79 protein-coding genes, 5 tRNA genes, 3 rRNA genes, 2 pseudogenes and 2 riboswitches (1 of these 91 cut by a window edge) are annotated in these 96,222 nt (G+C 53.0%); of the genes and pseudogenes, 34 read left to right on the forward strand and 55 right to left on the reverse strand.

The genetic code is table 11. The annotated features are described in order from the left end of the window. A protein-coding gene (gene plsB / locus AC5JPW_RS13520) for a glycerol-3-phosphate 1-O-acyltransferase PlsB (protein ID WP_494241007.1) crosses the window boundary here: on the forward strand, nucleotides 1-212 show its end. Its footprint begins 2,209 nt before the window's first position; the window shows 212 of its 2,421 coding nt (coding positions 2,210-2,421); its start codon lies off the left edge, out of view; the stop codon is at nucleotides 210-212. A 79-nt stretch (nucleotides 213-291) separates the two neighbouring features. On the opposite strand, the gene ubiA is transcribed toward plsB, so the two are convergent. The 5 genes from ubiA to malK form a co-directional block, all read right to left on the reverse strand. After that, nucleotides 292-1,161, reverse strand: a complete 870-nt coding sequence (ubiA, locus tag AC5JPW_RS13525) for a 4-hydroxybenzoate octaprenyltransferase (RefSeq protein WP_494241009.1) — start codon at nucleotides 1,159-1,161, stop codon at nucleotides 292-294. A gap of 12 nt (nucleotides 1,162-1,173) precedes the next feature. Further along, nucleotides 1,174-1,671, reverse strand: coding sequence for a chorismate lyase (gene ubiC / locus AC5JPW_RS13530; protein WP_494241010.1), 498 nt, complete (start codon nucleotides 1,669-1,671; stop codon nucleotides 1,174-1,176). A 181-nt stretch (nucleotides 1,672-1,852) separates the two neighbouring features. After that, on the reverse strand, nucleotides 1,853-2,812 hold the full coding sequence (gene malM, locus AC5JPW_RS13535; RefSeq protein WP_494241011.1) for a maltose operon protein MalM: 960 nt from the start codon (nucleotides 2,810-2,812) through the stop codon (nucleotides 1,853-1,855). 107 nt (nucleotides 2,813-2,919) lie between these two features. After that, complete coding sequence (locus tag AC5JPW_RS13540) at nucleotides 2,920-4,230, reverse strand: maltoporin (RefSeq protein WP_494241013.1); 1,311 nt, start codon at nucleotides 4,228-4,230, stop codon at nucleotides 2,920-2,922. Between the two features lie 176 nt (nucleotides 4,231-4,406). Next, nucleotides 4,407-5,516, reverse strand: a complete 1,110-nt coding sequence (gene malK, locus AC5JPW_RS13545) for a maltose/maltodextrin ABC transporter ATP-binding protein MalK (protein WP_494241015.1) — start codon at nucleotides 5,514-5,516, stop codon at nucleotides 4,407-4,409. Between the two features lie 369 nt (nucleotides 5,517-5,885). Between malK and malE the strand changes: the two genes are divergently transcribed. The 3 genes from malE (at nucleotide 5,886) to malG (ending at nucleotide 9,647) form a co-directional block, all read left to right on the forward strand. Beyond that, nucleotides 5,886-7,076, forward strand: coding sequence for a maltose/maltodextrin ABC transporter substrate-binding protein MalE (gene malE / locus AC5JPW_RS13550; protein ID WP_494241017.1), 1,191 nt, complete (start codon nucleotides 5,886-5,888; stop codon nucleotides 7,074-7,076). A gap of 121 nt (nucleotides 7,077-7,197) precedes the next feature. Further along, nucleotides 7,198-8,742, forward strand: coding sequence for a maltose ABC transporter permease MalF (gene malF, locus AC5JPW_RS13555; RefSeq protein ID WP_494241019.1), 1,545 nt, complete (start codon nucleotides 7,198-7,200; stop codon nucleotides 8,740-8,742). 14 nt (nucleotides 8,743-8,756) lie between these two features. Next, nucleotides 8,757-9,647, forward strand: a complete 891-nt coding sequence (malG, locus tag AC5JPW_RS13560; RefSeq protein ID WP_494241020.1) for a maltose ABC transporter permease MalG — start codon at nucleotides 8,757-8,759, stop codon at nucleotides 9,645-9,647. A gap of 219 nt (nucleotides 9,648-9,866) precedes the next feature. Here malG and psiE read toward each other — a convergent pair whose 3' ends face one another. After that, nucleotides 9,867-10,280 carry a phosphate-starvation-inducible protein PsiE gene (psiE, locus tag AC5JPW_RS13565; RefSeq protein WP_494241221.1) on the reverse strand — a complete coding sequence of 138 codons (414 nt, stop codon included), beginning with the start codon at nucleotides 10,278-10,280 and terminating at the stop codon, nucleotides 9,867-9,869. A 196-nt stretch (nucleotides 10,281-10,476) separates the two neighbouring features. Here psiE and AC5JPW_RS13570 point away from each other — a divergent pair, with 196 nt between their 5' ends. After that, complete coding sequence (locus AC5JPW_RS13570) at nucleotides 10,477-10,938, forward strand: GNAT family N-acetyltransferase (protein WP_494241222.1); 462 nt, start codon at nucleotides 10,477-10,479, stop codon at nucleotides 10,936-10,938. 8 nt (nucleotides 10,939-10,946) lie between these two features. Then, a complete protein-coding gene (locus AC5JPW_RS13575; RefSeq protein ID WP_494241022.1) occupies nucleotides 10,947-11,405 on the forward strand; it encodes an acyltransferase in 459 nt (152 codons plus the stop codon). A 38-nt stretch (nucleotides 11,406-11,443) separates the two neighbouring features. On the opposite strand, the gene AC5JPW_RS13580 is transcribed toward AC5JPW_RS13575, so the two are convergent. The 5 genes from AC5JPW_RS13580 to pgi form a co-directional block, all read right to left on the reverse strand. Beyond that, nucleotides 11,444-13,540, reverse strand: a complete 2,097-nt coding sequence (locus tag AC5JPW_RS13580; RefSeq protein WP_494241023.1) for a YjbH domain-containing protein — start codon at nucleotides 13,538-13,540, stop codon at nucleotides 11,444-11,446. Next, nucleotides 13,540-14,280, reverse strand: coding sequence for a capsule biosynthesis GfcC D2 domain-containing protein (locus AC5JPW_RS13585; protein WP_494241025.1), 741 nt, complete (start codon nucleotides 14,278-14,280; stop codon nucleotides 13,540-13,542). The genes AC5JPW_RS13580 and AC5JPW_RS13585 overlap by 1 nt, the downstream gene beginning before the upstream one ends. Further along, nucleotides 14,277-14,915, reverse strand: a complete 639-nt coding sequence (locus AC5JPW_RS13590; protein WP_494241026.1) for a YjbF family lipoprotein — start codon at nucleotides 14,913-14,915, stop codon at nucleotides 14,277-14,279. Before AC5JPW_RS13590 ends, AC5JPW_RS13585 begins: the two co-directional genes overlap by 4 nt. A 67-nt stretch (nucleotides 14,916-14,982) precedes the next feature. Beyond that, the gene (gene yjbE / locus AC5JPW_RS13595; protein WP_437434171.1) at nucleotides 14,983-15,225 is read right to left on the reverse strand and encodes an exopolysaccharide production protein YjbE; all 243 of its coding nucleotides are present in this window, start codon (nucleotides 15,223-15,225) and stop codon (nucleotides 14,983-14,985) included. 386 nt (nucleotides 15,226-15,611) lie between these two features. Continuing rightward, the gene (gene pgi / locus AC5JPW_RS13600) at nucleotides 15,612-17,258 is read right to left on the reverse strand and encodes a glucose-6-phosphate isomerase (RefSeq protein ID WP_494241028.1); all 1,647 of its coding nucleotides are present in this window, start codon (nucleotides 17,256-17,258) and stop codon (nucleotides 15,612-15,614) included. Between the two features lie 242 nt (nucleotides 17,259-17,500). Then, nucleotides 17,501-17,696, forward strand: a riboswitch (Lysine riboswitch). Between the two features lie 82 nt (nucleotides 17,697-17,778). Here pgi and lysC point away from each other — a divergent pair. Next, a complete protein-coding gene (gene lysC, locus AC5JPW_RS13605; protein WP_494241029.1) occupies nucleotides 17,779-19,128 on the forward strand; it encodes a lysine-sensitive aspartokinase 3 in 1,350 nt (449 codons plus the stop codon). A 56-nt stretch (nucleotides 19,129-19,184) separates the two neighbouring features. Here lysC and AC5JPW_RS13610 read toward each other — a convergent pair whose 3' ends face one another. Genes AC5JPW_RS13610 through AC5JPW_RS13620 form a run of 3 tightly spaced genes read right to left on the reverse strand, consistent with a single transcriptional unit; the run spans nucleotide 19,185 to nucleotide 22,330 of the window. Continuing rightward, on the reverse strand, nucleotides 19,185-19,970 hold the full coding sequence (locus AC5JPW_RS13610; RefSeq protein ID WP_494241031.1) for a nucleotidyltransferase domain-containing protein: 786 nt from the start codon (nucleotides 19,968-19,970) through the stop codon (nucleotides 19,185-19,187). A gap of 5 nt (nucleotides 19,971-19,975) precedes the next feature. Further along, complete coding sequence (locus AC5JPW_RS13615; protein ID WP_494241033.1) at nucleotides 19,976-21,202, reverse strand: RtcB family protein; 1,227 nt, start codon at nucleotides 21,200-21,202, stop codon at nucleotides 19,976-19,978. Between the two features lie 3 nt (nucleotides 21,203-21,205). Beyond that, nucleotides 21,206-22,330: a slipin family protein gene (locus AC5JPW_RS13620; protein WP_494241035.1), complete on the reverse strand. Its 1,125-nt coding sequence runs from the start codon at nucleotides 22,328-22,330 to the stop codon at nucleotides 21,206-21,208. A 462-nt stretch (nucleotides 22,331-22,792) separates the two neighbouring features. Between AC5JPW_RS13620 and rtcR the strand changes: the two genes are divergently transcribed. The 3 genes from rtcR to AC5JPW_RS13635 all read left to right on the forward strand — a co-directional run bounded on the left by rtcR (nucleotide 22,793) and on the right by AC5JPW_RS13635 (nucleotide 25,800). Further along, nucleotides 22,793-24,373 carry an RNA repair transcriptional activator RtcR gene (gene rtcR / locus AC5JPW_RS13625; protein WP_494241036.1) on the forward strand — a complete coding sequence of 527 codons (1,581 nt, stop codon included), beginning with the start codon at nucleotides 22,793-22,795 and terminating at the stop codon, nucleotides 24,371-24,373. 121 nt (nucleotides 24,374-24,494) lie between these two features. Further along, a complete protein-coding gene (gene panS, locus AC5JPW_RS13630) occupies nucleotides 24,495-25,436 on the forward strand; it encodes a ketopantoate/pantoate/pantothenate transporter PanS (RefSeq protein ID WP_494241038.1) in 942 nt (313 codons plus the stop codon). A gap of 91 nt (nucleotides 25,437-25,527) precedes the next feature. Further along, nucleotides 25,528-25,800 (forward strand): YjbD family protein, encoded by a 273-nt coding sequence (locus AC5JPW_RS13635; RefSeq protein WP_494241040.1) that lies wholly within the window; start codon nucleotides 25,528-25,530, stop codon nucleotides 25,798-25,800. On the opposite strand, the gene rluF is transcribed toward AC5JPW_RS13635, so the two are convergent. Then, on the reverse strand, nucleotides 25,797-26,678 hold the full coding sequence (rluF, locus tag AC5JPW_RS13640) for a 23S rRNA pseudouridine(2604) synthase RluF (protein WP_494241042.1): 882 nt from the start codon (nucleotides 26,676-26,678) through the stop codon (nucleotides 25,797-25,799). The two genes, AC5JPW_RS13635 and rluF, sit on opposite strands and share 4 nt — an antisense overlap. Nucleotides 26,679-27,026: 348 nt before the next feature. On the opposite strand from rluF, the gene AC5JPW_RS13645 reads away from it, so the two are divergent. From AC5JPW_RS13645 to AC5JPW_RS13680, 8 genes are all read left to right on the forward strand, one after another. Continuing rightward, on the forward strand, nucleotides 27,027-27,974 hold the full coding sequence (locus AC5JPW_RS13645) for a sugar-binding transcriptional regulator (protein WP_494241224.1): 948 nt from the start codon (nucleotides 27,027-27,029) through the stop codon (nucleotides 27,972-27,974). A gap of 70 nt (nucleotides 27,975-28,044) precedes the next feature. After that, a complete protein-coding gene (locus tag AC5JPW_RS13650; RefSeq protein WP_494241043.1) occupies nucleotides 28,045-28,851 on the forward strand; it encodes an SDR family oxidoreductase in 807 nt (268 codons plus the stop codon). A gap of 9 nt (nucleotides 28,852-28,860) precedes the next feature. After that, nucleotides 28,861-29,268, forward strand: coding sequence for a mannose/fructose/sorbose PTS transporter subunit IIA (locus tag AC5JPW_RS13655; protein ID WP_494241045.1), 408 nt, complete (start codon nucleotides 28,861-28,863; stop codon nucleotides 29,266-29,268). Next, the gene (locus tag AC5JPW_RS13660; protein ID WP_494241046.1) at nucleotides 29,268-29,762 is read left to right on the forward strand and encodes a PTS sugar transporter subunit IIB; all 495 of its coding nucleotides are present in this window, start codon (nucleotides 29,268-29,270) and stop codon (nucleotides 29,760-29,762) included. Before AC5JPW_RS13655 ends, AC5JPW_RS13660 begins: the two co-directional genes overlap by 1 nt. Nucleotides 29,763-29,829: 67 nt before the next feature. After that, nucleotides 29,830-30,627 carry a PTS mannose/fructose/sorbose transporter subunit IIC gene (locus tag AC5JPW_RS13665; protein ID WP_494241048.1) on the forward strand — a complete coding sequence of 266 codons (798 nt, stop codon included), beginning with the start codon at nucleotides 29,830-29,832 and terminating at the stop codon, nucleotides 30,625-30,627. An 11-nt stretch (nucleotides 30,628-30,638) separates the two neighbouring features. Further along, the gene (locus AC5JPW_RS13670; protein ID WP_458044873.1) at nucleotides 30,639-31,463 is read left to right on the forward strand and encodes a PTS system mannose/fructose/sorbose family transporter subunit IID; all 825 of its coding nucleotides are present in this window, start codon (nucleotides 30,639-30,641) and stop codon (nucleotides 31,461-31,463) included. Nucleotides 31,464-31,512: 49 nt separating this feature from the next. Then, complete coding sequence (gene sorE / locus AC5JPW_RS13675) at nucleotides 31,513-32,742, forward strand: L-sorbose 1-phosphate reductase (RefSeq protein WP_494241050.1); 1,230 nt, start codon at nucleotides 31,513-31,515, stop codon at nucleotides 32,740-32,742. Next, on the forward strand, nucleotides 32,735-33,547 hold the full coding sequence (locus AC5JPW_RS13680) for a shikimate 5-dehydrogenase (RefSeq protein ID WP_494241051.1): 813 nt from the start codon (nucleotides 32,735-32,737) through the stop codon (nucleotides 33,545-33,547). Before sorE ends, AC5JPW_RS13680 begins: the two co-directional genes overlap by 8 nt. A 32-nt stretch (nucleotides 33,548-33,579) precedes the next feature. On the opposite strand, the gene AC5JPW_RS13685 is transcribed toward AC5JPW_RS13680, so the two are convergent. The 4 genes from AC5JPW_RS13685 to AC5JPW_RS13700 form a co-directional block, all read right to left on the reverse strand. Next, on the reverse strand, nucleotides 33,580-33,897 hold the full coding sequence (locus AC5JPW_RS13685) for a CcdB family protein (protein ID WP_494241053.1): 318 nt from the start codon (nucleotides 33,895-33,897) through the stop codon (nucleotides 33,580-33,582). Continuing rightward, on the reverse strand, nucleotides 33,897-34,190 hold the full coding sequence (locus tag AC5JPW_RS13690; protein WP_494241055.1) for a type II toxin-antitoxin system CcdA family antitoxin: 294 nt from the start codon (nucleotides 34,188-34,190) through the stop codon (nucleotides 33,897-33,899). The genes AC5JPW_RS13685 and AC5JPW_RS13690 overlap by 1 nt, the downstream gene beginning before the upstream one ends. Nucleotides 34,191-34,313: 123 nt before the next feature. Continuing rightward, a complete protein-coding gene (locus AC5JPW_RS13695) occupies nucleotides 34,314-35,951 on the reverse strand; it encodes a Na/Pi cotransporter family protein (RefSeq protein WP_494241056.1) in 1,638 nt (545 codons plus the stop codon). 133 nt (nucleotides 35,952-36,084) lie between these two features. Continuing rightward, nucleotides 36,085-36,525, reverse strand: coding sequence for a hypothetical protein (locus AC5JPW_RS13700; RefSeq protein WP_494241057.1), 441 nt, complete (start codon nucleotides 36,523-36,525; stop codon nucleotides 36,085-36,087). Nucleotides 36,526-36,823: 298 nt separating this feature from the next. Here AC5JPW_RS13700 and AC5JPW_RS13705 point away from each other — a divergent pair, with 298 nt between their 5' ends. Then, on the forward strand, nucleotides 36,824-37,270 hold the full coding sequence (locus AC5JPW_RS13705) for a helix-turn-helix domain-containing protein (protein ID WP_494241059.1): 447 nt from the start codon (nucleotides 36,824-36,826) through the stop codon (nucleotides 37,268-37,270). A 58-nt stretch (nucleotides 37,271-37,328) separates the two neighbouring features. Here AC5JPW_RS13705 and AC5JPW_RS13710 read toward each other — a convergent pair whose 3' ends face one another. The 3 genes from AC5JPW_RS13710 to metH all read right to left on the reverse strand — a co-directional run bounded on the left by AC5JPW_RS13710 (nucleotide 37,329) and on the right by metH (nucleotide 44,254). Further along, nucleotides 37,329-38,696, reverse strand: a complete 1,368-nt coding sequence (locus AC5JPW_RS13710) for an L-serine ammonia-lyase (protein ID WP_494241060.1) — start codon at nucleotides 38,694-38,696, stop codon at nucleotides 37,329-37,331. Between the two features lie 64 nt (nucleotides 38,697-38,760). Then, complete coding sequence (locus tag AC5JPW_RS13715; protein ID WP_494241061.1) at nucleotides 38,761-40,044, reverse strand: HAAAP family serine/threonine permease; 1,284 nt, start codon at nucleotides 40,042-40,044, stop codon at nucleotides 38,761-38,763. A 526-nt stretch (nucleotides 40,045-40,570) separates the two neighbouring features. Further along, nucleotides 40,571-44,254 (reverse strand): methionine synthase, encoded by a 3,684-nt coding sequence (gene metH / locus AC5JPW_RS13720; protein WP_494241063.1) that lies wholly within the window; start codon nucleotides 44,252-44,254, stop codon nucleotides 40,571-40,573. A 193-nt stretch (nucleotides 44,255-44,447) separates the two neighbouring features. Here metH and iclR point away from each other — a divergent pair, with 193 nt between their 5' ends. Continuing rightward, a complete protein-coding gene (iclR, locus tag AC5JPW_RS13725) occupies nucleotides 44,448-45,275 on the forward strand; it encodes a glyoxylate bypass operon transcriptional repressor IclR (protein ID WP_494241064.1) in 828 nt (275 codons plus the stop codon). Nucleotides 45,276-45,302: 27 nt separating this feature from the next. On the opposite strand, the gene aceK is transcribed toward iclR, so the two are convergent. From aceK to AC5JPW_RS13770, 9 genes are all read right to left on the reverse strand, one after another. Then, complete coding sequence (gene aceK / locus AC5JPW_RS13730) at nucleotides 45,303-47,048, reverse strand: bifunctional isocitrate dehydrogenase kinase/phosphatase (protein ID WP_494241066.1); 1,746 nt, start codon at nucleotides 47,046-47,048, stop codon at nucleotides 45,303-45,305. Nucleotides 47,049-47,168: 120 nt separating this feature from the next. Beyond that, the gene (gene aceA, locus AC5JPW_RS13735; protein ID WP_494241068.1) at nucleotides 47,169-48,473 is read right to left on the reverse strand and encodes an isocitrate lyase; all 1,305 of its coding nucleotides are present in this window, start codon (nucleotides 48,471-48,473) and stop codon (nucleotides 47,169-47,171) included. A 31-nt stretch (nucleotides 48,474-48,504) separates the two neighbouring features. After that, nucleotides 48,505-50,106 (reverse strand): malate synthase A, encoded by a 1,602-nt coding sequence (gene aceB / locus AC5JPW_RS13740; RefSeq protein ID WP_494241070.1) that lies wholly within the window; start codon nucleotides 50,104-50,106, stop codon nucleotides 48,505-48,507. 264 nt (nucleotides 50,107-50,370) lie between these two features. Beyond that, nucleotides 50,371-51,300 carry a homoserine O-succinyltransferase MetA gene (metA, locus tag AC5JPW_RS13745; protein WP_494241072.1) on the reverse strand — a complete coding sequence of 310 codons (930 nt, stop codon included), beginning with the start codon at nucleotides 51,298-51,300 and terminating at the stop codon, nucleotides 50,371-50,373. Nucleotides 51,301-51,448: 148 nt separating this feature from the next. Continuing rightward, nucleotides 51,449-51,877, reverse strand: a complete 429-nt coding sequence (locus AC5JPW_RS13750) for a YjaA family stress response protein (protein ID WP_494241073.1) — start codon at nucleotides 51,875-51,877, stop codon at nucleotides 51,449-51,451. 175 nt (nucleotides 51,878-52,052) lie between these two features. Continuing rightward, nucleotides 52,053-52,168: ribosomal RNA gene (gene rrf / locus AC5JPW_RS13755) — 5S ribosomal RNA — on the reverse strand. A 95-nt stretch (nucleotides 52,169-52,263) separates the two neighbouring features. Beyond that, nucleotides 52,264-55,171: ribosomal RNA gene (locus tag AC5JPW_RS13760) — 23S ribosomal RNA — on the reverse strand. 220 nt (nucleotides 55,172-55,391) lie between these two features. Next, nucleotides 55,392-55,467 (reverse strand) — tRNA-Glu (locus tag AC5JPW_RS13765). An 86-nt stretch (nucleotides 55,468-55,553) separates the two neighbouring features. After that, nucleotides 55,554-57,093, reverse strand: a 16S ribosomal RNA gene (locus AC5JPW_RS13770). Together the 16S, 23S and 5S rRNA genes with 1 tRNA gene alongside form the textbook arrangement of a ribosomal RNA operon. Nucleotides 57,094-57,717: 624 nt before the next feature. On the opposite strand from AC5JPW_RS13770, the gene purH reads away from it, so the two are divergent. Next, nucleotides 57,718-59,307 carry a bifunctional phosphoribosylaminoimidazolecarboxamide formyltransferase/IMP cyclohydrolase gene (gene purH, locus AC5JPW_RS13775; protein ID WP_494241075.1) on the forward strand — a complete coding sequence of 530 codons (1,590 nt, stop codon included), beginning with the start codon at nucleotides 57,718-57,720 and terminating at the stop codon, nucleotides 59,305-59,307. A 15-nt stretch (nucleotides 59,308-59,322) separates the two neighbouring features. Further along, nucleotides 59,323-60,616: pseudogene (gene purD, locus AC5JPW_RS13780) on the forward strand (phosphoribosylamine--glycine ligase). A gap of 46 nt (nucleotides 60,617-60,662) precedes the next feature. On the opposite strand, the pseudogene AC5JPW_RS13785 reads toward purD, so the two are convergent. The 6 genes and pseudogenes from AC5JPW_RS13785 to nudC all read right to left on the reverse strand — a co-directional run bounded on the left by AC5JPW_RS13785 (nucleotide 60,663) and on the right by nudC (nucleotide 65,028). Next, nucleotides 60,663-61,360 (reverse strand): annotated as a pseudogene (locus AC5JPW_RS13785) (DUF1481 domain-containing protein). Between the two features lie 12 nt (nucleotides 61,361-61,372). After that, entirely contained in the window at nucleotides 61,373-61,645 is a 273-nt protein-coding gene (hupA, locus tag AC5JPW_RS13790; protein ID WP_437434198.1) for a nucleoid-associated protein HU-alpha, read from the reverse strand. Between the two features lie 186 nt (nucleotides 61,646-61,831). Beyond that, nucleotides 61,832-62,422 (reverse strand): YjaG family protein, encoded by a 591-nt coding sequence (locus AC5JPW_RS13795; RefSeq protein WP_494241077.1) that lies wholly within the window; start codon nucleotides 62,420-62,422, stop codon nucleotides 61,832-61,834. Between the two features lie 42 nt (nucleotides 62,423-62,464). Beyond that, a complete protein-coding gene (nfi, locus tag AC5JPW_RS13800; protein WP_494241078.1) occupies nucleotides 62,465-63,136 on the reverse strand; it encodes a deoxyribonuclease V in 672 nt (223 codons plus the stop codon). A gap of 13 nt (nucleotides 63,137-63,149) precedes the next feature. After that, on the reverse strand, nucleotides 63,150-64,214 hold the full coding sequence (hemE, locus tag AC5JPW_RS13805) for a uroporphyrinogen decarboxylase (RefSeq protein ID WP_494241079.1): 1,065 nt from the start codon (nucleotides 64,212-64,214) through the stop codon (nucleotides 63,150-63,152). Between the two features lie 40 nt (nucleotides 64,215-64,254). Then, the gene (gene nudC / locus AC5JPW_RS13810; RefSeq protein ID WP_494241081.1) at nucleotides 64,255-65,028 is read right to left on the reverse strand and encodes an NAD(+) diphosphatase; all 774 of its coding nucleotides are present in this window, start codon (nucleotides 65,026-65,028) and stop codon (nucleotides 64,255-64,257) included. 89 nt (nucleotides 65,029-65,117) lie between these two features. Here nudC and rsd point away from each other — a divergent pair, with 89 nt between their 5' ends. From rsd to AC5JPW_RS13865, 11 genes are all read left to right on the forward strand, one after another. After that, nucleotides 65,118-65,621 carry a sigma D regulator gene (gene rsd, locus AC5JPW_RS13815; RefSeq protein ID WP_494241083.1) on the forward strand — a complete coding sequence of 168 codons (504 nt, stop codon included), beginning with the start codon at nucleotides 65,118-65,120 and terminating at the stop codon, nucleotides 65,619-65,621. Nucleotides 65,622-65,673: 52 nt separating this feature from the next. Further along, nucleotides 65,674-65,794, forward strand: a riboswitch (TPP riboswitch). Nucleotides 65,795-65,879: 85 nt separating this feature from the next. Then, a complete protein-coding gene (gene thiC, locus AC5JPW_RS13820; RefSeq protein ID WP_494241084.1) occupies nucleotides 65,880-67,778 on the forward strand; it encodes a phosphomethylpyrimidine synthase ThiC in 1,899 nt (632 codons plus the stop codon). Beyond that, nucleotides 67,778-68,413: a thiamine phosphate synthase gene (gene thiE, locus AC5JPW_RS13825; protein WP_494241086.1), complete on the forward strand. Its 636-nt coding sequence runs from the start codon at nucleotides 67,778-67,780 to the stop codon at nucleotides 68,411-68,413. The genes thiC and thiE overlap by 1 nt, the downstream gene beginning before the upstream one ends. Then, on the forward strand, nucleotides 68,406-69,161 hold the full coding sequence (locus AC5JPW_RS13830; RefSeq protein WP_494241087.1) for a HesA/MoeB/ThiF family protein: 756 nt from the start codon (nucleotides 68,406-68,408) through the stop codon (nucleotides 69,159-69,161). Before thiE ends, AC5JPW_RS13830 begins: the two co-directional genes overlap by 8 nt. Next, a complete protein-coding gene (gene thiS / locus AC5JPW_RS13835; protein WP_494241089.1) occupies nucleotides 69,145-69,345 on the forward strand; it encodes a sulfur carrier protein ThiS in 201 nt (66 codons plus the stop codon). Before AC5JPW_RS13830 ends, thiS begins: the two co-directional genes overlap by 17 nt. Nucleotide 69,346: 1 nt before the next feature. Continuing rightward, complete coding sequence (gene thiG / locus AC5JPW_RS13840; RefSeq protein ID WP_494241091.1) at nucleotides 69,347-70,117, forward strand: thiazole synthase; 771 nt, start codon at nucleotides 69,347-69,349, stop codon at nucleotides 70,115-70,117. Then, a complete protein-coding gene (gene thiH / locus AC5JPW_RS13845; RefSeq protein ID WP_494241092.1) occupies nucleotides 70,114-71,268 on the forward strand; it encodes a 2-iminoacetate synthase ThiH in 1,155 nt (384 codons plus the stop codon). The genes thiG and thiH overlap by 4 nt, the downstream gene beginning before the upstream one ends. Before the next feature lie 324 nt (nucleotides 71,269-71,592). Next, nucleotides 71,593-73,161, forward strand: a complete 1,569-nt coding sequence (locus AC5JPW_RS13850) for a sensor domain-containing diguanylate cyclase (RefSeq protein WP_494241094.1) — start codon at nucleotides 71,593-71,595, stop codon at nucleotides 73,159-73,161. A 119-nt stretch (nucleotides 73,162-73,280) separates the two neighbouring features. After that, a complete protein-coding gene (locus tag AC5JPW_RS13855; RefSeq protein ID WP_437434185.1) occupies nucleotides 73,281-73,586 on the forward strand; it encodes a PTS sugar transporter subunit IIB in 306 nt (101 codons plus the stop codon). 4 nt (nucleotides 73,587-73,590) lie between these two features. Then, nucleotides 73,591-73,911 carry a PTS lactose/cellobiose transporter subunit IIA gene (locus AC5JPW_RS13860; protein WP_494241096.1) on the forward strand — a complete coding sequence of 107 codons (321 nt, stop codon included), beginning with the start codon at nucleotides 73,591-73,593 and terminating at the stop codon, nucleotides 73,909-73,911. Nucleotides 73,912-74,068: 157 nt separating this feature from the next. Then, nucleotides 74,069-75,112, forward strand: coding sequence for a helix-turn-helix domain-containing protein (locus tag AC5JPW_RS13865; protein ID WP_494241098.1), 1,044 nt, complete (start codon nucleotides 74,069-74,071; stop codon nucleotides 75,110-75,112). On the opposite strand, the gene AC5JPW_RS13870 is transcribed toward AC5JPW_RS13865, so the two are convergent. The 16 genes from AC5JPW_RS13870 to AC5JPW_RS13945 form a co-directional block, all read right to left on the reverse strand. Then, entirely contained in the window at nucleotides 75,030-76,094 is a 1,065-nt protein-coding gene (locus tag AC5JPW_RS13870) for an alpha/beta hydrolase family protein (protein ID WP_494241099.1), read from the reverse strand. The two genes, AC5JPW_RS13865 and AC5JPW_RS13870, sit on opposite strands and share 83 nt — an antisense overlap. Nucleotides 76,095-76,245: 151 nt before the next feature. Then, nucleotides 76,246-76,569 (reverse strand): cupin domain-containing protein, encoded by a 324-nt coding sequence (locus AC5JPW_RS13875; RefSeq protein WP_494241100.1) that lies wholly within the window; start codon nucleotides 76,567-76,569, stop codon nucleotides 76,246-76,248. A 56-nt stretch (nucleotides 76,570-76,625) separates the two neighbouring features. Continuing rightward, nucleotides 76,626-77,879, reverse strand: coding sequence for a PTS ascorbate transporter subunit IIC (gene ulaA / locus AC5JPW_RS13880; RefSeq protein WP_494241102.1), 1,254 nt, complete (start codon nucleotides 77,877-77,879; stop codon nucleotides 76,626-76,628). Between the two features lie 510 nt (nucleotides 77,880-78,389). After that, nucleotides 78,390-82,613: a DNA-directed RNA polymerase subunit beta' gene (gene rpoC / locus AC5JPW_RS13885; RefSeq protein ID WP_494241104.1), complete on the reverse strand. Its 4,224-nt coding sequence runs from the start codon at nucleotides 82,611-82,613 to the stop codon at nucleotides 78,390-78,392. A gap of 76 nt (nucleotides 82,614-82,689) precedes the next feature. Then, nucleotides 82,690-86,718, reverse strand: a complete 4,029-nt coding sequence (gene rpoB, locus AC5JPW_RS13890; RefSeq protein ID WP_494241106.1) for a DNA-directed RNA polymerase subunit beta — start codon at nucleotides 86,716-86,718, stop codon at nucleotides 82,690-82,692. Nucleotides 86,719-87,038: 320 nt separating this feature from the next. Beyond that, nucleotides 87,039-87,404, reverse strand: coding sequence for a 50S ribosomal protein L7/L12 (gene rplL / locus AC5JPW_RS13895; RefSeq protein ID WP_437434178.1), 366 nt, complete (start codon nucleotides 87,402-87,404; stop codon nucleotides 87,039-87,041). 66 nt (nucleotides 87,405-87,470) lie between these two features. After that, nucleotides 87,471-87,968: a 50S ribosomal protein L10 gene (gene rplJ, locus AC5JPW_RS13900; RefSeq protein WP_007704673.1), complete on the reverse strand. Its 498-nt coding sequence runs from the start codon at nucleotides 87,966-87,968 to the stop codon at nucleotides 87,471-87,473. A 292-nt stretch (nucleotides 87,969-88,260) separates the two neighbouring features. Next, a complete protein-coding gene (gene rplA, locus AC5JPW_RS13905) occupies nucleotides 88,261-88,965 on the reverse strand; it encodes a 50S ribosomal protein L1 (RefSeq protein WP_494241108.1) in 705 nt (234 codons plus the stop codon). Between the two features lie 3 nt (nucleotides 88,966-88,968). Continuing rightward, nucleotides 88,969-89,397: a 50S ribosomal protein L11 gene (gene rplK / locus AC5JPW_RS13910; protein ID WP_058914236.1), complete on the reverse strand. Its 429-nt coding sequence runs from the start codon at nucleotides 89,395-89,397 to the stop codon at nucleotides 88,969-88,971. A 156-nt stretch (nucleotides 89,398-89,553) separates the two neighbouring features. Next, nucleotides 89,554-90,099, reverse strand: coding sequence for a transcription termination/antitermination protein NusG (gene nusG / locus AC5JPW_RS13915; RefSeq protein ID WP_002438628.1), 546 nt, complete (start codon nucleotides 90,097-90,099; stop codon nucleotides 89,554-89,556). 1 nt (nucleotide 90,100) lies between these two features. Next, entirely contained in the window at nucleotides 90,101-90,484 is a 384-nt protein-coding gene (gene secE / locus AC5JPW_RS13920) for a preprotein translocase subunit SecE (RefSeq protein ID WP_437434176.1), read from the reverse strand. A 227-nt stretch (nucleotides 90,485-90,711) separates the two neighbouring features. Next, nucleotides 90,712-91,896, reverse strand: coding sequence for an elongation factor Tu (tuf, locus tag AC5JPW_RS13925; protein ID WP_494238106.1), 1,185 nt, complete (start codon nucleotides 91,894-91,896; stop codon nucleotides 90,712-90,714). A gap of 110 nt (nucleotides 91,897-92,006) precedes the next feature. Next, a tRNA-Thr gene (locus tag AC5JPW_RS13930) sits at nucleotides 92,007-92,082 on the reverse strand. A gap of 6 nt (nucleotides 92,083-92,088) precedes the next feature. Next, nucleotides 92,089-92,163 (reverse strand) — tRNA-Gly (locus AC5JPW_RS13935). A gap of 118 nt (nucleotides 92,164-92,281) precedes the next feature. Then, nucleotides 92,282-92,366, reverse strand: a tRNA-Tyr gene (locus AC5JPW_RS13940). A gap of 8 nt (nucleotides 92,367-92,374) precedes the next feature. Then, nucleotides 92,375-92,450, reverse strand: a tRNA-Thr gene (locus AC5JPW_RS13945). 665 nt (nucleotides 92,451-93,115) lie between these two features. Here AC5JPW_RS13945 and coaA point away from each other — a divergent pair. After that, nucleotides 93,116-94,066 carry a type I pantothenate kinase gene (gene coaA / locus AC5JPW_RS13950; protein ID WP_494241111.1) on the forward strand — a complete coding sequence of 317 codons (951 nt, stop codon included), beginning with the start codon at nucleotides 93,116-93,118 and terminating at the stop codon, nucleotides 94,064-94,066. Between the two features lie 29 nt (nucleotides 94,067-94,095). Here the strand turns inward: coaA and birA are convergent, their stop codons facing one another. Together birA and murB are read right to left on the reverse strand one after the other, a co-directional pair. Beyond that, nucleotides 94,096-95,058, reverse strand: a complete 963-nt coding sequence (gene birA, locus AC5JPW_RS13955) for a bifunctional biotin--[acetyl-CoA-carboxylase] ligase/biotin operon repressor BirA (RefSeq protein ID WP_494241113.1) — start codon at nucleotides 95,056-95,058, stop codon at nucleotides 94,096-94,098. After that, nucleotides 95,055-96,083, reverse strand: coding sequence for a UDP-N-acetylmuramate dehydrogenase (gene murB, locus AC5JPW_RS13960; RefSeq protein ID WP_494241114.1), 1,029 nt, complete (start codon nucleotides 96,081-96,083; stop codon nucleotides 95,055-95,057). The genes birA and murB overlap by 4 nt, the downstream gene beginning before the upstream one ends. Nucleotides 96,084-96,222: the final 139 nt, after the last annotated feature.

Here is a 96,222-nt window from a genome sequence, read left to right on the forward strand (position 1 = left end):
AGCGTCTCTCCGTTCTGCACGGCATTAACGCACCGGAATTCTTCGACAAAGCGGTGTTCAGTACCCTGGTGCTGACCCTGCGTGATGAAGGCTTTATCAGTGATACGGGCGATGCGGAACCCGCGCAGACACTGGCGATTTATCAGTTGCTGGCAGAGTTGATTACGTCGGATGTGCGTTTGACGATTGAGAGTGCAACGCAGAGCGAGTAAGGGTTTGCGGTCTGATGCCCTCTCCCACGGGGAGAGGGAACAAACACTAAAAAAGGCAACTTACGTTGCCTTTTTGCTTTTATATCCAGTAGCTTGAAGCCAGCCCTAAAAACAGCACCAGCCCCACATAGTTATTGTTCATAAAAGCTTTAAAGCAGGCATCACGATCGCGCCCGGCAATCAGCTTTTGCTGATAGACAAAGAGCGCGCCCGCCACCAGCACCGCCCAGTAAAAATGCCAGCCCAGGCCGTTAAGTTTGCCGACAAACGCCATCAACGCCAGCACGGCAATCTGCAAAATGCCAATGATCAGCTTGTCCTGACGACCAAACAGAATTGCCGTCGATTTGATACCGATTTTCAGGTCATCGTCCCGGTCAACCATTGCATACTGGGTGTCATAGGCGACGGCCCACAGAATGTTGGCGAGGAACAACATCCAGCAGCTTAACGGAACGGATTCGCTCACGGCCGCAAAGGCCATCGGAATTGACCAGCCAAACGCTGCCCCCAGCACCACCTGCGGCAGATGGGTATAGCGCTTCATGAAGGGATAAACCCAGGCCAGCGCCAGGGCGGCAACCGAGAGCAGGATAGTCATGGTATTGAGCGTCAACACCAGCACAAACGCCAGCAGGACCAGAACTACAAACAGGACCCGCGCTTCATTTTCCGTCACGGCGCCACTTGGCAGCGGGCGGTTCGCTGTACGCTTAACATGCCCGTCAAACTTGCGGTCAGCGTAGTCGTTGACCACACACCCTGCTGCACGCATCAGCCAGACACCGGCCACGAAGACCAGCAGGATCCATAGCGGCGGTACGCCCGGTGTCGCGACCCACAGCGCCCAAAGAGTCGGCCAGAGCAGCAGCAATGCGCCAATGGGCTTATCCGTTCGCATGAGTCGGTGAAAGGCCAGCAGCTTATTCTGCGTGAGACTCCACTCCATTCTTCTTTCCTCTTAATACAACGGTGATGCAGGCAAAAACAGTTCGGTCAACAGAAGCGGCTTTCCGCCCAGACGCAAACGAGAACGACGTCCCCATAGCGACTCGACCTGACCGACTTCAATAAAATCTCGTGTTAGCGTAGATGATGTGAAGAGATAGCGCCCGAGCGGTGTCGTGCCGAGTTTCTGCAACGCCAGTTCCGGGCCGGTTAACGTGGTTTCCGGTACGACGGTACGACCAGCCAGCCAGGGTTCGCCGTCGGCACACAGCAGAATTTCTCGCAGCCAGTAGCGGGTATCCGCAGGTAACAGATGGCGCTCATTTTCAAGGGACTCAGCCGTCACAAACGCTTCCTGAATAACGGTAACGGTGACCTTTTTATCCAGCTGTTCAAAGCGTTTAGTCATGGAATCTTCGAGCAACAGCCAGTCGAGCCGTTGCGGATCAAGCGCGGGAAGTGCGTCAAAATAGCGCAGCGCACGCAATTGCGTAAGCGCGGGGTGTGACATGCCTGACTCTCCAATACATTACGTCACAACATTGTATCGCAGAACAGACTGCCTCGGCGGGGAAACTTCATTCAGTTTTCATAAGCGCAACAGCTGTGCAACAGCGCCCGTTGCGCCGGGAAAAAAGGGTGCGTCAGGCGACGCACCAGTTGTTGCAAACATCAGCATTGCGGGGAGAGAGTTACCCCTTGCCTTTTACACTGCTGATAAAAGTACTTCGGGCGGATGATGACCCGAGACGTTCAGCTTCATTCAATAACTTCAGTGCCTTATCAACATCACCTTTCGCTACGGCCTCTTTAATTGCGCGATTGAAGTAGCTTTCGGTGTCATTCAACATCGGCTCACTCTTCGCCGCAGGTGCAGCAGCAGGCGTTGTGGTCGCAACAGCAGGTGCTGCGGCCGGGGCGCTGTAGGCGGTCGCCGGGGCAGCCGTATTACCTACGGTCACTGGCCCCGGACCAGAGGAGCCAAACAGTGGCCCCACCAGCACGCTGGATCCGCTGTTGGTTTTCACTTTCAGCTTCAACGTGCCATCCGTAACATGGCGAGCGATAGGATCAGGGATATCCGGTACCGCGTTACCTGCGCCTTTGGCAAAAGATTTAGCCGGATCCATCAACTGTGTGGTCTGCTGTAAATCTCTGTCCGTGGTAAAGACCAGCACATAAATTTTTTGCTGACCGAGAGCTGGCGTCAGGCGCATCACGCCTTCCAGCCGGTCAGCGCTCATCACACCCGGTTCCTGGTAGGTAAAGTAACTGCTCGGGAAGTAGGCCGCCGGTGCAAGGTTCTGGTCGAGGATCAAGACGTTAGGGGCAAACACGCTGGTCTGCTTGTTCACTTCACTGGTGAGCGTCAGGGTGAGCTCACCGATATTGGCCGGAACGCTATAAGCGGCAACCGGGCCGCTGACTCCCGCCACGTTCAGGCGCTGACCTGCAGTGGCAAGAGAGGTGGATTGGGTATTGCTTTGATCGACCGGCGTCCAGCTCAGTTGCTGGAGGGCAGAAGCCGGAATAGACGGCGCAGCCGTTGTATTTTGTGGAACGATGTTAACATCTGCGACGCTCACCCCAGGGGCGGCAGCGAATAACCCCGCTGACAGACACAGGGCGACAAGACTTTTTTTCATTTTCATTGTTATCACCTTCTTTACAGGAGCCAGCGTCCGCCAGGCAATAGCGCGCAGACTCTAAGGATTGAGGGGCTTGCGCCCCTCTTGTTCGTTACATCAACGTCTGTGCATTACCACCAGATTTCCATCTGGGCACCGAAGCTCCACTCGTCGTTATCACCGCGGCTGAAGGTTTTCGCGCTGGTGTCACGGTAAGCAACGCCAGAGGTGTAAGCTGCGCCGGAGTCACTGTTGGCATAGCCCCATTTCTCATCCCATTTTGCATAGGTTGCGAAGACACGGATTGCCGGACGAGACCAGATGCTGTCGCCTGCCTGCCACTGTTGAGCAAGAGTGATTTTGTACTGGTTGTTGGTGTCGTTGGTTTTCTGGGATTTGACGTTGTCATAGCCCACTTCCAACAGGGTGCTCATGATTGGCGTCCATTTGTACATAGGACGTACGCCGACGGTCCACCATTTGGTACCGTTGTTATCATCACGGTTGATGTCCTGGTACATACCGACATACATCAGGTCCCAGTTATCAGCCAGAGTGACTGCACCGTGATCGATAACGCGCCACAGTGAGCCGTTATTGTTGATGCTGCCGCCCTGCGGAATACCCTTACCGTTAGAGGTCATAGAGTCAGTTGCGTACTGCAGAACAAACTTGTTGTAGCCTTTCAGCATGCTCTGGGTATGTTCAGCGGTGAACATCCAGCCATCTTTCGATGCATCCGGTGCCAGGCTGTATTTATCCGGCAGGTTGGTATGACCGTAGTCCACACCGAACTCCAGCATGCCACCTGGGTTAATCGCCATCTGACCTAAACGCACATCGAAGACGTCGTTTGGCACGATGTTGTCATAAACACGGTTACCTAACGCATCACGATCGGCGAAGGTGCCGGAGCCGCCTGATTCAGACGAGCGGGTCGCTGCTAGAGAGAGTTTACCGATGCCAACGTCGATGTTTTCAAGGCCAGCACCAGGACCGGAGATGTCCCAGTAGTAGAAGTCGATCATGTGAACGTCATGACGTTGGTAGAAGCGTTTACCGGCCCAGATGGTGGATCCCGGCAGCGCATCAATCAGGTTTTTACCCTGAACGTTGGCTTCACGGAACGCCGGGCTGGTGGCTTCCCAGTCATTCTGTTGCGAAACGGAGTAGGCTACGTTGGTGTCGAAGTAGAAGCTCTTATCGCCTTCTTTCCACACTTCCTGACCCAGCTTAATTTCCGCGTAGGTTTCACATTCGTTACCAAGACGATATTTACTTTGAGCACCGGTGGCCTGGAAGCATTGCTGCTCGCCGCCGCTACCGGTCCAGCCGATGCCGGAACGTGCGTAACCTTTGAAGTCAACGGCGCCCGCCTGCGCAGACAAAATGCCTGCGGTAATGGCGATAGCCAGTGGAAGTTTGCGCAGAGTAGTCATCATTCTATCTCCTGAGATCATTGCTTTTCTTTAAACGCGTCACCCTTCGGACTGCCTCTTCGTTGGCTGCACTCCTTCACCTCAGTCACGTACTTTCTGTACGCTCCCGGGGATTCATTCGCTTGCCGCCTTGATGCCGACACGAATGGTTTAGCGTTTTGCTTTTTTAATGGGGGACCTTAAACGCCCGGCTCTTTGTGCAACCGACGACAAGCGGTGCCATCTTCACGGAAAAGATGACAGCGCTCCGGTGGCAGACCGATAGCGAATGTGGCCCCCTCTTCTACCAACACCACGTCATTCTGGCGGTAGACCAGGTTTTGACGGATGGCGGGGATCTGGATATGAATTTGCGTTTCGTGACCGAGTTGTTCGACGACCTGAACAATCCCTTCCAGCGTGACATCTGCGATGTCGCTGGGCAGCAGATGCTCCGGGCGAATACCCAGTGACATATTGCTGCCGACCTGCACGTTGGCACTGTCGACGGGAAGCCAGACCTGCTGGCGGTTTGGTAATTCAACCTGCACCTGTTCAATGGCGGTTGCAGTCACTTTGACTGGCAGGAAATTCATTTTGGGTGAGCCAATAAAGCCAGCAACAAAGCGGTCAGACGGGTAGTGATAAAGCTCAAGCGGCTTACCGACCTGGGCCACGCGTCCGGCGTCCAGCACCACAATTTTGTCGGCCAGCGTCATCGCTTCGACCTGATCGTGGGTGACGTAAATCATCGTGCGCCCCAGGCGCTTATGCAGACGCGAAATCTCAATGCGCATCTGCACACGCAGAGCAGCATCCAGGTTGGAGAGCGGTTCATCGAGCAGGAAGACGCGCGGTTCAGCAACCAGCGTACGGCCTATCGCCACACGCTGACGTTGCCCACCGGAAAGCGCCTTTGGCTTACGCTCCAGCAAATGCGCCAGTTGCAGGACTTCCGAAACCTGCGTCACCTTCTGCTGAATCACCTCTTTTTTGGCACCCGCCAGCTTGAGGCCAAACGACATGTTTTCCGACACGGAAAGGTGCGGATAGAGTGCGTAAGACTGAAAGACCATCCCCACGCCGCGTTCGGCCGGGGGCACGTCGTTCATCCGCACGTCACCAATAAAGAGATCGCCGCTGGTGATGGTTTCCAGACCGGCAATCATGCGCAGCAGCGTTGACTTACCGCAGCCAGATGGACCGACAAACACCACGAATTCCCCTTCGTGGATGTCGAGATCAATGTCTTTTGATACGACAACGTCGCCCCAGGCTTTCGTTACATTACGCAGCTGTACGTTCGCCATGCCCTCTCCCTTCGTTACAACTTGTCACTTACGGATACATTCAAGATTTGGCTGACTATGGGCTATCCATAAACGTGGCGAATCCTCCACCCCCCTTGTTTTTTATGGGGGAGGAGACGGGAGGATGAGAGGGACGAGTCTGACCCCAGCTCGCAGGGGCTGAGGCTATTTTCGTGATGCAGACTGCAAAAAACGGCACTTTTTTGTGTGCGCTGACACACATAAAGAAAGTTTATGTAACAAGGATCACACATTTGACCCCAGGGGCGTAGGGGCAAGGAGGATGAGAAGCGCTTGCCAAAAAAGGAGACTACTTCCCGTCAGACCACTCAACATATCCACGAGCACATCACCTAAAGGACGGGATATATGAAATTCAAAACAGGCGCACGCATCCTCGCATTGTCCGCACTGACGACGATGATGTTCTCCGCTTCTGCCCTCGCAAAGATTGAAGAAGGTAAGCTGGTCATCTGGATCAACGGCGACAAAGGCTATAACGGCCTGGCCGAAGTGGGTAAGAAATTCGAGAAAGATACCGGCATTAAAGTGACCGTTGAACACCCGGACAAGCTGGAAGAGAAATTCCCGCAGGTTGCGGCAACTGGCGACGGCCCTGACATTATCTTCTGGGCGCATGACCGTTTCGGCGGCTACGCGCAATCTGGCCTGCTGGCGGAAGTCGCGCCGGATAAAGCGTTCCAGGACAAATTATTCCCGTTCACCTGGGATGCCGTGCGTTACAACGGCAAGCTGATTGCCTACCCGGTAGCCGTGGAATCCCTCTCGCTGATTTATAACAAAGACCTCGTACCGAACCCGCCAAAAACCTGGGAAGAGATCCCGGCGCTGGATAAAACCCTGAAGGCGAAAGGTAAGAGTGCGTTGATGTTCAACCTGCAAGAACCGTACTTCACCTGGCCGCTGATTGCCGCTGACGGTGGCTACGCGTTCAAATATGCCGACGGCAAGTATGACGTGAAAGACGTGGGCGTCGACAACGCAGGGGCAAAAGCGGGCTTAAGCTTCCTTGTGAAGCTGATTAAAGACAAGCACATGAACGCGGACACGGATTACTCCATCGCCGAAGCGGCGTTCAACAAAGGCGAAACTGCGCTGACCATTAACGGTCCGTGGGCATGGGCCAACATTGATAAGAGCAAAATCAATTACGGCGTAGCGCCACTGCCGACTTTCAAAGGCAAAGCCTCTAAACCCTTCGTCGGCGTGCTGAGTGCCGGTATTAACGCGGCCAGCCCGAACAAAGAGCTGGCGAAAGAGTTCCTCGAAAACTACCTGCTGACCGATCAGGGTCTGGATGAAATGAACAAGGACAAACCGCTCGGCGCGGTGGCTCTGAAATCCTTCCAGGATCAGTTAGCCAAAGACCCGCGTATTGCGGCAACGATGGATAACGCCAAGTCCGGCGAAATCATGCCGAATATCCCGCAGATGGCTGCTTTCTGGTACGCCACCCGCACCGCGGTCATCAACGCAGTGAGCGGTCGTCAGACCGTCGATGCAGCCCTGAAAGATGCTCAGGGTCGTATCACGAAGTAAGACAGGCTGTTACCCCCTCATCCCGGCCTTCTCCCTCAAGGGAGAAGGAGAAAGCCGCCCCCTCTCCCTCAGGGAGAGGGTTGGGGTGAGGGTTGCTTAATTGTTGTAGAGGAAATTTCCCATGGATGTCATTAAAAAGAAGCACTGGTGGCAAAGCGACACGCTGAAATGGTCAGTGACAGGTCTGCTGGGCTTACTGGTGGGATACCTTGTTGTTTTAATGTACGCGCAAGGGGAATACCTGTTTGCCATCACGACGCTGATTTTAAGCTCTGTTGGTCTGTATATTTTCGCCAACCGTAAAGCCTACGCCTGGCGCTATGTTTACCCAGGGCTTGCCGGTATGGGGCTGTTCGTTCTGTTCCCGCTGATATGTACCATCGCCATTGCCTTCACCAACTACAGCAGCACCCACCAGTTGACTCAGGAACGTGCTCAGCAAGTACTGATGGACCGTTCTTATCAGGCGGGTAAAACCTATAACTTCACCCTGTTCCCGACTGAGGGAAGCTGGAAACTTGCGCTGACCGACGGTGAAAGCGGCAAAAATTATCTCTCGGACACCTTCAAGCTGGGCGGCGAGCAAAAAATCACCTTAAAAGAGACAGATGCCTTGCCTGCGGGCGAACGTGGCACCTTGCGAGACGTCACGCAAAATCGCGCGGCCTTAAACCAGCTCACCGCCGTATTACCGGACAACAGCAACGTTGTCATGAGTTCGCTGCGTCAGTTCTCAGGCACCACGCCGCTCTATGCGCTGGCAGAAGATGGCACCCTCACCAATAAGCAGAGCGGTGCAAAATACCGTCCTAACAACAGTCTCGGTTTTTATCAGGTCGTTAATGCCGATAACAGCTGGGGCGATGAGAAGCTCAGTCCCGGTTATACCGTGACCATCGGCTGGGATAACTTCACACGCGTCTTTACCGATGAAGGTATCCAGAAGCCCTTCTTCGCTATTTTCATCTGGACTATCGTCTTCTCGTTGTTGACCGTGGTGCTCACCGTGGCGGTCGGGATGGTGCTGGCCTGCCTCGTACAGTGGGAGGCGCTCAAAGGCAAAGCGGTTTACCGCGTGCTGCTGATCCTGCCTTACGCCGTGCCGTCGTTTATCTCTATCCTGATCTTCAAGGGTCTGTTTAACCAGAGCTTTGGTGAGATCAATATGATGTTAAGCGCGCTGTTTGGTGTGAAACCGGCCTGGTTTAGCGACCCGACCACTGCGCGGTCAATGATCATCATCGTCAACACCTGGCTGGGTTATCCATACATGATGATCCTGTGCATGGGCCTGCTCAAAGCCATTCCGGACGATTTGTATGAAGCCTCGGCAATGGATGGCGCCAGTGCATTCCAGAACTTTTTCCGTATCACTTTCCCGCTGCTGATTAAGCCGCTGACGCCGCTGATGATCGCCAGTTTCGCCTTTAACTTTAATAACTTCGTGTTGATTCAGTTGTTGACCAACGGTGGCCCGGACCGCATCGGTACTACCACGCCAGCGGGCTATACCGATCTGTTGGTCAGCTACACCTACCGTATCGCCTTTGAAGGCGGCGGTGGGCAAGATTTTGGCCTCGCCGCCGCCATTGCCACGCTGATATTCCTGCTGGTCGGTGCGCTTGCCATCATCAATCTGAAAGCCACACGCATGAAATTTGACTAAGGAGGGCGATGAACATGGCTATGGTCCAGGCAAAATCGCAAAAGTTAAGATTACTGATTACCCATCTGCTGCTGCTGGCGTTTATCGCCGCCATCATGTTCCCGCTGCTGATGGTCATTGCCATCTCCCTGCGTGAGGGTAATTTCGCCACAGGTAGCCTGATCCCGGACACCATCTCCTGGGAACACTGGAAGCTGGCACTGGGCTTTAGCGTCGAGCACGCCGATGGTCGCGTCACGCCACCGCCGTTCCCGGTGCTGTTGTGGTTGTGGAACTCCATCAAGATTGCGGTGATCACCGCCATTGGCGTGGTCGCCCTCTCCACCACCTGCGCTTATGCCTTTGCCCGTATGCGTTTTCCCGGCAAAGCCACGTTGCTCAAAGGGATGCTGATTTTCCAGATGTTCCCGGCGGTATTGTCGCTGGTTGCCCTGTATGCCTTGTTTGACCGTCTGGGCCAGTACATTCCGTTTATCGGCCTGAACACCCACGGCGGGGTCATCTTCGCCTATATGGGCGGTATCGCCCTGCATGTCTGGACGATCAAAGGCTATTTCGAAACCATCGACGGGTCGCTGGAAGAAGCGGCAGCGCTGGATGGTGCCACCCCGTGGCAGGCGTTCCGTCTGGTGCTGTTGCCCTTGTCAGTACCGATTCTGGCGGTGGTGTTTATTCTGTCGTTTATCGCTGCAATCACCGAAGTGCCGGTCGCCTCGCTGTTACTGCGCGACGTCAACAGCTACACCCTGGCAGTGGGCATGCAGCAATATCTCAACCCACAAAACTATCTGTGGGGCGATTTCGCCGCAGCCGCCGTGCTGTCAGCCATTCCGATCACCGCCGTCTTCCTGCTCGCCCAGCGCTGGCTGGTTAACGGCCTGACCGCGGGTGGTGTGAAAGGTTAAGTTTCATCGTCATACTCTAAATAATTCGCGTGGCAGGAAGGCGGCAAATGAGAGAGTCCCGGGAGCTTACTGGAGTAAGTGACCGGGTGAACGAGTGTAGCCAACGCATCTGCAACGTGAAGTATGACGAGTATATATGCCACTGTAGTCCTCATTGGAATATTGACCCTAACTTGTGACTGTTATTCCTTATTCGGCGCTCTTCGGAGCGCCCTTTTTTTATTCGCGTTTCAGACGTTTGGAATTACACAACCACAGGGTGATCACCAGAAGCAGGATCGCGCCGGAATAGATCAACACATCCATCGGCGCTTTGTGATCGACGATGATCAGTCGCACGATGGCCGTGATCCCGATGTAGATAAAGTAGCGTAGCGGGAAGTGAAAACCGGACTGAAAGTACTTCACAATCAGGGCGATAAATTCGAAGTACAGAAAGTAGACTACCAGCCCTTCCACCAGTGCGTACTTGCTGGTTTGTTCAGGAGCAAACAGAACGTCTGCCAGATGCAGTGTCTCTTTGCCAAGAAAGACAACCAGGATCAGCCCCAGACTCAACAGGCCCAGATTTAATACGGTCTGCAGAACGGTAGAGATAAACTCAACGCGCGGGCGAACAGTTAGCGATGGCATGGTCATACTGGCACCTCATTCTCAGTGGCGAGCCTTCTGTATAGCGCAAAAATGTGATCCAGATCTAGATTTTTTGCTTATATTTTGTGCCGTACCATGATGACATAGCGTCCTGTACTGATAAGAACACGGAGAAAAAAACAGAGTGCTTACAATCAATAAAGCGCAAATTAACGACGCGCCATTACTGCACGAAATGGGCTGCACAAGTTACCACTATCATTTCGCTCATTTGTGGCAGGAAAAAGACGAGCTGACGAATTTTCTCGAACAGGAATACTCCCTGAAAGCTTTGCAGGAGAGCTTACAGAACGACAATTGTTGCTGGCTTATCGCCACGGATGGCAGCGAGCCTGTCGGCTTTGCCAAATTCAGCTGGCACCACCCTGTTAATCCTCAAGGCCCCGCTGGCACCCTGCTGAATAAACTCTATTTTCTGCCACACGCGACCGGCAAAGGCTATGGTGAGGTGGTTTTCAACGACGTTATTCAGCGAGCCAAAGCACATGGCGAAACATTTTTCTGGCTGGAAGTTCTGGACGCAAATACGCAGGCCCGCCGCTTTTATGAACGCCAGGGATTGAGCCATCTGCACGATACAGTGTTCAGCAGCCCTTCACAGCAGAGCACGGTGCATATTTTGGGAAAATCAATTTAAGGTGCGCGATGAATCCAAATATACGGCAGGTAGCGATACGCAATGTGGCACGCGGTAAAAATGTGGTGATTTACGAACCGGTGAATCTCTATGACTGCGAGCTGGAAGATGAGGTTTTCATTGGGCCGTTCGTGGAAATTCAGGGCTATACACGTATTGGCAAGGGCAGCAAAATTCAGTCGCACACCTTTATTTGTGAATATGTAACAGTCGGCGAACGCTGCTTTATCGGTCACGGGGTGATGTTCGCCAACGATATGTTTCGTCAGGGAAAACCCAATCCAGACCGCGAAAGCTGGGGGCGAATAGTGGTAGGTAACGATGTGTCGATTGGCAGCGGTGCGACCATTCTGGCGGTGACCATTGCCGATGGCGTAGTGATTGGCGCGGGAAGCGTGGTGACAAAGTCGCTAACGGAGAAAGGGGTATATGCGGGGAATCCGGCGCGGCTGCTGCGGCGGCTGTAGACCCTCTCCCTAAAAGGGAGAGGGGAACGCACGCCAAATCAGCGGAAATTCACACTCTTATCACTGGTCAAACCGTACAGGTCAAACTTACGACCCAGCTGCTGACCACCGTCACGCGTCAGTGGCGTCCAGCCGATGGCCGCACGGCTGCGGGTCGTGCCGGTAGAGAAGAGATCCAACGGTATCGACACATACACGCCTTTGGTGAAATCCCCTTCGCCGTATTCTTGTGGCGACACGTTAGTGATGGTGGCATAAGCACCAATCACCACGCCGCTATCAAAGTGTTTCGCCACTTCCAGGGTACCGCCTTTATCCCCCGCCAGGTACTGTCCGACGCTGGCTTTGATCAGTACATCCTGCGCAAACGGTGGTGTCCAGTAAGCGGTCAGATGCCCGGTTTTCACGCTGTAATCGGTAAATTTCATCAGGTCCTGCGCACTGCGCCAGTCACGCTGTTTCACGTAGTTGGCATCGACGCCAAAGGCCCAGTTGCTGTCGACCGGACGCCAGAGCACTTCCGCACCGGCGCCACCGTACATGGTTTCCAGATAACCGGCATACACCTGCCCGTAGAAGTTATTGCCAAGGTACTGGAAGTAGTTGGCCTGCAGGTTGTTCACATAGACATCATTCTGCACATATTCACGTACACGGGTACGCACGCGCGGCAGTTGCGAATCCTTCGGCGGGTTGGTGTAGTTAAACTTGTCGTAGTTGTTGTCGATGTTGGCGAACAGGCTGCCGGTGGTCAGCAGGTGATCGGTAAGCCACCAGTCGGCGGTCGCCATCACCCCAAGCTGATACATGTAGAACCCTTCCGGGCCACCGAGCGACTGATTCAGAACCGGATCGAGGTGGAAATCAAAGCTCGACTTCTCGATATACCAGCCCTGCTCAGTGCTTTCCGGCACAATCGGCGTCATGCGTTTTTGCACCAGCTCCGTCTCTTGTCCCAGCGGCTCACCTTCCAGATGGCGTTGCAGGCTGGCGACATCTGTCTCCGTCGTCACCTGCGGCATATTCAGACGATTTTCCGTCACGCGGATGGTGCGAATCCCTTCCGGCAGATCATTCATCACGATGCGGTTCGCACGCTCAATCCCTTCCTGAGAGTCGCGATATTTCACCTGCTCACCGGTCACATACAGCGTGTCGCCCTGCACCTGAATTTTCGGATCCGCCAGACCCGCGTTGTATTTGAGCAAAGTCAGCTGATTCGCCACCACCGAGTGCTGGATGATGGCATCCTGCGGCTGCGGCCGGTACTGCGGACGGGCGTTGTCATTGTAGGATGGACGCAGGTCATTGAAGTTATTACGCAGGGTGAAACCAAACATCCAGGTATTGCCGCGCTCATAGCTGAGGTTAACGTCGGCCCAGTCGGCTACACGGTAAATAGCGCCTACGTTAACCTTGCTCCTCTGTGGCAATTTGCCCGCAAAATCCTGCTGATAGTTGTTGCCTTCGTATTCCAGCTTCAGGCGCAGAGGCTGCCACGGCGTCTGGTATTCCACCCCGCCAAACAGCGCCGTCGGGCCACGGAACATCTGACTGGCGTCGACGGAACCCGCCTGGTTATAGCTGTTATCGCGATAGCAGTACTTTTGCTCATAGGAACAAAGTGGGTTTTTGATGTTACCGGACGTGCCGAGATAGCCCCAGCCCAGGCCGAGGGAGAAATCGAACGGCCCCCAGGCTTTGTTAGCCACCACGTATTCGCCATCAAACAGACCTGTCCCGCCAATATCACGCGCACCGACCGACACCTGCGGGAGCCAGTAACTCTCTTCCCACAGACGTAATTTCAAATCGAAGGCTTTATCTTTGTAGGACTGATCGCCAGAGAAGGCATCCACGCTGCTGTAGCGCCGGGTACGGACATCGGTATAGCGCAAGGTGGTTTCCAGCCACGGGAAAAGCTGAATTGAACCGGAGTAGTAGCGGTACTGATCGTTATCACGGTAGTTGAGGCTGATCTCCCCTTCCCGCGCCATACGCGCCGTCGGGGTTTGCAGCAGGCCCACGCCACCGAAGTCGGACTGCGAGGGGCCTACCGGTGCCGGGTAGCTTTCCGCGTGACAGGCGGCGCTGATCCCCAGCGCTAGCACACTGATGACAAAGGATTTTTTCATTATTGTTCCGGTATCCTGTGCGTCAGAGAAAAGAGAATATCGGCGTTCAGCGTCTCATAACGATCTCCCCATAACGCCGGGGAAAAGCCGACAAAAATCGTACTGCCAGGCATGGGCTCAACGTGACGTCGGTTCCAGTAGGCCACCGGCACTTTCTGCGCTTTCCCATTCGGGTAAATCAGCCAGGCGTCGCTTTTTTCCGCCCCGCTCAACCGATCCATCTCGTCGAGATAACTCACCACGTCGCGCCCTGGTGTGAAGGGTTTTTTACCCGGCCGGCTGACGAGGCCAAAGACGGTAATAGTGCTCGGCTGCGATCCAACCCACAGGGTGTAATTCCCTTCAAGAGGCGGATTGGCAAGCGCTTCCACACGCACATAGTCCGGGTCGAGGTTGACCTGCTGTCGACCGGTCACTTTCAGCGCCGCAACCTGCTGACGCACGGCATTCACCGCCGCCGCATCATCACCGCTTTCTTCCGCCGCCAGTGCGCTTAATCGACCCAGCAGCACCTGCTGGCGTTCGGTTGCCACTGCTGAAGCCTGCCGTTCGCTGATCACGGCTCCCGGCCACCAGCTCTGCGCCAGTCGGGGCTGGCCGACAACATCAATGAGGTGTGCTGCGTCGGTCAGAGTTTTGGGTTTACTGTCACCAGGGGTGTAAACCTCCACGGTGCCTGCTGCCAGCGCAAGCGGTGTGAAAAGGCTCATTAACAGGCCAGCGCATATCACTCTTTTCATGACTTCGCCGCCTTAATCAGGGTGGTTTTCACCGGGAACCAGTCCGCGCCCAGATACTGTTCTGACTGGCGAATCAGACCGTCTTCATCCACCCAGTAGCGGTTGCGCCAGCTTTTTTTGTCCGTCGTCACGTCTTCTTCCAGGATGCGCACATGGGTCACGTCGCTACCGAGCGTCACGGTGTCATTGCCGTTCCAGCGGAAAACCGAACGCGCGGTGGCGTAACGCACCTGATTGTGCTCCGTCCAGCCCATTGTGCGGGTCCAGTTCGCGCCATCGATTATTTGATTCGGGTTTGCCAGCGGGTCTGCGGCCAGGTTGTTCACTTCGAGCAGATTGTTATCACCCAACTGGGTTTTTACGATGCGGTCGTGTTGCGTCACTATCAGCGACTGGTCTTGCGTCGCCCATTTCTGTTGTCCATTTTCCGAGAAGGCCAGCACGACAAACAGTTGTGGCCCTCCGTTAAGTTGCATGTACTGACTGGCGTAAGGCATATCGGCAATTTCATCATCGGTCAGATGGACGCCGGGTGTGCCAAATATGCTATCCCACAGTGAATGCCCCAACCCTTTGGTGGTGGCAGAGCAGGCCTGAATAAGCAGGCAAATCAAAATGATCGCAGGTCGCTTCACGACTCTTCTCCAGAGGGGAGTGGCGAAATAACCACACCGAAGTGTGGTTATGATTAAGTACTCGTGATTACTGAGTACTGGTGGTCGTGGTGGTCGTGGTTCCGGTATTGGAGCCATCACCGCCACCGGTTGCCGCCAGGGCAACGCCCACCGCAGAACTTACGGTGCTAACGCTGGTCGCGGAAGAACTACCCGCAGAGACAGACGTCGCTGCCGACCCTGCTGCTTCGCCCACCTGAATGGGTGCTGCAAATGCAGAAGTCGCCGCAAGCGCGGTTATGGCAAAAATGCCAAACAGTGCTTTTTTCATATCAATTTCCCTTCATTGAATGAATGGAGATATACCTGAAATAAACAGGCGAGAACGAGTATACACAACTAAAGCAGGCTATTTACCGAATGGGAAACGCAGCGGGGAGTTTTAAGAAAATTGGATAAAATTGAGATATAAAAATATTATATTTTATTTAAAATCATTAATTATCAGGAAATTACAATTATTACGGTAGTCCAAGAGTATACGTAACATCTGAAAATAACACTGGGTGATTAGCCGGTTATTCTTATTTTTCAGAATAACCTCAGGACGTGAAATTAATCAGGATCGGGGACAACAAGATTTATCCGATAAAAAATGCCGACATTAAGTCGGCATTTTTATTTGCTTATTCAGAACATCACTTTGGATGAACGAAATTAGCGCCAGGCTTTATACAGATTGATCAGGCCATTGGTTGAGCTGTCATGGGTGCTGATTTCTTTGTCATCGCCCAGCTCTGGCAGAATACGGTTCGCCAGCTGTTTACCCAATTCCACGCCCCATTGGTCGAAGGTGAAAATGTTCAGGATGGCGCCCTGGGTAAAGATTTTGTGCTCATACAGCGCAATTAACGCACCCAGACTGAACGGCGTGATTTCACGCAGCAGGATAGAGTTGGTCGGACGGTTGCCTTCAAAGACTTTGAACGGCACAACGTGTTCCAGGCTCTTCGGATCTTTACCCTGGTCAGCATATTCCTGCTCAACCACGTCGCGTGCTTTACCAAACGCCAGCGCTTCAGTCTGCGCGAAGAAGTTGGACAGCAGTTTCGGATGGTGGTCAGACAGCGGGTTATGCGTGATGGCTGGTGCGATGAAGTCACAAGGAACCATTTTGGTGCCCTGGTGAATCAACTGGTAGAACGCGTGCTGACCGTTGGTACCCGGCTCGCCCCAGATAATTGGGCCAGTCTGGTAATCCACGGCGTTACCGTTACGGTCAACGTATTTACCGTTGGATTCCATGTTGCCCTGCTGGAAGTAAGCAGCAAAGCGGTGCATGTACTGGTCGTACGGCAGAATGGCTTCGGTTTCTGCACCGAAGAAGTTGTTGTACCAGATACCGATCAGCGCCAGCAGCACCGGCAGGTTTTGCTCAGGTGCAGTGGTGGAGAAGTGTTTGTCCATCGCGTGCGCGCCGGAGAGCAACTCAACAAAGTTGTCGAAGCCCACGGACAGGATGATAGACAGACCAATCGCTGACCACAGAGAGTAACGACCGCCCACCCAGTCCCAGAACTCAAACATGTTGGCGGTGTCGATACCGAACTCGCCCACGGCTTTACCGTTGGTAGAGAGCGCGGCGAAGTGTTTAGCGACGTGCTTGTTGTCGCCTGCGGTAGCCAGGAACCAGTCACGCGCGCTGTGGGCGTTGGTCATGGTCTCCTGGGTAGTGAAGGTCTTGGACGCGACCAGGAACAGAGTCGTTTCCGGGTTCACGTTTTTCAGCACTTCAGCAATGTGGGTACCATCGACGTTAGAAACGAAGTGCATGTTGAGGTGGTTTTTGTACGGGCGCAGCGCTTCGGTCACCATGAACGGGCCGAGATCAGAACCGCCGATACCAATGTTCACCACGTCGGTAATTGCTTTACCGGTGTAACCTTTCCAGCTACCCGAAATGATCGCTTCGGAGAAGGCTTTCATCTTCTCCAGCACAGCGTTCACTTCAGGCATCACATCTTTGCCATCAACCACAATCGGCGTGTTGCTACGGTTACGCAGCGCCACGTGCAGCACCGCACGGTCTTCAGTACGGTTAATTTTCTCGCCGGAGAACATAGACTTAATGGCACCTGCCAGTTCAGTCTCTTTTGCCAGATCCTGCAGCAGCGCCAGGGTCTCTTCAGTGATGCGGTTTTTGGAGAAATCCACCAGCATCAAATCATCAAATTTTGCGGAAAACTTAGCAAAACGGTCGCCATCTTTCGCGAAAAGATCCGCGAGAGTCACGTCCTTCATGTCAGCGTAGTGTTTCTGTAATGCCTGCCAGGCAGAAGTCTGCGTTGGGTTGATATTTTTCATAGCAATACTCTTCTGATTTGAGAATTTTGACTGCGGTCGATTGTAGCGCCTGCGAACGAAAATTGTGATGGTTTTTGTTTTACCGACCTGGAAGCGGGCAAAAACAGGCAAATTGTTACGATAAATTAGACCAATATAAGTCCTTTTTCTAATCGATTCGTCTGCATGAAAAATCCGCATAATCACAACATTGACAGCAATGCCGCTAGCCTTTATTTATTAATGCGCTACCTGCGTGCGCGCAGGCCAGAAGAGGAGCGTTGTCCAGGTAAGATACCAGAGAAGCCGATTCGAAGACGGTATCTGAGGGGGAACAACGCCGAGGTGGTGAACTGCACGGCAGCATTCATCATCGGCTACAGGGGCTGAATCCCTTGAGTTGTCACCAGAAACGTTCGCAGTCGGGCGTTTCACAAGTGGTGGAGCACTTCTGGGTGTAATCGTAGTTTGCTGCGCCTACCCCTTTCGCTCTTCCCTTGTGCCATGGCTGAAATCATCGATCCCCTGACACGAGGTTGTTATGTCTGAATTAGTTGTCGCCAAATTTGGCGGTACCAGTGTGGCGAGTTTTGATGCCATGAACCACAGCGCCGACGTGGTGCTCGCCGACCCGAGCGTGCGTCTGGTTGTCCTTTCCGCCTCTGCGGGCGTAACCAACCTGCTGGTTGCCCTGGCTGAAGGCCTGGAGTCCGCCGAGCGTTTCGTCAAACTCGATGCTATCCGCAAAATCCAGTTCGACATTCTGGAACGTCTGGCTAATCCGAACGTTATCCGTGAAGAGATCGAGCGCCTGCTGGAAAACATCACCACTCTGGCAGAAGCCGCGTCGCTGGCGACCTCAACCGCCCTGACCGACGAGCTGGTCAGCCACGGCGAACTAATGTCCACCCTGCTGTTCGTTGAAATCCTGCGTGAACGTGACGTTCAGTCCCAGTGGTTTGATGTGCGTAAAGTCATGCGCACCAGCGATCGCTTTGGCCGTGCCGAGCCGGACGTTGCCGCGCTGTCTGAACTCGCCACCCAACAACTTGCTCCGCGTCTCGCCGACAGCCTGGTGGTGACTCAGGGCTTTATCGGTAGCGAAGCCAAAGGCCGCACCACCACTTTGGGCCGTGGCGGCAGCGACTATACCGCAGCCCTGCTCGGTGAAGCACTACACGCTGCCCGTGTGGATATCTGGACAGACGTTCCGGGTATCTACACCACCGACCCGCGCGTGGTTCCGGCAGCTAAACGCATCGATGAAATCGCCTTCGAAGAAGCGGCTGAGATGGCAACGTTTGGCGCGAAAGTGCTGCATCCGGCAACGTTGCTGCCTGCCGTGCGTAGTGACATTCCGGTATTTGTGGGTTCCAGTAAAGACCCTAAAGCGGGCGGTACGCTGGTGTGCAATAAAACCAGCAACCCACCGCTGTTCCGCGCACTGGCCCTGCGCCGTAAACAGACCCTGCTGACCCTGCACAGCCTGAACATGCTGCACTCTCGCGGCTTCCTGGCGGAAGTGTTTGGCATTCTGGCGCGTCACAGTATCTCGGTTGACCTCATCACCACCTCCGAAGTGAGCGTGGCGCTGACGCTGGATACCACCGGCTCCACCTCGACGGGCGATACCCTGCTGACGCAGGCGCTGTTGACCGAGCTCTCTTCACTTTGCCGCGTGGAAGTGGAAGAGAACCTCGCCCTGGTGGCAATCATTGGTAACGACCTGTCAAAAGCCTGCGGCGTGGGCAAAGAGGTGTTTGGCGTGCTGGACCCGTTCAACATCCGCATGATTTGCTACGGCGCATCCAGCCACAACCTGTGCTTCCTGGTGCCGGGCACTGAAGCCGAGCAGGTTGTGCAGAAGCTGCACCATAATTTGTTCGAATAACAGAATTTGTTCGAATAAAAAGAGAGGCCGGGGGGGATATCACCCTCCGGCCTCCTTTATCCCATCACGGTTTGATACAACAACCGATCCAGTTCTTTGACATTCCCCTCACGGCTATCCGGCAATACTGGTGCTATCGTGCCCCGTTCTATCTCTGCACGAATAAACGCATGCAAGCAAGGCAGACGCAGGCCGTGTTCAGCCTCCCCTGCACGTTGTTTACGCGCCAGCAATTCGTCTATCTCCAGTCGCAGTTCCACATCCAGTTCGCTTCCTGCCAGCAGTTCAGCAAAGCGCATCGGTGGTACGCCTTTTCCTGCTTCCACCCAACACACGGCCAGCAGCGGGCGCAGCACATAGAAATACTTCTTCAGCCGCACTTCATCGCCCTGCAAATAGTGTTGAAAGTTTTTGCGGGCCATTGAGTAGTAATGCCAGCGCGCTCTCACGGGGGAAAACCATTTCGGCATCTGTTCCCTCAACGCCGTTATCACCGCCTCATCCTGTTGGTAGACGATCGGCGAATCCAGCCACTCAATCAGGGTCGGGTTGGCGCTTTTCAGCAGGCCCAATGCTTTGCGCCACTCCCAACCGCTCACGTCCAGTTCATCGTCGATGGGCAACTCAACAACGTCTCGTGGCGTCTCTACTTGCAAATACCACTCCGGTGGATGCACGTACAAAAACCGCACATCATAGTCGCTATCCGGTGAGGCAAAGCCCCACCCCCGACTGCCGGACTCGCAGGCATAAAGCACCCGAACGCCATAGTCCTGCTCGACTTTTTTTAATTGCTGCCGCACACGCTCGCGCATAGCAGCATCCACACCGTTATCCGTCATTTTCTTTATCCTTTAACACACACCACCTGACGTAAGGTGTGAACGATTTCGACCAGCGATGCCTGTGCCGCCATGACCGCGTCGATGTCTTTATAAGCCATCGGGATTTCGTCGATCACATCGCTGTCTTTACGGCACTCAACATGGGCGGTCGCACGAATCTGGTCATCCACGGTGAAGCGCTTTTTCGCCGCCGTACGGCTCATGGTGCGCCCTGCGCCGTGGCTACAGGAGCAAAAACTCTCTTCGTTCCCCAACCCACGCACAATAAAACTTTTCGCCCCCATCGAACCGGGAATGATCCCCATCTGGCCCTTTTGTGCTGAGACAGCGCCTTTACGCGTCACCAGTACCTCTTCACCAAAATGGCTCTCTTTCTGCACATAGTTATGGTGGCAATTCACCGCTTCCTGCTGCGTGATAAACGGCTTCGTCACAATACCCGACAGCGCCGCCAGCACGCGCGACATCATTACTTCCCGGTTATGACGGGCAAAGTCCTGCGCCCACGACACCGCTTCCATATAGTCATCATAGTGTTTGCTCCCCTCTTTGAAATAGGCCAGGTTTCTATCCGGCAGGTTCGCAATGTGCTGCTGCATATCCTGCTGCGCCAGTGAGATAAACAGCGTCCCGATGGCGTTACCCACGCCCCGCGATCCGCTATGCAACATCACCCATACGCGCTGCTGCTCATCCAGGCAAATTTCAATAAAGTGGTTACCCGTCCCGAGCGTACCCAGATGCTGATAGTTATTGGTTTTCAGCAACTGCGGATAGCCATCCGTCAACCGTTTAAACCGCGCTGCCAGCAGAGACCAGTGGTTATCCACCTCCTGCGGCGGCGTTCCCCACGCACCTTTATCACGACCAGAACGGGTGCTGGTACGTCCGTGCGGGACCGCTTGCTCAATCGCGCTGCGCAGCCCGCTCAGGTTATCGGGCAGATCGCTGGCCACCAACGAAGTACGCACGGCGATCATCCCACAGCCAATATCCACACCCACCGCCGCCGGAATGATGGCCCCTTTCGTTGGGATCACACTGCCGATGGTAGAGCCTTTACCGAGATGCACGTCGGGCATCACCGCCAGGTGTTGGAAAATGAACGGCATCTTCGCGGTGTTTTGTAACTGTTCGCGCGCCTCAGGCTCGACCGGGACCCCGTGAGTCCACATTTTTATTGGCGCACTGTTGTGCGCCGTCAGCAGTTGAAATTCATGTTGCTGCATGGGTTATCCTTTAATACTCACCAGTCCATTGAGGACGTTATCCAGGCCACCGAATACCGAGATTTTATCGATACGTTCAGCCACTCTTTCCAGCGTTTCCAGCTCTTTCAGGCGCAACGCTACCGGGTTGTTTTCCATCACCTTCGCCGTGTTCAACAGTGAACGGGTCGCCGCCGTCTCTTCACGTCGACGGATCACGTTCGCCTGCGCCGATTTTTCTGCTTCGATCAGTTTCGCCAGAATCGTTTTCATGTCGCCTGGCAGGACGATGTCCCGCACGCCCAGTGACGCGACATCCATACCAAAGGGAGCCATGCGGGTTTTCACCTGCGCACTCACCACCTCATCAATGACCTGCTTATCTTCCAGCAGTTCGTCCAGTGTACGGGTGCCCACCGCTTCACGCAGAGCAAACTGCAGCTCGCGATACAGGTGATCCAGCGGTTTAGTTAACTGGCTGTAGGCCTGCAATACGTCGCTATACTGCCAGTTCGCACCCAGATTAATGCGCAGATTGACTTTGTCTTTGGTCAGGATTTCCTGGCCTGCCACTTCCATCAATTGCAAACGCGTGTCGACCACATCCGCCTCAACCAGGTGGTTCACTTTCCAGTAAGCACTCAGCCCCGGTGGCAACAGCGGCTGCGTTTCACCATCAATTTTCAACACGCCAACATGCCATGCCGCCACGTTGACCGTCAGTATGGCATCCCGGCCTTTCACTGCGGCTCCGCTGCGCGGCTGCAAGACGGCATTCATGATGCTCTCTGGTACACGTACATCCCGTGTATCCATAGTCACAACGCTCAAGCTACCGTCCTGCCAGAACAGACGACGGGACGCGGGGGGAATGATTTCCGCCAGGATGCCGTTACGGTAGAGCGCAGATACATCATGCTCGCCGGTATCGACGGCCAGGCAGTACGCGTCAACCCATTCAGGCCGGAAGCGGCGTAAATAGTTCGCCAGCTCTGTCGCCACATCGCTGCCGTTAAGTTCAACGAACGTGACTTCTTGCTTGCCAAACCAGGAGAGACGATGCTCGCCTGCTTCAATAATGTTTGTGTAATCGCCCGCTTTTACCAGCAGGCCCAATTGTCCTTTACGGATAGTGATTTTCTTATTCATTTGATCATCCTTAAATTTTCACGTACCAGCGCGAATGCAGGGTCGGAGCCGGAGGGAAACAAGCCATCACGGCCAGCCTGTTTTGCCTGCGACCCGGAACCATTATCGGCGCCGGTTCATTGCCATCGTTAACAACCCGACAGCGTTTACGAAACGAACACAACCAGTGTTCACCGGGTAGGTGAGTTGGGAATCGAACCCTCATGGAGTCTCTCAACTGACAGAACGCCCCGCGGATAACGTCTTACCGTTCCGGGTGCGCTGGCGGGGCATAATCCCCTGCGTGCTCAGCGTTGTGACGGATCAGGTATTGCCAGAAGTGTGCCAGGAACTAAAATATGAAAATAAAAATTTTAAATAATTGATATATAAACATTTAATTTTCACACTCACTTAATGACTTGCTGATTGATCGGATAATTTTTTATATTTATTTATCGCTATTTATCTTTAAGGATAAAAATGAAAAAGCGCAGAGTCGTGATCGGGGTACTGGGAACCGTGCTGGATAAGCGTGGAAAACGGGCAAATCGCTTTCGTAAATGGCGGCCTTCCGTTGGGCTATGCCAACAGCCGGATTTTCCGGTCGACAGGCTGGAGCTGCTCCACCAGCCACGCGATGCAGGAATGGCTCAACAACTGGCGGAAGACGTAACCCTGCTCTCACCGCACACATCAGTGCGCCCCCATGCGGTGAGCATTCAGGATCCGTGGGATTTTGAAGAGGTCTACGCGGCCTTCCTGGACTTTGCCAGCCACTACCCGTTTGATACTGAAAACGAAGAGTACCTGGTGCACATCACCACCGGGACGCACGTGGCGCAGATTTGCTGGTTCCTGCTGACGGAGGCCCGCTATCTGCCCGCCAGTCTGTTGCAAACCAGCCCGGCACCAAAAGGCGCGTCTGAAGAGGATATTGCTGCCGGCGTCTGCTCGGTTATCGATCTCGATTTAAGCCGCTACGCAACGCTGACAAGCCGTTTTCAACGCGAACAGCAGCAGTCGGTCTCTCTGCTGAAAGCCGGTATTGATACGCGAAATGCGACATTCAATAAGCTCATTGAACAAATTGAGCGGGTAGCTTTGCGCTCCACGGCACCCATTTTGCTTACAGGGCCAACCGGAGCGGGCAAGTCCTTCCTGGCAAAACGTATTTTCCAGCTTCGCCAGGCACGTCATCGCGTGGCGGGTAAACTTGTCGCCGTTAACTGCGCCACCTTGCGCGGTGATAACGCCATGTCGACGTTATTTGGCCATGTGAAAGGGGCATTTACCGGCGCGTTGACGCCGCGAGCAGGGCTTCTGCGCGAAGCGGACGGCGGGGTGTTATTTCTGGACGAGATTGCCGAACTGGGGTTGGATGAGCAGGCGATGCTGCTGAAGGCTATTGAAGAGAAAACCTTTTTCCCCTTCGGCTCTGACAAAGAGGTCAACAGTGATTTCCAGCTTATTGCCGGTACCCATCGCGATATGCGCCAGTGGGTGGCGGAAGGCAAATTTCGCGAAGATCTCTATGCGCGTATCAATATGTGGACCTTTGCCCTACCAGGACTTGCCGAGCGGCGAGAGGATATTGCGCCCAATATAGAATTTGAACTCCAGCGTTTTGCTACGCAGGAACAGACACACATCCGTTTCGACAAAGAGGCCCGCGAACGTTATCTGGCATTTGCCTGCTCAGGCCAGGCACAGTGGCGGGGAAACTTCCGCGAACTGAGTTCCTCGATTGCCCGCATGGCAACGCTGGCAGAGCAAGGACGTATCACTCTGCCGATTGCCGAAGAAGAAATTGCTCGTTTGCAGCACGGCTGGCAGTCGCCCGCTACAATTCCTGCCGTCAGTGAGGAGATCGATCTCTTTGACCAGCGCCAACTGGAAACCGTGCTGGAAGTTTGCCGCCGCAGCCGTTCACTTTCCGATGCCGGGCGCGAGCTGTTTGCCGTTTCCCGGCTAAAAAAAGCCAACCCGAATGATGCTGACCGTCTTCGCAAATACCTGGCACGATTTGGATTAGACTGGGAACATGTCCGCTCCGCGACATGAATCCTCTTCACCATAATTTGTTTGAATAAATTTTCCTCACGCGATAAACAATACCTATGGCCGGGCTCGAACCCGGCCTTTTTATAAAAAAACACAACACAACGCGTTACAAGGAAAAACTATGCTCGCCGTTCTCACCCGGCTGTTCCCGTTATGGGCACTGCTGCTCTCTGTGGTTGCTTACTATACGCCAACAACCTTCACTCCTATCGGCCCCTGGGTCACCACGCTGCTCATGTTGATTATGTTTGGCATGGGCGTGCACCTGAAAATTGAAGACTTCAAGCGCGTGCTGTCACGCCCGGCCCCGGTGGCTGCTGGCACCTTCCTTCACTACCTCGTGATGCCGCTGGCCGCCTGGCTACTGGCGATGATCTTCAAAATGCCACCGGATCTCTCTGCCGGGATGGTGCTGGTCGGTAGCGTGGCAAGCGGCACGGCTTCCAACGTGATGATCTTTCTGGCGAAGGGCGATGTGGCGCTATCCGTCACCATCTCATCGGTCTCCACGCTGGTTGGCGTGGTCGCCACGCCGCTGCTGACTCGTCTCTATGTGGATGCACATATTCAGGTGGATGTGATGGGCATGCTGCTCAGTATTCTGCAAATTGTGGTCATTCCGATTGGCCTCGGTTTGATTGTCCATCATCTGTTCCCACGTGTGGTTAAAGCTGTGGAACCTTACCTGCCTGCCTTCTCGATGGTCTGCATTCTGGCGATCATCAGCGCCGTGGTAGCCGGTTCAGCGTCGCACATTGCGTCAGTGGGTCTGGTGGTGATTGTTGCGGTGATTTTGCATAACAGTATCGGCTTGCTGTGTGGTTACTGGGGTGGACGCCTGTTTGGTTTTGACGAATCCACCTGTCGTACGCTGGCTATTGAAGTCGGCATGCAGAACTCTGGGCTGGCGGCAGCACTTGGTAAAATTTACTTCTCACCACTGGCAGCCCTGCCGGGTGCGCTGTTCTCGGTGTGGCACAATCTGTCCGGTTCTCTGCTGGCAGGTTACTGGTCCGGTAAGCCTATCAAGGAAAAACCGCAGGATGCGGTGAAGAAAGGGTAATCAGTACAATGCCGGGTATACCCGGCTTTTATCATAGTTAGCGATGCCGCATTGCCGTACACTGAATTATCTTTCCTATGAGGGCACTCCAATGGCACTCCCCCGCATTACCCAAAAAGAGATGACCGAGCGTGAACAGCGTGAGTTGAAAACGCTACTGGATCGCGCACGCATTGCGCACGGGCGTGTGTTGACCAACGCTGAAACCAATAGCGTGAAGAAAGAGTACATCGACAAACTGATGGTTGAACGGGAAGCAGAAGCAAAAAAAGCCCGCCAGACAAAGAAAAAGCAGGCTTATAAACCGGATGAAGCGACCACCTTTTCGTGGTCGGCCAGCACCTCAACGCGCGGCAGGCGTTAACGTCCTTTCTTCTTGCGTCCCGGCTGGGTAAAGCGTTTACCGTTCGAGGCCGGGCGTGATTTCTCTTCCGATTTTTCAATCTTCACCACCGGACGCTTGATATCCGCGGTTTTCGGCTTAGGTTTAGGTTTAGCTTTTGCCTTCGGCTTCGCTTCTGAAGATGAGTTTTCAATCAGCTTGAACAGCTCAATCAGTTCATCATCGGTCAGGTCGCGCCATTCACCGAGCGGCAGACCCGACAAGCCGACGTTCATGATGCGCGTTCGCTCAAGCCTGGTAACTTCAAATCCAAAATGCTCGCACATGCGGCGAATCTGTCGGTTAAGCCCCTGAATCAGGGTAATTCGAAAGACAAACGGCGCCTCTTTTTTGACTTTGCACTTCTTCGTTACCGTTCCCAGAATCGGCACACCTGCGCCCATCCCACGAATAAATTCATCCGTAACGGGTTTATCCACCGTGACCAGATACTCTTTTTCGTGATCGTTACCGGCACGCAAAATCTTGTTCACCAGGTCGCCGTGGTTGGTGAGGAAGATCAGCCCCTGGGAATCTTTATCGAGACGGCCAATTGGGAAAACGCGTTTGCTGTGGTTAACAAAATCAACGATGTTATCGCGCTCGCTGTCCTCGGTGGTACTGACGATCCCGACCGGTTTGTTCAGGGCGATAAACACCAAATCCTCTGCTTCACGCGGCTCAATCAACCGACCGTTGACCTTCACGACGTCACCAGGGGACACCTGATCGCCAATGGTGGCACGCTTTCCATTGATGAACACGTTGCCCTGTTCAATGAAGCGATCGGCCTCGCGACGCGAGCAGATTCCGCTTTCGCTAATGTATTTATTTAATCGGATTGATGAGTCTGGCAGCATAAATTCTCCTGTAATCGGGGAAATATATCTCACCTCGCCGCAGATAAAAAATCCTCCGCGCAAACACCCGCGAATTAAATGTGATCCGTCGCGTTTTTCTACACAAAAGTGATGCCTGAAAGGCCGTGCAACTTTGTGTGTTGAACAAATGCAGAATCAACGGGTTAGAAGCACGAGCACAAAGGTGCTTAGCGATGAACGGCGCATAATCATTTGTGCAACACAATCGGGCGTCTGACCTGCCTGAAATAACAGAAAATCCCTTTGAAACTCCCACGGTATGGGGTTATATCGGATCAAGAGACGCCAACCACGATTTGCACAAATGTGCAGAGAAAAAAAATGACGATGGAAAACAGTGACGATATCCGGTTGATTGTAAAAATTGCCCAGCTCTATTACGAGCAGGACATGACCCAGGCGCAGATTGCACGCGAGTTGGGTATCTATCGCACCACCATCAGCCGCCTGTTGAAACGCGGACGCGAGCACGGGATTGTGACCATCGCTATCAATTATGACTACAACGAGAATCTGTGGCTGGAGCAGCAGCTCAAACAGAAGTTCGCGTTAAAAGAGGTGGTCGTTGCCTCCAGCGAAGCCGAGCAGGAAGAAGACCAGTTGAACGCCATGGGCCAACAAGGGGCGCAGTTGCTGGAACGCCTTCTGGCACCGGGAGATATTATCGGCCTGTCGTGGGGGCGTGCGGTGCGATCGCTGGTCGAAAATCTGCCGCAGTCCAGCCAGTCCCGGCAGTTAATCTGCGTACCGATCATTGGCGGCCCGTCCGGCAAACTGGAAAGCCGCTACCACGTGAACACGTTGACCTACAGCGCAGCGGCGCGCTTAAAGGGGGAGTCACATCTGGCGGATTTCCCGGCCCTGCTCGATAACGAACTGATCCGTAATGGCATTATGCAGTCGCATCATTTTAAAACTATCGCCGCCTACTGGAGCAATCTCGATGTCGCACTGGTGGGGATTGGCTCACCAGCAATCCGTGACGGCGCCAACTGGCATGCGTTCTACGGCAGCGAAGAGAGCGATGACCTGCATGCACGCCATGTTGCGGGGGATATCTGTTCACGTTTTTACGACATCAACGGGGCGACCGTTGAAACCAATATGAGCGAGAAAACGCTCTCGATTGAAATGCAGCGCCTGAAGCAGGCGCGTTACTCTATCGGTATTGCGATGGGGGAGGAAAAGTACAGCGGAATCCTCGGTGCATTACACGGGAAATATATTAACTGTCTGGTGACCAACCGCGAAACCGCTGAATTATTGTTGAAGTAAATTTCTCATCGGGTGAATAACGCAATCATTATTGCGCGGGGAACCCTTTGCCCTAAATCAGGAGTCTGGTATGCAAACGTGGTTAAATCTGCAGGATAAAGTCATTATTGTCACCGGAGGCGCATCCGGTATTGGTCTGGCAATTGTTGACGAATTATTAGCGCAAGGTGCCAATGTACAAATGGCCGATATTCATGGAGGAGAAGGCCAGCATGAGGGAAATAACCATTACCATTTCTGGCCGACGGATATTTCCAGTGCGGGTGACGTCAGCCATACCGTCGACGAAATTATTCAGCAATTCGGTCGAATTGACGGTCTGGTAAATAACGCCGGTGTCAATTTTCCTCGTTTACTGGTCGATGAAAAAGCCCCAGCGGGAAAATATGAATTAAACGAAGCGGCCTTTGAAAAAATGGTCAACATTAACCAGAAAGGCGTCTTTTTAATGTCCCAGGCCGTGGCGCGGCAGATGGTTAAACAGCGCGACGGCGTCATTGTGAATGTCTCTTCCGAAAGTGGTCTTGAAGGTTCCGAGGGCCAGAGCTGCTATGCCGCCACCAAGGCCGCACTCAATAGTTTTACCCGCTCCTGGTCGAAAGAATTGGGTAAACATGGCATCCGTGTGGTGGGTATCGCCCCTGGCATTCTGGAAAAAACCGGCCTGCGCACGCCCGAATATGAAGAAGCGCTGGCCTGGACTCGCAATATCACCGTTGAGCAGCTACGAGACGGCTATACAAAGAACGCCATTCCCATTGGACGCTCAGGAAGACTGACAGAAGTGGCTGATTTTGTTTCGTATTTACTTTCAGAGCGCGCCAGCTACATCACCGGAGTAACCACTAACATTGCGGGCGGTAAAACGCGTGGTTAAGGAGGCGTTATGGTGAATGCAATCTTCTGCGCACACGGGCAATTGGCCTGCGCCATGCTGGAATCCGTACAGATGGTCTATGGCGAAACCAACGTTACCGCCGTGGCTTTCGTACCCGGAGAGAACGCAGGTGATATTGCTGAAAAACTCGATAAGTTAGTGAGCGCACACATACAAGATGAATGGATCATTGCCGTTGATTTACAGTGTGGAAGCCCATGGAATGCCGCCGCAACGCTTGCGATGCGCAACCCCAGGCTGCGTGTCATCAGTGGTCTCTCTCTGCCACTGGCGCTGGAACTGGTCGACAACCAGGCCACGATGAACATTGATGAACTCTGTACACACCTGACCACCATCGCCCGCCAGACCTGCGTGGTCTGGCAACAACTGGAAACCGCCGAGGAGGATTTCTGATGAACATTACGCTGGCACGCATTGATGACCGCCTGATTCACGGCCAGGTGACAACCGTCTGGTCTAAGGTGGCCAACGCGCAACGCATTATTATTTGTAATGACGAGGTCTATAACGACGAAGTACGTCGGACTTTATTACGCCAGGCGGCACCGCCGGGCATGAAAGTCAATGTGGTGAATATCGAGAAGGCCGTCGCCGTTTACCTGAACCCGCAATATAAAGATGAGACGGTATTTTATCTTTTCACTAATCCACAGGACGCCTTAAAGATGGTTTCCCAGGGCGTGAAGATTGCCACGTTAAATATTGGCGGCATGGCCTGGCGACCAGGCAAAAAACAATTAACCAAAGCCGTTTCTTTGGATGATGACGATATTCAGGCATTTCGTGATCTGGATAAAATGGGCGTGAAATTAGATTTACGGGTGGTCGCCTCAGACCCTTCGATTAATATTCTCGACAAAATAAAAGAAATCGCCGTAACAGAATAAAAAAATATCGCCTGTATGTTTTATGCCGTAACAGGCAGGGATGTCTATATCTCAAAGGTGACATATTATGGAAATCAGTACTCTACAAATCATAGCTATATTTCTTTTTTCCTGTATTGCCGGCATGGGCAGTGTTCTGGATGAGTTCCAGACTCACCGACCATTAATCGCCTGTACCGTCATTGGTTTGATTCTTGGCGATCTCAAAACCGGCATCATGCTCGGCGGCACGCTGGAGTTGATTGCGCTTGGCTGGATGAACGTTGGTGCCGCGCAATCCCCGGATTCCGCGCTTGCCAGCATCATCTCCGCCATTCTGGTGATTGTCGGCCAGCAGAGCATTGCCACGGGAATCGCTATCGCCCTGCCCGTCGCGGCAGCAGGCCAGGTGCTCACCGTCTTTGCCCGCACTATCACCGTGGTCTTCCAGCATGCTGCAGACAAAGCCGCAGAAGAGGCGCGTTTTCGCACCATCGACCTGTTGCACGTTTCCGCCCTGGGTGTTCAGGCTCTGCGCGTGGCGATTCCAGCCCTGGTGGTGTCGCTGTTCGTCAGTGCCGACATGGTCAGCAATATGTTGAATGCCATTCCGGAATTCGTCACCCGTGGGTTGCAGATTGCCGGGGGTTTTATCGTCGTCGTCGGCTACGCCATGGTGCTGCGCATGATGGGTGTGAAGTACCTGATGCCCTTCTTCTTCCTCGGCTTCCTGGCCGGTGGATATCTCGACTTCAGCCTGCTCGCCTTTGGTGGTGTCGGGGTGATTATTGCCCTCGTTTACATCCAGCTCAATCCACAGTGGCGTAAACCCGAACCCCAAGCGGCAGCCTCTTCAGCCACAGCCCTTGACCAGCTTGACGACTAACGGAGCCCATCATGGAACAGAAAAAACTGACCAAATCCGACCTGTTCAGCATGTTTGTTCGCTCGAACCTGCAACAAGCGTCGTTCAACTTCGAACGTATTCATGGCCTGGGATTTTGCTACGACATGATCCCCGCCATCAAGCGGCTCTACCCGCTCAAAGAGGACCAGGTTGCTGCACTGAAACGTCACCTGGTGTTCTTTAACACCACGCCCGCCGTCTGCGGCCCGGTACTGGGCGTGACGGCAGCCATGGAAGAGGCGCGGGCCAATGGCGCAGACATTGATGATGGGGCCATTAACGGCATCAAAGTTGGCCTGATGGGCCCGCTGGCTGGCGTGGGCGATCCGCTGGTTTGGGGCACGCTGCGCCCGATAACCGCCGCACTCGGTGCCTCGCTGGCGCTGTCCGGCAATGTGCTTGGCCCTTTGTTGTTCTTCTTTATTTTCAATGCGGTACGTCTGGCCATGAAGTGGTACGGCCTGCAACTGGGTTTTCGTAAGGGGGTCAATATCGTCAGCGATATGGGCGGCAATCTGCTGCAAAAACTCACTGAAGGGGCCTCGATTCTCGGCCTGTTTGTGATGGGTGTGTTGGTCACCAAATGGACCAGCATCCATGTACCACTGGTGGTGTCACAAACCCCGGGTGCAGACGGCACCACGGTCACCATGACCGTGCAGAACATCCTTGATCAGCTCTGCCCCGGCCTGCTGGCACTGGGCCTGACCCTGCTGATGGTGCGTCTGCTCAACAAGAAAGTGAACCCGGTCTGGCTGATTTTCGCCCTCTTTGGTCTGGGGATCGTTGGCAACGCATTGGGCTTCCTGTCCTGATTTTTCGCCCCGGTGACTGCCGGGGCCATCGCTCACTAAAAGGTGGTTTATGAAAACAACAGCACTACGCCTGTATGGCAAACGCGATCTGCGTCTGGAAACCTTCGAACTTCCACAAATGCAGGACGATGAAATTCTGGCAACGGTGGTCACCGACAGCCTGTGCCTCTCCTCCTGGAAAGAGGCCAATCTGGGCGAGGACCACAAAAAAGTGCCGGATGATGTGGCAACCCATCCGATCATCATCGGCCATGAATTTTGCGGCGATATCCTGGCCGTCGGCAAAAAATGGCAGCACAAGTTCCAGCCTGGTCAGCGTTATGTGATTCAGGCCAACCTGCAATTGCCGGATCGCCCGGATTGCCCCGGGTATTCGTTCCCTTGGGTCGGTGGCGAAGCCACGCACGTGGTTATTCCTGATGAGGTGATGGAACAGGACTGTCTGCTGGCATACGAGGGCGAGACCTATTTCGAAGGCTCGCTCGTGGAGCCGCTCTCCTGTGTAATTGGCGCGTTCAATGCCAACTATCACTTGCAGGAAGGCACTTACAACCACAACATGGGTATTCGCCCACAGGGACGTACGCTGATTCTGGGCGGCACCGGGCCTATGGGGCTGCTGGCGATTGACTACGCGCTGCACGGCCCGGTTAACCCGTCTTTACTGGTGGTCACCGACACCAATAACGACAAACTCAGCTACGCCCGAAAACACTATCCTTCTGAACCCCAGACTCTGATTCATTATCTGCACGCACAGGCGGCCTCGTTTGACACACTGATGTCACTCAGCGGCGGTCATGGTTTCGACGATATTTTTGTCTTCGTTCCCAATGAAGCCCTGGTCACCCTGGCCTCGTCACTGCTCGCCCCGGACGGCTGCATGAATTTCTTTGCCGGTCCGCAAGACAAACAGTTCAGTGCCCCGGTGAATTTCTACGATGTGCATTACGCCTTTACTCACTATGTTGGTACTTCCGGCGGTAACACCGACGATATGCGTGCAGCGGTGAAGCTCATTGAAGAGAAGAAAGTGCAGGCGGCAAAAGTAGTCACCCATATTCTCGGCCTCAATGCTGCGGGTGAAACCACCCTCGAACTCCCGTCCGTTGGTGGGGGTAAAAAGCTGGTTTATACCGGGAGATACCTGCCGCTGACCTCACTGAAACAGATTGTTGACCCTGAACTTGCTGCCATCGTTGAGCGCCATCAGGGCATCTGGTCCGGGGAAGCCGAACAGTATCTGCTGGCCCACGCGGAGGAGATTAACCATGATTAACCGCGACACGCTGCTCTGCATTTCTCTTGCGGGACGCCCGGGGAACTTTGGTACCCGTTTTCACAACTATCTGTATGAAAAACTGGGACTCAACTTTATCTACAAAGCCTTCACCACCCAGGATATCGAGGCGGCAGTGAAAGGGGTACGTGCGCTGGGTATTCGTGGCTGTGCGGTCTCAATGCCGTTCAAAGAGAGCTGCATGTCCTTTCTGAATACCATCGATCCTTCAGCAAAAGTGATTGATTCGGTGAATACCATCGTCAATGACGATGGGCACCTGACGGGCTTCAACACCGATTACATTGCAGTCAAGAGCCTGATAGCCAGCCACCAGCTTGATACAAGCGCTCGGGTGATGATTCGGGGCAGCGGCGGGATGGGCAAAGCGGTGATCGCCGCCTTTCGTGACGCCGCTTTTCGCGACGTAATCATCGCTGCCCGCAATCATGAAAGTGGCACGGCGCTGGCCCGCCAGTATGGTTTTCAGTGGCAGCCTCAGCCAGAGGGGATCCGCACTGATATTCTGGTCAATGTGACGCCCGTCGGTATGGCTGGTGGCAAAGAGAGCGAAGCACTTTCCTTCAGTGAAACGATGGTCGCACACGCCAGCGTCGTCTTTGACGTTGTCGCCCTGCCCGCAGAAACTCCGGTGATTCGTCTGGCGCAGCGGTTAGGGAAAAAGACCATCAGTGGCGCGGAAGTCATTGCCCTGCAGGCCGTCGAGCAATTTGCGATGTACACCGGCGTTCGCCCGGATGCCGGACTTATTGCTGAAGCATCGGCTTTTGCCAGAGCGGGGTGATGGAATCAATATAGAGCACCAGGGAAGGTGCTCTAATAACCATTAACGAGAAAATCCATTGCACCTGTAAATGCCAGCCTGACATGTGACAAATCTGCCACTCGTTCACCCATCTCTTTTACAGATATACCTGCCATCAGGTGCATCATCACGACATAAGGCTTGTCATTTATCTCTACAACGGGGCAGATTTTTGCAGGAGGAGAAGCTCCTGAAAGACTGGCAAGCTCAATAGCTGGAGCGACCAGAACGTGCTTAAGCACGTTGGCAACAGGATGTTGAAGATTAATCAGAATAGGGTAAACACGCTTCCCGTTACCCCTGTTTTCATAAGCATGAAACTGCTCCATCAGAATGACCGTTGGAAATCACTGAATGAACCATTTTCTTCAACCCAGTTATTAACAGCATCGATAGATTTTTTGTTTTCACGTAGCCATTCATCACGCTTATTCTCACGGAACTTTTCAATTAGCGCTTCCGTTAATACCGCAGATAAATTGATTTTAAGCTTGCGGGCTTCCTCAAGAATTTCAGGCGATAACGAAACATTTACGGATTTTTTTAAACCAGACGCAGTGCGCATGATGACCCCCATTGTAATGCGCATGAATTGTCTAAGACTAGCGTAGTCAGCCTGCATTTTCTATTTCTCCATCCCTGAATTTTTACATGATGCTATTCAATGAGTACTGAGCAGTCACGCCCCACACGTCAATTATGCGAGGCGCTTTCCTGTTTAATTTTCTACCCGGCCACTCAGCCCTTAATACGTATCCTTGTCGTCATCGTCATCGTCATCGGGTTGTTCCAGCACGCTGTAGGCTACGGAACAGAACAGCGAATTGAGACGTTTCATGTCGCCCAGCAAGCCCATATGCAGCGAACTGGTTTCGATACTCTGCACGTTTTGCTGATGCAAGCGGTCAACGTGGGCGTGGGAGTAGCGTCGGTTGAGGATGCGGAAGCGGTGTTTGCTGCGACGAAGGCGACGGGCGCTGGTGACATCGCCGGAGAAAAAGACCGACATCGCCAGCTTCAGATTGATGAGCAACTGCTCATAGAGCGCATCCAGCTCTTTCAGCCCTTCAACCGAGAACGCCCGGCGGGCAGCCAGTGATTTATCGGCAATTTCGCTTCCCATGCGCTCGACGATATCGGACGCTTGCTCAAGGTTAAGGGACATCTCTATGATTTCAGCCCAGCGCTTCGACTCCTCCTCTGCCAACTCCTCTTTCGGCATCCGCGCCAGATAGAGTTTGATGGCGGTGTAGAGTACGTTGATATCATCGGCGAGCTTACGCAGATCTTTTTCCTGCCGCGGCTCACCGTGCATCACCTTGTACAGTCCTTCCAGCATCAGCTCCATCGCATCACCAATACGCAACGTCTCCCTGGCCGCATTAGCCAGCGCAAGGGTTGGCGTGTCGAGTGCAGAGCTGTCCAGATGCTTCGGTTTAAGCCTCGCATCCAGCTCGGGTTCATCGCGAATCAACCGTTCACAGAAAGTCGCCATCGCGCCAACAAAGGGCACCATCACCAGGCAGCGAATCAGGTTGTAGAAGACGTGGAAGTAGATAACCAGCTCGGCTTTCGGCAGCGGTATACCGTCCATCAGGTTTGCCAGCATATGGACAAACGGCAGGATTGCAAAACTGCCCACCAGCTTGAAGAGCAGGCTGCCCAGCGCCACGCGCCGTGCCGCTGCATTGGCCGCGCTGTTGTTCAGCATCGCCAACAGACCAGAACCAAGGTTCGCGCCAATCACCAGGCAGAGGGCGACCGGGAAGGAGATGATACCTGCCGTGGTCAGAGTTGCCGTCAGCAGTACAGCAGCCAGACTTGAGTAGCTGATAATGGCAAAGACTGCACCAATCAGTGCATCCAGCATGATGTCGCCCGTCAGCGAGGCAAAGATCACCTGAACGCCGTTGGCCTGGGTGATGGGCGTTACCGCCTGTACGATAAGCTCCAGCGCCAGCAGAATCAGGCCCAGGCCAATGCTCACACGCCCCAGTTGTCCTTCACGCGTCTGTTTGCGCCCGAGGAAGAAGATCACGCCGACAAAAATCAGCAGTGGCGACAGCCATGACAGGTCGAAGGTAAGCACGCGGGCCATCAGCGCGGTCCCGACGTCAGCGCCCAGTACAATCACCAGTGCCGGCGCCAGCGCGACCAGATCCTGGGCCACAAACGAAGTCACCAGCATAGTGGTGGCGTTGCTGCTTTGCACCAGGGCGGTCACACCAATCCCGGCGCTAAAGGCGAGTGTTTTTTTCTCAACGCTGCGGCTGAGGACAGTACGTAAACGAGCGCCAAACACACGCATCACACCGGTACGCACAATGTGTGTGCCCCACACCAGCAGGGCGACGGAAGAGAGTAAGTGAAGCAAAATTAACACGAGTACAAATTCTCCTTATTGTTGTCGATTCCCTTCATGTTCCAGCCTGTCACATCAGGCATTAGCAGAAAAATATTTAACTTCAGTATAAAGGCTTAACGGCAATAAAGAGACAGTGGAATTCAACATTGTGTTAACAATTCTGTTTTCTGAGCCAGAATAACGAGCCTATCTTCAGTACTTCCGAAACCGCAAACAGGATAAAGGCGACAAGCGCCTCTTCAATTTGCAAAAAGCGCAGAATGAGCGGGAAGATAGCGACAGAGCAGCTAAGGGAAAATATTCGCATCACTTCCTGCAAGGTGATGAAGAGAAAACTGATCTCCCTTTTCTTAAGAAAACACCAGGCAGAGATAAAAAGTGTAACCATCAGCCCCAGATAGATAAAAAAGATACACTGCAGCAAAATCCCGGTCGCCCCTCTCACCTCCATAAACGACAGGTTGGCGTAAAAGTGCTGGATATCGGACCAGAACGGTATGTTGCCCATACTCAGTGAAAAGAAAAGATAACTGGCGATGGCCAGAACATCCATCCCACCCCAAAAAATAAATATTTTATCTTTATGACTCATATAATTAATTCATCCTTGTCATACCAAAATGTTTCCGCTCAGTATAATGGGAATAATGTCATGATGAGATAAAAAATGGCAGACACCATCTGTTGCCGACGAGAAATAAGATTAATAAAAGGATCTATTTTCGACCCTCTCTTTTTGATATTTGCGGTTAATAACTGTCTCTTCTGTAGAAACTTTGTTAAAGAAAAAACAGTGTTGTTATCATCGCAAATTTAAAATTATCCGCTTTATTTATAATTTATTATGTTAAATAATCATCCCTGAAAGACCACGCAGTTGAGGAATGGAAATGCGCTTCAGTACAATGTCCGACAGTGAAATTATCTCCGAATTGTGCCGCAGAATTAAAGAAACCCGTATGCAACTCGGCCTGTCGCAGATTGAGCTGGCGGAACGTGCCCAGGTGGGTGCAGCCACCATCAAGCGCGTCGAACTGGGTGAATCCGTCACCCTCAGCACGCTGATTGGCATTCTTCGGGGCCTTGATCGCCTGCATCAGTTGGAATCCATTTTATACGACTCGCACATTCGTGCTTTCAATGCGCAGATTAACGCCGCTGTCCCGGCCCGTATCCGCATTCGCAAAAAGCAGTCCAATCCAGCGAAGGAGAAGTTTGCTGCTGATGCGGAACAAAAGAACGACGCCAACTCCACCATCAACGAATGGTACACTTCGTCCGCTTCGCATAGCGTGGTGTGGTCGCATCAGGCACCGGATACAGATAAGAAAGATTAACAACAGAAGGTTTCAGAAAGGAAATCGCCTGCCATGCAGGCGATTTTTTTTAGGGTGCTCAGGACTCGCAGACAGCCACTTTGATGGCTAACCCACCACGCGCCGTTTCACGGTATTTCGCGTTCATATCTTTGCCGGTTTCAAACATGGTTTCGATAACTTTATCCAGTGACACTTTCGGGTCGCTGGTGCGGTACATCGCCATACTCGCAGAGTTAATCGCCTTGACAGACGCAATCGCGTTACGCTCAATGCACGGAACCTGAACCTGCCCGGCCACCGGGTCGCAGGTCAGCCCCAGATTGTGCTCCATGCCGATTTCAGCAGCGATGCAGACCTTCTCCGGGCTGCCGCCCAACAACTCTGCCAGACCCGCAGACGCCATTGAACACGCCACTCCAACCTCACCCTGACAGCCTACTTCCGCACCGGAAATCGAGGCGTTCATCTTATAGAGGATGCCTACCGCGCCTGCGGTCAGGAAGTAGCGCATGTAGATTTCCGGCGTCACGGTTTTGATAAAGCGATCGTAGTAGGCCAGAACCGCAGGGATGATCCCGCATGCCCCGTTGGTCGGTGCGGTGACCACACGCCCACCCGCCGCATTCTCTTCACCGACAGCCATGGCAAACATATTGACCCAGTCCATCGCACTTAACGGGTTCATGGAATGGCTTTGCGGAGCCAGGACACGATGCAGCGCAGAGGCGCGACGCGGCACTTTCAGTGGGCCAGGCAGAATGCCTTCGGTACTCATCCCACGAGTAATGGCGTTACGCATGGTCTCCCAGATCTTCGCCATATTCTGTTCAACGTTATCGCGACCGTGACGGGCAATTTCGTTTTTCATCATTACGGCAGAGATGGACAGGCAATTATCGTGGCAGTGTGCCAGCAAATTACGGGCAGAATAGAATGGGAACGGGATGTCGATATCCGCATCCTGGCTCTTGCCAAAGTTTTCTTCGGTGACAATAAAACCGCCGCCGATGGAATAATAGGTCTGGAAATGGGCAATTTTGCCATCGCAGAATGCCGTAATACTCATACCGTTTTCATGTAGCGGCAGGAACTCATTGTGAAAACGCATGCATTCCACCACCGGGAACTGAATTTCGCGTTTTCCTTCTTCGATAAACAGACGCTGATGGGTATTAACGTCACGAATAATACCCGGAATAGCATCGATATCGACCGTCTCCGGTAAATAGCCGGAGAGCCCAAGAATAATCGCGATATCGGTGTGATGACCTTTCCCGGTTAATGAAAGAGAACCGTAAACATCGACCACCAGCCGGGTGACTTTATGTAACAGACCTTTTTCCTGCAGGGTATCAACAAACTGTTTTCCCGCTTTCATTGGCCCGACGGTATGCGAACTGGACGGTCCGATGCTGATTTTGAAAATATCGAAAACACTAATCATGTGGCACCCATGCGAGTTACTGAGCAAAACGGATGCGCCGCCCGAGTCAGGCGGCGCGGGGAACTTAGCTGAACAGCGAGAAGAAAATAGCGGAGATAGCAATCAGACCCATCGCGACAACAAACACGTTGCTGATAGCGCCGCTGTATTTGCGCATAGCCGGGACTTTGTTGATGGCATACATCGGCATCAGGAACAGAATAACCGCGATAATCGGGCCACCCAGATTCTCAATCATGCCGAGGATGCTCGGGTTCAGGGTGGCAACAATCCAGGTGGTTACCAGCATGAACAGCGCGGTAATTTTGTTCAGTTTGTTGAGTTCGATGGATTTGCCTTTACCGCGCAGGGACTTGATAACCATGCCGTTGAAGCCTTCACGTGCACCCAGGTAGTGGCCGAGGAAGGATTTGGTAATGGCGATCATGGCGATAATCGGTGCCATCCAGGCAATCACCGGTGCATTAAAGTGGTTTGCCAGGTAAGAGAGAATCGAAATGTTCTGTGCTTTGGCTTCGGCCAGGTTTTCCGGCGACAGGCTCAGGACGCAGCTGAACACGAAGAACATCACTGTCAGCACCATCATGATGTGTGCGAAGCCCAGAATGCGGGAGCATTTACGCTCAGCGTCCTGACCGTACTCTTCACGTTTTGCGACCGCAAAGGAGGAGATAATCGGTGAGTGGTTAAAAGAGAACACCATAACCGGAATTGCCAGCCACAGGGTCATCCACAGGCCGTGCCCGGTTGGTGCTGCGCTGCTCAGAGAGAGGGTGTCGAGAACCGCACCATTCCATTGTGGGATCAGGTACAGCGCCAGCATCATGAGTGCTGCAACAAACGGGAAGACCAGTACGCTCATCGCTTTGACGATCATCTTCTCGCCAAAGCGCACGATGCCCATCATGCCAATAATCAGGATCAGCGACAGAATCGCACGCGGCGGGGACACCAGACCCAACTGATGGGTAATAAAGCTGTCGACGGTGTTAGTGATAGCCACGCTGTACACCAACAGAATCGGGTAAATCGCGAAGAAGTAAAGCAGGGTAATCAGTTTACCTGCACCCACACCAAAATGTTCTTCCACCACTTCGGTAATATCTTCACCTGGGTTTTTACCGGAGAGAACAAAACGGGTTAAACCACGGTGAGCAAAGAAAGTCATCGGGAAGGCCAACAGGGCCATAATAATTAACGGAATTAAACCGCCCACACCGGCGTTAATGGGCAGGAAAAGTACGCCTGCACCAATCGCAGTACCGTACAGGCCCAGCATCCAGACGGTATCACTTTTTCTCCAGCCACTGCCTTCACGCGTGACAAGAGTACTTTGAACGTTTTCCATAATATGGCCTCTGTAATAGATATTTGAGCCAAAAATAATTTGGCTTATATTCATGAAATAAGAACGCTGTCTTTATTTTGCTATTTTATTAAATAAGACTAAGCTTAGTTATTTACAGCGATCACATAACCTGATTTAGAGAGGTGACTTTTAAGGTATCAAAAATAGTACCTTATTTTTGATATTAATTTGAGGTATCATTTCTAATACATTATTAATTACAGCGCGGATTAATACTTTCTATAGTTATATATTCTAAGACTGCTAATGACAATTATAATTGTCATACGATTAATAAAATAATAACTCTGCATTTTATCCAAAGGCTCTGAACAATAAAGACATGGCTTGCTGAGCGATTCAGTTAAAGAAAAAGAGGGCAGAATCCGGCCCAGTTGGCGTAATCGGCGCAGAGAGTTTGAACGCGGACAGCGCGCAAAAACCGGAGCGTACACAGAGTACGTGAGGATTTTGAGCACTGCCCAGGTTCAAACTGGCAAGCAAGATAGCCTAATGGGCCTGATTCTTAGTCCGCGTCGTATCCCAGGTTCGGCGCCAGCCAACGTTCCACTTCCTGGGTCGACATCCCTTTACGACGGGCATAATCTTCCACCTGATCGCGCTGAAGCTGCGCCACGGCGAAATATTTGCTGTCAGGATGGCTGAAGTACCAGCCGGAGACCGATGCGCCCGGCCACATGGCGAAGGACTCGGTCAGCTTCATGCCAGTGTGGGTTTCCACATCCAGTAGTTCCCAGATGGTGCCTTTCTCGGTATGCTCCGGGCAGGCTGGGTAACCCGGTGCCGGACGAATCCCTTGATAGTTCTCGCGGATCAGCTCCTCATTGCTGAGGTTCTCATTCGGCGCGTAGCCCCAGTAGACCTTACGCACGCGCTCATGCAGATACTCCGCAAAGGCTTCGGCCAGGCGGTCTGCCACCGCTTTCACCATGATTTTATTGTAATCATCGTGCTGCGCATTGTAAGCCTCGGCCAGCGCATCCTCTTCGAGACCACCGGTGACGGCAAAGGCACCAATGTAGTCTTCTTTTCCGCTAAATTTCGGTGCAATGAAATCGGCAAGACAGTAGTTCGCGAAGCCCACTTTCTCCGTTTGCTGACGCAGATGACGCCCCACGGTCAGGACCTGGGTGCGGCTTTCATCGCGATAGATTTCCACATCGTCACCCACGCGGTTCGCCGGGAACAGCCCCACTACACCACGCGGATTAAGGGTCTTCTCACGACTGAGCATATCCAGCATGTCGTTGGCGTCCTGGAACAGGCGTTTTGCTTCTTCTCCCACTACCTCATCTTCGAGGATACGCGGGTACTTCCCGGCCAGTGACCAGGTCATAAAGAACGGTGTCCAGTCGATGTAGTTGCGCAGCGTTTCGATGCTGGCTTCCACTTCCTGCACACCCAGCTTGTGCGCAACCGGCGGCGTGTAGCTTGCCCAGTCAAAGGCGAGGTCGTTTTCACGCGCGGCGGCCAGCGTTACCGGTGGAGTACGCGGTTTCTTACGTGCATGCTGAATGCGCACGGTTTCATACTCTTTGCGGGTACGGGCCACGAAGTCATCCCGTTGCGTCTCCGACAACAGTGCCGCCACCACGCCCACGGTGCGCGAGGCGTTCTGTACGTAGACTGTCGGACCGCTGTAGTTCTGCTCGATCTTCACCGCCGTGTGCGCTTTAGACGTGGTTGCCCCGCCAATCAGCAACGGCAGGGTAAAGCCCTGGCGCTCCATCTCTTTGGCAACGTTCACCATCTCATCAAGCGACGGGGTGATCAGGCCAGACAGGCCAATCAGGTCGGCATTCACTTCACGGGCGGTCTTGAGGATTTTCTCCGTCGGCACCATGACCCCGAGGTCGATGATTTCGTAGTTATTACACTGCAGTACCACGCCGACGATATTTTTGCCGATGTCGTGGACGTCGCCTTTCACGGTCGCGATGACCATCTTGCCGTTGCTGGAGCCTTTCTCTTTGCTGGCTTCAATGTACGGTTCGAGGTAGGCCACCGCCTGTTTCATGACGCGGGCCGATTTCACCACCTGCGGCAGGAACATCTTGCCCTCGCCGAACAGGTCGCCGACCACGTTCATCCCGTCCATCAGCGGGCCTTCAATCACCTCAATTGGGCGTGCTGACTGCTGACGGGCCTCTTCGGTGTCCAGCTCAATGAATTCAGTGATGCCTTTGACCAGTGAGTACTCAAGACGCTTTTTCACATCCCAACTACGCCATTCCGCCTGCTGTGCATTGGCGGTATCGTCGGTTTTGCTGCCACGATATTTTTCCGCCAGCTCGAGCAAACGTTCGGTGCCGTCGTCACGGCGGTTGAGGATCACATCTTCAACCGCATCGCGCAGTTCAGCAGGCAGGTCGTCGTAAATCGCCAGCTGCCCTGCGTTCACAATCCCCATATCCATGCCATTGCGGATGGCGTAATAAAGGAAGACGGCGTGGATCGCCTCACGCACAGGGTCATTACCGCGGAACGAGAACGACACGTTGGAAACGCCACCGGAGATCAGCGCATGAGGCAACTCGCGTTTGATGTCTTCGCAGGCACCAATAAAGTCCTGCGCGTAGTTGTTATGCTCTTCTATCCCGGTCGCCACCGCGAAGATATTCGGGTCAAAGATGATGTCTTCCGGCGGGAATCCCACCTCTTTGGTCAGAATGTTGTACGCCCGGCGGCAAATCTCGATTTTGCGCTCGCGGGTATCCGCCTGGCCGACTTCGTCAAAGGCCATCACCACCATCGCGGCACCGTAACGGCGTACCAGCTTCGCGTGATGGATAAAGACATCAATCCCCTCTTTCATTGAGATGGAGTTAACGATGCCTTTGCCCTGAATGCATTTCAGCCCTTTTTCGATGACCTCCCACTTCGAGGAGTCAATCATGATCGGCACACGGGCGATGTCCGGCTCACCGGCGATCAGATTGAGGAAACGCACCATCGCCGCTTCGGCGTCGAGCATCCCCTCATCCATGTTGATATCAATAATCTGCGCACCGCTTTCGACCTGCTGGCGCGCAACATCCAGCGCTTCGTTGTACTTCTCTTCTTTAATGAGGCGCTTAAATTTCGCCGAACCGGTAACGTTAGTACGTTCACCCACGTTCACAAACAGGCTGTCATCGCCAATGTTCAGCGGCTCCAGACCCGCCAGGCGGCAGGCAACCGGCAGGTCAGGCAGCGCACGCGGCGGCAAGCCTGCGACCGCATCGCTCATCGCTTTGATGTGTTCAGGCGTGGTGCCACAGCAGCCACCCACGATATTCAGGAAGCCCGCTTCGGCCCACTCACGAATCTGTTCCGCCATGGTTTCTGCATCGAGATCGTACTCACCAAAGGCGTTTGGCAGACCGGCGTTCGGGTGCGCGGTGACATAACATTCCGCAATGCGTGACAATTCCTGTACATACTGACGCAGTTCATCCGGCCCCAGGGCACAGTTCAGGCCAAAGGTGAGCGCATCGGCGTGGCGCAGAGAGTTATAAAAGGCTTCAGTCGTCTGCCCGGATAGCGTTCGGCCAGAGGCATCGGTAATGGTGCCGGAAATCATGATCGGCAGGTCAACGCCCAGGGCTTCAAATTCTTCTTTCACCGCAAAAATCGCGGCTTTCGCGTTGAGCGTATCGAAAACCGTCTCAATCAGGATGAGGTCACTGCCTCCCTCCACCAGCGCTTTGGTTGATTCGCGGTAAGCCTCCACCAGCCCATCAAAGGTGATGTTACGAAACGCCGGGTCGTTAACGTCCGGCGAGATAGACGCGGTGCGGTTGGTCGGGCCGAGAACACCGGCAACGTAGCGCGGTTTTTCCGGCGTGCGGGCGGTCCATTCATCGGCGCAGGCGCGCGCCAGCTTCGCTGCGGCAAAGTTGATTTCCGCGGACAGGGATTCCATCTGGTAATCCGCCATCGCGATCGTCGTCGAGTTAAAGGTGTTGGTTTCAATGATATCCGCACCCGCCGCGAAATAGGCAGAGTGGATAGTCGCAATCACCTCTGGCTGAGTAATAACCAGTAAGTCATTGTTACCTTTAAGGTCACAGGGCCAGTCGGCAAAACGCTCACCGCGAAAATCCTGCTCACTCAGACGTTGATTCTGGATCATGGTGCCCATGCCCCCATCCAGAACCAGAATACGTTCATTTAATTGCTGCTTCAGTTGCTCAACTTTGCTGCTCACACGTGCTCCCGACGACGCTCAACCAGGCCAAAAGGCCAGCAGGACATACTGGCACAAACTGTCAGGTCGGAAAAGTCAGAGAGGGGTAACATGAGAGATGTTCACCTGAACTCATCCGATCAGTATTTTGTGGGGTTGCATTATAATTCTATAAAACGAAAATGATTTCCACGATACAGAAAAGGAGTCAGCCATGGTTGCCAATGTTCCCGCCAAACGCGGCAGAAAACCCGCTACTGCCGCTGCCGCGCAACCCACCGGTCAGGTTCAGTCTTTAACCCGCGGCCTTAAACTGCTGGAGTCCATTGCGGAGTCCCACGGCAGCGTGGCCTTAACCGAACTGGCGCAGCAGGCTGGCTTACCCAACTCTACCACCCACCGCTTACTGACCACCATGCAGCAGCTTGGCTTTGTGCGCCAGGTCGGTGAGCTCGGGCACTGGTCCGTTGGGGCACATGCCTTTATCGTCGGCAGCAGCTTCTTGCAAAGCCGCAATCTGATGGCCATTGTGCACCCGATTCTGCGCACCCTGATGGAAAACTCCGGTGAGACGGTTAACCTGGCGGTGCTGGACCAGAGCGATCACCAGGCCATTATTATCGACCAGGTGCAGTGCACTCAGCTTATGCGTATGTCTGCGCCGATTGGCGGCAAGCTGCCGATGCATGCTTCCGGCGCAGGGAAAGCGTTTCTGGCCAATCTGAACGATGACCAGGTCTCCAGTTTGTTGCACCGCAAGGGGCTGCATGCCTATACCCATGCGACTTTGGTGTCGCCGGTACACCTCAAAGAAGATCTCGCCCAGACCCGCAAGCGTGGTTACTCTTTTGATGATGAAGAGCATGCGCTGGGCCTGCGCTGCGTCGCCGCCTGTATTCACGACGAACACGGCCTTCCGTTTGCAGCCATATCTATCTCCGGCCCGATTTCCCGTATCACTGACGACCGGGTAACGGAGCTGGGAGCCATGGCGATTAAAGCGGCGAAAGAGGTGACGCTGGCGTACGGCGGGATCCGCTGAGCTTTTATCCGGTGTAGCCTGATGCCCTCACCCCAACCCCCTCCCACGGGGAGAGGGAGAAAACATGAAACGCTGGCGTCGGCGGTAGGCGTACACATCCTCGACGTGACCATTTTTGATTCGCGTTTGTAGCTCCCGCCAGTAATCTGCACGCAGCAGGTCGGCATGCATCTCTTCAAACAGCGGGCCAATCTCTGGGTCAGCGCACAGCCAGTGACGAAACTCTTCCGGGAACACATCGCCCGGCGTCACGCTGTACCAGGGCTCCGCACTCAGCTCATCTTCCGGATAACGCGGCGGTGGAATATCACGGAAGTTCACCTCCGTCATATAGCAAATCTCATCGTAGTCGTAGAACACCACGCGCCCATGCCGGGTCACACCAAAGTTTTTAAACAACATGTCGCCGGGGAAGATATTGGCGGCGGCAAGTTGGCGAATGGCATTGCCGTACTCCTCTACCGCATCCCGCAACTGCTGGCCTTTCACCCGCTCGAACCAGAGATTAAGCGGCACCATTCGCCGCTCAATATAAAGGTGGCTAATGGCGATGCGATCGCCGAGGTCGGTGATTTTCTGTGGTGCTTCCTGAAGCAGCAACGCCATTAATTCCGGTGCTATGCGGCGCTTTTCCAGCACGAAGTTTTCGAACTCCTGGGTGTCCGCCATGCGTCCCACACGATCGTGCTCTTTGACCAGTTGGTAGCACGCGCGCACATGGGCCGCGCTCATCTCTTTTTGCGGTGGGAACTGATCTTTGATGACTTTAAACACCCGGTCGAAACCTGGCAGCGTGAAGACCAGCATCACCATGCCGCGAATGCCCGGCGCTTCAATAAACGGCTCATCGCTGCCTGCAAGATAGGTGAGATATTCACGGTAACTTTCCGTTTTGCCGTGCTTCTGGCAGCCAATCGCCATATACAGTTCAGCGGTGGTTTTCCCAGGCAGAATTTCCCGTAACCACTCCACCAGGGCGGCAGGCAGCGGGGCATACACCATGAAGTAAGAACGGGCAAAGCCAAACACGATGCTCGCTTCAGAAATCGCTGTCAGACAGGTATCGACAAACAACTCCCCCTCATCCGAACGATGAACAGGCAGTAAAAAGGGCAGTGTTCCCGCAGGCGTGACCAGTTTGCCGACCAGCCAGGCTGCTTTGTTGCGATAGAAGAGTTCATTGGCGATTTGCAGGTGCGCCAGACGCAAAACATCAGTGCCAAAGGTGTCCACCAGATGGGCAATGATGTAACCCACGTCCCGCGCTTTGTCCTGCCAGGGCAGGCGCAGCGGTAAATCGCTCAGCACGCGTGTGAGCAGCGTTTCCCAGCCCGCGTCCGGATAAAAATCCTTCGCCAGCGGACGGGCATGACCGCGAAAGTGACGTTCCGGTTGAGAGCTAAAAATGAATAACCGCTCAGGGGTCAGCGCGTGATGATCGAACAGGCGGCAGTAAACGGAGTTAAAAAAGCTCTCGGCAATTTCATAGCGCGGGTAATCAGGCAGAAGTCGGGTGTAGTGTGCTTTGACACTCAGCAGGAAAGCCGGATCAGGACGCTGGTTGTCGGTAATACAGCGCAGTTGCTCTACCACCAGTCCGACATGGTGATCGTAAAGGTGGATACGCTGCTTCATCGCCTGCTGCACGGCATGCCAGTCGGCCTGTTCAAATCGTTGCTGCGCACCGGAGGTGACTTCAAGAAACCGGCCATATTGGGCGTCGAAACCCTGCAGAATAGTTTGTGCAATCAGTAATTCCAGGCCACGCGACATCTTTTCCCCTCACCCCGACCCTCTCCCAAAGGGGAGAGGGAGAAAACAATCGTGCCAATTCCCCATATTCCACCGATCAATCCCCTCTCCCTCAGGGAGAGGGTTAGGGTGAGGGGCAAATCAGAACTGCGACTCTTCCGTCGATCCGGTCAGTGCAGTCACTGACGACACACCGCCCTGAATGATGGTGGTCACCTTATCGAAGTAGCCCGTGCCCACTTCCTGCTGATGGGACACAAAGGTGTAACCCTCTTTGGCGGCAGCAAATTCCGGTTGCTGTACCTTCTCGACGTAGTGACGCATCCCCTCGCCCTGCGCATAAGAACGCGCCAGGTCGAACATGTTGAACCACATGCTGTGAATGCCCGCCAGAGTGATGAACTGGTACTTGTAGCCCATATCTGAAAGCTGCTGCTGGAAGCTGGCGATGGTTTTATCGTCCAGATTCTTCTGCCAGTTAAACGATGGCGAGCAGTTGTAGGCCAGTAGTTTGCCGGGGAATTTCGCATGAATCGCATCGGCAAATCGCTTCGCCAGCGCCAGGTCTGGCGTTGAGGTTTCACACCACACCAGGTCTGCATAAGGCGCATAGGCCAGCCCGCGGCTGATCGCCTGCTCAATGCCCGCATGGGTACGGTAGAACCCTTCGCTGGTACGCTCACCGGTGATGAATTCACTGTCGTATGGGTCGCAATCAGAGGTGATCAGATCGGCTGCGTCAGCATCGGTACGTGCAATCACCAGCGTCGGAACACCCAGCACATCGGCGGCCAGACGTGCAGCCACCAGTTTCTGAATCGCCTCCTGTGTCGGCACCAACACTTTACCGCCCATATGACCGCATTTTTTCACCGAGGCGAGCTGATCTTCGAAATGTACTGCCGCTGCACCGGCTTCAATCATCGATTTCATCAGTTCAAAAGCATTCAGCACGCCACCAAACCCGGCTTCCGCATCTGCGACGATCGGCAGGAAGTAATCCACATAGCGCGGATCGTTAGGTTCAATACCGGACGACCACTGGATCTGATCCGCACGGCGGAAGGTATTGTTGATCCGATCCACCACGGACGGGACAGAGTTGGCCGGGTAGAGCGATTGATCCGGGTACATGCTGGAGGCCAGGTTAGCATCCGCCGCGACCTGCCAGCCAGACAGATAAATGGCTTCCACCCCTGCTTTCGCCTGCTGCAGTGCCTGCCCACCGGTCAGTGCACCGAGGCTGTTCACGTAGCCTTTTTTCGATTCACCATGCAGTAAACGCCACATTTTCGCCGCGCCCAGTTGCGCCAGCGTACATTCCGGGTTCACCGAGCCACGTAACTTCACCACCTCTTCTGCGCTGTACGGGCGGGTAATGCCTTCCCAGCGCGGTTTCGTCCATTCTTTTTGTAATTCTTCGATTTGTTGGGTACGAGTCTTCATGTGCAGATGCTCCATTTTTTTATGTGGTGGGTTAGGCAAGCAGGCGGTAGCCCGGCAGCGTCAGAAAATCGATCAACTCATCAGACGTGGTGATCTGCTCCATCAACCGGGCGGCATCATCGAAACGGCCGCTGCTGAAGCGGTGTTCACCCAACTCGTCCTGAATAACCCGCATCTCTTCGGCGAGCATCTGGCGGAACAGGGCTTTGGTAACGGGTTTGCCGTTGCTGAGCGTTTTCTCATGGCGAATCCACTGCCAGATTGAAGTGCGCGAGATCTCCGCAGTGGCAGCATCTTCCATCAGACCGTAAATCGGCACGCAACCATTGCCGGAGATCCACGCTTCGATGTACTGCACGGCCACGCGAATGTTGGCGCGCATCCCCTCCTCGGTACGCTCACCCTCTGCAGCGGCCAGCAACTGCCCGGCAGTAATCGGCGCATCTTCACAACGGGTTACGTAGAGTTGGTTTTTGTTATCACCCAGCACCTGGCTGAAGACCTCCATTGCGGTATCCGCCAGGCCCGGATGGGCAATCCAGGTGCCGTCGTGGCCATTCTTCGCTTCCAGCTCTTTGTCCGCCTTCACTTTGCCGAGCACCTGGCTATTGCGGTCTGCATCTTTGCTAGGGATAAAGGCCGCCATGCCGCCCATCGCAAACGCGCCACGCTTGTGGCAGGTTTTGATCAACAGGCGGGAATAAGCGTTAAGGAATGGCTTGGTCATCGTGACCACCTGGCGATCCGGCAAGACGCGGTCCGGGTGATTTTTCAATGTTTTGATATAGCTAAAGATGTAGTCCCAGCGGCCGCAGTTCAGACCCACGATATGGTCGCGGAGTGCATGCAGGATCTCATCCATCTGGAAGACGGCAGGCAGCGTTTCAATCAGCAATGTCGCTTTGATGGTGCCGCGCGGCAGGTTGAAGCGATCCTCGGTGTAGCTGAAGACCTCACTCCACCAGGCGGCCTCCTGCCAGGCCTGCGTTTTTGGCAGATAGAAGTAAGGGCCGCTGCCTTTTGCCAGCAACGCTTTGTGGTTGTGGAAAAAGTAGAGCGCAAAATCAAACAGGCTGCCTGGAATGGCTTCGCCGCGCCAGGTCACATGTTTTTCCGGCAAATGCAGACCACGCACACGACAAATCAATACCGCCGGATTCGGTTTGAGCTGGTAAATTTTGCCGGCTTCGTTGGTATAGCTGATGGTGCCATTAACTGCGTCACGCAGGTTGATCTGACCGTCAATCACTTTGTTCCAGTCTGGCGAGAGGGAATCCTCAAAGTCCGCCATGAAGACCTTCACATTGGCATTCAGCGCATTGATCACCATCTTGCGTTCCACTGGCCCGGTGATCTCTACACGACGATCCATCAGGTCATCCGGGATACCGCGAATCTTCCACTCAGAATTTCTAATGGAATTCGTTTCCGAAATAAAATCTGGAAGCTTTCCATCATCAATATCCTGCTGTTGCTGAATGCGTGCAGCCAGCAGTTTATTGCGTTGTGGCGTAAAGCGCGTAACCAGTTCAGTCAGAAACTCCACCGCTTCGGGCGTGAGAATGTGCTTTTCCAGCTCGCCATAAGGCTTATTAAAAGCCAATTCGTCCGTCGTCGTCGCCTGTTGTGTCATTACGCTGCTCCTCGTCATTGATCCGAATACGTCCCCCATCGTGAACGAAAGATCGTTGTCGTTTTTTCGTTCAGCAGAAATAAGACTACTCAATTAAAAATCAAAATCAAAAACAATTTCCATTTTTAATTTAAAATCAAATTAACGCATTGATAACAAATGATTTAAAGTTTTAATACAATGTGGAGTAAGTTTCGGAAATAAAAAAGGCACCCGAAGGTGCCTTTAAGCGATGCTGAAACGGTTAAAGATCCTGGATGAGGATCAGTCCAGCGTGGGGTTCATATGGCGTAAATCGAACGGAGTGATCTGGTAGACGTAGTAGTTCAACCAGTTGATAAACAGTAGATTTCCATGACTGCGCCAGGTCGCGTGCGGCTTGTTCTGCGGATCGTTTTTAGGGAAATAGTTGTAGGGAACGTCCGGTGACAGCCCGGCATCCGCATCGCGGAAATATTCACCTGCCAGAGTGTCGGCATCATACTCCGGGTGTCCGGTTACAAAAGCGATACGCTTATCTTTACTGGCGAACAGATAGGCATCACCACCATCTGTTTCAGCAAGAATTTCCAGATCGGTATAGTCGCGGATCAGTGCTGCCGGGAAGTCGGCGTAACGTGAATGCGGAGCCAGGAAAGTATCGTCAAACCCACGCGTCAGTAGTGCATGTGGGTGGAGAATATGATGCTCATAGACGCCGGAGAGTTTTTCTTCACGGGTCTGTTTTGGAATACCGTACAGAATATTGAGAGCCGCCTGTACAGCCCAACAGACAAACAGCGTTGAGGTGACGTGATCTTTTGCCCACTCCAGTACCTGCTGGATCTGCGGCCAGTAGGCAACATCGTTAAACTCAACCAGACCCAGTGGTGCGCCGGTGACGATCAATCCATCGAAGTTTTCTTCGCTGATTTCGTCGAAGTTGCAGTAGAAATTGTTCAGATGTTCCGCAGGTGTGTTGCGGGATTCACGTGCATCAATACGCAATAGTCTGACGTCAACCTGCAGCGGAGAGTTGGAAAGCAGACGCAGGAACTGGTTCTCCGTCTCGATTTTTTTTGGCATCAGATTGAGGATAAGTACCTTCAGCGGACGAATTTCCTGACCTGTTGCACGTGATGTTGTCATGACAAAGACGTTTTCATCACGCAAGAAATTGACGGCTGGTAGCTCGTCCTGCACCCGAATCGGCATAACTTATATCCTCACTGCATACGTTTAAACGTTTAGACATCCAGACAGCTGGAACGATACCCAGAAATCAGGCAAATGTCGAGTCTGCATGTGGAAGGTGAGAAAGTTTCACGTCACGGCCGAGCCGTAACGTCATTCATAGATAAGATTAGCTGATGATTTTGGGACGCTTGTCAGGCGGGGTCATTGAGTCTTGCTGACGAGCGAGGGCGAGCAACACCTGATCATCATTCAGTGGGGTTTGATCGGCGATAACTTTCGGGTAACGACACCTGCCACGTGAGGCACCAAAGGTCATTTCCAGTAGTGCACGTTCTTCGACGGGTGATAAACCGCCCTCATTCATCTCCAGCGCGTGGCTCAGGATCGTTAATTTCCCCACTCCCGGCAGTGCATGCCAGAAGGAACGAGGCGCAACTTGCTGAATAAGATGAGCGAGGAAGCCTTCTGCCTCAAAAAAATCAGCGATAATAATGCGTTGATTGCTGAAGATATGATTACCAGAAACCTGCTGGCGGGTATCGAGATTGCGAACAACCATCCGATTTTGATAAAGCTGAACATAGAGAACCGTCATAGCCAGATCCTTTAGCGATTCGTTCAAAAAAGTCAGATTTAACAATAGCAAAAAAGCCCCACGCTTTCGCATAAGGCTTTTCTGTTTAAGATTGCACGTAGTGGATCTTTTGACGTTTAAAATCATAAAAACGCAAAAAGCCCATCCTTCCGGATGGGCTCTTCACTTATTTGATGCCTGGCAGTTCCCTACTCTCGCATGGGGAGACCCCACACTACCATCGGCGCTACGGCGTTTCACTTCTGAGTTCGGCATGGGGTCAGGTGGGACCACCGCGCTGTTGCCGCCAGGCAAATTCTGTTATCAACACGTCCTCTGGACCTGTCGATTAATCCGGTTCAAGCTAAAAATTTCGTCTCTTCACGCCAAAACACCTTCGGCGTTGTAAGGTTAAGCCTCACGGTTCATTAGTATCGGTTAGCTCAACGTATCGCTACGCTTACACACCCGACCTATCAACGTCGTCGTCTTCAACGTTCCTTCAGGACTCTCAGGGAGTCAGGGAGAACTCATCTCGGGGCAAGTTTCGTGCTTAGATGCTTTCAGCACTTATCTTTTCCGCATTTAGCTACCGGGCAATGCCATTGGCATGACAACCCGAACACCAGTGATGCGTCCACTCCGGTCCTCTCGTACTAGGAGCAGCCCCCCTCAATTCTCCAGCGCCCACGGCAGATAGGGACCGAACTGTCTCACGACGTTCTAAACCCAGCTCGCGTACCACTTTAAACGGCGAACAGCCGTACCCTTGGGACCTACTTCAGCCCCAGGATGTGATGAGCCGACATCGAGGTGCCAAACACCGCCGTCGATATGAACTCTTGGGCGGTATCAGCCTGTTATCCCCGGAGTACCTTTTATCCGTTGAGCGATGGCCCTTCCATTCAGAACCACCGGATCACTATGACCTGCTTTCGCACCTGCTCGAGCCGTCACTCTCGCAGTCAAGCTAGCTTATGCCATTGCACTAACCTCCTGATGTCCGACCAGGATTAGCTAACCTTCGTGCTCCTCCGTTACACTTTAGGAGGAGACCGCCCCAGTCAAACTACCCACCAGACACTGTCCGCAACCCGGATTACGGGTCTACGTTAGAACATCAAACATTAAAGGGTGGTATTTCAAGGTTGGCTCCACGCAGACTGGCGTCCACGCTTCAAAGCCTCCCACCTATCCTACACATCAAGGCTCAATGTTCAGTGTCAAGCTATAGTAAAGGTTCACGGGGTCTTTCCGTCTTGCCGCGGGTACACTGCATCTTCACAGCGAGTTCAATTTCACTGAGTCTCGGGTGGAGACAGCCTGGCCATCATTACGCCATTCGTGCAGGTCGGAACTTACCCGACAAGGAATTTCGCTACCTTAGGACCGTTATAGTTACGGCCGCCGTTTACCGGGGCTTCGATCAAGAGCTTCTCCTTACGGATAACCCCATCAATTAACCTTCCGGCACCGGGCAGGCGTCACACCGTATACGTCCACTTTCGTGTTTGCACAGTGCTGTGTTTTTAATAAACAGTTGCAGCCAGCTGGTATCTTCGACTGATTTCAGCTCCACGAGCAAGTCGCTTTACTTACCATCAGCGTGCCTTCTCCCGAAGTTACGGCACCATTTTGCCTAGTTCCTTCACCCGAGTTCTCTCAAGCGCCTTGGTATTCTCTACCTGACCACCTGTGTCGGTTTGGGGTACGATTTTGTGTTACCTGATGCTTAGAGGCTTTTCCTGGAAGCAGGGCATTTGTTACTTCAGCACCGTAGTGCCTCGTCATCACACCTCAGCGTTAAAAAGAGTCCGGATTTACCTAAACTCTCCGCCTACATGCTTAAACCGGGACAACCGTCGCCCGGCTAACATAGCCTTCTCCGTCCCCCCTTCGCAGTAACACCAAGTACAGGAATATTAACCTGTTTCCCATCGACTACGCCTTTCGGCCTCGCCTTAGGGGTCGACTCACCCTGCCCCGATTAACGTTGGACAGGAACCCTTGGTCTTCCGGCGAGCGGGCTTTTCACCCGCTTTATCGTTACTTATGTCAGCATTCGCACTTCTGATACCTCCAGCAACCCTCACAGGCCACCTTCAACGGCTTACAGAACGCTCCCCTACCCAACAACACATAGTGTCGCTGCCGCAGCTTCGGTGCATGGTTTAGCCCCGTTACATCTTCCGCGCAGGCCGACTCGACCAGTGAGCTATTACGCTTTCTTTAAATGATGGCTGCTTCTAAGCCAACATCCTGGCTGTCTGTGCCTTCCCACATCGTTTCCCACTTAACCATGACTTTGGGACCTTAGCTGGCGGTCTGGGTTGTTTCCCTCTTCACGACGGACGTTAGCACCCGCCGTGTGTCTCCCGTGATAACATTCTTCGGTATTCGTAGTTTGCATCGGGTTGGTAAGTCGGGATGACCCCCTAGCCGAAACAGTGCTCTACCCCCGAAGATGAGTTCACGAGGCGCTACCTAAATAGCTTTCGGGGAGAACCAGCTATCTCCCGGTTTGATTGGCCTTTCACCCCCAGCCACAAGTCATCCGCTAATTTTTCAACATTAGTCGGTTCGGTCCTCCAGTTAGTGTTACCCAACCTTCAACCTGCCCATGGCTAGATCACCGGGTTTCGGGTCTATACCCTGCAACTTAACGCCCAGTTAAGACTCGGTTTCCCTGCGGCTCCCCTATACGGTTAACCTTGCTACAGAATATAAGTCGCTGACCCATTATACAAAAGGTACGCAGTCACCCTGATAAATCAAGGCTCCCACTGCTTGTACGTACACGGTTTCAGGTTCTTTTTCACTCCCCTCGCCGGGGTTCTTTTCGCCTTTCCCTCACGGTACTGGTTCACTATCGGTCAGTCAGGAGTATTTAGCCTTGGAGGATGGTCCCCCCATATTCAGACAGGATACCACGTGTCCCGCCCTACTCTTCGAGTTCACAACGTGTGCACTTTCGTGTACGGGGCTATCACCCTGTATCGCCGGACTTTCCAGACCGTTCCACTACCACACGCGCTGATTCAGACTCTGGGCTCCTCCCCGTTCGCTCGCCGCTACTGGGGGAATCTCGGTTGATTTCTTTTCCTCGGGGTACTTAGATGTTTCAGTTCCCCCGGTTCGCCTCATGCCACTATGTATTCATGACATGATAGTGTGTCGAAACACACTGGGTTTCCCCATTCGGGTATCGCCGGGTCAAAGGTTCATATCACCTCGCCGACGCTTATCGCAGATTAGCACGCCCTTCATCGCCTCTGACTGCCAGGGCATCCACCGTGTACGCTTAGTCGCTTAACCTCACAACCCGAAGATGTTTCGTAAAACACCGTTCGATGTCGTGAAAATTTGAGAGACTCGAACACACCGCTGTTCTGTTCTTATTACGGAGAACAGACATGATGTGTCGTTTCAATTTTCAGCTTGATCCAGATTTTTAAAGAGCAAATATCTCAAACATGACTTATTAAGTCAGCTTTGAGATACAGAGGTCGGCGACTTTCACTCACAAACCAGCAAGTGGCGTCCCCTAGGGGATTCGAACCCCTGTTACCGCCGTGAAAGGGCGGTGTCCTGGGCCTCTAGACGAAGGGGACACTGAAGTCTGCTTCGGCAAGACGCCTTGCTATTTACTTTTCATCAGACAATCTGTGTGAGCACTACAAAGGCAGGTTCTTTAAGGTAAGGAGGTGATCCAACCGCAGGTTCCCCTACGGTTACCTTGTTACGACTTCACCCCAGTCATGAATCACAAAGTGGTAAGCGCCCTCCCGAAGGTTAAGCTACCTACTTCTTTTGCAACCCACTCCCATGGTGTGACGGGCGGTGTGTACAAGGCCCGGGAACGTATTCACCGTGGCATTCTGATCCACGATTACTAGCGATTCCGACTTCACGGAGTCGAGTTGCAGACTCCGATCCGGACTACGACATACTTTATGAGGTCCGCTTGCTCTCGCGAGGTCGCTTCTCTTTGTATATGCCATTGTAGCACGTGTGTAGCCCTACTCGTAAGGGCCATGATGACTTGACGTCATCCCCACCTTCCTCCAGTTTATCACTGGCAGTCTCCTTTGAGTTCCCGGCCGAACCGCTGGCAACAAAGGATAAGGGTTGCGCTCGTTGCGGGACTTAACCCAACATTTCACAACACGAGCTGACGACAGCCATGCAGCACCTGTCTCAGAGTTCCCGAAGGCACCAAAGCATCTCTGCTAAGTTCTCTGGATGTCAAGAGTAGGTAAGGTTCTTCGCGTTGCATCGAATTAAACCACATGCTCCACCGCTTGTGCGGGCCCCCGTCAATTCATTTGAGTTTTAACCTTGCGGCCGTACTCCCCAGGCGGTCGACTTAACGCGTTAGCTCCGGAAGCCACTCCTCAAGGGAACAACCTCCAAGTCGACATCGTTTACAGCGTGGACTACCAGGGTATCTAATCCTGTTTGCTCCCCACGCTTTCGCACCTGAGCGTCAGTCTTTGTCCAGGGGGCCGCCTTCGCCACCGGTATTCCTCCAGATCTCTACGCATTTCACCGCTACACCTGGAATTCTACCCCCCTCTACAAGACTCAAGCCTGCCAGTTTCGAATGCAGTTCCCAGGTTGAGCCCGGGGATTTCACATCCGACTTGACAGACCGCCTGCGTGCGCTTTACGCCCAGTAATTCCGATTAACGCTTGCACCCTCCGTATTACCGCGGCTGCTGGCACGGAGTTAGCCGGTGCTTCTTCTGCGAGTAACGTCAATCAACACGGTTATTAACCGTATTGCCTTCCTCCTCGCTGAAAGTACTTTACAACCCGAAGGCCTTCTTCATACACGCGGCATGGCTGCATCAGGCTTGCGCCCATTGTGCAATATTCCCCACTGCTGCCTCCCGTAGGAGTCTGGACCGTGTCTCAGTTCCAGTGTGGCTGGTCATCCTCTCAGACCAGCTAGGGATCGTCGCCTAGGTGAGCCATTACCCCACCTACTAGCTAATCCCATCTGGGCACATCTGATGGCAAGAGGCCCGAAGGTCCCCCTCTTTGGTCTTGCGACGTTATGCGGTATTAGCTACCGTTTCCAGTAGTTATCCCCCTCCATCAGGCAGTTTCCCAGACATTACTCACCCGTCCGCCACTCGTCACCCAAGAGCAAGCTCTCTGTGCTACCGTTCGACTTGCATGTGTTAGGCCTGCCGCCAGCGTTCAATCTGAGCCATGATCAAACTCTTCAATTTAAGTTTGATGCTCGTAGAATTAAACTTCGTAATGAATTACGTGTTCACTCTTTGAGACTTGGTATTCATTTATTGTCCGAAGACATTAAGAATCCATGTCACTTTGAGTGCCCACACAGATTGTCTGATAAATTGTTAAAGAGCAGTGCAACGCGGCTTTCGCTCACCGTTGCGAGGTGGCGTATATTACGCTTTCCTCTTTCAGAGTCAAGCGCTTATTTTCGCTTTTCTCTTCAACCGAACCGGCTGGTTAGTGTGAAGTGATTCACATCCGCCGTGTCGATGGAGGCGCATTATAGGGAGTTCTCCGCAGGCCGCAATAGATAAATTACAGAAAAATGACTGACTGCTGCATTCCCCAGCAAAACCCCGCCTTATACCCTCTTACGCACAGAGTTATCCACAAAATCGATTTGTTTCTTCGCCATAAATCGAGAACAGAACATCTATATAGAGGAGGAAATTAAGTGATCCAGATCGAAAGATAAAAATTCGCGAGCGTTGCGCAAACGTTTTCGTTACAATGCCCGCGCAAAAAAGCAGCCCCGTAAGGGGCGTTAGCTGAGTTTTTAGATGAAAATTCAGCTAACGCTCTCTGTTATCGTCAAATCCAGGGGATTTACCATGCAACAACGTCGTCCAGTCCGCCGCGCTCTGCTCAGTGTTTCTGACAAAGCTGGCATCGTCGAATTCGCTCAGGCACTTTCTGCACGTGGTGTGGAACTGCTTTCTACAGGTGGTACTGCCCGCCTGCTGGCAGATAAAGGCTTACCAGTGACCGAAGTTTCCGATTACACCGGTTTCCCGGAAATGATGGATGGACGCGTGAAGACCCTGCATCCGAAAGTACACGGAGGGATCCTCGGCCGTCGTGGTCAGGATGATGCCATCATGGCTGAACACAGCATCTCTCCTATTGATATGGTTGTCGTTAACCTCTACCCGTTTGCCCAGACCGTTGCCCGTGAAGGCTGCTCGCTGGAAGATGCCGTAGAGAATATCGATATTGGCGGCCCGACCATGGTGCGCTCTGCCGCGAAGAACCATAAAGATGTGGCCATCGTGGTTAAGAGCAGCGACTACAACGCTATTATTGAAGAGATGGATGCCAATGAGGCCTCTCTGACCCTGGAAACCCGTTTCGACCTGGCCATCAAAGCCTTCGAGCATACTGCCGCCTACGACAGCATGATCGCCAACTACTTCGGCAGCATGGTTCCGGCCTACCACGGCGAGAGCAAAGAAGCCGCGGGTCGCTTCCCTCGCACCCTGAATTTGAACTTCATTAAGAAGCAGGATATGCGTTACGGTGAGAACAGCCACCAGCAGGCTGCCTTCTATATAGAAGAAGAGGTAAAAGAAGCCTCTGTTGCAACAGCACAGCAGTTGCAGGGTAAAGCCCTCTCTTATAACAACATTGCCGATACCGATGCGGCACTGGAATGCGTGAAAGAGTTCCAGGAACCGGCATGTGTGATTGTGAAACATGCTAACCCATGCGGCGTTGCTGTCAGCACCTCCCTTCTTGATGCTTACGATCGCGCGTACAAAACCGACCCGACCTCTGCGTTCGGTGGCATCATCGCTTTCAACCGTGAGCTGGATGCGGACACCGCACAGGCGATCATTTCTCGCCAGTTCGTAGAAGTGATCATTGCACCATCTGCTACCGAAGAAGCACTGAAAATTACTGCGGCTAAACAGAACGTCCGTGTTCTGACCTGCGGTGAGTGGACTGCACGTGTGCCAGGCCTCGATTTCAAACGTGTTAACGGCGGTCTGCTGGTTCAGGACCGTGACCTCGGCATGGTGACCGAAGGTGAACTGCGCGTTGTCAGCAAGCGCCAGCCGACAGAACAAGAGCTGCGTGATGCGCTGTTCTGCTGGAAAGTGGCTAAATTCGTTAAATCCAACGCCATCGTGTATGCCAAAGAGAACATGACCATCGGGATAGGCGCAGGCCAGATGAGCCGCGTTTACTCCGCTAAAATCGCGGGTATTAAAGCTGCTGATGAAGGTCTGGAAGTGAAAGGCTCCGCCATGGCATCTGATGCCTTCTTCCCGTTCCGCGACGGAATTGATGCGGCAGCAGCCGTTGGTGTGAGCTGCGTTATCCAGCCCGGTGGTTCTATTCGCGATGATGAAGTTATTGCCGCAGCCGACGAACACGGCATCGCGATGATCTTCACCGACATGCGTCACTTCCGCCACTAATCCACGGAGCAGACAATGAAAGTATTAGTAATTGGTAATGGCGGGCGTGAGCACGCGCTGGCGTGGAAAGCAGCACAATCGCCGCTGGTTGATACCGTATTTGTAGCACCGGGTAACGCCGGTACCGCACTGGAGCCGGCGCTGCAGAACGTCGCTATTGGCGCGACCGACATCCCGGCACTGCTGAGCTTTGCCCAGAACGAAAAAATCGATCTGACCATTGTTGGCCCGGAAGCGCCGCTGGTGATTGGCGTGGTTGATGCCTTCCGCGCAGCGGGCCTGCAGATTTTTGGCCCGACGCAGGGTGCAGCACAACTGGAAGGCTCCAAAGCTTTCACCAAAGATTTCCTTGCGCGTCATCACATTCCGACGGCGGAATACCAGAACTTCACGGAAGTGGAACCTGCACTGGCGTATCTGCGCGAAAAAGGCGCACCGATCGTTATCAAGGCAGACGGTCTGGCAGCCGGCAAGGGCGTTATCGTTGCGATGACGCTTGGAAGAAGCTGAAGCGGCCGTTAATGACATGCTGGCTGGCAATGCCTTTGGCGACGCAGGTCACCGTATTGTTATTGAAGAGTTCCTGGACGGCGAAGAAGCCAGCTTTATCGTGATGGTTGACGGTGAGCATGTGCTGCCGATGGCTACCAGCCAGGATCACAAGCGTGTGGGCGACGGTGACACAGGCCCGAACACCGGTGGCATGGGCGCTTACTCCCCGGCTCCGGTCGTGACGGATGTCGTTCACCAGCGCACCATGGAACGCGTGATTTGGCCAACCGTAAAAGGCATGGCGGCAGAAGGTAATACTTATACGGGCTTCCTGTACGCCGGTCTGATGATCGACAAACAGGGAAATCCGAAGGTTATCGAGTTCAACTGCCGTTTCGGCGATCCGGAAACCCAGCCGATCATGATGCGCATGCAGTCGGATCTGGTAGATCTCTGCATTGCCGCCTGCAAAGGCAATCTGGATGAGAAAACCTCTGAGTGGGATCCGCGTGCGGCATTGGGCGTGGTGATTGCGGCGGGTGGCTATCCGGGTGATTACAACATCGGTGATGTGATTCACGGTCTGCCGCTGGAGTCTTCCGCTGAAGGTAAGGTGTTCCATGCAGGAACCAAACTGTCTGCGGACGATCAGGTGTTAACCAACGGCGGTCGCGTACTTTGCGTCACGGCGCTGGGTGAAACCGTTGCTGAAGCTCAGCAGCGCGCGAATGCCTTGATGACAGGTATTCAGTGGGAGGGCAGCTTTAGCCGCAAGGATATCGGTTACCGCGCCATCGCGCGTGAGCAAGAGAAGTAATCTTTTCGCCCTCTCTCTTTGGGAGACGGGCATCATTCACATTGCGTCAGAAGTTCTTCTCAGTCGGCTGCCAGGTACAGAAATCTTCGTTTGCTACCAGCAACAACTGTGCCCCTTCCGGCCCTTCAAGCCACGCCACACTCACTTCCGCCGATGAATGATTCTGTCGACGCTCTATATGGCTGATAGCCAAAGAATCGAGATCGGGTTTAATAGTTTGACCTTCGCATGTTGTAACGGAACCATTTGCATGCCAGCGCCCCTGGCGCAACACGACCCGTCCCTGACGTAACGCATCGCTGGTCTGGCGAATCTGGTCAGCCCGATAATGATAAAGGTCGATTTGATCGCTGGAAATTTGCTGCTTCTGACCGTTCACCTCACGCTGCATAAAACTGAGCTCGCCATGATCGTCGAAGCGCACGCGAATGTGTTCCGGCTGCTTGCCATAGATATTGAGTTCAATCAGGCTGAGCGCATCACCTTGCCAGCGGTACTCGCTAAGGGAGGTGTTACCGTGATGCCACGGACTGAAGGCAGCAAGGATGTGTGTTTCGTTGCCAGCAGTCTTTGCGCCATAAGCGCACGGCACCCTGGTCGCCCGCATAACCGCTGGCGGTAAAGGGGGGGAGTGAGGAATCGTGACTACAGGCTGTCAGAAACAGAGATGCCCGCCAGCGTCAGAATGACCGACGCCAGACATGACAAAAGGGGCGTCACCGCCCCTTCGACAAAACTGTTCACTGCCACGCTGTCTTACTTAACAGAGTCTTTCAGTGCTTTACCAGAAACAAATGCCGGCACGTTAGCTGCGGCGATTTTGATTTCTTTACCGGTCTGCGGGTTGCGGCCAGTACGCTCAGCGCGGTGGTTCACTTTGAAGGTACCGAAACCAACCAGTTGTACAGCATCGCCTTCTTTCAGAGACTCAGTAATTGCAGCCAGAGTGGATTCCAGAGCAGCTTTAGCCTGTACTTTAGACAGGTCAGCTTTGTCCGCAATTACATCAATTAATTGAGTCTTGTTCATAAGTTATCCTTTCAATGTGTTTATCGCTTGCTAAGCATCGAGTGCGACGGAAATGCCTCAAAAGCACTCTCCTGCATACACGCACCGATAGCCACTTTTTTTCGCCCCCCAAATGTAGACCAGACGGGGGTGCGAAGGGAAGCCTTCCAGGACGACAAAACAGGCGTTAAATCACGTTTTATTGTCTCATTGCTGCAAATTTATACCGATATTACTCTCACCAGCCTCGCGCAGGTCTGCTCTCAGGCCTTTGATCAGCTCAATATCGCGTTCTTCGCAGGCCGCCAGAAGGCGGAAGATTTCCCACTGAATGTCCCATTCCTGCTCTACCGCGGGGTTCTCTTTCAACTCTTCATCGGTCATTTCACGACCCGCCTGAGTCATCTCCAGCATTGCTACGGTAGTGATCGAGGTCTTACTCACCTCGACAGCATACTCCTGTGCTTCACCACTCAGCAGAGCATGAATTAAGTCGCTTAACGCCACACAAGCATCAATCGCCGGGTAGACACCGTACATATCGTAGTCGTCAGCGGAAGGAATTGCCTCTTCCAGTTTCTCAAGCTGGCTGTCAAAGTTCACTTTTGCATCTTTAACGGTCAGCGTTTCCCACACCAGATCGACAATACGACGGTAAAGCTGCGGGTCGCCAAACTCTGTCTGCTTACAGAACATGGCGTAGTTGGGGTACATGCGTTCGCACAGGCAGGCCATAAAGGTGACATGCTGCCAGGTGGTCAACTTCTCCAGACGCAAGTGAATCGGGTTTTGTAACATGATGAGTTCTCAGATGCAGAAATTAGCGGCAGTGTACCTGAATCAGCCCTGAATTGCCTGCCAACGCGTGAATGCCGGCCGGCCCGATGCGACCGCGTCCGCCCAGCGAGTCGGCTCTGGTAGTCGATAGCCTTTCGTACAGCGTTCGACCCACGCCAGCGCGGTATCCTGGCTCACCCGATGGCCCGTGGAGATAAACAAAGGGTTACAACGCGCTTTACTGCGCCAGACCCATGCCAGCTCCTCGCCTTTGTCGATAAGCGACGCCCGGGCACCGGGCTCGTCGGAAAGTGGTTCAAATCGCCCACAAAGGCGCTTCTTCGCCACCCCAATGGTTGGCACATCCACCAGCAGACCAAAATGGCTGGCAACGCCCAGTCGACGAGGGTGTGAGATGCCATGACCATCGACAAACAGCAGGTCGGGCTTCTGCGAGAGCAACTCCCACGCCGCCAGCAGCGCGGGATATTCACGAAACGAGAGGAAGCCAGGAATGTAGGGCATGGTGGTGGGGATACGTGCCACTTGGTACTCCAGAAGTTCAAGCGATGGCCATGCCAGCAGGACCATCGCTGCGCGGGTCACTTCCCCCCCCTGCTCAAAGCCAACATCTGCACCGCCAATCACCATCGGCGGATCTCTGTCGAGGCGATCTTCGCGGCAAACGGATGAAGCCAGTTCGATTTGTTGAGCGCGCAATGACGCGAGATCCATACCCTCCCCTCCCTTAGCGGTGATACTGAGCGGACAGTCGATGTACCGACTCCACAAACGCTCCAGCGTGTTCTGGCGGCACATCCTGGTGGATGCCATGCCCGAGGTTAAAGACATGCCCCTCGCCCTGGCCGAAACCGGCAAGAATGGTCGCCACTTCCTCTTCAATGCGTGCAGGTGAGGCATAAAGCATGGAAGGATCCATGTTGCCTTGCAGCGCGACTTTATCGCCTACGCGGCGGCGCGCATCGGCAATGTCCGTCGTCCAGTCGAGACCCAGCGCATCACAGCCCGTTGCTGCCATCGCTTCCAGCCATTGCCCGCCACCTTTGGTAAACAACGTTATCGGGACACGGCGACCGTCGTTTTCACGCAGCAGGCCGTCGACGATTTTGTGCATGTAGTAGAGCGAGAATTGCTGGTAATCGCGGCCCGTCAGCACACCGCCCCAGGTATCAAAAATCATGACCGATTGCGCCCCGGCTTTGATCTGGGCGTTGAGGTACAGCGTGACGCTTTTGGCGAGCTTATCGAGCAGCAAATGTAGGGTCTGCGGCTCGGCATACATCATCTTTTTGATAACGGTGAAGGCCTTGCTACTGCCGCCTTCCACCATATAAGTTGCCAGCGTCCACGGGCTCCCCGAGAAACCAATCAGCGGCACTTCGCCTTTCAGTTCACGGCGGATAGTCCGCACCGCGTTCATGACATAACCCAGTTCCTGCTCCGGGTCCGGCACCGGCAGTTTTTCAACGTCCGCATGACAGGTGATGGGAGAGGTAAAACGAGGACCTTCACCAGCTTCAAAATAGAGCCCCAGCCCCATTGCATCCGGAATGGTCAGAATGTCCGAAAAGAGGATGGCGGCATCCAGCTTGTAGCGGCGCAGCGGCTGAAGGGTAACTTCACACGCCAGCTCAGCATTTTTGCACAGCGACATGAAATCGCCCGCCTGCGCACGGGTCGCTTTGTACTCCGGGAGATAGCGACCGGCCTGACGCATCATCCATACTGGCGTCACGTCCACGGGCTGGCGCTGGAGTGCGCGAAGGTAACGATCGTTTTTTAATTCGGTCATGTTTACATTCCTTTAGCGTTTATGCGCCCAGTGTAACATGTCACTCATATTCTGCCCGACACTGCGCAACCGTATCTTCAATCAGCCGACGCGCAACGGTGCCAGGAGGAGGCAGCAGTGGCAAATCGTCGTAGCGATACCAGCCCGCATCAATCAGCTCTTTAGGGTCGATAACGATCTCGCCGCTGTCATATTCCGCCATGTAAGCCGTCATCAGCGATTGCGGGAAAGGCCAGGGCTGAGAGGTGATGTAACGCAGGTTTTTGACTTTGATGCCGCTCTCTTCCATCACTTCACGGGCAACGGCCTGCTCCAGGGTTTCGCCCACTTCGACAAATCCAGCCAGAACGGTGTAGATGCCATTTCGGTGGCGAGTATGCTGGGCCAGCAGGATTTTATCGTCCCGGCGAATCGCCACAATAATGCAGGGTGCAATCTGCGGGTAATAACGTTCGCGGCAGTGGTCACATAGCATGGCCCACTCGGTTTTGCTGGGGTGCATGGTGTGCCCGCAGTAACCACAAAACTTGTGCGACCGATAAAACTCCGCCAGTTGAACACCGCGCCCGGCCAGTTGGAACAGACCAGGATCTTGCTCGATCACCAGCCGAACCGATCCCATATCCTGACGACGATTCTGACGGATCAGCCACACCGTCTCGCCTTCCCATTCACCAATCTTAAGTGCGCTTTGCCCCACAAGATCGAAATTTCCTGCATTGCCCTGTGGTAATTCTCCCTCGGGCAACCATAATTTTTGTTCATGGCTTACGATCCACCAGCCACTATCTGATGACTCGATAATACGATGCATTTGTTTGCACTACCTTAGCTTTACTGGCATGTTGTTAACATTATTATTACATTCGAGCGTTTTTTAATCTTACTATTGCGGAGTCAATTATGCTAAACCAGCTAGAAACCCTGGCAGAACGAATTGGTGGAAGTAACGAACTGGTCGACAATTGGCTGTATACACGTAAGCAGCTACTGGTTCATTACTACAACCTGGTTGGCATAAAACCTGGCAAAGGCTCGTACATGCAGCTCAACGAAAAAGCGCTGGACGAATTCTGTCATAACCTGGTCGAATACCTTTCCGCCGGGCATTTCAATATTTATGAACGGATTATCAACGAAATGGAAGGGACCAGCCCACTTTTAGCCGCCACTCAGATTTACCCTCATTTAGAAGCCAACACCGTCGAAATCATGGAGTACTACGACTCCAGCCTGGAAAATGCGATCGATGATGACAACTACATTAAGTTTCAGCAGGCGCTGTCCGACATCGGCGAAGCTTTGGCAGCTCGCTTCACTCTTGAAGATAAGCTGATCGTGCTGGCCTTCGACAACAACCTTAAGCATAGCGCCAATGACGAAAATGGAATGGCGCGCCCTGCTTGAGTTCTTTCTGATTAACGCGTAGTTTACATACAGCCCCCCGCAACTGAGGGGGTTTTTCTTGTCGGAGTGCCTATATTTCCGCTTTCAAAGTGGAAAAGGCTGAGACCGTTTATTCGGGATCCGCGGAACCTGATCAGGCTAATACCTGCGAAGGGAACAAGAGTAATCCAGCTTTATGCTGCTGCCTTTACGGGCCGCGCACATCCATTACTCCATCCGTCGTCTGACAAGCCATGTCCTTAACTTTTGGAATGAGCTATGTCTGCCACTACTAAACTGACCCGTCGTGAACAACGCGCCCAGGCGCAGCACTTTATCGATACCCTGGAAGGGACCGCCTTCCCCAACTCAAAACGCATTTACATCACCGGCTCACGCACCGATATCCGTATTCCCATGCGTGAAATCCAGCTCAGCCCCACGCTGCTGGGCGGTAGCAAAGACAACCCGCAGTACGAAGAGAACGAAGCCATTCCGGTGTACGACACCTCAGGCCCGTATGGCGATCCAGATGTGGCGATTGACGTCCAGCAAGGGCTGGCAAAACTCCGCCAGCCGTGGATTGACGCCCGTGCCGACAGCGAAGAATTAACTGACCGCAGTTCAGCCTATACCAAAGAGCGCCTGGCGGATGACGGCCTGGACGACCTGCGCTTTATCGGTTTACTGACGCCAAAGCGGGCAAAAGCCGGTCAGTGCGTCACGCAGCTCCACTATGCCCGTCAAGGGATGGTGACACCGGAGATGGAGTTCATCGCCATTCGTGAAAATATGGGGCGTGAGCGAATTCGCGGTGAGGTATTGCGCCAGCAGCATCCCGGCCACGGCTTTGGCGCGAATTTGCCGGAAAATATCACCCCGGAGTTTGTGCGCGACGAAGTCGCTGCCGGGCGTGCCATCATCCCCGCCAACATTAATCACCCGGAATCTGAGCCGATGATTATTGGCCGTAATTTCCTGGTGAAAGTGAATGCCAATATCGGTAACTCCGCGGTCACCTCCTCTATCGAAGAAGAGGTGGAAAAACTGGTGTGGTCCACGCGCTGGGGTGCAGACACTGTCATGGATCTCTCAACAGGCCGTTATATTCACGAAACCCGCGAGTGGATCCTGCGTAACAGCCCGGTTCCCATCGGTACAGTGCCAATCTATCAGGCGCTGGAGAAGGTCAACGGCATTGCCGAAAACCTGACCTGGGAAGCTTTCCGCGACACCTTGCTGGAACAGGCTGAACAGGGCGTGGATTACTTCACCATTCATGCGGGAGTGCTGCTGCGCTATGTGCCGATGACCGCCAAACGCTTGACCGGTATCGTCTCGCGCGGCGGTTCCATCATGGCAAAATGGTGCCTGTCACATCATCAGGAAAACTTCCTTTACCAACACTTCCGTGAAATTTGTGAAATCTGCGCGGCTTACGACGTTTCGCTGTCGCTGGGTGATGGCCTGCGCCCTGGCTCCATTCAGGATGCCAACGACGAAGCGCAATTCGCCGAACTGCACACGCTCGGCGAGCTGACCAAAATTGCCTGGGAGTACGACGTGCAGGTGATGATTGAAGGCCCAGGCCATGTGCCGATGCAGATGATCCGCCGCAATATGACCGAAGAGCTGGAGCACTGCCATGAAGCGCCGTTCTACACCCTGGGGCCATTGACCACCGATATCGCACCGGGCTATGACCATTTCACCTCTGGCATTGGTGCGGCGATGATCGGCTGGTTTGGCTGCGCCATGCTCTGCTATGTGACGCCGAAAGAGCACCTCGGTCTGCCGAACAAAGAGGACGTGAAGCAGGGGCTGATTACCTACAAGATCGCCGCCCACGCTGCGGATCTTGCCAAAGGCCATCCCGGCGCGCAGATCCGCGATAACGCGATGTCCAAAGCACGCTTCGAATTCCGCTGGGAAGACCAGTTTAACCTGGCGCTCGACCCGTTCACCGCCCGTGCCTACCACGATGAAACCCTGCCGCAGGAATCCGGCAAAGTCGCCCATTTCTGCTCCATGTGCGGCCCGAAGTTCTGTTCGATGAAAATCAGCCAGGAAGTGCGCGACTACGCCGCCGCACAAACCATCGAAGTGGGGATGGCGGATATGTCAGAGAACTTCCGCGCCAAAGGCGGCGAAATCTACCTCAAAAAAGAGGAGGCATAATGTATCAGCCTGATTTCCCGGCAGTACCGTTCCGGCTGGGACTCTACCCGGTGGTGGACAACGTGGAATGGATTGAACGCCTGCTGGAGGCGGGCGTTCGTACCCTTCAACTGCGCATCAAGGATAAGCACGATGACGAAGTTGAAGCAGACGTGGTGGCCGCCATCGCACTGGGGCGTCGCTACGACGCCCGCCTGTTCATCAACGATTACTGGCGGCTGGCGGTGAAACACCGCGCCTATGGCGTGCATCTGGGCCAGGAAGATCTGGAAACCACCGATCTAAAGGCCATTCAACAGGCGGGCCTGCGCCTCGGCGTCTCCACCCATGACGATATGGAAATCGATATTGCACTGGCGGCTCGTCCCTCTTACATCGCGCTCGGCCACGTCTTCCCAACCCAGACCAAACAGATGCCCTCCGCACCGCAGGGGCTGGCGCAGCTGGCGGCTCATATCGATCGGCTGGCGGATTACCCTACTGTCGCCATTGGCGGTATTAGCCTTGCACGAGCCCCCGAGGTGCTGGCAACCGGCATAGGCAGCATTGCGGTGGTCAGCGCCATAACGCAAGCCGCTGACTGGCGTGACGCCACAGCGCAGTTACTGAAACTTGCGGGGGTGGGCGATGAATGATCGCGACTTTATGCGCTATAGCCGCCAGATGCTGCTGGAAGATATCGCCATCGATGGGCAGCAAAAGCTACTCACCAGCCAGGTGCTGATTGTCGGGCTGGGAGGGTTAGGCTCACCGGCTGCACTCTACCTGGCAGGCGCAGGCGTTGGCACGCTGGTGCTGGCGGATGATGACGATGTGCATTTGAGTAACCTGCAACGACAGATCGTCTTCACCACGGACGATATTGCCCGTTCCAAATCGCAGGTCACGAAGCAGCGATTAGGGCGGCTGAACCCGGAGATTTCGTTGATCGCCCTTGAGCAGCGTCTTGCCGGAGAGGCACTCTTTCATGCGGTGAAAAACGCCGATGTGGTACTGGATTGCACCGACAATATGGCAACCCGCCAGGCGATCAATGCCGCCTGCGTCAGCACCGGTACCCCGCTGGTGACCGCCAGTGCGGTCGGCTTTGGCGGCCAGTTGATGGTACTCACTCCGCCCTGGACCCACGGCTGCTACCGCTGCTTATGGCCGGATGAGAGCGAGCCTGAACGCAACTGCCGCACCGCTGGTGTGATTGGCCCGGTCGTGGGCGTAATGGGCACCCTCCAGGCGCTGGAAGCCATCAAGCTTCTGAGCGGCATGAACACCAACACCAACGAGCTCCGTCTTTTCGATGCCCGTGCCAATAGTTGGCGAAGTCTCGCGCTCCGCCGGTCGAGCGGTTGCCCGGTCTGTGGAGGGCAACATGCAGATTCTGTTTAATGATGCCCCCATGGACGTTAACGACACGCTGACCGTTTCGGCACTGCTGGATCAACTCGATCAGTTCAAACCCGGTGCCGCGTTGGCGCTTAATCAGCAGATCCTGCCGCGTGAGCAGTGGGATCTGCATCGTTTGCAGGACGGCGATCAGATCCTGCTTTTTCAGGTTATTGCAGGGGGCTGAGATGTTGCGTATTGCGGATAAAACCTTTGATTCACACCTTTTTACCGGAACCGGAAAATTCGCCTCTTCAACGGTGATGATCGATGCCATTCGCGCCTCAGGTAGCCAGCTGGTGACGCTGGCCATGAAGCGCGTGGACTTACGCCAGCACAATGATGCCATTCTGGCGCCACTGGTTGCCGCGGGTGTCACTCTTCTGCCTAATACGTCAGGGGCAAAAACGGCAGAAGAGGCCATTTTTGCCGCTCAACTGGCGAGAGAAGCACTCGGCACCCACTGGCTCAAACTGGAAATTCACCCGGATGCCCGCTGGCTTCTGCCTGACCCCATCGAGACGCTGAAAGCCGCCGAAGCGCTGGTCAAACAGGGATTTGTGGTGCTGCCTTACTGCGGGGCGGATCCGGTGCTTTGTAAGCGTCTTGAAGAGGTCGGCTGCGCTGCCGTCATGCCTCTCGGCGCGCCTATTGGCTCTAATCAGGGGCTGGAAACCCGGGCGATGCTGGAGATCATCATCGAACAGGCGACGGTGCCGGTGGTGGTGGATGCCGGGATCGGTGCCCCCAGTCATGCAACACAGGCGTTAGAAATGGGGGCCAGCGCGGTTCTGGTGAATACGGCCATTGCGGTGGCGCAGGATCCGGTGCAGATGGCGCAGGCTTTTCGCCTTGCCGTCGAAGCGGGCGTACTCGCACGCCAGGCTATTCCCGGTGCGCGCAGCCAGTATGCCAGCGCCACCAGCCCGTTAACCGGCTTTCTGGAGGTTACCGCGTGAAGACCTTTACCGAGCGCTGGCGCACCCTTGACTGGGATGACATCCGGCTTCGCATCAACAGCAAAACCGCCGCCGATGTGGAACGGGCACTGAGTGTGTCCCAGCTCAGCCGGGACGATTTAATGGCCTTGCTCTCCCCCGCCGCCAGCGCATTCCTGGAGCCATTAGCGCAAAAAGCTCAGCGTCTTACGCGACAGCGTTTTGGCAACACGGTGAGCTTTTACGTCCCGCTTTATCTCTCCAACCTTTGCGCCAATGACTGTACCTATTGTGGCTTCTCGATGAGCAACCGTATCAAGCGCAAAACGCTGGAGGCCTCAGAGATTGCCCGTGAGTGCGCAGCCATTCGCGAGATGGGCTTTGAGCACCTGCTACTGGTGACGGGTGAACACCAGGGAAAAGTGGGCATGGACTATTTCCGTCACCACCTGCCAGCGATCCGCCGTCAGTTTGCCTCCCTGCAAATGGAAGTGCAGCCAATGTCCACTGAGGAGTACGCCGAACTGAAAACGCTCGGACTGGACGGGGTGATGGTGTATCAGGAAACCTGGCATGAAGCACAATATGCCCGGCACCACCTGAAAGGGAACAAACAGGATTTCTTCTGGCGACTGGAAACCCCGGACAGGCTCGGGCAGGCCGGTATCGATAAAATTGGCCTCGGCGCATTGATTGGCCTTTCCGACAGCTGGCGAGTGGACTGTTACATGATGGCGGAACACCTGATGTGGCTACAGCAGCACTACTGGCAAAGCCGTTATTCCATCTCGTTCCCGCGCCTACGCCCTTGTGCTGGGGGCATCGAACCCGCTTCACTCATGGATGAGCGACAACTGGTACAAACCATTTGTGCCTTCCGTCTGTTCTCTCCGGATATTGAGCTCTCGCTTTCTACCCGGGAGTCACCGTGGTTTCGCGACAATGTCATTCCACTGGCAATCAACAATGTCAGTGCGTTCTCGAAAACCCAGCCCGGCGGTTATGCCGATAACCATCCTGAACTGGAGCAGTTTTCACCGCATGATGCTCGTCGGCCAGAGGAAGTGGCCCTCGCTCTGGAAGCGCGAGGGCTGCAACCCGTATGGAAAGACTGGGACAGCTGGCTGGGACGCGCGCCGCAAAACATTTCACGTGTTGCTGTAACACGCTGATTGTTGTCGAGCCGTCTCGGGAAATAAGAATGGGGTGGTGGTGGCCCCGCTACCTCTTCCTTAAGCTACTCAGGTCAGCAACGGATGCTGTCCGGGGTGGCACTCCTCTCTCAGCCACCCCGCCTCTCTTTGAGGAAAAAGGGTCGCGTTTAAATTGACATAAGTCAGCCAGAACAATGTTTCATTACGCAACATGACCGTCATTGATATTCAATGATGTAGCATTAACCTGCTGAATGGATTATCAGCATTTAACGTCGGATTCTTTTACCGCGTCACACTTGCCTATACTTTTCAGGCCACTGTCTAACGCTATCGAAGATAATGAAAATGCACAGCCGAAAACTCTCGTTCACTACGCCCATACTGGTGAGCTTTACCGGCATATTTCTCTGTCTGGTGGTTATTGCCACACTGGTCGCCTTGAGCCAAAGAAAAGACATTATCGATAATTATCATAAAGTTAACCAAACTTTTACGCATAATATTGCGACTAACTACACCGAAGCTATTTTTCAGGGTAACGACTATATCCTTGAACAGGCCGCCGCCTATTTCTCCCGTTATGACCGGCTCAACAATGCGGTGAATTTGGCGTCGCCTGAAGGATTGCAGTCGCTGATGCAGCTACTGAGACTTATGCCCTCCGTCTCCTCGATTTCGCTGGCAGATCCACAAGGGCATTATCTGCGTGCGCCGGTGGTCTTTGACAACGAAGAGAGCCGGGGCTTCGACCCCAAAACGCGCCCGTGGTTTGTACGCCAGGCCGAAGCAGGCACGTTCACGAAGTACACTGATGCTTACGACGACTTCTTTACCCATCACCCGACGGTCTCGGTTTATAAGCCGGTCATTTCCCCGGAAGGTACACTGAAAGGCACGCTGGCGTTCCACCTCGATTTGGCAACCATCAGCTACGGCCTGAGGAGAATGCAATCCCCTATGCAGGGCGAGTTTTTCGTGGTGGATCGCAGCGGTAAGGTCATGCTGCACCCCGACACGGGGGTACTCTTTCAGGCGTTCTCTCAGCAGACTCGCATGGCAGAGATGAACAGCGGCGAAGGCATGCTTCATGACGAGAAACGAGACACCTGGATCTACTACAGCTCGTTGACCAATCCGGATTGGTTTGCCATTTATCTCGTGCCGGGCGACACGCTGGAAAATCTTCTGCGGGATGAAACACTCGTGGTCGGCTGGGGATTCGGCGCAGCAGCAATCACTGTCATGCTCTTCGGACTCTATTTGCGCTACGCCTCGCGCACCGTGCTGCTCAATATCCTTAATGCCATTAAGACGGGTGATGTACAGCAGACGCCGAAGCTGGAAGCGATGCTCAGCAAGGCGATTGTCAGCAATAAAGAGCGGGAACAGGCCTGGGTCAGGCAGGCGACCATGGACGCTCTGACCAATTGCAAAAACCGCCGGGCATTTGACACCGACATCGCCGCGTTGATGAACACTCAGCAGCCCTACTCGTTGGCCATGGTAGATATTGATAATTTCAAATCCATCAATGATACCTGGGGGCACCTGAGTGGCGATATTGTGCTGCGCAATGTGGCGCGCGAAGGTCTCCAGGTGTTACAGCCGAAGCACATCTCTCTTTACCGCTATGGTGGTGAAGAATTTGCAGTGATCTTCCCGGCATTGTCACCCCCTGAGGCTCGGCAAATTCTGGAGCAGTGGCGTGTTAACGTGGCGAATCGGGACTGGCGGGAAACAGGGCTCTCTGTCACCTTCAGCGCGGGGCTGGGTGAATGGCAAATGGAGTCACTGGAACAGCTCGTCAAGAGCGTCGATGAAGCGTTATACCAGGCCAAACAACAAGGTAAGAATCAGATTGTTATGCGTAGTGAGTCGCTTTCCCCTGGTTCGTCAACCTCCCTGTAACCGGTTTCAGCCAACAGGGTGAATGTTTGTGATGCTATACACACATTCATGGAAATGCGGTTGTTGAAGCGAGCATGGCGGGATAATTATCAGTTATCCCATCCACGTCGAGGCTGACTATGAAAAACATCGTTTTATGCTGTGCTGCGGGAATGTCCACCAGCATGCTGGTTCAACGCATGAAAGACGCAGCGCAGAAAAAAGGGGTTGAAGTAACCATCAAAGCGGTTCCGGTAGCGGAATTCAAAGACAATATCGCCACCGCAGATATTGTGCTGCTGGGCCCGCAGGTGAAATATGAACAGGCGAAACTGCAGGCACAGGCCGATCCATTAGGCAAAAAAGTCGCGGTTATCGACATGATGGATTACGGCATGATGAAAGGTGATGTCGTTCTGGAAAAAGCCCTCAAGCTGATGGAGTAAGCGCGTGGAAGATTTAGAAACCATTATTATGGAGCTCCTCGTCAACGCAGGGGCAGCACGTAGCCAGGCACTGACGGCATTACAACTCGCGCGCAAAGGCGACTTTGCCGGTGCCGAACAGGCGATGGAAGAGTCACACGAATTTGTGAAAAACGCGCACAAAATCCAGACCCAGCTCATTGGGCTTGATGAAGGAACAGGTAAATTGCCGGTCAACTTGATTACCGTGCACTCGCAGGATCACCTGATGAATGCCATGGTCATCCAGGATTTGGCGGGAGATATGATTGAACTGTACCGCCGCCTGCCGCCCGTCAACACATAATTAGCTGTTTATCAGTCATACATGATGCCCGACCTTTCGGGCATTTTGTTTTTTGGGTGACTGTCAACGCGCTATCTGGTGGCGTGTTTTTTTCAGCAATTTGTGGCACAACATAGGCATTCTTTCTGCCGCCAGAATCCATGACGCAGGTTATCCCATGCCTTCACTCCCCTTCCCCGTCTTCACGCTTTTCATCCTGCTGATTTTGCTGGCTAAGGTATGCCTGCAACCGGGCGAAAAATCGCGAGGCGTGATGTATTTCATTGCAGGCTGCACGCTGTTGGTGATGATGTCGGCCCTGCGCTGGGCATTTGATGCTGCCCTTCTTCGCCAGCTTCAGTCACTGCTGGCGATCCTTTTCCCGCCGCTGGTATGGCGTTGCTTTACCGATCTCACCGGACAGAAGAAAGCCTGGCATATCGCAACATCCATCATGCCGCCCGTCCTGGCTTTGCTGATGAATTTTGCCTGGCCCGATGCAACGGATGCCGTGCTGGTGCTGCTGTATCTGGGTTATGGCATTGCGCTGCTGAGAACCGCCCTCGCCGGGGCTGATGCCTTTGTACTGACACGGCTTAGCGATTCACCGACCACTTCCATAATGGCCTTTGCTGCTGGCTGTTTTCTCTGTTTTTCGAGCCTGACCGACTTAGCCATCGCCTGGGACTTCAGCCAGTACGGCGGGCAACACGCGCCCTTACTGGTCGCCATTTCGCAAGGGATCCTGCTGCCGTTTATCTGCCTTGCGATTTTGTTTACCGGCCGCAGAGTTACCGCCTCCCCTCTCAGCCTGACCGAGGATGCCACCGTGCCAGAGGTTGTGGCTCCGGAAGACGAAAATCTCTGCCAGCACCTGGAAAATATACTGGCTACACGTGAACTCTTCCTCGACCCGGACCTCACCTTAAACGCCCTGGCGCGAAAGACCGGGATACCTGCACGGCAAATATCCCGGTCAATCAACCGGACGCGAGGCTGCAATGTCTCTCAGTGGATTAATGGCTTTCGTATTCAGCATGCACAGCGCTTGCTGCTGCAATCGGATGCCCCTGTAACCCAGATCATGCTGGAAGCCGGTTTCGCGACTAAATCCAACTTTAACCGCGAATTTGCGCGCGTTAGCGGGATGAGTCCTGGTGATTTTCGTCGTTCCGCGGCTGATAACTCAGAGCCTGATTTAAAAACTGACTTATCGTCGTGAACAGGTGCTGATGAATCGCCTCCCGGCTTAAACTTCCCCCGTCGCGACACACGATGCTGTCACCCGGATCCTGGGCATCAATCAACGCTTCAGCACCCGGCTTACAGTTTTGCATAAAGCTAAAGTGGGTTGCCCCCGCAACACTGACGTAGCGACGCAAGTTTTTCGAGAGTGAGTCGACCAGATAACCCGATTCAAGGCGTGCGGGAACGTCGTCACTGTCCGCCTGGGCACCCATTACCAGCACAGGAACTGAAATCTGAGCCAAACTCTCTGGCGTGAATCCTCGCGCCAGCCCCAAATCCAGAGATACCACCGCTTTAATACGTGCATCTCGTCGGCTCGCCGCCAGCGGAGTAGCTGATTCTGGTTTATCAATCCCCAGAACCTGTGTCAGCCTGCAGCCACCTAACGCCTGATGGGTTTTGCAATCCTCTAAGAAGCGGCCCGCTGAAAACAGCCCGCCTGCCAGTTCGATGACCGTCCAGCCCCCCAGAGAATGGCCGACTGCCGCAATGCGCTCAGGGTCAACAGGCCCGGCAAGCTCAGGGGTTTTTAGCAAATAATCGAGCAAAAGCGTCAGGTCATGCGGACGCCGCCAGAGTTGTTGTGCAGCACGCGTTTCCTTGTTCAGGGTAGTAGTTCCGGGGTGATCGACTGCCGCCACAATATAACCCTGCTGCGCCATTCGACTGGCAAGCCAGTTGAGGTTCCGCCAGTTACCACCGTAGCCGTGCGAAAGCAGTAAGAGTGGGTGGCGTTGCACTACAGTTTTGGCATCACGATGGGCTGGAGTGCCAAAAAATACAATGTTCTCTCCCACCAGCTCAGGTTTTCCCTCATCGGAAGTGGGATACCAAAGTGCAGCGTCAATCGGACGATCGTTTTCACTATTGAGCCTGAGCTGACGAAACCCAACATCGGCGCTGGCAAGTTGGCTGAACAAAAGGGCGATGAAGAGAGCAGAAAAATATCGAAACATAAGGGCATTTCCGGTTAATAAACACCCGGACTTTTTAGCAGCCCCGCCCCTATAGTGCGTCCTGAAACGCGATCGAGGTCTTTTTTGTTGTGTTTTGGACATAAAAAAACCCGCCGGAGCGGGTTTTGGCTTTCATTCAAAACCAAGATGTTTAAGACAAGAAGTCTTCACGCTGGGGAGTGAACGTATCCAGCAACGTTCCCGCTTCCAGACAGATGCATCCGTGTTCAACATTCGGCTTTTTATAGAGCGTATCGCCAGCCCCCACTTCCTTCGTTACACCGTCGATCGTAAAACTGAAACGGCCAGACAGCACATAGGTCAGCTGTTCGTGCGGGTGACTGTGCATCGGCCCGATGGCACCTTCAGTAAAATTGACCTCGACCGCCATCATACCGCCACCGTGGGCCAGAATCCGGCGGGTAACACCGGCACCCAGGTCCTGAAGGACTGTTTCATTTCTATAGATAAACATGCATGCACCTCGCTAAAACAGAATGTATGAGCCTGCAATTCAGGCCCGCAGCAGGATTAATGGGATAAACCAAACGTGTACTTGATGATAGCGGACAGGAACGTGAAGTCCGGGTCAGCGAAGGTCACACTGTCGACGCCGAGATGGCTAAACAACGGCAGAACCAGTGCAGGAAGGACACAAAGCAACAGTCCGTTCACGAAACTCGCAATAATCGCCCCTCTGAACCCACCGGTTGCATTACCAAAAATGGCAGCACTGCCCCCGGTGATAAAGCTCGCCATAATGCCCGGGATAATAATCGGCAGGCCAATTAGCGGGAACAGCGCGACGCAGAACAGTTCAGCGGTAAAGCTGACCAGGAAACCGATCAGCACCGCATTCGGCGATTTATCAAAAAGCACCATCGGATCCACGGCTGGAATAGAACCTGGAGCGACAATCTGTGAAAACCCTTTAAATGCGGGGACGATCTCTTCGGTGAACATGACAACGCCTTTTTTGGCGATATACAAACCGCCCGCAAAGGTCGCGGATTTTTCTAACAACCAGACCAGATAGGGTTTACCGGCCAGCATTTTCTCGAGATAAGCATGTTCGGCAAAGATGGAGGAAATGCCCAGCAAACAGAACATGGTAATAAATGTGGCGACATCAGGATTTTTCAGAAAACTGAATTTGTCGCTAACTTTAACTTCTTCTACGTTGGTTGCGGTATTCCCCAACCATTTACCCAGATATGATCCAATAAGATATGAACTGGATGCAGCATGAGCAATACAGTAATCATTGTGGCCGATGATTTTCTGGCTAAACCGCGACAGTAGTGTCGGGAATATTGCCATATAGCAACCAATTACCAGAGAACCAAAAATAATGGAAAATTGTTCACTATAACCTAACCCAATCAGTGCAGCAGTCACGGAAAATGACATAAATACAATTAAATGCAGTGACAGGTAAATAGCTTTAAAGCGAGTATAACGTGCCATGAGTATATTAATAATCATGGCGAAAAACAGAATAAATGCCGCCGGCCTGCCAAGTTTATCAATGGTCAGCGCCATGATAGCCTCATTACTGGGCACCACACCGCGGAGTCCAAAGGCATTGGTGAAGAGATCGCTAAACATCGTCAGTACACCACCGAGGATGCTACCACCGGTTTTGATCAGAACAAAACCAATAAACGCCAGAAGTGTACCTTTAATAATATTGGTCACACTGCTTTTCTGTAACGCCAGTCCCAAAAAAGCAATGAAGGCAATGATAATCGCGGGCGTGCCTAATATTTTTATTACGTAATCCATATAAACCCTTCTCACCATAATTAATGACTATTAACTGATAATGCTTTATGTTTTAGTTAGTATTTCAGTAAATTTAAAACGAAAGGATTCTCGAGAATTCAATCTCGCATTATTGTTTTTATATGTTTAAAACAATTTAATGACTTTCTTTTATATACGCGCAAAGTACCCCTGGCAAAAAAGAACCAGTAACGTTGAATCTGAGTTAATACATTATTAACAGCGTGCCGAAATGAAACCTCGCATTTTTGATATGAGAAACAATTTGGGCAATGCCTCTGGGTACGATATGCATTTTAACAAACAGTAAAAAAGAAATTGTGACGAACACAACTAAAACACCATTTCATTTTAATTAATCTTGGGTTTTACTTACCCAAAGTGAGACAGGTAAAGGCATATCGGCAGGGAAAGAGTGTGGTAAAGAGAAGGGATAAAAAAACTGCACCTTACTCAGTTGGTATCCAACTTTTGGGGTGCAGCTTGCTTAGATCAGCGTATCAGAAACGATTAATCGTTATCTGAACCACCCAGGCCTGCGTTCAGCAGCTCTGCCAGGCTGGCAGATGCGTCTTCAGCAGTCACCTGCGGTGCTGCAGGCAGTTCGCCCGCTGCACGACGGCGCATACGATCCTGGTGGTACGCATAACCAGTACCGGCCGGAATCAGACGACCCACGATAACGTTCTCTTTCAGACCGCGCAGTTCGTCGCGTTTACCCGCAACAGCTGCTTCGGTCAGAACACGAGTCGTTTCCTGGAACGATGCCGCAGAAATGAAGGACTCGGTTGCCAGAGACGCTTTGGTGATACCCAGCAGATCGCGTGCAAAGGTTGCCGCAATTTTGCCACCCGCTTCCAGATCGCGGTTTGCGATCTTGACGCGGGAGTATTCAACCTGCTCGCCTTCCAGGAAGTCGGAGCTACCTGCATTTTCGATGGTCGCTTTACGCAGCATCTGACGAACGATAACTTCGATGTGTTTATCGTTAATCTTAACGCCTTGCAGACGGTAAACGTCCTGTACTTCGTTGGTGATGTAACGGGTAACTGCGTGAACACCACGAAGACGCAGAATGTCGTGCGGCGCTTCCGGACCGTCGGAAACCACGTCACCACGTTCTACACGTTCACCTTCGAACACGTTGAGCTGACGCCATTTCGGAATCATCTCTTCGTACGGATCGCTGCCATCCAGTGGGGTAATAACCAGGCGACGTTTACCTTTGGTTTCTTTACCGAAGGAAATGATGCCGGTGATTTCCGCAAGAATAGCTGGCTCTTTCGGACGACGTGCTTCGAACAGGTCCGCAACGCGTGGCAGACCACCGGTGATATCTTTGGTACCGCTGGATTCCTGCGGAATACGCGCCAGAGCATCACCTGCGCCGATCTGAATACCATCTTCCAGCTGAACAATCGCTTTACCCGGCAGGAAGTACTGAGCAGGCATATCGGTACCAGGGATCAGAACATCGTTACCGTTAGCATCAACGATTTTCAGTGCCGGACGCAGATCTTTACCACCCGCAGTACGTTCTGCAGAATCCAGAACCACCAGGGAAGACAGACCGGTCAGTTCGTCGGTCTGACGAGTAATCGTCTGGCCGTCGATCATATCGGTGAAGCGGATGAAACCAGCCACTTCGGTGATTACCGGCATGGTATGTGGATCCCAGTTTGCTACGGTTTCACCGCCAGCAACCTGCTCGCCATCGCCTTTGCCCATAACAGCACCGTAAGGCACTTTATAGCTTTCTTTGGTACGACCGAATTCGTCGATCAGTTTCAGCTCGGTGTTACGAGAGGTCACAACCAGCTTGCCTGCGGAGTTAACAACAGACTTCGCATTGCTGAGCTTGATGCTACCTTTGTTTTTCACCTGAATGCTGGATTCAGCAGCCGCACGAGATGCCGCACCACCGATGTGGAACGTACGCATCGTCAGCTGTGTACCCGGTTCACCGATGGACTGTGCCGCGATGACGCCGATTGCTTCACCTTTGTTGATGATGTGGCCACGCGCCAGGTCACGACCATAGCAGTGCGCACATACACCAAAGTCGGTGTCACAGGATACAACTGAACGTACTTTCACTGAGTCAACAGAGTTCGCTTCCAGCAGGTCACACATGTGCTCGTGCAGCAGTGTGTTGCGTGGAACCAGAATGTCTGCGGTACCCGGCTTCAGAATATCTTCAGCAGTTACACGGCCCAGAACGCGATCGCGCAGCGGCTCTTTAACATCACCACCCTCGATAACCGGGGTCATGGTGATACCTTCGAGGGTGCCACAATCGTCTTCGGTCACAACCAGATCCTGCGCAACGTCAACCAGACGACGCGTCAGATAACCGGAGTTCGCTGTTTTCAGTGCGGTATCCGCCAGACCTTTACGCGCACCGTGCGTGGAGATGAAGTACTGGAGTACGTTCAGACCTTCACGGAAGTTCGCGGTGATTGGCGTTTCGATGATGGAGCCATCTGGCTTCGCCATCAGACCACGCATACCTGCCAGCTGACGAATCTGTGCTGCAGAACCACGCGCACCGGAGTCGGCCATCATGTAGATGCTGTTGAAGGAAACCTGCTGCTCTTCGACGCCGTCACGGTTAATAACGGTTTCGGTCTGCAGGTTGTCCATCATCGCTTTGGATACACGATCGTTCGCCGCTGCCCAGATATCGATAACTTTGTTGTAGCGTTCGCCCGCGGTTACCAGACCAGACTGGAACTGCTCCTGGATCTCAGCAACTTCAGCTTCTGCTTCGCTGATGATCTCGTGTTTTTTCTCCGGGATGACCATGTCATCAATACCAACGGATGCACCTGAACGCGCTGCATAAGCAAAGCCGGTGTACATCGTCTGGTCCGCAAAAATAACGGTCGGTTTCAGGCCCAGAATACGGTAGCAAGTGTTCAGCATCTTAGAGATGGCTTTCTTACCCAGTGCCTGGTTCACGATAGTGAACGGCAGACCTTTAGGTACGATCATCCACAGAATCGCACGGCCAACGGTCGTGTCTTTCAGGCTGGTTTTCGCAACAAACTTACCGTTTTCATCTTTTTCGTATTCGGTGATACGCACTTTAACGCGCGCATGCAGAGAGGCCAGGCCAGCGCGATAAATACGCTCAGCTTCTTTCGGGCCAGTCAGCACCATGCCTTCGCCTTTGGCGTTAACACAGTCACGGGTCATGTAGTACAGACCCAATACAACGTCCTGTGAAGGAACGATGATTGGCTCACCGTTCGCTGGGGACAGGATGTTGTTGGTAGACATCATCAGCGCACGCGCTTCGAGCTGGGCTTCCAGCGTCAGCGGTACGTGAACAGCCATCTGGTCACCATCGAAGTCGGCGTTATATGCCGCACAAACCAGCGGGTGCAGCTGAATAGCTTTACCTTCGATCAGTACCGGTTCAAATGCCTGAATACCCAAACGGTGCAGGGTTGGTGCACGGTTCAGCAGTACCGGGTGTTCGCGGATAACTTCGTCCAGGATATCCCAAACGACAGCTTCTTCACGCTCAACCATTTTCTTAGCGGCTTTGATGGTGGTGGCGAGGCCACGCAGTTCCAGCTTGCCGTAGATGAACGGTTTGAACAGTTCCAGTGCCATTTTCTTCGGCAGACCGCACTGATGCAGACGCAGGTATGGACCTACGGTGATTACAGAACGACCGGAGTAGTCAACACGCTTACCGAGCAGGTTCTGACGGAAACGACCCTGTTTACCTTTGATCATATCGGCCAAAGATTTCAGAGGACGTTTGTTAGAGCCGGTGATGGCACGACCGCGACGGCCGTTATCCAGCAGGGCATCTACAGCTTCCTGCAGCATACGTTTTTCGTTACGTACGATGATATCTGGCGCAGCCAGATCCAGCAGACGTTTCAGACGGTTGTTACGGTTGATAACGCGACGATACAGATCGTTCAGATCTGATGTAGCGAAACGACCACCATCCAGCGGTACCAGCGGACGCAGATCTGGCGGCAGAACCGGCAGAACGGTCAGGATCATCCACTCTGGTTTGTTACCAGACTGAACGAACGCTTCCAGCAGCTTGATACGCTTGGTCAGCTTTTTACGCTTGGTTTCGGAGTTGGTTTCGTTCAGCTCTTCGCGCAGCTGCTCGCACTCTTGCTCCAGATCCATGCTTTTCAGCAGGGCCTGGATAGCTTCCGCACCCATTTTCGCATCAAATTCGTCACCGAACTCTTCCAGCGCGTCCAGATACTGTTCTTCGGTCAGAATCTGGTTACGTTCCAGGTTCGTCATCCCGCCTTCGATAACCACATAAGATTCGAAGTACAGAACACGTTCGATATCGCGCAGCGGCATATCCAGCAGCAGGCCGATACGGGACGGCAGAGATTTCAGGAACCAGATGTGAGCAGTCGGAGACGCCAGCTCGATGTGGCCCATACGCTCACGGCGTACTTTAGTCTGGGTCACTTCAACGCCGCACTTCTCACAGATCACACCACGGTGTTTCAGGCGCTTGTACTTACCGCACAGGCACTCGTAGTCTTTTACTGGCCCGAAAATACGCGCACAGAAAAGGCCGTCACGCTCAGGTTTGAACGTACGGTAGTTGATGGTTTCCGGCTTTTTAACTTCACCGAAAGACCATGAACGGATCATGTCTGGCGAGGCCAGAGCAATTTTGATCGCATCAAACTCTTCGGTTTTAGTCTGCGCTTTCAGAAACTTTAATAAATCTTTCACGGATTTGCTCCCGTCGGAGTTAGCACAATCTGGCGTCGGGTTTTACCCCGACACCAGTGACCTGTTTGAGCGAGAGTTACTCGTCTTCCAGCTCGATGTTGATACCCAGCGAACGAATCTCTTTCAACAGTACGTTGAAGGATTCCGGCATACCCGGTTCCATCTGATGGTTGCCGTCCACGATGTTTTTATACATCTTGGTACGACCGTTCACGTCATCAGACTTAACGGTAAGCATTTCCTGCAGGGTGTATGCCGCGCCGTATGCTTCCAGCGCCCACACTTCCATCTCCCCGAAACGCTGACCACCGAACTGCGCCTTACCACCCAGCGGCTGCTGAGTAACCAGGCTGTAAGAACCGGTAGAACGCGCGTGCATCTTGTCATCAACCAGGTGGTTCAGTTTCAGCATGTACATGTAACCTACGGTTACCTGACGCTCGAACTGCTCACCGGTACGGCCGTCAAACAGTGTGATCTGACCGGAACTCGGCAGGCCACCCAGCTGTAACAGCTCTTTGATTTCAGACTCTTTTGCACCATCGAAGACAGGCGTTGCGATCGGCATACCTTTTTTCAGGTTCTCAGCCAGACGCAATACTTCTTCATCGCTGAAGGTATTCAGGTCGACTTTCTGACGAACGTCGGTACCCAGATCGTACGCACGCTGGATGAATTCGCGCAATTTCGCGACTTCTTCCTGCTGCTTCAGCATGGCGTTAATTTTCTCGCCGATACCTTTAGCAGCCATACCCAGGTGAGTTTCGAGGATCTGACCGATGTTCATACGAGACGGTACGCCCAGCGGGTTCAACACGATGTCTACCGGCGTACCGTTAGCGTCGTGAGGCATATCTTCGATCGGGTTGATCTTAGAGATAACACCCTTGTTACCGTGGCGGCCTGCCATTTTGTCACCCGGTTGAATCTGACGTTTAACGGCCAGATATACTTTGACGATTTTCAGCACGCCTGGTGCCAGATCGTCGCCCTGAGTGATTTTGCGGCGTTTCGCTTCGAGTTTTTTCTCGAACTCGTGTTTCAGTTCGTCATACTGCTCAGCCAGTTGTTCCAGCTGATTTTGTTTCTCTTCGTCGGTCAGGCCCAGTTCCAGCCAGCGATCGCGCGGCAGTTTGTCGAGCTTGTCAGCTTCAACACCACCTGCAACCAGCACCGCGTAGATACGACCAAACAGGCCAGCCTCGAGGATCTGTAGTTCTTCAGACAGGTCTTTCTTAGCCTGTTTGAGCTGCATCTCTTCGATTTCCAACGCACGTTTGTCTTTTTCTACGCCATCGCGGGTAAAGACCTGAACGTCGATAACGGTACCAGAGACACCGTTCGGTACACGCAGAGAAGAGTCTTTAACGTCAGACGCTTTCTCACCGAAGATCGCACGCAGCAGTTTCTCTTCTGGCGTCAGCTGGGTTTCACCTTTCGGCGTTACCTTACCAACCAGAATGTCACCACCGGTCACTTCTGCACCGATGTAAACGATACCGGACTCATCCAGTTTGGAGAGCGCAGCTTCACCCACGTTCGGGATGTCAGCGGTGATCTCTTCTGGCCCCAGCTTGGTGTCACGAGACACACATGCCAGTTCCTGAATGTGGATGGTGGTGAAACGGTCTTCCTGAACAACACGCTCGGATACGAGGATGGAGTCTTCGAAGTTGTAACCATTCCACGGCATGAACGCTACGCGCATGTTCTGACCCAGCGCCAGTTCACCCAGATCGGTGGACGGGCCATCAGCCAGCACGTCGCCGCGCTCAATTGGCTCACCTAAGGACACGCACGGCATCTGGTTGATGCAGGTGTTCTGGTTAGAACGGGTGTACTTGGTCAGGTTATAGATGTCGATACCCGCTTCGCCCGGGTACATCTCGTCTTCGTTAACTTTGATAACGATACGGGAGGCATCCACGTACTGAACCAGACCGCCACGTTTAGCCACCGCAGTTACACCGGAGTCAACGGCAACAGCACGTTCCATACCGGTACCAACCAGCGGCTTATCAGCACGCAGAGTTGGAACGGCCTGACGTTGCATGTTCGCACCCATCAATGCACGGTTGGCGTCATCGTGTTCCAGGAACGGGATCAGGGACGCACCGACGGAAACCACCTGTTGGGTGGAAACGTCCATGTAGTCAACCTGGTCGCGGCTGAACAAGCTGGATTCGCCTTTGCTACGACAGGTTACCAAGTCTTCTTCAAAGTGGCCTTCGTCATCCAGGTTGGAGTTCGCCTGAGCGATAACGTAGTTGCCTTCTTCGATAGCAGACAGGTAGTGAATCTCGTCGGTTACAACACCGTCAGTCACTTTACGGTACGGAGTCTCGAGGAAACCGTATTCGTTAGTCTGTGCGTACACGGACAGGGAGTTGATCAGACCGATGTTCGGACCTTCAGGCGTTTCGATTGGGCATACGCGACCGTAGTGAGTCGGGTGTACGTCTCGAACTTCAAAGCCTGCGCGTTCACGGGTCAAACCACCTGGGCCGAGTGCAGAGATACGACGTTTGTGCGTAATCTCAGACAGCGGGTTGTTCTGGTCCATAAACTGAGACAGCTGGCTGGAACCAAAGAACTCTTTCACTGCTGCAGAAATCGGCTTGGCGTTGATCATATCCTGAGGCATCAGGGTATCCAGATCGCCCAGAGACAGACGCTCTTTCACCGCACGCTCAACACGTACCAGGCCAACGCGGAACTGGTTTTCCGCCATTTCGCCAACAGAACGGATACGACGGTTGCCGAGGTGGTCGATATCATCGACTTCACCCTGACCATTACGAATACCAATCAGCTTACGCATAACCTGAATGATGTCGTCTTTGCTCAGGATGCCGGAACCTTCAATCTCGTCACGCAGCAGCGAACGGTTGAACTTCATACGACCTACAGCAGACAGATCGTAACGGTCTTCAGAGAAGAACAGGTTCTCAAACAGGGTTTCAGCTGCTTCACGGGTCGGCGGCTCGCCCGGGCGCATCATGCGGTAGATTTCTACCAGCGCACTCAGACGGTCGTTGGTTGGGTCGACGCGAACAGTTTCAGAAATGTACGCACCGTGATCCAGGTCGTTGGTGAACAGCGTTTCAATGCGTTTGTGACCAGACTGGCTCAGCTTAGCCAACAGATCCAGGCTCAGCTCCATGTTCGCCGGGCAGATCAGCTCGCCGGTAGATTCGTCGATATAGTCTTTAGAAACGACTTTACCTGCGATGTACTCAACCGGTACTTCGATGTGCTGAATCTCGTCTTTTTCCAGCTGACGAATATGGCGCGCAGTAATACGACGGCCTTTTTCTACGTAGATCTTGCCATTAGCTTCGATATCGAAGGAGGCAGTTTCACCACGCAGACGTTCCGGCAACAGCTCCATTTGCAGCTTGTTGTCGCGAATTTCGAAAACAACTTTCTCAAAGAACAGGTCAAGGATCTGTTCAGTGGTGTAGTTCAGCGCACGCAGAATAATGGTCGCAGGCAATTTACGGCGACGGTCGATACGTACGAACAGGTTGTCCTTCGGATCGAATTCGAAGTCCAGCCAGGAACCACGGTAAGGAATGATGCGCGCGTTATACAGCACTTTACCCGAAGAGTGGGTTTTACCTTTGTCGGAGTCAAAGAAGACGCCCGGACTACGGTGCAGCTGAGAAACGATAACACGCTCAGTACCGTTGATAACAAAGGTACCGTTGTCAGTCATGAGCGGAATTTCACCCATGTAGACTTCCTGCTCTTTGATGTCTTTAACGGTGCCTTCCGGCGCTTCACGTTCGTAGATCACCAGACGCAGTTTTACGCGCAGCGGTGCGGAATAGGTTACGCCACGGATTTGACATTCTTTGACGTCAAATACTGGTTCGCCCAGACGGTAGCTAACGTATTGCAGCTCCGAATTGCCGCTGTAGCTTTTAATTGGGAACACGGAGCGGAAAGCTGCTTCCAGACCGTACTGCCCTTCGGGATCTTGCTCGATAAACTTCTGGAACGAGTCAAGCTGGATAGAAAGGAGATATGGAATGTCCAGTACTTGTGGACGTTTACCAAAATCCTTACGAATACGTTTTTTCTCGGTATAGGAGTAAACCATAGGGTTCCTCAGCTCGCTGACAAGTCGACCCACTCTGTCCGTCGAATGGACAGTTTATGCAACACCATTTTGTTGATCGGAAAATAGAAAACTTTCCGCAATATCTGTTGCTATCACGCTTAAATCATTTCATTGCGGTTTACACAGAACTGGCGCTCTGCCGCAGTATATTAAGTCATAGATAGAAACAAACATTGAACAGGTAACCCGTAGTCAAACAGTGAGAAATGCTACCGGTACCCTACAGCGCAAAAAGGCTGGTGACTAAAAAGTCACCAGCCATCAGCCTAATTACTCAGGCTGCAACCGGAAAGGTTGGCTTATTTAACTTCAACTTCAGCGCCAGCTTCTTCCAGGGATTTTTTCAGTGCTTCGGCGTCGTCTTTGCTGATGCCTTCTTTCAGGGCAGCAGGTGCAGATTCTACCAGGTCTTTAGCTTCTTTCAGACCCAGGCCAGTTGCGCCACGTACTGCTTTGATAACAGCAACTTTGTTAGCGCCGATGCCTTTCAGAATTACGTCGAATTCAGTTTTTTCTTCAGCAGCTTCAGCCGGGCCAGCAGCTACAGCTACAGCAGCAGCAGCAGAAACACCGAATTTTTCTTCCATTGCAGAGATCAGCTCAACAACGTCCATTACGGACATAGCGGATACTGCTTCAATGATTTGATCTTTAGTGATAGACATTTAAATTGTTCCTGAAAATCAGAATAAGTTTATACGTAAGCAGATGCTTTACAAAGATAACTGCGATTAAGCAGCTTCTTTTGCATCGCGAACAGCAGCCAGAGTGCGAACCAGTTTGCCAGCCGAAGCTTCTTTCATGGTTGCCATCAGGCGTGCAATTGCTTCTTCGTAGGTCGGCAGAGTTGCCAGGCGATCGATTTGCGATGCCGGGATCAATTCACCTTCAAAGGCTGCAGCTTTGACCTCAAATTTTGCATTCGCTTTCGCGAAATCTTTGAACAGACGAGCAGCAGCGCCCGGGTGTTCCATAGAATATGCAATCAGGGTCGGACCAACGAACGCGTCTTTCAGGCACTCAAACTGAGTACCTTCAACAACACGACGCAGCAAGGTGTTACGAACAACACGCATGTATACGCCGGCTTCGCGACCTGCTTTACGCAGTTCGGTCATTTTGTCCACAGTTACGCCACGGGAATCCGCAACTACTGCAGACAGCGCGCCTTTGGCTACTTCGCTGACTTCAGCAACAATCGCTTGTTTGTCTTGAAGATTTAAAGCCATTAGCTTTGCTCCTGGATGTTTGCCAGAACAAAATGTTCTGGAACTCACTTCACTCACTCCAAAGGAGTGAGCGTCTTAATACGGTGAGCAGAAACAAGCCAGAGTATCAAAAAATAATCTTAGCGTTCTGTCACCGTCTACGCAGGGGATTAAGTTTCTTGCGAAACACCTGCGGTCTTCGACGGAGGCCTGGATAGGCCAGGCTCCAACGAACAAATCTTTTTACCTGCTAACTTTCGTTAGCAAACGTGGGGGTAAGATTGTAGACAAATCCACCGCCCACGTAAAGGTATTAGTTTGCAGCAGCGCTCAGGCCAGCCTGGTCAACTGCAACACCTGCACCCATGGTGGTGGAGATGCTAACTTTCTTGATGTACACGCCTTTAGCCTGAGTCGGTTTAGCTTTTTTCAGCGCAACCAGCAGAGCTTCCAGGTTTTCTTTCAATTTGTCAGTATCGAAGTCCACTTTACCGATGGTGGTGTGGATGATGCCGTTTTTGTCGTTACGATAACGAACCTGACCCGCTTTAGCGTTCTTAACCGCTTCAGCAACGTTAGGGGTTACAGTACCAACTTTCGGGTTTGGCATCAGGCCGCGTGGGCCCAGGATCTGACCCAGTTGACCAACAACGCGCATTGCATCCGGGGAAGCAATAACAACGTCAAAGTTCATTTCGCCTTTTTTGATCTGGTCAGCCAGATCTTCCATACCTACCAGTTCAGCGCCCGCAGCTTTAGCAGCTTCAGCGTTTGCGCCCTGGGTAAATACGGCTACGCGAACGGAACGGCCAGTACCGTGCGGCAGTACAGTTGCACCACGTACGTTCTGGTCAGATTTACGCGCGTCGATACCGAGGTTAACGGCAACGTCTACGCTTTCTACGAATTTAGCAGTGGCCAGCTCTTTCAGCAGAGCAACGGCTTCGTTGATGTCGTACTGTTTGGTCGCATCAACTTTGTCACGGATCACGCGCATGCGCTTGGTCAGTTTAGCCATTTCTTAATCCTCCACTACCAGGCCCATGGAACGTGCAGTACCTTCAATTGAGCGAGTCATCGCTTCAATATCAGCACCAGTCATGTCCGCGGCTTTAGTCTGAGCGATTTCCTGCAGCTGAGCGCGGGAGATTTTGCCCACTTTGTCTTTGTTCGGCTTACCGGAACCAGACTTAATACCAGCCGCTTTCTTCAGCAGAACTGCTGCCGGAGGCGTTTTGGTAATGAAAGTGAAAGAACGGTCGGCATAAACGGTGATAACAACCGGAATTGGCAGACCTTTTTCCATGGAATCAGTTTTTGCGTTAAACGCTTTACAGAATTCCATGATGTTAACACCCTGCTGACCCAGAGCCGGACCAACCGGTGGGCTCGGGTTTGCCATGCCAGCTGCAACCTGCAGCTTGACGTAGGCCTGGACTTTCTTAGCCATTCTTAAATCCTCAGATTGGGTAATAGCGCCTCAAAGAGGCTCCCCGTGATAAATATTCGTTTTACGGGCAAGGCCCGTAAAAACAAAAGGCGCGAAATTGTATGCCAATTTCGCGCCTTGTGCAACGATTTAATCGCTGCCTTTTTGATCGATAACTTAGGCCTTTTCGACCTGAGCAAAGTCCAACTCAACCGGGGTCGCACGACCGAAGATTGAAACAGAAACTTTGAGACGAGATTTCTCGTAATCGACTTCTTCAACCACACCGTTGAAGTCAGCAAACGGACCATCACTAACACGGACCATCTCACCCGGTTCGAACAGCGTTTTCGGACGCGGCTTATCACCAACCTGCTGGAGGCGGTTCATAATCGCATCAACTTCTTTGTCGCTGATCGGTGCCGGACGATCGGAAGTACCACCGATGAAGCCCATTACGCGCGGTACGCTGCGCACCAGGTGCCAGCTTGCGTCGTTCATGACCATCTGTACCAGCACGTAGCCTGGGAAGAATTTGCGCTCGCTTTTGCGACGCTGGCCACCACGGATCTCGACCACTTCTTCGGTCGGCACCATGACTTCACCAAACAACTCTTCCATATTGTGTAATTTGATATGCTCGCGCAGCGAAGTTGCTACGCGGCCTTCAAAACCGGAAAACGCCTGAACGACGTACCAGCGCTTTTTAGGAGCTTCAGACATCTCAGAACCTCAGGCCAGTGATAAAGGAAACGAGGCGAACCAGAATACCATCCAGTCCCCACAAAATAAGTGACATAACCGCCGTTACCGCAGCTACGATCAATGTGGTGTGCAATGTTTCCTGGCGAGTTGGCCAAATAACCTTACGGACTTCGGTTCTCGCTTCACGGGCAAAAGCAACGGTTGCTTTACCTTTCGTTGTTAACAGCGCGACACCACCCGCTGCAGCAATCAGAATCACCACGGCCAGCGCACGCAGCGGCAGCATCATGTCACGATAGAGGTAGTTGCCTACAATAGCCACAATGAGCAGTAGAGCAACAGCAACCCATTTCATCGCTTCCAGGCCGCGCCCGCTCCCTTGAGCTTCGGTATTCGCACTCATAAACCAACCCGTTACAAGAATCAGACAAACATTTTTGCCCCGCATGAGCGAGGCAACCAAACCGAAAAGCTTTGTCGCGTTTCGGACTCAACGCTATCTACAGAGCCTGTCTCAGCAATGATTATGAGAAAAAAATCACTGATGAGCCAGGTTCTGATTCGAGCGCGTACAAAAAGGGCATCAAATGATGCCCTTTTCTTGCGCGTAGCGTCAAATGTTATCAGCTATTAAGCGATAACTTTTGCTACAACGCCCGCACCAACAGTACGGCCGCCTTCACGGATTGCGAAACGCAGACCGTCGTCCATCGCGATTGGGTGGATCAGGGTAACAACCATTTTGATGTTGTCGCCCGGCATTACCATCTCAACACCTTCCGGCAGTTCGATGGTGCCAGTCACGTCAGTTGTACGGAAGTAGAACTGAGGACGGTAGCCTTTGAAGAACGGAGTATGACGGCCGCCTTCGTCTTTGGACAGAATGTACACTTCAGATTCGAACTGGGTGTGCGGCTTGATGGTGCCCGGCTTAGCCAGTACCTGACCACGTTCGATTTCTTCACGTTTGATACCACGCAGCAGAACACCAACGTTCTCACCAGCACGGCCTTCGTCCAGCAGTTTGCGGAACATTTCAACGCCAGTACAAGTAGACTTAGCAGTCTCTTTGATACCAACGATTTCAACTTCTTCACCCACTTTAACGATACCGCGCTCTACACGACCGGTAACAACAGTACCACGGCCGGAGATGGAGAATACGTCTTCGATAGGCAGCAGGAACGGCTTGTCAATCGCACGCTCTGGTTCCGGGATGTAAGAATCCAGGTAGCCAGCCAGTTCGATGATTTTCGCTTCCCACTCTGCTTCGCCTTCCAGCGCTTTCAGAGCAGAACCACGAACGATCGGAGTGTCGTCGCCCGGGAAATCGTACTGAGACAGAAGTTCACGAACTTCCATTTCTACCAGTTCCAGCAGCTCTTCGTCATCAACCATGTCGCATTTGTTCAGGAACACGATGATGTAAGGAACGCCTACCTGACGACCCAGCAGGATGTGTTCACGAGTCTGCGGCATCGGGCCGTCAGTCGCAGCAACAACCAGGATCGCGCCGTCCATCTGCGCAGCACCAGTGATCATGTTTTTAACATAGTCGGCGTGGCCCGGGCAGTCTACGTGTGCGTAGTGACGGATTTCGGTATCGTATTCAACGTGAGAAGTGTTGATGGTGATACCACGTGCTTTTTCTTCCGGCGCGTTATCGATCTGGTCGAATGCACGAGCCTGGCCACCGTAGGTTTTGGACAGAACGGTGGTGATTGCAGCAGTCAGCGTTGTTTTACCATGGTCAACGTGGCCGATAGTACCGACGTTAACGTGCGGTTTTGTACGTTCAAACTTTTCTTTAGACATCGATTGTCCCTCTAAGACACGGATAAATCGGTGATATCACCACATCAACCAGGCAACATGCCCGACTTGTTGAATTAAGTAACAGAGAGAATTGGGAGGGAAGAATGAAGTGGTGCTGATACCCAGAGTCGAACTGGGGACCTCACCCTTACCAAGGGTGCGCTCTACCAACTGAGCCATATCAGCACGTCTTGGAGCGGGCAGCGGGAATCGAACCCGCATCATCAGCTTGGAAGGCTGAGGTAATAGCCATTATACGATGCCCGCATCCTGAAACTCGGCTACCCAGTTCTTTCTGTACAAAAAAAGAGATAAATCTCTTTTTATTGTTTTGAGCTGATTAATTTTTCTAACCCGCTCAGGCGGCGAAAACGCTGCCAGAAAGTGGTGGTGGGGGAAGGATTCGAACCTTCGAAGTCTGTGACGGCAGATTTACAGTCTGCTCCCTTTGGCCGCTCGGGAACCCCACCGGACTTGATGGTGCCGACTACCGGAATCGAACTGGTGACCTACTGATTACAAGTCAGTTGCTCTACCTACTGAGCTAAGTCGGCATCAAGTAGCGCGCATTCTATGGAGACCTGCGAGTTCATGCAACTAAAAAATTGCATAAAATATTCTTTCGCTCACATTTTAAACTAACAGCCGCAGAAATGGTGCTATTTCGAGCAGCTCAGCGTAAAAAACAACCGACCAGGATAATCCAAACAGTAAAATGCCCCTGAGATGTCCTTAAATCTTGTTGGACATCTTTCAACAAAGAGTAAGCATCACCGTCCTGAAGGGGGAAAGATAGTGCTAGCTGTATAAAAGGAGCCGCAGGCACTGAAAAGAGGTTAAGACCAGGCTTACGTGTGGCCTGTACCGCGTTATACAAATCCATACCAATCGGTTGAATCCGTCACATACCGATACCTCGCTAATGTCCACAACCTTACTGATATTGTTATGTGCCAGGGCTCTTCAAGTGGGAGGATTGGTGTCAGTGGCCATCAGCTTAATCATCACTATCCGCACATAAGGAAGGAACGTGGTGCTTTGCTTGTTAAGCGTCATCTAATAGACATTTTTCATATTATTCGCTGTCATCTGGTGTTAACCTCCTGCCCATTGTCCTAACTTATTTCAATAACGTCACGCCATCGCATTATCTTAATAAAGGCTTCCCGCAGCGCTCAGGAAGCATATGTGGCGAGCCAGATTGGCAGGCAGAAAGCTTATGAGTAAAAAAGAGCAAACGTTAATGACGCCGTACTTACAGTTCAATCGCAGCCAATGGGCTGCGCTTCGTGATTCCGTACCGATGACGCTTACTGAAGGTGAAATCGCACGGTTAAAAGGCATTAATGAAGACCTCTCACTGGAAGAGGTTGCTGAGATTTATCTGCCACTTTCTCGTTTACTCAACTTTTATATTAGCTCGAACCTGCGTCGCCAGGCTGTTCTCGAGCAATTTTTAGGCACCGATGGGCAGCGTATCCCCTATATTATTAGTATCGCGGGAAGTGTCGCGGTTGGTAAAAGTACAACTGCCCGCGTGCTACAGGCACTATTAAGCCGCTGGCCGGAACATCGCCGTGTCGAATTAATCACTACTGACGGGTTTTTGCATCCAAATCAGGTTCTTAAAGATCGTGACCTGATGAAGAAAAAAGGTTTTCCGCAATCTTATGATATGCACCGTCTGGTAAAGTTTGTTTCGGACATAAAATCCGGAGCAACAAATGTAACAGCACCGGTTTATTCACATCTGATATATGACGTTATCCCTGACGGGGATAAAACCGTCGCTCAACCGGATATATTGATTCTCGAAGGGCTGAATGTTTTACAAAGCGGAATGGATTATCCACACGATCCTCATCACGTGTTTGTCTCTGACTTTGTCGATTTCTCAATATATGTTGATGCCCCGGAAGAGATGCTTAAGCAGTGGTATATCAATCGCTTCCTGAAATTCAGAGAAGGAGCGTTTACCGATCCTGATTCCTATTTCCATAACTACGCCAAACTATCGGAAACAGAAGCCGTTCAAATCGCCACATCACTTTGGCAGGAAATTAACTGGCTTAATCTCCGGGAAAATATCCTTCCTACGCGTGAACGCGCCAGCCTGATAATGACGAAGAGCGCGAACCACGCTGTCGAGCAGGTCCGCTTGAGGAAATAAAAAAGGGGAGCTCCGGCTCCCCTTCTTCATTATTCGGCGCTACGGAGCGAAATTTCGCCCCCCATCCAGGGTTTAATGACGCCATCCTGCTCAAGCAATAATGCACCTTGCATATCAATACCGCGAGAGATGCCAAAAATTTCGCGTTCGCCAATAATCAGCTTTACCGGACGATTGATGAAATTATCAAGTTGATCCCAACGGGAAAGCCAGGGAGCCAGGCCTTCTTCTTCAAAGAGTGCAAGAGCCGTACGCAACTCTGTAATCAGGCGAACTGCCAGTACGTTACGATCAATGGTAATGCCAGCTTCCTGCAGGTTGGTCCATGCCTGGTTAATGACACTGTCTTCAACATTGCGCATCACGAGGTTAATGCCTGCTCCGATCACGATTTGAGCTGCATCCCCTGTTTTTCCCGTTAATTCGACGAGGATACCAGCAAGTTTTCGATCGTTAAGATAGAGATCGTTTGGCCATTTTACCCGAACGTTATCAGCACCAAGCTCTTGTAAAACCTCAGCCATGACCATTCCAATGACCAGACTCAACCCCACAGCAGCAGCAGGGCCTTGCTCGAGACGCCAGTACATCGAGAGATAGAGATTAGCACCGAACGGAGAGAACCATTTGCGCCCACGTCTTCCACGGCCAGCCTGTTGGTACTCCGCAACACACGCATCCCCAGAGGCTATCTCTGAGATCCTGTCCATTAAATACTGATTAGTAGAATCAATTACAGATAAAACAGCCACATTACCATCCGGGACCTTTTCAGAAATCCAGGCCTGGCTCAGTAATTGAATCGGCTCTGGCAGACTGTATCCTTTTCCTGGTACCGTAAAAACATCAACACCCCAGTCGCGCAGAGTCTGGATATGCTTATTGATAGCAGCGCGACTCATCCCAAGACGCTCACCGAGTTGCTCACCAGAATGAAATTCACCGTCGGCAAGTAGTGAAACCAGCGTCAATGGAATTGTGTTGTCCTTCATGCAATAACCTCCACGGCGTTAACTTCACCATCCGAGCCAATAAAGCGCACTTCAGGTTCCAGCCAGATATCAAATTTTTCCCCAACACGCTGGCGGACAAGATGTGCCAATCTAACGACATCATCGCTGGTCGCGTTGCTTTCATTAATGAGTACTAATGCCTGCTGCCGGTGCACTGCGGCACCACCGACTACAGTGCCCTTTAACTGGCACTGATCGATAAGCCAGCCCGCGGCGAGTTTCACACTACCGTCAGCCTGCAGATAATGGGGAGCATGGGGCCATTCAGCGAGTAAAGTTGTCGCTTTTTGATGGGTAATGACCGGGTTTTTGAAGAAACTGCCTGCATTTCCATTTATTTTTGGATCAGGCAACTTACTCATGCGCATATGACAGACGGTATCAAACACTTCTCTGGCCGTCACGGTCGCAGGATCAAGACGAATCAGATCACCGTAGGATAAGATCGGTGTCCACTTTTTGGCTAAACACAGACCAATGGCAACGATGACATAGCGATCCTGATACTCATGCTTGAATATGCTGTCACGATAACCAAAGCGGCATGCTTCAGCAGTGAGACGCGTTGCCTTTCCTGTTGCCAGTTCGACACAATCAACGTATTCACATACGTTTTTTAGTTCTATGCCGTAAGCACCAATGTTTTGAATCGGTGATGAACCTGCGCAGCCCGGTATCAGCGCGAGGTTTTCCAACCCATGCATATTGTTATCGAGCGAGAACTGCACCAGTTTGTGCCAATTTTCCCCGGCTCCCACATGTAAATGCCAGGTGTTGTCACCTTCAGCAACATCGATGCCCATTATTCGGTTAACAATGATGGTTCCAGAGAAATCGTCCAGGAAGAGTACATTGCTGCCTTCGCCCAGAATAAGTACTGCCTCATGGTTTTGAGTTGCGCTTTGCCATGTATTTAGTAATTGCTGAGCGCTGTCAGCACAGACAATATTGTGAGCATTATGAGTGATGCCAAAGGTATTCCAGGGCTTAAGGGAGTGATTCATAGACGCTATCCTGATGCAGAAACCGGGATAGTTTACCGTATCTGCAAGATGCGTGCTTGTGGTTATAGAGAAGGTTTTCAGGAAGATAAAAACGCAAAAAGCCCATCCTTCCGGATGGGCTCTTCACTTATTTGATGCC

It is taken from the genome of Phytobacter sp., assembly GCF_059074235.1.

Excerpts from the sequence above, each read along its gene's own strand:
- rplK (WP_058914236.1), bottom strand. The coding sequence starts at position 89,397 with ATGGCTAAGAAAGTCCAGGCCTACGTCAAGCTGCAGGTTGCAGCTGGC.
- psiE (WP_494241221.1), bottom strand. The coding sequence starts at position 10,280 with ATGCCATCGCTAACTGTTCGCCCGCGCGTTGAGTTTATCTCTACCGTT.
- ulaA (WP_494241102.1), bottom strand. The coding sequence starts at position 77,879 with ATGGATTACGTAATAAAAATATTAGGCACGCCCGCGATTATCATTGCC.
- AC5JPW_RS13750 (WP_494241073.1), bottom strand. The coding sequence starts at position 51,877 with ATGACGGTTCTCTATGTTCAGCTTTATCAAAATCGGATGGTTGTTCGC.
- malK (WP_494241015.1), bottom strand. The coding sequence starts at position 5,516 with ATGGCGAACGTACAGCTGCGTAATGTAACGAAAGCCTGGGGCGACGTT.
- yjbE (WP_437434171.1), bottom strand. The coding sequence starts at position 15,225 with ATGAAAAAAGCACTGTTTGGCATTTTTGCCATAACCGCGCTTGCGGCG.
- AC5JPW_RS13875 (WP_494241100.1), bottom strand. The coding sequence starts at position 76,569 with ATGTTTATCTATAGAAATGAAACAGTCCTTCAGGACCTGGGTGCCGGT.
- AC5JPW_RS13690 (WP_494241055.1), bottom strand. The coding sequence starts at position 34,190 with ATGCAGGCTGACTACGCTAGTCTTAGACAATTCATGCGCATTACAATG.
- AC5JPW_RS13865 (WP_494241098.1), top strand. The coding sequence starts at position 74,069 with ATGCCTTCACTCCCCTTCCCCGTCTTCACGCTTTTCATCCTGCTGATT.
- panS (WP_494241038.1), top strand. The coding sequence starts at position 24,495 with ATGCTCGCCGTTCTCACCCGGCTGTTCCCGTTATGGGCACTGCTGCTC.
- lysC (WP_494241029.1), top strand. The coding sequence starts at position 17,779 with ATGTCTGAATTAGTTGTCGCCAAATTTGGCGGTACCAGTGTGGCGAGT.
- secE (WP_437434176.1), bottom strand. The coding sequence starts at position 90,484 with ATGAGTGCGAATACCGAAGCTCAAGGGAGCGGGCGCGGCCTGGAAGCG.
- ubiC (WP_494241010.1), bottom strand. The coding sequence starts at position 1,671 with ATGTCACACCCCGCGCTTACGCAATTGCGTGCGCTGCGCTATTTTGAC.
- malM (WP_494241011.1), bottom strand. The coding sequence starts at position 2,812 with ATGAAAATGAAAAAAAGTCTTGTCGCCCTGTGTCTGTCAGCGGGGTTA.
- tuf (WP_494238106.1), bottom strand. The coding sequence starts at position 91,896 with ATGTCTAAAGAAAAGTTTGAACGTACAAAACCGCACGTTAACGTCGGT.
- AC5JPW_RS13680 (WP_494241051.1), top strand. The coding sequence starts at position 32,735 with ATGATTAACCGCGACACGCTGCTCTGCATTTCTCTTGCGGGACGCCCG.
- rplL (WP_437434178.1), bottom strand. The coding sequence starts at position 87,404 with ATGTCTATCACTAAAGATCAAATCATTGAAGCAGTATCCGCTATGTCC.
- nudC (WP_494241081.1), bottom strand. The coding sequence starts at position 65,028 with ATGCATCGTATTATCGAGTCATCAGATAGTGGCTGGTGGATCGTAAGC.
- AC5JPW_RS13715 (WP_494241061.1), bottom strand. The coding sequence starts at position 40,044 with ATGGAAAACGTTCAAAGTACTCTTGTCACGCGTGAAGGCAGTGGCTGG.
- thiC (WP_494241084.1), top strand. The coding sequence starts at position 65,880 with ATGTCTGCCACTACTAAACTGACCCGTCGTGAACAACGCGCCCAGGCG.
- AC5JPW_RS13870 (WP_494241099.1), bottom strand. The coding sequence starts at position 76,094 with ATGTTTCGATATTTTTCTGCTCTCTTCATCGCCCTTTTGTTCAGCCAA.
- rtcR (WP_494241036.1), top strand. The coding sequence starts at position 22,793 with ATGAAAAAGCGCAGAGTCGTGATCGGGGTACTGGGAACCGTGCTGGAT.
- aceA (WP_494241068.1), bottom strand. The coding sequence starts at position 48,473 with ATGAAGACTCGTACCCAACAAATCGAAGAATTACAAAAAGAATGGACG.
- nfi (WP_494241078.1), bottom strand. The coding sequence starts at position 63,136 with ATGGATCTCGCGTCATTGCGCGCTCAACAAATCGAACTGGCTTCATCC.
- rsd (WP_494241083.1), top strand. The coding sequence starts at position 65,118 with ATGCTAAACCAGCTAGAAACCCTGGCAGAACGAATTGGTGGAAGTAAC.
- rplA (WP_494241108.1), bottom strand. The coding sequence starts at position 88,965 with ATGGCTAAACTGACCAAGCGCATGCGCGTGATCCGTGACAAAGTTGAT.
- malF (WP_494241019.1), top strand. The coding sequence starts at position 7,198 with ATGGATGTCATTAAAAAGAAGCACTGGTGGCAAAGCGACACGCTGAAA.
- AC5JPW_RS13700 (WP_494241057.1), bottom strand. The coding sequence starts at position 36,525 with ATGAGTCATAAAGATAAAATATTTATTTTTTGGGGTGGGATGGATGTT.
- AC5JPW_RS13830 (WP_494241087.1), top strand. The coding sequence starts at position 68,406 with ATGAATGATCGCGACTTTATGCGCTATAGCCGCCAGATGCTGCTGGAA.
- AC5JPW_RS13540 (WP_494241013.1), bottom strand. The coding sequence starts at position 4,230 with ATGATGACTACTCTGCGCAAACTTCCACTGGCTATCGCCATTACCGCA.
- AC5JPW_RS13705 (WP_494241059.1), top strand. The coding sequence starts at position 36,824 with ATGCGCTTCAGTACAATGTCCGACAGTGAAATTATCTCCGAATTGTGC.
- AC5JPW_RS13620 (WP_494241035.1), bottom strand. The coding sequence starts at position 22,330 with ATGAATAAGAAAATCACTATCCGTAAAGGACAATTGGGCCTGCTGGTA.
- purH (WP_494241075.1), top strand. The coding sequence starts at position 57,718 with ATGCAACAACGTCGTCCAGTCCGCCGCGCTCTGCTCAGTGTTTCTGAC.
- AC5JPW_RS13710 (WP_494241060.1), bottom strand. The coding sequence starts at position 38,696 with ATGATTAGTGTTTTCGATATTTTCAAAATCAGCATCGGACCGTCCAGT.
- AC5JPW_RS13795 (WP_494241077.1), bottom strand. The coding sequence starts at position 62,422 with ATGTTACAAAACCCGATTCACTTGCGTCTGGAGAAGTTGACCACCTGG.
- hemE (WP_494241079.1), bottom strand. The coding sequence starts at position 64,214 with ATGACCGAATTAAAAAACGATCGTTACCTTCGCGCACTCCAGCGCCAG.
- sorE (WP_494241050.1), top strand. The coding sequence starts at position 31,513 with ATGAAAACAACAGCACTACGCCTGTATGGCAAACGCGATCTGCGTCTG.
- birA (WP_494241113.1), bottom strand. The coding sequence starts at position 95,058 with ATGAAGGACAACACAATTCCATTGACGCTGGTTTCACTACTTGCCGAC.
- murB (WP_494241114.1), bottom strand. The coding sequence starts at position 96,083 with ATGAATCACTCCCTTAAGCCCTGGAATACCTTTGGCATCACTCATAAT.
- thiG (WP_494241091.1), top strand. The coding sequence starts at position 69,347 with ATGTTGCGTATTGCGGATAAAACCTTTGATTCACACCTTTTTACCGGA.
- AC5JPW_RS13670 (WP_458044873.1), top strand. The coding sequence starts at position 30,639 with ATGGAACAGAAAAAACTGACCAAATCCGACCTGTTCAGCATGTTTGTT.
- AC5JPW_RS13665 (WP_494241048.1), top strand. The coding sequence starts at position 29,830 with ATGGAAATCAGTACTCTACAAATCATAGCTATATTTCTTTTTTCCTGT.
- thiS (WP_494241089.1), top strand. The coding sequence starts at position 69,145 with ATGCAGATTCTGTTTAATGATGCCCCCATGGACGTTAACGACACGCTG.
- rplJ (WP_007704673.1), bottom strand. The coding sequence starts at position 87,968 with ATGGCTTTAAATCTTCAAGACAAACAAGCGATTGTTGCTGAAGTCAGC.
- AC5JPW_RS13645 (WP_494241224.1), top strand. The coding sequence starts at position 27,027 with ATGGAAAACAGTGACGATATCCGGTTGATTGTAAAAATTGCCCAGCTC.
- AC5JPW_RS13650 (WP_494241043.1), top strand. The coding sequence starts at position 28,045 with ATGCAAACGTGGTTAAATCTGCAGGATAAAGTCATTATTGTCACCGGA.
- AC5JPW_RS13850 (WP_494241094.1), top strand. The coding sequence starts at position 71,593 with ATGAAAATGCACAGCCGAAAACTCTCGTTCACTACGCCCATACTGGTG.
- AC5JPW_RS13660 (WP_494241046.1), top strand. The coding sequence starts at position 29,268 with ATGAACATTACGCTGGCACGCATTGATGACCGCCTGATTCACGGCCAG.
- rluF (WP_494241042.1), bottom strand. The coding sequence starts at position 26,678 with ATGCTGCCAGACTCATCAATCCGATTAAATAAATACATTAGCGAAAGC.
- thiE (WP_494241086.1), top strand. The coding sequence starts at position 67,778 with ATGTATCAGCCTGATTTCCCGGCAGTACCGTTCCGGCTGGGACTCTAC.
- malE (WP_494241017.1), top strand. The coding sequence starts at position 5,886 with ATGAAATTCAAAACAGGCGCACGCATCCTCGCATTGTCCGCACTGACG.
- malG (WP_494241020.1), top strand. The coding sequence starts at position 8,757 with ATGGCTATGGTCCAGGCAAAATCGCAAAAGTTAAGATTACTGATTACC.
- aceB (WP_494241070.1), bottom strand. The coding sequence starts at position 50,106 with ATGACACAACAGGCGACGACGACGGACGAATTGGCTTTTAATAAGCCT.
- metA (WP_494241072.1), bottom strand. The coding sequence starts at position 51,300 with ATGCCGATTCGGGTGCAGGACGAGCTACCAGCCGTCAATTTCTTGCGT.
- ubiA (WP_494241009.1), bottom strand. The coding sequence starts at position 1,161 with ATGGAGTGGAGTCTCACGCAGAATAAGCTGCTGGCCTTTCACCGACTC.
- AC5JPW_RS13685 (WP_494241053.1), bottom strand. The coding sequence starts at position 33,897 with ATGGAGCAGTTTCATGCTTATGAAAACAGGGGTAACGGGAAGCGTGTT.
- AC5JPW_RS13655 (WP_494241045.1), top strand. The coding sequence starts at position 28,861 with ATGGTGAATGCAATCTTCTGCGCACACGGGCAATTGGCCTGCGCCATG.
- AC5JPW_RS13635 (WP_494241040.1), top strand. The coding sequence starts at position 25,528 with ATGGCACTCCCCCGCATTACCCAAAAAGAGATGACCGAGCGTGAACAG.
- AC5JPW_RS13855 (WP_437434185.1), top strand. The coding sequence starts at position 73,281 with ATGAAAAACATCGTTTTATGCTGTGCTGCGGGAATGTCCACCAGCATG.
- AC5JPW_RS13615 (WP_494241033.1), bottom strand. The coding sequence starts at position 21,202 with ATGCAGCAACATGAATTTCAACTGCTGACGGCGCACAACAGTGCGCCA.
- aceK (WP_494241066.1), bottom strand. The coding sequence starts at position 47,048 with ATGTCGCGTGGCCTGGAATTACTGATTGCACAAACTATTCTGCAGGGT.
- pgi (WP_494241028.1), bottom strand. The coding sequence starts at position 17,258 with ATGAAAAATATCAACCCAACGCAGACTTCTGCCTGGCAGGCATTACAG.
- coaA (WP_494241111.1), top strand. The coding sequence starts at position 93,116 with ATGAGTAAAAAAGAGCAAACGTTAATGACGCCGTACTTACAGTTCAAT.
- AC5JPW_RS13575 (WP_494241022.1), top strand. The coding sequence starts at position 10,947 with ATGAATCCAAATATACGGCAGGTAGCGATACGCAATGTGGCACGCGGT.
- AC5JPW_RS13585 (WP_494241025.1), bottom strand. The coding sequence starts at position 14,280 with ATGAAAAGAGTGATATGCGCTGGCCTGTTAATGAGCCTTTTCACACCG.
- AC5JPW_RS13610 (WP_494241031.1), bottom strand. The coding sequence starts at position 19,970 with ATGACGGATAACGGTGTGGATGCTGCTATGCGCGAGCGTGTGCGGCAG.
- AC5JPW_RS13570 (WP_494241222.1), top strand. The coding sequence starts at position 10,477 with ATGGGCTGCACAAGTTACCACTATCATTTCGCTCATTTGTGGCAGGAA.
- AC5JPW_RS13580 (WP_494241023.1), bottom strand. The coding sequence starts at position 13,540 with ATGAAAAAATCCTTTGTCATCAGTGTGCTAGCGCTGGGGATCAGCGCC.
- rpoB (WP_494241106.1), bottom strand. The coding sequence starts at position 86,718 with ATGGTTTACTCCTATACCGAGAAAAAACGTATTCGTAAGGATTTTGGT.
- iclR (WP_494241064.1), top strand. The coding sequence starts at position 44,448 with ATGGTTGCCAATGTTCCCGCCAAACGCGGCAGAAAACCCGCTACTGCC.
- nusG (WP_002438628.1), bottom strand. The coding sequence starts at position 90,099 with ATGTCTGAAGCTCCTAAAAAGCGCTGGTACGTCGTTCAGGCGTTTTCC.
- hupA (WP_437434198.1), bottom strand. The coding sequence starts at position 61,645 with ATGAACAAGACTCAATTAATTGATGTAATTGCGGACAAAGCTGACCTG.